Annotated in this window: 88 protein-coding genes, 1 tRNA gene and 1 pseudogene (2 of these 90 cut by a window edge); 31 read left to right on the forward strand and 59 right to left on the reverse strand. The window is 40.5% G+C overall.

What is annotated here, in order from left to right; all coding sequences use genetic code 11:
• Positions 1-752, reverse strand: the 5' portion of a protein-coding gene (locus tag BUA53_RS00445; RefSeq protein WP_175545987.1) for an NAD(P)-dependent alcohol dehydrogenase. Its footprint begins 343 nt before the window's first position; only the first 752 of its 1,095 coding nucleotides appear in the window; its start codon is at positions 750-752; its stop codon lies beyond the left edge, outside the window.
• 440 nt (positions 753-1,192) lie between these two features.
• Between BUA53_RS00445 and BUA53_RS00450 the strand changes: the two genes are divergently transcribed.
• The 6 genes from BUA53_RS00450 to BUA53_RS00475 are packed head-to-tail and all read left to right on the forward strand — an operon-like array spanning position 1,193 to position 7,390.
• Complete coding sequence (locus BUA53_RS00450) at positions 1,193-2,542, forward strand: TolC family protein (RefSeq protein ID WP_072833276.1); 1,350 nt, start codon at positions 1,193-1,195, stop codon at positions 2,540-2,542.
• Positions 2,543-2,548: 6 nt separating this feature from the next.
• Positions 2,549-3,811, forward strand: coding sequence for an efflux RND transporter periplasmic adaptor subunit (locus BUA53_RS00455; RefSeq protein WP_072833277.1), 1,263 nt, complete (start codon positions 2,549-2,551; stop codon positions 3,809-3,811).
• Between the two features lie 19 nt (positions 3,812-3,830).
• Entirely contained in the window at positions 3,831-4,580 is a 750-nt protein-coding gene (locus tag BUA53_RS00460; RefSeq protein WP_449401669.1) for an ABC transporter ATP-binding protein, read from the forward strand.
• Entirely contained in the window at positions 4,577-5,797 is a 1,221-nt protein-coding gene (locus tag BUA53_RS00465) for an ABC transporter permease (RefSeq protein ID WP_072833278.1), read from the forward strand. Before BUA53_RS00460 ends, BUA53_RS00465 begins: the two co-directional genes overlap by 4 nt.
• An 11-nt stretch (positions 5,798-5,808) precedes the next feature.
• A complete protein-coding gene (locus BUA53_RS00470) occupies positions 5,809-6,615 on the forward strand; it encodes an ABC transporter ATP-binding protein (protein WP_072833279.1) in 807 nt (268 codons plus the stop codon).
• Positions 6,572-7,390 carry an ABC transporter permease gene (locus BUA53_RS00475; RefSeq protein WP_217652899.1) on the forward strand — a complete coding sequence of 273 codons (819 nt, stop codon included), beginning with the start codon at positions 6,572-6,574 and terminating at the stop codon, positions 7,388-7,390. The genes BUA53_RS00470 and BUA53_RS00475 overlap by 44 nt, the downstream gene beginning before the upstream one ends.
• A 40-nt stretch (positions 7,391-7,430) precedes the next feature.
• On the opposite strand, the gene BUA53_RS21615 is transcribed toward BUA53_RS00475, so the two are convergent.
• Both BUA53_RS21615 and BUA53_RS21620 read right to left on the reverse strand, forming a co-directional pair.
• A complete protein-coding gene (locus tag BUA53_RS21615; RefSeq protein WP_072833281.1) occupies positions 7,431-8,075 on the reverse strand; it encodes a lysylphosphatidylglycerol synthase transmembrane domain-containing protein in 645 nt (214 codons plus the stop codon).
• Positions 8,042-8,500 (reverse strand): lysylphosphatidylglycerol synthase transmembrane domain-containing protein, encoded by a 459-nt coding sequence (locus BUA53_RS21620; protein WP_072833282.1) that lies wholly within the window; start codon positions 8,498-8,500, stop codon positions 8,042-8,044. The genes BUA53_RS21615 and BUA53_RS21620 overlap by 34 nt, the downstream gene beginning before the upstream one ends.
• Positions 8,501-9,207: 707 nt before the next feature.
• On the opposite strand from BUA53_RS21620, the gene BUA53_RS00490 reads away from it, so the two are divergent.
• The 5 genes from BUA53_RS00490 to BUA53_RS00510 all read left to right on the forward strand — a co-directional run bounded on the left by BUA53_RS00490 (position 9,208) and on the right by BUA53_RS00510 (position 14,178).
• On the forward strand, positions 9,208-10,524 hold the full coding sequence (locus tag BUA53_RS00490; RefSeq protein ID WP_072833283.1) for a family 1 glycosylhydrolase: 1,317 nt from the start codon (positions 9,208-9,210) through the stop codon (positions 10,522-10,524).
• Entirely contained in the window at positions 10,521-11,258 is a 738-nt protein-coding gene (locus BUA53_RS00495) for an SDR family NAD(P)-dependent oxidoreductase (RefSeq protein WP_072833284.1), read from the forward strand. The genes BUA53_RS00490 and BUA53_RS00495 overlap by 4 nt, the downstream gene beginning before the upstream one ends.
• Positions 11,259-11,273: 15 nt before the next feature.
• Positions 11,274-11,645: a DUF1622 domain-containing protein gene (locus BUA53_RS00500; protein ID WP_072833285.1), complete on the forward strand. Its 372-nt coding sequence runs from the start codon at positions 11,274-11,276 to the stop codon at positions 11,643-11,645.
• Between the two features lie 555 nt (positions 11,646-12,200).
• A complete protein-coding gene (locus tag BUA53_RS00505; RefSeq protein ID WP_072833286.1) occupies positions 12,201-13,136 on the forward strand; it encodes a hypothetical protein in 936 nt (311 codons plus the stop codon).
• A gap of 76 nt (positions 13,137-13,212) precedes the next feature.
• Positions 13,213-14,178 carry a hypothetical protein gene (locus BUA53_RS00510; protein ID WP_072833287.1) on the forward strand — a complete coding sequence of 322 codons (966 nt, stop codon included), beginning with the start codon at positions 13,213-13,215 and terminating at the stop codon, positions 14,176-14,178.
• A 386-nt stretch (positions 14,179-14,564) separates the two neighbouring features.
• Here the strand turns inward: BUA53_RS00510 and BUA53_RS00515 are convergent, their stop codons facing one another.
• The 3 genes from BUA53_RS00515 to BUA53_RS00525 form a co-directional block, all read right to left on the reverse strand.
• Entirely contained in the window at positions 14,565-14,804 is a 240-nt protein-coding gene (locus BUA53_RS00515) for a GIY-YIG nuclease family protein (RefSeq protein WP_072833288.1), read from the reverse strand.
• Between the two features lie 141 nt (positions 14,805-14,945).
• Positions 14,946-15,030, reverse strand: a tRNA-Ser gene (locus BUA53_RS00520).
• A gap of 53 nt (positions 15,031-15,083) precedes the next feature.
• Positions 15,084-17,195, reverse strand: a complete 2,112-nt coding sequence (locus BUA53_RS00525; protein ID WP_072833289.1) for an endonuclease MutS2 — start codon at positions 17,193-17,195, stop codon at positions 15,084-15,086.
• A 228-nt stretch (positions 17,196-17,423) separates the two neighbouring features.
• On the opposite strand from BUA53_RS00525, the gene msrA reads away from it, so the two are divergent.
• On the forward strand, positions 17,424-18,002 hold the full coding sequence (gene msrA / locus BUA53_RS00530) for a peptide-methionine (S)-S-oxide reductase MsrA (RefSeq protein WP_245792983.1): 579 nt from the start codon (positions 17,424-17,426) through the stop codon (positions 18,000-18,002).
• A gap of 197 nt (positions 18,003-18,199) precedes the next feature.
• Positions 18,200-19,243, forward strand: a complete 1,044-nt coding sequence (locus BUA53_RS00535) for a WD40/YVTN/BNR-like repeat-containing protein (RefSeq protein ID WP_072833291.1) — start codon at positions 18,200-18,202, stop codon at positions 19,241-19,243.
• 792 nt (positions 19,244-20,035) lie between these two features.
• Here the strand turns inward: BUA53_RS00535 and BUA53_RS00540 are convergent.
• Positions 20,036-21,922: a chloride channel protein gene (locus tag BUA53_RS00540; RefSeq protein ID WP_072833590.1), complete on the reverse strand. Its 1,887-nt coding sequence runs from the start codon at positions 21,920-21,922 to the stop codon at positions 20,036-20,038.
• A 37-nt stretch (positions 21,923-21,959) separates the two neighbouring features.
• Positions 21,960-22,646 carry a Crp/Fnr family transcriptional regulator gene (locus BUA53_RS00545; RefSeq protein WP_084079733.1) on the reverse strand — a complete coding sequence of 229 codons (687 nt, stop codon included), beginning with the start codon at positions 22,644-22,646 and terminating at the stop codon, positions 21,960-21,962.
• 213 nt (positions 22,647-22,859) lie between these two features.
• Between BUA53_RS00545 and BUA53_RS00550 the strand changes: the two genes are divergently transcribed.
• Entirely contained in the window at positions 22,860-23,297 is a 438-nt protein-coding gene (locus BUA53_RS00550) for a hypothetical protein (protein WP_072833292.1), read from the forward strand.
• Between the two features lie 82 nt (positions 23,298-23,379).
• On the opposite strand, the gene BUA53_RS00555 is transcribed toward BUA53_RS00550, so the two are convergent.
• From BUA53_RS00555 to BUA53_RS00565, 3 genes are all read right to left on the reverse strand, one after another.
• A complete protein-coding gene (locus tag BUA53_RS00555) occupies positions 23,380-24,426 on the reverse strand; it encodes a phosphotransferase enzyme family protein (protein WP_072833293.1) in 1,047 nt (348 codons plus the stop codon).
• 119 nt (positions 24,427-24,545) lie between these two features.
• Positions 24,546-25,577, reverse strand: a complete 1,032-nt coding sequence (locus tag BUA53_RS00560; RefSeq protein WP_072833294.1) for a LacI family DNA-binding transcriptional regulator — start codon at positions 25,575-25,577, stop codon at positions 24,546-24,548.
• Between the two features lie 56 nt (positions 25,578-25,633).
• Complete coding sequence (locus tag BUA53_RS00565) at positions 25,634-26,311, reverse strand: carbohydrate-binding family 9-like protein (RefSeq protein ID WP_139256298.1); 678 nt, start codon at positions 26,309-26,311, stop codon at positions 25,634-25,636.
• A gap of 240 nt (positions 26,312-26,551) precedes the next feature.
• On the opposite strand from BUA53_RS00565, the gene BUA53_RS00570 reads away from it, so the two are divergent.
• Positions 26,552-27,880: a sugar MFS transporter gene (locus BUA53_RS00570; RefSeq protein ID WP_072833295.1), complete on the forward strand. Its 1,329-nt coding sequence runs from the start codon at positions 26,552-26,554 to the stop codon at positions 27,878-27,880.
• Positions 27,881-27,948: 68 nt separating this feature from the next.
• On the opposite strand, the gene BUA53_RS00575 is transcribed toward BUA53_RS00570, so the two are convergent.
• From BUA53_RS00575 to BUA53_RS00625, 11 genes are all read right to left on the reverse strand, one after another.
• Positions 27,949-29,346 (reverse strand): sialate O-acetylesterase, encoded by a 1,398-nt coding sequence (locus BUA53_RS00575; protein ID WP_072833296.1) that lies wholly within the window; start codon positions 29,344-29,346, stop codon positions 27,949-27,951.
• A 32-nt stretch (positions 29,347-29,378) separates the two neighbouring features.
• Positions 29,379-30,578 carry a glycoside hydrolase family 27 protein gene (locus BUA53_RS00580; protein ID WP_072833297.1) on the reverse strand — a complete coding sequence of 400 codons (1,200 nt, stop codon included), beginning with the start codon at positions 30,576-30,578 and terminating at the stop codon, positions 29,379-29,381.
• Positions 30,579-30,614: 36 nt separating this feature from the next.
• Entirely contained in the window at positions 30,615-32,933 is a 2,319-nt protein-coding gene (locus BUA53_RS00585; protein ID WP_217652900.1) for a glycoside hydrolase family 3 N-terminal domain-containing protein, read from the reverse strand.
• Between the two features lie 98 nt (positions 32,934-33,031).
• Entirely contained in the window at positions 33,032-34,231 is a 1,200-nt protein-coding gene (locus BUA53_RS00590) for an AGE family epimerase/isomerase (RefSeq protein WP_072833298.1), read from the reverse strand.
• A gap of 42 nt (positions 34,232-34,273) precedes the next feature.
• Positions 34,274-35,488, reverse strand: coding sequence for a glycoside hydrolase family 130 protein (locus BUA53_RS00595; RefSeq protein ID WP_072833594.1), 1,215 nt, complete (start codon positions 35,486-35,488; stop codon positions 34,274-34,276).
• Positions 35,489-35,529: 41 nt separating this feature from the next.
• The gene (locus BUA53_RS00600; RefSeq protein ID WP_072833299.1) at positions 35,530-37,359 is read right to left on the reverse strand and encodes a sodium:solute symporter family protein; all 1,830 of its coding nucleotides are present in this window, start codon (positions 37,357-37,359) and stop codon (positions 35,530-35,532) included.
• 36 nt (positions 37,360-37,395) lie between these two features.
• Complete coding sequence (locus tag BUA53_RS00605) at positions 37,396-38,634, reverse strand: glycoside hydrolase family 26 protein (protein WP_217652901.1); 1,239 nt, start codon at positions 38,632-38,634, stop codon at positions 37,396-37,398.
• A gap of 7 nt (positions 38,635-38,641) precedes the next feature.
• Positions 38,642-41,008, reverse strand: coding sequence for a glycosyl hydrolase (locus BUA53_RS21390; RefSeq protein WP_072833596.1), 2,367 nt, complete (start codon positions 41,006-41,008; stop codon positions 38,642-38,644).
• Positions 41,009-41,127: 119 nt separating this feature from the next.
• Positions 41,128-42,189: an IPT/TIG domain-containing protein gene (locus BUA53_RS00615; protein WP_072833300.1), complete on the reverse strand. Its 1,062-nt coding sequence runs from the start codon at positions 42,187-42,189 to the stop codon at positions 41,128-41,130.
• A gap of 32 nt (positions 42,190-42,221) precedes the next feature.
• A complete protein-coding gene (locus BUA53_RS00620; RefSeq protein WP_072833301.1) occupies positions 42,222-43,820 on the reverse strand; it encodes a RagB/SusD family nutrient uptake outer membrane protein in 1,599 nt (532 codons plus the stop codon).
• Positions 43,821-43,839: 19 nt separating this feature from the next.
• The gene (locus BUA53_RS00625; RefSeq protein ID WP_072833302.1) at positions 43,840-46,998 is read right to left on the reverse strand and encodes a SusC/RagA family TonB-linked outer membrane protein; all 3,159 of its coding nucleotides are present in this window, start codon (positions 46,996-46,998) and stop codon (positions 43,840-43,842) included.
• Between the two features lie 231 nt (positions 46,999-47,229).
• Here BUA53_RS00625 and BUA53_RS00630 point away from each other — a divergent pair, with 231 nt between their 5' ends.
• From BUA53_RS00630 to BUA53_RS00645, 4 genes are all read left to right on the forward strand, one after another.
• A complete protein-coding gene (locus BUA53_RS00630; protein ID WP_072833303.1) occupies positions 47,230-48,114 on the forward strand; it encodes an AraC family transcriptional regulator in 885 nt (294 codons plus the stop codon).
• A gap of 278 nt (positions 48,115-48,392) precedes the next feature.
• Complete coding sequence (locus BUA53_RS00635; protein WP_072833304.1) at positions 48,393-49,358, forward strand: phosphatase PAP2 family protein; 966 nt, start codon at positions 48,393-48,395, stop codon at positions 49,356-49,358.
• A 1-nt stretch (position 49,359) separates the two neighbouring features.
• Positions 49,360-50,049, forward strand: a complete 690-nt coding sequence (locus tag BUA53_RS00640; RefSeq protein ID WP_072833305.1) for a phosphatase PAP2 family protein — start codon at positions 49,360-49,362, stop codon at positions 50,047-50,049.
• Positions 50,050-50,094: 45 nt separating this feature from the next.
• Positions 50,095-50,508 (forward strand): EamA family transporter, encoded by a 414-nt coding sequence (locus BUA53_RS00645; protein ID WP_072833306.1) that lies wholly within the window; start codon positions 50,095-50,097, stop codon positions 50,506-50,508.
• A gap of 62 nt (positions 50,509-50,570) precedes the next feature.
• On the opposite strand, the gene BUA53_RS00650 is transcribed toward BUA53_RS00645, so the two are convergent.
• Genes BUA53_RS00650 through BUA53_RS00660 form a run of 3 tightly spaced genes read right to left on the reverse strand, consistent with a single transcriptional unit; the run spans position 50,571 to position 55,309 of the window.
• Positions 50,571-52,814, reverse strand: coding sequence for a glycoside hydrolase family 3 N-terminal domain-containing protein (locus BUA53_RS00650; RefSeq protein WP_072833307.1), 2,244 nt, complete (start codon positions 52,812-52,814; stop codon positions 50,571-50,573).
• Positions 52,815-52,816: 2 nt separating this feature from the next.
• The gene (locus BUA53_RS00655; RefSeq protein WP_084079734.1) at positions 52,817-53,560 is read right to left on the reverse strand and encodes a 3-keto-disaccharide hydrolase; all 744 of its coding nucleotides are present in this window, start codon (positions 53,558-53,560) and stop codon (positions 52,817-52,819) included.
• 15 nt (positions 53,561-53,575) lie between these two features.
• A complete protein-coding gene (locus BUA53_RS00660) occupies positions 53,576-55,309 on the reverse strand; it encodes a GMC oxidoreductase (RefSeq protein ID WP_072833598.1) in 1,734 nt (577 codons plus the stop codon).
• A 120-nt stretch (positions 55,310-55,429) separates the two neighbouring features.
• Between BUA53_RS00660 and BUA53_RS00665 the strand changes: the two genes are divergently transcribed.
• The 3 genes from BUA53_RS00665 to BUA53_RS00675 are packed head-to-tail and all read left to right on the forward strand — an operon-like array spanning position 55,430 to position 58,137.
• Positions 55,430-56,524: a Gfo/Idh/MocA family protein gene (locus tag BUA53_RS00665; protein ID WP_072833308.1), complete on the forward strand. Its 1,095-nt coding sequence runs from the start codon at positions 55,430-55,432 to the stop codon at positions 56,522-56,524.
• 15 nt (positions 56,525-56,539) lie between these two features.
• Positions 56,540-57,274 (forward strand): glucosamine-6-phosphate deaminase, encoded by a 735-nt coding sequence (locus tag BUA53_RS00670; protein WP_072833309.1) that lies wholly within the window; start codon positions 56,540-56,542, stop codon positions 57,272-57,274.
• Positions 57,271-58,137, forward strand: a complete 867-nt coding sequence (locus tag BUA53_RS00675) for an ROK family protein (protein ID WP_072833310.1) — start codon at positions 57,271-57,273, stop codon at positions 58,135-58,137. Before BUA53_RS00670 ends, BUA53_RS00675 begins: the two co-directional genes overlap by 4 nt.
• 9 nt (positions 58,138-58,146) lie before the next feature.
• On the opposite strand, the gene BUA53_RS00680 is transcribed toward BUA53_RS00675, so the two are convergent.
• The 7 genes from BUA53_RS00680 to metX form a co-directional block, all read right to left on the reverse strand.
• Positions 58,147-60,126 (reverse strand): glycoside hydrolase family 97 protein, encoded by a 1,980-nt coding sequence (locus tag BUA53_RS00680; protein ID WP_072833311.1) that lies wholly within the window; start codon positions 60,124-60,126, stop codon positions 58,147-58,149.
• Between the two features lie 20 nt (positions 60,127-60,146).
• Entirely contained in the window at positions 60,147-61,955 is a 1,809-nt protein-coding gene (locus tag BUA53_RS00685; RefSeq protein ID WP_084079735.1) for a DUF5107 domain-containing protein, read from the reverse strand.
• Positions 61,956-61,960: 5 nt separating this feature from the next.
• Positions 61,961-63,784 carry a DUF4091 domain-containing protein gene (locus tag BUA53_RS00690; RefSeq protein WP_072833312.1) on the reverse strand — a complete coding sequence of 608 codons (1,824 nt, stop codon included), beginning with the start codon at positions 63,782-63,784 and terminating at the stop codon, positions 61,961-61,963.
• A gap of 82 nt (positions 63,785-63,866) precedes the next feature.
• Positions 63,867-65,540, reverse strand: a complete 1,674-nt coding sequence (locus BUA53_RS00695) for a RagB/SusD family nutrient uptake outer membrane protein (protein WP_072833313.1) — start codon at positions 65,538-65,540, stop codon at positions 63,867-63,869.
• An 11-nt stretch (positions 65,541-65,551) separates the two neighbouring features.
• Complete coding sequence (locus tag BUA53_RS00700) at positions 65,552-68,626, reverse strand: SusC/RagA family TonB-linked outer membrane protein (protein ID WP_072833314.1); 3,075 nt, start codon at positions 68,624-68,626, stop codon at positions 65,552-65,554.
• A 444-nt stretch (positions 68,627-69,070) separates the two neighbouring features.
• A complete protein-coding gene (locus BUA53_RS00705) occupies positions 69,071-70,234 on the reverse strand; it encodes a trans-sulfuration enzyme family protein (RefSeq protein ID WP_072833315.1) in 1,164 nt (387 codons plus the stop codon).
• Positions 70,235-70,279: 45 nt separating this feature from the next.
• A complete protein-coding gene (metX, locus tag BUA53_RS00710) occupies positions 70,280-71,335 on the reverse strand; it encodes a homoserine O-acetyltransferase MetX (protein ID WP_072833316.1) in 1,056 nt (351 codons plus the stop codon).
• Between the two features lie 705 nt (positions 71,336-72,040).
• Here metX and BUA53_RS00715 point away from each other — a divergent pair.
• From BUA53_RS00715 to BUA53_RS00740, 6 genes are all read left to right on the forward strand, one after another.
• Entirely contained in the window at positions 72,041-72,850 is an 810-nt protein-coding gene (locus BUA53_RS00715) for an SDR family oxidoreductase (RefSeq protein ID WP_072833317.1), read from the forward strand.
• A gap of 65 nt (positions 72,851-72,915) precedes the next feature.
• On the forward strand, positions 72,916-73,743 hold the full coding sequence (locus tag BUA53_RS00720; RefSeq protein ID WP_072833318.1) for an SAM hydrolase/SAM-dependent halogenase family protein: 828 nt from the start codon (positions 72,916-72,918) through the stop codon (positions 73,741-73,743).
• Complete coding sequence (locus BUA53_RS00725; protein ID WP_072833319.1) at positions 73,740-74,033, forward strand: putative quinol monooxygenase; 294 nt, start codon at positions 73,740-73,742, stop codon at positions 74,031-74,033. The genes BUA53_RS00720 and BUA53_RS00725 overlap by 4 nt, the downstream gene beginning before the upstream one ends.
• 204 nt (positions 74,034-74,237) lie before the next feature.
• Complete coding sequence (locus BUA53_RS21520) at positions 74,238-77,591, forward strand: glycosyltransferase family 117 protein (RefSeq protein WP_072833320.1); 3,354 nt, start codon at positions 74,238-74,240, stop codon at positions 77,589-77,591.
• A gap of 102 nt (positions 77,592-77,693) precedes the next feature.
• Complete coding sequence (locus tag BUA53_RS00735) at positions 77,694-78,791, forward strand: vWA domain-containing protein (protein ID WP_072833321.1); 1,098 nt, start codon at positions 77,694-77,696, stop codon at positions 78,789-78,791.
• A 180-nt stretch (positions 78,792-78,971) separates the two neighbouring features.
• On the forward strand, positions 78,972-80,504 hold the full coding sequence (locus tag BUA53_RS00740; protein ID WP_072833322.1) for a MoxR family ATPase: 1,533 nt from the start codon (positions 78,972-78,974) through the stop codon (positions 80,502-80,504).
• 74 nt (positions 80,505-80,578) lie between these two features.
• Here BUA53_RS00740 and cysM read toward each other — a convergent pair whose 3' ends face one another.
• From cysM to BUA53_RS00825, 17 genes are all read right to left on the reverse strand, one after another.
• A complete protein-coding gene (gene cysM, locus BUA53_RS00745; protein WP_072833323.1) occupies positions 80,579-81,451 on the reverse strand; it encodes a cysteine synthase CysM in 873 nt (290 codons plus the stop codon).
• Between the two features lie 9 nt (positions 81,452-81,460).
• Positions 81,461-82,276 (reverse strand): serine O-acetyltransferase EpsC, encoded by an 816-nt coding sequence (gene epsC / locus BUA53_RS00750; RefSeq protein ID WP_072833324.1) that lies wholly within the window; start codon positions 82,274-82,276, stop codon positions 81,461-81,463.
• Between the two features lie 31 nt (positions 82,277-82,307).
• Positions 82,308-82,736, reverse strand: a complete 429-nt coding sequence (locus BUA53_RS00755) for an OsmC family protein (protein WP_072833325.1) — start codon at positions 82,734-82,736, stop codon at positions 82,308-82,310.
• A 76-nt stretch (positions 82,737-82,812) separates the two neighbouring features.
• Positions 82,813-83,595 (reverse strand): phosphosulfolactate synthase, encoded by a 783-nt coding sequence (locus BUA53_RS00760; RefSeq protein ID WP_072833326.1) that lies wholly within the window; start codon positions 83,593-83,595, stop codon positions 82,813-82,815.
• 173 nt (positions 83,596-83,768) lie between these two features.
• Complete coding sequence (locus tag BUA53_RS00765; protein WP_072833327.1) at positions 83,769-84,557, reverse strand: NIPSNAP family protein; 789 nt, start codon at positions 84,555-84,557, stop codon at positions 83,769-83,771.
• A 140-nt stretch (positions 84,558-84,697) separates the two neighbouring features.
• Positions 84,698-85,147, reverse strand: coding sequence for a hypothetical protein (locus tag BUA53_RS00770; RefSeq protein WP_072833328.1), 450 nt, complete (start codon positions 85,145-85,147; stop codon positions 84,698-84,700).
• A gap of 98 nt (positions 85,148-85,245) precedes the next feature.
• The gene (locus tag BUA53_RS00775) at positions 85,246-86,211 is read right to left on the reverse strand and encodes a ligand-gated ion channel (protein ID WP_072833329.1); all 966 of its coding nucleotides are present in this window, start codon (positions 86,209-86,211) and stop codon (positions 85,246-85,248) included.
• 252 nt (positions 86,212-86,463) lie between these two features.
• Complete coding sequence (gene phoU / locus BUA53_RS00780) at positions 86,464-87,144, reverse strand: phosphate signaling complex protein PhoU (protein ID WP_072833330.1); 681 nt, start codon at positions 87,142-87,144, stop codon at positions 86,464-86,466.
• Between the two features lie 25 nt (positions 87,145-87,169).
• Positions 87,170-87,928, reverse strand: a complete 759-nt coding sequence (pstB, locus tag BUA53_RS00785; RefSeq protein WP_072833331.1) for a phosphate ABC transporter ATP-binding protein PstB — start codon at positions 87,926-87,928, stop codon at positions 87,170-87,172.
• On the reverse strand, positions 87,910-88,770 hold the full coding sequence (gene pstA, locus BUA53_RS00790; RefSeq protein ID WP_072833332.1) for a phosphate ABC transporter permease PstA: 861 nt from the start codon (positions 88,768-88,770) through the stop codon (positions 87,910-87,912). The genes pstB and pstA overlap by 19 nt, the downstream gene beginning before the upstream one ends.
• A complete protein-coding gene (gene pstC, locus BUA53_RS00795; protein ID WP_072833333.1) occupies positions 88,763-89,665 on the reverse strand; it encodes a phosphate ABC transporter permease subunit PstC in 903 nt (300 codons plus the stop codon). Before pstC ends, pstA begins: the two co-directional genes overlap by 8 nt.
• Positions 89,666-89,726: 61 nt before the next feature.
• Positions 89,727-90,836, reverse strand: a complete 1,110-nt coding sequence (gene pstS / locus BUA53_RS00800; protein ID WP_072833334.1) for a phosphate ABC transporter substrate-binding protein PstS — start codon at positions 90,834-90,836, stop codon at positions 89,727-89,729.
• A 21-nt stretch (positions 90,837-90,857) separates the two neighbouring features.
• Positions 90,858-92,030: a hypothetical protein gene (locus tag BUA53_RS00805; RefSeq protein ID WP_175545988.1), complete on the reverse strand. Its 1,173-nt coding sequence runs from the start codon at positions 92,028-92,030 to the stop codon at positions 90,858-90,860.
• 309 nt (positions 92,031-92,339) lie between these two features.
• Positions 92,340-93,359 carry a UDP-N-acetylmuramate dehydrogenase gene (gene murB / locus BUA53_RS00810; protein ID WP_245792984.1) on the reverse strand — a complete coding sequence of 340 codons (1,020 nt, stop codon included), beginning with the start codon at positions 93,357-93,359 and terminating at the stop codon, positions 92,340-92,342.
• A 31-nt stretch (positions 93,360-93,390) separates the two neighbouring features.
• A complete protein-coding gene (priA, locus tag BUA53_RS00815; RefSeq protein ID WP_072833336.1) occupies positions 93,391-95,832 on the reverse strand; it encodes a replication restart helicase PriA in 2,442 nt (813 codons plus the stop codon).
• 89 nt (positions 95,833-95,921) lie between these two features.
• Positions 95,922-96,704, reverse strand: coding sequence for a lysophospholipid acyltransferase family protein (locus BUA53_RS00820; RefSeq protein WP_072833337.1), 783 nt, complete (start codon positions 96,702-96,704; stop codon positions 95,922-95,924).
• Positions 96,704-97,165, reverse strand: a complete 462-nt coding sequence (locus BUA53_RS00825) for a DUF4258 domain-containing protein (protein ID WP_072833338.1) — start codon at positions 97,163-97,165, stop codon at positions 96,704-96,706. The genes BUA53_RS00820 and BUA53_RS00825 overlap by 1 nt, the downstream gene beginning before the upstream one ends.
• Positions 97,166-97,344: 179 nt before the next feature.
• Here BUA53_RS00825 and BUA53_RS00830 point away from each other — a divergent pair, with 179 nt between their 5' ends.
• From BUA53_RS00830 to BUA53_RS00845, 3 genes are all read left to right on the forward strand, one after another.
• Complete coding sequence (locus tag BUA53_RS00830) at positions 97,345-99,546, forward strand: PAS domain S-box protein (protein ID WP_072833339.1); 2,202 nt, start codon at positions 97,345-97,347, stop codon at positions 99,544-99,546.
• Positions 99,547-100,142: 596 nt separating this feature from the next.
• Entirely contained in the window at positions 100,143-101,417 is a 1,275-nt protein-coding gene (gene mtaB, locus BUA53_RS00840) for a tRNA (N(6)-L-threonylcarbamoyladenosine(37)-C(2))-methylthiotransferase MtaB (protein WP_072833341.1), read from the forward strand.
• A 10-nt stretch (positions 101,418-101,427) separates the two neighbouring features.
• Positions 101,428-101,718, forward strand: coding sequence for a hypothetical protein (locus BUA53_RS00845; RefSeq protein WP_072833342.1), 291 nt, complete (start codon positions 101,428-101,430; stop codon positions 101,716-101,718).
• A gap of 198 nt (positions 101,719-101,916) precedes the next feature.
• Here BUA53_RS00845 and BUA53_RS00850 read toward each other — a convergent pair.
• From BUA53_RS00850 to BUA53_RS00895, 10 genes and pseudogenes are all read right to left on the reverse strand, one after another.
• Positions 101,917-103,593, reverse strand: a pseudogene (locus BUA53_RS00850) (formate--tetrahydrofolate ligase).
• Between the two features lie 169 nt (positions 103,594-103,762).
• Positions 103,763-104,857 (reverse strand): VIT1/CCC1 transporter family protein, encoded by a 1,095-nt coding sequence (locus tag BUA53_RS00855; protein WP_072833343.1) that lies wholly within the window; start codon positions 104,855-104,857, stop codon positions 103,763-103,765.
• Between the two features lie 338 nt (positions 104,858-105,195).
• Entirely contained in the window at positions 105,196-107,343 is a 2,148-nt protein-coding gene (locus tag BUA53_RS00860) for a prolyl oligopeptidase family serine peptidase (protein ID WP_072833344.1), read from the reverse strand.
• Positions 107,344-107,549: 206 nt separating this feature from the next.
• Positions 107,550-108,662 carry an acyltransferase family protein gene (locus tag BUA53_RS00865; RefSeq protein WP_072833345.1) on the reverse strand — a complete coding sequence of 371 codons (1,113 nt, stop codon included), beginning with the start codon at positions 108,660-108,662 and terminating at the stop codon, positions 107,550-107,552.
• Between the two features lie 339 nt (positions 108,663-109,001).
• Entirely contained in the window at positions 109,002-110,360 is a 1,359-nt protein-coding gene (locus BUA53_RS00870; RefSeq protein ID WP_072833346.1) for a Gfo/Idh/MocA family protein, read from the reverse strand.
• A gap of 55 nt (positions 110,361-110,415) precedes the next feature.
• Positions 110,416-111,771: a 3-keto-disaccharide hydrolase gene (locus BUA53_RS00875; RefSeq protein ID WP_072833347.1), complete on the reverse strand. Its 1,356-nt coding sequence runs from the start codon at positions 111,769-111,771 to the stop codon at positions 110,416-110,418.
• Positions 111,772-112,305: 534 nt separating this feature from the next.
• On the reverse strand, positions 112,306-112,554 hold the full coding sequence (locus tag BUA53_RS00880) for a hypothetical protein (RefSeq protein WP_072833348.1): 249 nt from the start codon (positions 112,552-112,554) through the stop codon (positions 112,306-112,308).
• A 155-nt stretch (positions 112,555-112,709) separates the two neighbouring features.
• Positions 112,710-113,360 carry a DUF6064 family protein gene (locus tag BUA53_RS00885; RefSeq protein ID WP_072833349.1) on the reverse strand — a complete coding sequence of 217 codons (651 nt, stop codon included), beginning with the start codon at positions 113,358-113,360 and terminating at the stop codon, positions 112,710-112,712.
• Positions 113,361-113,594: 234 nt separating this feature from the next.
• Positions 113,595-114,755: an acetyltransferase domain-containing protein gene (locus tag BUA53_RS00890; RefSeq protein WP_072833350.1), complete on the reverse strand. Its 1,161-nt coding sequence runs from the start codon at positions 114,753-114,755 to the stop codon at positions 113,595-113,597.
• A gap of 3 nt (positions 114,756-114,758) precedes the next feature.
• Positions 114,759-115,343, reverse strand: partial view of an alpha/beta hydrolase gene (locus tag BUA53_RS00895; RefSeq protein WP_072833351.1) — the 3' portion only. The gene runs 291 nt beyond the window's last position; the window shows 585 of its 876 coding nt (coding positions 292-876); its start codon lies off the right edge, out of view; it ends in the stop codon at positions 114,759-114,761.

A 115,343-nucleotide genomic window follows, 5' to 3' on the forward strand; every position in this document is an offset into this window, starting at 1 on the left:
GCATAACGACCCATCTGTTCTTCATCTTTTGACAGCACCACGTCATCTGCACCAAGGCGCCTGGCATCTTCCACCTTGGAAAGTGATGTAGTAAATACAATCACTTCTGCACCCATCGCCTTTGCAATTTTAACCCCCATATGTCCAAGGCCTCCAATACCAACAATCCCAACCTTTTTACCCGGACCCACATTCCAATGCTTTAAAGGAGAATAAGTAGTAATGCCAGCACAAAGCAAGGGTGCTGTAGCTGCAAGGTCAAGGTTTTCAGGTACCCGCAAAACGAAGGCCTCAGTGACAACAATACTTTCTGAATACCCGCCATAGGTTTGCGTGCCAAGGTATTTATCAGGTGAGTTATATGTACCTGTATTTCCTTCTTCACAGTATTGCTCCAGGTCTTCTTTACAATAGTCGCATTCACGGCAACTATCTACCATACAACCTACTGCAGCAAGGTCACCCACCTTAAATTTTTTAACATGTTCACCAACGTTAACAACTCTGCCCACAATTTCATGACCAGGCACACAGGGATAGACCGTACCATGCCATTCATTCCTTGCTGTGTGAAGGTCTGAGTGGCAAACACCACAATAAAGGATGTCAATTTCAACATCATGTGGTTTAGGTTTCCTGCGATGAATATTCAATTGGTTTAAGGGCGCATCTGCTGCACTGGTGCCGAATGCTTTCACTTCTTTTGTTTTGATGGTAGTTGCACCTTCGGGTGTGGTTCTTACTGATTCCATATTTCTAATTTTATGTTGATTGGTCAAAAGAATAATTTGTTAATTGATATATCTACCAAATTCACCAGGTTCAAAAATTTCTCTATGATCATGGGCTGAAAGATTTTTGATTTTACAGCTCATCCATAGTCACTGTATAAGATAATTCCAGCAAAGGTATTTTAGAATCGCCTCCTGCTGCAATGATTGTTAAACCCATCATTAAGAAATTAACTTCAACCATTCTCAGCGTTTTTGGGCACTGCTGATCTTCGTATAAACTATGAATGGATTTGCATATCCGAAAGAGTCAGGAATACATTAAAGGGTTTGACTTTACGCCTGTCATGATCACAATCCCGAAGTCTGATAACGGTCACTAGTTCCTTTGACGTCGCTCATTTTGTGGCAGGCAAAAGAACAATAGTTTCACAAAGGGACGTTTATATAGAATACTATTTATGAAGCCAGTTCGTAAATATGGCTTGCTGATCATTGCATTCCTGCTTACAGCCGGGATCAATGCACAGGTAAAAGATTCCCTGAAGGGCTGGACTTTAACGGACTGCATCAATTATGCAGGAGACCACAACCTGCAGGTGCGTACACTCCGCCTGAACGGCCAGGCAGCAGAGCAGGAATTGCTGCTGGCAAGAGGTTTAAAAATTCCTTCACTCTCTTTCAACCTTTCTAATGTATTTAACCACGCTAATAATCCTGTTAGTGATCATAACCTGGTGAGCCAGTTAACATCCAGTGGCGTCTATGCCCTCAGTTCCACTCTTGTTATATGGAACGACAATTTCATCAACAAAACTATAGAGCAGCGGAAATTATCCATGGAACTGGCCAACCTGCAGGTAGAGCAATCACTCAACAACATGACACTGCAAATCACGCAGTATTATCTTTCCATTTTACTGGATAAGGAAAACATTCAATATTTTAAGGATCTTGTGTCCACCTCTGAGGCAAGAGTACAGCAGGGCGAAATTTTTTATAAGGCCGGTAGCATGGCCAAAAAAGAATTGTTGCAATTGCAGGCCCAACTCGCCAGCGACCGTTACCTGCTGGTGCAAATTCAAAATGCCATTCGTAAGTCACTGCTCTTGTTGAAACAAAGCCTTCAATTGCCTGCAGATCTTTCATTTGATATTGCTACACCAGACACCCTTGTGGTAATCAAAAACCTTTTACCCTTTTTCGAGGTACGGCAAGCTGCCTTAAATAACTTCCCCGATATGAAAATTGGTAAAATTAGTGCAGAGATAGCTTCGCTTGACATAGTCAAAGCCTCTGCAGGCTTCAAACCTATGCTTTCGGCAAGCGGCAACCTGGCTACTGGCTACAGCAATGTGCTCACTAATGCTGTAGCGCCCAAGACGGGGTATTTTACACAAACCGGTGATAATTTTTACCAGCGTATTGGATTAACATTATCTATTCCCATCTTTTCCAATTATGTCAATAAAGTGAACCGTGCTAAAGCGACCATTGCGTATAAAGAATCTTTGCTTAACTGGCAGAATGATCAACTGGTTTTATCCCAGGCGGTGGAGCAGGCTTACCTTCAGGCAAGCAATGCCATACAATCTTACCGGGCGGCTTCAGAACAATTGAATGCGGCTACGGAAAGCTACCGCATCTCCAACGAACAATTCAGGCTTGGAGCTATCAATAGTTATGACCTGCTGCAACAGCGCAATCAATACGTTCAGGCAGTGCAGGCCTTCACGCAAGCAAAATACAGTGCAGTGCTTCAGCAAAAAATTTATGAGTTCTACCTGGGCCAGCCCATACGATTACAATGAAATGACATGAAAAAACGATCCATTATATTAATTGCCTTACTGATCCTGGCAGCAGTGGCTACAGTCATTTATTTTAGAAACAATAATAAAACAAGGCCCGTGGATCTGCAAACAACCAAAGCACAATACGGTTATATAGGGAAATCAGTAACGGCTACGGGTACCATTCAGCCTGTAGACACTGTAATCGTTGGTGCACAGGTTTCAGGTGTGGTGAAGGCAGTGTATGCGGATTTCAACAACACAGTGAAAAAAGGACAACTTCTGGCTAAGGTAGATCCATCCATCGTCAGCACTCAAATTGAACAGGCAAAAGCCACACTGGCCAATGCACAAAGCAACCTGGAATACCAGGTAACCAATTTCAACCGCCAGCAACAATTGTTTGATCTTGGGGCTATTTCAAAAGCCGACTACCAGTTGGCACTCAATCAATACAACATCGCCAAAGCAGTAGTGAACAATGCTTCGGCGCAGGTGAAGCTATCTCAACGCAATTTGTATTACACCAACATTTATTCGCCCATCACCGGAGTGGTACTTAACAAAAACATAAGTGCGGGACAGACCATTGCTTCCAGTTTCAGCTCACCCACCTTGTTTGTCATTGCCAAAGACCTTTCCAAAATCCAGGTGAATGCCAATGTGGATGAAGCTGACATTGGTGGTGTGAAACCCGGCCAGCATGTAAGCTTTACAGTGGATGCTTTCCCAGATGAACTGTTTTATGGAACCGTTCAGAAGATCTACCTCCATCCCTACGTTTCTGCCAATGTGGTAACCTATCCAACTTTGATCACCATCGACAACCGCCAGATGAAGCTCAGGCCCGGCATGACGGCAAGTATTACTATTTACACGCAGGAAGACAGCAATGCCTTGTTGATACCAGCAAAAGCACTACGATTTAAACCCGACAGTTCCTTACTGATAAAATACGTGCTAAAAAAAGCAGAAAGACTGCAGCATTCACAGCTGGAAAAAAATGCTTCACGTGGAGACAGTAGTGCTACAGGCAAAAATGAGAACAATAGAACCATTGCAATGATATGGATAAAATCAGGCGATACGCTTATTCAAAAGAAAGTCTGGACCGGCATGAATGATGGCACCTCTGCACAGGTAATAAAAGGCCTTAAAACGGATGAGGAAGTCATTACAGGTGTGAATGGAAATGGGAATGCAACAGCAACTAACGCACAGCGAAGTCCCTTTATGCCCCAGATGCGAAGACAATCCGGCGGAGGACAAAGACAGAGAACGAACTAAAATAATTCCTGTGGAATCAATGATTGTTGATATCAGAAATCTTCGGCGTGAATTCAGGATGGGTGAAGAGATGGTGCGGGCACTCAATGACATCAGTTTTACCATTACTGCAGGTGAGTTCGTGACCATCATGGGTAGCAGCGGCTCAGGCAAAACAACACTGTTGAACATCATGGACTGTCTGGATCGCCCAACAAGCGGTGAATATTTTCTGGATGGCGTAGATGTTAGCCAACTTTCGAAGAACGAACTGGCAGGGTACCACAACAGGAAACTGGGATTTATATTTCAAGCGTACAACCTACTGGCCAGGACCTCTGCATTAGAGAATGTTGAATTGCCACTGATGTACAACAAGAAATTTTCGCCCCGGCAACGAAGGGACAAGGCCATGGAGACTTTGAAAAATGTCAGGCTTGCTGACAGGATGCACCATATGCCCAGCCAGCTTTCGGGAGGACAGCAACAGCGGGTGGCCATCGCAAGAGCACTGGTTAATGACCCCGTGATGGTGCTTGCGGATGAAGCAACCGGAAATCTTGATTCAAGAACGTCCTATGAGATCATGATGCTGATCCAGGAGTTGAATGAGATGCACGGAAAGACGATCGTATTTGTAACGCACGAACCTGATATTGCTTTGTTCAGCAAGCGCACCATCACCCTGCGTGATGGAAAGATCATTAAAGATGCCAACAATAACCATGTACGCAACGCTAAAGAAGTGCTGGCAAATCTTGCTTCATTAACAGAAATACAGAACCCATGAAGATCGTCAACTTGTTACGCATTGCTTTACGGGCCATCAGGCGCAATAAGATGCGCTCTTTTCTCACCATGCTTGGGATCATTATTGGTGTGGGAGCGGTAATTGCCATGATAGCTATTGGCCAGGGCTCCAAACAAAGTATTCAAAGCCAGATCACGGCCATGGGCAGCAACATGATCACGATCCGCCCGAACAGCAATATACAGGGCGGAGCCCGGATGGATGCAGGCAATGTGCAAACACTATCAGAGCCTGATGTAACAGCCCTTCGGAATAATGCCGCATCCATCAGCGCCCTTTCACCGCTGGTATCAGCCAGGGGCCAGGCCATCAATGGTCCTGACAACTGGACAAGCAGCCTCCAGGGGGTCTCCAGCGATTACCTCTCTATTCGAAGCTGGCCGCTGAAGGAAGGAGTTGTGTTTACAGACCAGGATGTAAAAGCAGCAACCAAAGTCTGCCTGGTTGGGCAAACTGTAGCCAGCAATCTTTTCCCTAACGGTGATGATCCTGTGGGAAAAACAATTCGCTTTAAAAACATTCCCTTCCGTATCATTGGACTGCTTGATAAAAAGGGCGAGAATGCTTTTGGACAAGACCAGGATGATATTATCCTGACACCTTTTACTACCGTACAGAAAAGGATCAGTGCCACCATTTATTACCAGGCCATTTTTGCTTCTGCCATTAATGACCAGTCAACTTCCAATGCAGTGGATGAAATTCAACAAATCCTTCGCACCAGTCACCGTTTACAAAAAGGCATGGATGATGATTTTACCGTGCGCACACAGGCAGAACTGATCAGCACCTTTACTTCAACCAGCCAGATCCTGACAGTGTTGCTGGCAGTTATTGCAGGCATATCCCTGGTTGTTGGTGGTATAGGGATTATGAATATCATGTATGTTTCAGTAACGGAACGCACCAAAGAAATAGGTTTGCGTATGTCAGTAGGTGCCAGGGGCGTTGACATCCTGATGCAGTTTTTAATTGAAGCTATTGTCATCAGCATCACCGGCGGATTGATTGGCGTGGTATTAGGCATTGCAGCTACAAGGGGGGTCTCATTGTTCCTGCACTGGCCCACCCTGATCACGCAGTCATCAGTGGTATTATCATTTATGGTCTGTTTTATTACCGGCGTTTTCTTTGGATACTACCCCGCTTTAAAAGCCTCGAGACTGGACCCGATAGAAGCCTTGCATTACGAATGAATAAATAGAAAATGGCTATGGCTCTCCTGCTTACAACACAATACCTTACCAAACGCTTTCATGCGTTCACAGCCCTTGACGCCCTGACAATTTCTATTGAAGAAGGAGAGATCTTCTCCCTGTTGGGACCAAATGGAGCCGGCAAATCAACCTGCATCAAATTGCTGACCACTCTTTTGAAACCATCTTCAGGAGATGCCATTATAGATGGTGTAAGTGTGGTGGACCATCCGTTCCGGATCAGGAGACTGATTGGCTATGTGCCACAAATGATTTCCGTGGATGGAACCCTGACCGGTTATGAGAACCTGTTGCTCTTTGCGAAACTTTATGACCTTCCTTCGCAAGAAGCAAAGCAACGGGTGAATGAATACCTTGGGTTCATGGAACTGCAGGAGGCGGCCCACAAACCCGTGCGTACCTATTCAGGAGGCATGATCCGAAGACTGGAGATTGCGCAATCCATGATGCACCGGCCGAAGATGTTATTCCTGGATGAACCCACCACAGGCCTTGATCCTATTGGGGTTCAAACAGTTTGGCAGCACATTCTCGAATTGAAAAAACAGTTCAATACCACCATTCTTTTAACAACGCACATCATGGATGAAGCAGATAAGCTCTCCGATCATGTAGCCTTTCTTTCCAGGGGCAAATTAGCAGCTGTTGGAACACCGGAAGAATTAAAGAAATCAGTACAGAGCATTGACAGTAGTATGGAGGACGTATTTATTCATTATACAAAGGAATCGCCCGACAGCGAACGAGGATTTCATGAAGTGGCAACTGAAAGGAAAACGACCAGACGACTGGGATAAACAAAAGCATATGATACGCTTTATCAGGAAAACGACGGTTATTGCTGAATTGGAACTGCGTAAGATTCTTCATGATCCAACCGAGATCCTGCTCAGAGGCGTGCAACCGGCGCTCTGGCTGCTGATCTTCGGACAGGTGTTCCAGCGCATGCACCCTATTAATGACAGCATTCCCTACATTGATTTTATGACTCCGGGTATATTGGCTCAAAGTGTATTGTTTATTTCTATCTTCTTTGGCATTGCCATAATCTGGGAAAGAGATCTTGGGTTGACACAAAAGTTTTTGGTAACCCCTACACCCCGTACCGCTCTTGTGCTGGGAAAAGCCTTATCTGCCGGACTGCGTTCCCTGCCAGTCATGTTGATTATTTATATCCTGGCAGCTTTGCTCAAAGTGCATCTGAACCTGCACCCGCTTGCCATTCTAACTGTTGCCCTCACTGTTATTTTAGGAGCTGTTCTATTTTCCACTTTCTCGCTAATCATTGCTTGCCTTGTAAAAACAAGGGAACGATTTATGGGTATTGGCCAGGTATTAACCATGCCTCTTTTTTTTGCCAGCAACGCCATCTACCCTATTAACATCATGCCCCGATGGCTGCAGGTTCTTTCGCATGGCAATCCCCTCACCTTTATGATCAATATTCTGCGTCATAATATGCTTCATAGTTCCATAGCGGTAAATGATTTACCAGATACGGGTTTACTCTTTCTCATATCTTCCTTCCTGGTTGTAATTGGAGGTTCCTTATATAAACGGGTGGTTACCTGAAAAAATTCATGCACGAAAATATAACGAAAGCAGCGCAATGTTAAACATTCTCCAACCTGTGAAACGTTCGCTTCCATCTCCTATAAAAGAACAAGCCCAGGGGCATGGGAAGCCAGAATGATAAGAACCTATACAACAAGGTAACAACAACTGCACTACCCAATGGTAGGTGCAGCATGGTAAAAAAGAAAACCATACTGCTTTCATACAGAACTAATGAACCGGGAAGAAACGGCAGCAGGGAAACGATCTGAGTGCATACCAGGCCAAGCAGGACCAAATAAAAAGGAACTGAAACACCCAATCCTTTAAACAAAGCAAAGAGCGTCAATGCATCCGGTGCGGCTTTTGATATCTGCAAAAAATACACGTTCAGCATTAAGCCTTTCTCCGACCTGATCAAACTTGCCAGTTGCATGCCCTGGCCTGCAACCGTGGGACGTGGTATATTTTTATAACGTCTTTCTACAAGCTTAGCCAGCCACCTGCTTTTTTTCAACCGTGAATACAGGCGGCTAAAATAATTTTTCCTTCCAGCAAGGGCTATTAAGACACTAAAAAAAAGGTAGGCAGCAAGTCCCAGAACTAAAGTGGTAATAATTACATGTGGTGAATGCGTAATAAAGAAGGCCGTTAGCAGCAATAAAATAATCAGGGTTTCAATGGCAGCATAATATGAAAGCAACTCTGCAAGATCAGTGAAAAAGCATCACTTGCAGGAACGTTAAAAGATGAAACGTAACGAAAGAAGAATGCATTTCCGCTGATACCTGCACTGGGTACTGTTTGATTGAAAAAAAGAGAAACTATGGATGCCTTAACCAGTGACCCTATACCTGGTAAGTTGACCAAATGAAAAGCCTGTAATAATAACCGGTAAATAAAGGCTGTAAAAAAATATGTAGCCAATTGAGCTACAATGGCTGCCACCAGCCAGGCAGGCTGAACATGCCGTAACAGTAGGAAGTCTTTTTCAATTCCTGAGAAATGTTTTATAACCAAAACAAAAACAACAATAAAGAAGACAAAATATACAAGCCAGTAATGGCTTTTGACATCATTGACCGGAGCTGAGATTTGTTCACTACTATTGTTTGCAGTACTGTTCATTTGAACTGCTGGTATTCAGTAAAACAGCATTGTTTTGTACCCATTTCAAAAGAAAATCATTCAAAGCTATTCGAAATTCAACTCCAAATAACTGACAGTACTCATAGTTGAATAGCTAGCTACAATATGTTAATGAGGTTTTCATAGTGGCGAGTGCTTAAAGTGAACTCTTCCTTTAGTCAAAGCTAATGTGAAAGTAAAGTAAGAACACAGGCCATAAAGCCGGGAAGCTTAACAGGAAATACAGGATGAAAGAACGGAAATTACAACAAGCTGACTGTTCGGAAGGAATTGGTGTCAATCTTTTAATGGGGTAGGATTTTCCCAATTTCAAATCATAATGACAGTCTGAAGTTTACACTGCAAACTTCAGTTGTGTTTGGTCTGGTGTGATTACTTGAATCAAGGACTGGACAAAAATTGTACGTAAGTATTGAAAACTGGCAAGCGCTCTTAATGTAAACCAGGTGCAATCCATACTACATTCAGATTTCTTTCCAGTAAAACATGTAACACACTCCTATTTATGAAAAGTACATTGTTTTATTTTTCAATCTCCATTCGTTTATTTTGATTGGGTTAATAGCTATGCTTTACACATTACAGTTGTCTCTATAAGTTTTTGCAATGTCTGGTCATTCTGATTTGCAAATACTAAATAATAATTTGTTGTTTTCATATGGCATATGCTTTGTCACAGTTGTAGCATGTACCGAAAATTTATGTTTGCCACAGGAATTGAGAACAGTGTTCCGGTAGTAGGGCAAGCTAAAAGAAGAGTAGATGAACTTGAAAAATGTGGCCATTATAAATATTGGCAGAAGGATTTTGATCTCGTAAAGGAATTAGGAATCCAGTTCTTGAGGTATGGTCCGCCAATCTATAAAACATTTCTTGGCCCTGGAAAATATGATTGGACATTTGCAGACTTAACCTTTGAATATTTAAAAAAGCAGGAAATACTTCCTATAACAGATCTCTGTCATTTTGGTGTACCGGACTGGATAGGCGATTTTCAAAATCCGGATTTTCCTGAACTGTTTGCTCAGTACGCCGGCGATTTTGCCAAACGTTTTCATTGGATACAGTTATATACACCTGTAAATGAAATGTACATTACCGCCCTTTTTTCTTCTTATTATGGATGGTGGAATGAACAGCTTACAACGGATTATTCATTTGTAACTGCATTGAAGCATATTGTAAAGGCAAATGTACTGGCAATGAAGGCCATCATAAATGTAAGGCCAGACGCTATTTTTATACAAAGCGAATCTTCTGAATACTACCATGCAGAAAACCCAAAAGCAATTAAACCAGCAGAATTAATGAATGCAAGAAGGTTTTTATCGCTTGATCTGAATTATGGTAAACGTATCGATTCCGAAATGTATGAATACCTTATGGATAACGGGATGACCAGGAAAGAATACCATTTCTTTCTGAATAATCACCTGAAACGCCATTGCATAATGGGCAATGATTATTATATCACAAATGAGCACCGGGTATCCGCTAACGGTTCCACCAGGGCGGCAGGTGAAATATTTGGTTACCATGTAATCACTTCGCAGTACTATGAACGTTATAAGCTCCCGGTAATGCATACAGAAACCAATCTTAAACAAGGACCAAATGGAGATGAAGCTATAAACTGGCTTTGGAAGGAATGGGCCAATGTCTTAAGAGTTAGAAATGATGGTGTTCCGATTGTCGGTTTTACGTGGTATTCTCTTACAGACCAGGTTGATTGGGATTCTGCTCTCAGGGAAGATAATAATAATGTTAACCCACTTGGGTTATTTGATCTCGACAGGAATATCCGGCCTGTTGGAAAAGCCTATAAACAACTCATAAAAGACTGGAGGGAAGTATTACCAACGCATAGCGATTGTCTCAAAGTGCCAATCCAGGTACCATCCAATAATAAAGAAACCAAAGAGGATAATGCAAAGAAAGATGAGGATAATGAAAATAAAACAGATACAAAAACATTGCTTCAGGCAAGTAAAAATACAATATGAGATTCAGTAATAAAACAGTGATAGTAACAGGTGGTGCAGGTGGCATTGGCCTGGCCATTGCTACAAGGTTTGCTTCAGAAGGCGCCAATATAGTATTGGCAGATATAAATATGGAACAATTGACCAAAGGAGCTGAAACTCTTAAATCTAATGGAGCCAGGAAAGTTTGGTTAAGTCAATGTGATGTAAGTAAGGAACCGCAGGTTGAAACCACAGTCAATGGGGCTATTGAACAATTTGGTACATTAGATATAATAGTTAACAATGCAGGATTAATGATCTTCAAAAAACTACAGGAAACAACAGGGGAAGATTGGAATCGCATCCTTAATGTAGATCTTTTAGGCGCTTTCTATTTTACCAAGCATGGATTTCTTACAATGAAAAAAGGGGGTTCCATCATAAATATTTCGAGCATACACGCACTTGAAACTACCCCTAATGTTACTACTTATGCAGCAGCGAAGGCCGCGTTGCTTTCTCTTACAAGGTCATCTTCAATAGAAGGCAAGCCAAAAGGTATCCGGGTGAATGCCATTTTACCTGGCGCTATAGATACACCAATGCTTTGGGAAAATCCAAACATAAAAGCTGGCCTCGAAGAAATAAATAAAGACAGCGTAGGCAAACCTGAAGACATTGCAGGAGTTGTTGCATTTCTTGCTTCAGAAGATGCCGCTTTTGTGCAGGGAGCCATGATTGAAGTGGACGGAGGAAGGTTAGACAGGTTATAATTGAAATAATAAAAGATGAAGGAAATAGCAGAAATTGTAACCAAACATTTAAGCAGCACTGTTGAGGTATTGGCAGCGTTTGTAATAGGTGTAGCCCTTTTAAAGTTTTTGTATAAATACCTAAGACATCTTTTCACTCCAAATGATGGTATTACTAACCAGACCATCAGAATACATTTTGGCAGCGCATTAACTGTAGCCTTAGAACTTTTGCTGGCCGCGGATATATTGGCTACAGCCATTGCACCTACCTGGGATGATATTGGAAAACTGGCTTCTATTGCCGTATTAAGAACTGCTTTAAACTATTTCCTTGAACGAGAGTTAAAGAATAATGAACCGAATGAAACAAGGATTGATAGCGGTAAGGAACTAGAGCAATCTTAAAATAAAGCATTCCTGACTTATAGATTGAACCCAAAGTCGTCAATTACCCTTAATTAAAACCGGATAAATATTAACTACACTATTCATCGATCGGTTTGCTAAAATCTTAATACGGCTTAATAATCAACTATAGTTTAGATATCCGTGATCAAAAAACAGCAATAGCATGGATTTTCGTCTTACTCATCTCTCGCTTATTAATTTCTGTGGTAGCTAAACATACGTTCGTCTCATTAATTAAAAAAAAGTAAATGGGGTAAATACCTTTACAAGCGGATAGCACTCTACTTTGTATGAATGATGACGATTGATATAACTAATGCAAAGATTTTCAACAAGAGAAAAAATGTCGTTTTTATACCACTTAGCCTTCTTGAGAATACAGAAATTTATATGAGTATCCAAATCAGATTTCATTAAGCTATTTAAAGTGTTGGAATAGCATTCACTTAAAGGCTATTTGGATGCTCATATAGGCTGATAAAGCTTATTTCCTTAATCTAAATTTCGATGATTATTATAAATAAAATTCTGATTCCTTAAATATCACTTGTTATGAAAATATTTATTCTTTCCCTTGTTTTATATTCAACCGTTACTGCCAAATTGAATGCGCAAACCAATTCACCAGGCATCCGCATATACAGTGAATCGAAGCAGATCTTTGAAGAAGATGAAATGCTTAAAAAAGTTGTAGATGATGTGTATTTTGAAAAAATAGATCAATTAAAGAGTAAGATTATAGAACGTATTAAAACAGACATTAAATCGCTGACGAATCAGACATCTAGAGCTGAAAAGATAACCTTATCGATTCAAACGAATATGTCTGTTTATGAAAAAGATGGCAAACCATACTTAAGCTATACAATTCCTGGTAATAAAATTGATTTTAGTGTTACTACGCCGGATCATCCATTAATTCCTGGCTTGGGAATGAGCAGGAGCTTGGATCCTGAGATCAGCCTCACTTTCGACGTTAGTGCTCAATTGCCATTGATTCAAAATGGCACCGTTGAGTCATTGAAATTTACCAACCCTGTGTGGAATATTACTTTTACCCATTGGAAAGGTGAACGTTTAAATCCCATCTCTATTACAAAATCTGATATCGAGTATTGGGTCAAAGGATTACTCGAAACATCTTTCTTCCCTATTTATGTTTCGCTAAATGATGCTTCTCGCAGGCTTACAGACTACATCAGCTCTGCTGTAATAAACAATGGAAACCTTGCAAAGGAACTGGCTCTTGATGAAACACGCCAACTTCAGGCAAAAGCTGACCAGGTTAGCCAGAAGATTATTTTTATCCATAACTACAGCAAGGAAGGCATGGTAAAGCGTGTATCAACCAATAAGGCAGGAACTGCAGGGAACGAATCAAAAATAAATAGCGGTATTAAACCGGTATATACCACTTCAGCTACTGAGGCATTAAAATCGTCAAAAATTAATGTCGGAAACAAAAAACAGATCAAACCTGTTCACTGATTTTAACTATAATATCTAACCAGCTATTACTTCACTGAGACATATGTATCATTAAAATTAATCTGCAAAAAATAGTATGAAAGTTTTGTCTTTATATACCATAGTTTTTTTCATTGGAATGTCTGCCTCAGCCCAATCTGGAAGTATTCAACTTAAAGTAATATCAGGTAATAAATTACTTTATATAGGTGAACAAGGAAAGCTTGAGGAAATCTTTCACGACCATTTTTATATCAGGAAACGCGAGTTGGAAGACCGTATAACAGAGTCAATAGTTGAAAGTATGAAAGGCCGCACCAGTCAGGGCTTAAGAGATTTAAATATCAGGTTTATGAATCCTATTTTTTCAGTTTTTCAAGTAGATTCTGATGTCTTAGTAAGTATTACCATTCCTGGCAATAAAGTCTCTTATTATATAACAACCCCTGATTATATAGGCATTGGCAAAGACAGAAGCGAAGACCCTTTCATCTCTTTTAATTATACCATAAAAGGAATATTTAAAATTTCTCAACAAGGCGAGGCGGAAAGTATAGAGTTCCAATCTCCATATTGGTCATATAAGGTGGAAGAAAATAATTCAAAGAAATTGCAGAGTTTAAAATGGGGTAAATACCTCAATGATGATATTAGAGGCCTGGTTTCGACAATAAAAGAACAATATAAACTATTAGATGAAGTGAAAGATAAATTCAACAATTATCTTGATAAAAAAATTATAGAAAATATAAGTCTCCAAAAAGAACTGCTGGTCGATGAAAATAATAAATTGTATGTAAGTACAGAAGGTGATAAAACATTAGTTTTTAAGCATGATTACAGTTCCGCTGGCATTCTAAAGAGAAGTGCGGGTACAGATGCTTCAGTCATCAATGAAAAAGTCAATACACACACAACTATTTCAACTTCGACAAATCCAAGTGATATTAATAAAAAAACTCCCAACACTAATGCACGTCCCAAGCTGCCTAATTCACCTAAACCCATAGATTTCAAAAAGGGATCGTCAGGAACAAAAAAGAATACTTCTCTCAAGCTATAAGTAAAGTATTCTTGTTCTCAATAAATCTTCACTTAATGTTACTTTAAATAAAGGAAAGTTGATCAAAAACTCCTCAAATTTCTTTTGTAATACTCCCTGGAGTAGATAAATATATACCCGGGCTTTTTTTATTGGGTTTCCCTATCAAGTGAAATTTTAAGAACTGAAAGACGTCACTATCAGTTTTGCTTTTGGGTTTTGCAAAAATTTGAAACTTTGGAATGGACTCTTTATTCATAATATCAAAATCAAATTTCCTACATACCAGCTAAAGCTTCGGGGGGCGGACGGAGAGAGAGGGATTAGTTACACTGATCCCATAAAGTGGAGGCTACAAGCCAATGAATGTTCCGGCAAATAATTTAAGCCATAAATATTGAAAGGTCCTAAACTATAAGTCTTTTCTTCATAAATGCCCTGCCTGAACCGAACTTTAAATATTTTTCAAATGCAAAAGCTTTGTATTTGTTCTTAAAAGCACAGTAGAATATTATTTCAACGGGCAATCTTGAACTCGTTGCTGGAACATAACCATTTGAATGCCTTTGTAATATTTCTTTTAAATTTTCTGTACAACCTGTGTAGGATAAACCATCATTACATTGTAAAATATAAACATAATGCATGGATTAAATGTAGAACGCCTGGAAGGAAATTGCAAGAGTTCTAAATCTGTAGCTCACCTCGTCCGCCGAAGCCCGCGGGGAATTAAGACTGAAAGCTATAAAAGCAAAGCCCGCCTTCGCTAAAGCTTCGGCGGGCGGAGGCGGAGAGAGAGGGATTCGAACCCCCGGACCTGTTACAGTCAACGGTTTTCAAGACCGCCGCATTCGACCGCTCTGCCATCTCTCCGGCGCAAATATAGATGGCAGGCGGAAACCAACAAAATCATTTTCAATAGTTTGCTATTTTTTTTCTTCGCCGTCTTTCTCTTTGATCAATACCAAACTTCCCAAATCTATCTGCATCGGCAACATACCGATCTTCACAACAGCCTTCTTGCCTCGCAGCTCCAGCACCTCACCCACCTGCAAATTCTTTTTCATCTTCACCTTATCCCCCACCTTGATATCACCATTCACCTCTTCATATTTTGAATCCAATTGCTTCTGTTTTTTACTCACCACCTTCTGCTCATTCTTTTTAAATAGCAGCGAGGCCATCTCCCGCACCACCTTATTTTTATCTTCTGTCTTTTTCCACTCTATCACTATCTGCCTCAGTTTGCGTTCCATATCCTTTAAATATGCTATGCGATCCTCTGTCACTTTATTCTGTTGCTGCAAAACCTCCACCTGCTGGCGGTGCCGCTCCTGGTCCATCACCAACTGCATTTCTTTTTTCAAGCGCTCATTTTCCTTCAACAGCCGATGCAGATCTCTTTCTTTTTGTTGCACCACCTGCAGATCCTGTTCGGTCCTGTTCAATAATTTATCCAGCCGAAAGTGATCCTCATCTACCAATGCTCTTGCTTTCTGTATTAGTTTCCTATCAAGGCCAATCCTTTCTGCAATGGAAAATGTATAGGAACTCCCAGGTTTGCCAATCGCAAGTTTATACAGGGGCAAGAGATTCTTTTCATCAAAGGCCATAGCCCCATTGACAATGCCGGGTGTCTTGTTGGCCATTACCTTCAGGTTCAGGTAGTGTGTGGTCACAATTCCAATAGCATGCTTGCGTGCCAGCTCCTCCATGATCACTTCTGCAAAAGCACCTCCAAGGTTAGGATCACTACCGCTACCCAATTCGTCAATAAAGAATAAGGTTCTTCCATTGGCGTTCTCCATAAAGTACTTCATGCTCAGTAAATGGCTGCTATAAGTGCTTAACTCAAACTCTATGCTTTGCGTGTCACCAATATGTATCATTAGTTGCTTAAAGATGCCAAACTGGGAGGAGGGATTCACTGGAACCAGCAAACCACTCTGCACCATCATCTGCAACAAACCCACGGTTTTCATGGTAACCGTTTTGCCCCCGGCATTTGGACCGGAGATAACCAATACCCTGTTCTTTTCATCAAGCGTAAGGTCAACGGGGATTGTAGGCTTACCAGCTCTCAGGTTATATAAATACAATAAGGGATGACAGGCTTTCACAAGGTGCACCAGCGCCTTATCACTTACCAACGGGTATTCCCCCTTTATATCAATGGCAAATGCCGCCTTGGCCCTGATAAAATCATATTCTCCAACAACAGTATGATAGACAGAAAGCAATGCAGAATAGGCAGAAAGTTGTTTGGTGAGTTGCTTCAGTATGCGATACACTTCCTTGCGCTCCGCATTTTCCAGTTCGTGCAACTGGTTATTAAGGTCAATTGTTTCTTCAGGCTCAATAAAAGCTGTACGCCTGCTATCGCTCTCACCATGAAGGATGCCTTTCACCATTCTTTTTTGTTCGGCAAATACAGCTACCACCCTCCGGCCACTCATAAAGCTTTCCTCAATATCTGCGAGGTAGCCCTGCTTGTTTAATTTGCTTATGATGCGTTCAAATGCCTTGCGTAACTCATTTCTCTTGCGGTAGAGACCCATCCGTATTGATGACAGTTCATCACTGGCATTGTCCTTCACAGTACCTGTTTCATCTACCACATCATCAATCATTTTCAGTATGGCCTTTTCATAATAGGTGCCGGCAATTACTTCAAGAAGTCCAGGATATGCCTCCCGTCTTTCCGGATCGAACCACCGAAAAATGCTTTCCATGGTCAATGCCAGCTTGCGCAGGGCCACCAATTGCTCACCGGCAAGCACAGCTCCTTCTATTTGTAATAACCTGATCTCTTTGGATAGATTTAAAATATAATCGTTTGGAAAATAAATTCCATTTTGTAACAACTGGCGAAACTCATGGGATTGCCTCAGTTCCCGGTCAATGAATTCTTTCCGGGTATGTATGCGCAGGTCATCTGCCCTGGATTTGGAATATTCAAAACGGCATTTCTCATGCAGCAATGATTTAATCTTGTCAAACTCCAACTGTACCGATGCCGATTCTGGATATAGTTTCATGCAAATACGCTAATAAACAGGTTTTGTCAAAGGTAAAGGCTCTATTTGTTCTAAAATTGGGTTAAAGCACCTCCAACCTTGTGTTAAAACTTTTTTGTTGGGATTTCATTATATACTTTCAGATGGAAATTTGTTCTCCCAAGTAATTGTATGATATCTAAAACCATTTTTTCTGTTCTTAGTTTCTGCACGTTATTTGCGTGTAACTCCGAAAAAAGCTATACAGCTATGAGCTCTTCCCTGATCAATTCCGTCGAAAGAACAAATACAGATACTGCTACGTTTGGCACCGGTTGCTTCTGGTGTACTGAAGCTGTATTTGAACAACTCAATGGAGTATTAAGCGTTACTTCTGGTTATTCAGGCGGATCAGTAGTAAAACCTACCTACAAAGAAGTATGTACCGGGGAAACAGGTCATGCAGAGTGTGTACAGGTGGTGTATGAGCCAGCCAAGATATCATACGAGGAATTACTTGAGGTATTCTTCCAGGTCCATGACCCAACTAGCCTGAACCGCCAGGGTGCAGATGTTGGCACGCAATACAGGAGTGCCATTTTCTACCACAACGATGAGCAAAAAGAAAAAGCTCTTTTTTATAAAAAAGAACTGGACAAAAGCGGTGCCTACAATAAACCAATTGTAACAGAGGTAACTGCATTCACCAAATTTTATCCTGCAGAGAACTATCACCAGGAATACTACGAACTGAATAAGAATACGAATCCTTATTGCTCTGTAGTTATCCGGCCGAAACTGGAAAAGTTTGAAAAGGTCTTTTCCAAAAAATTAAAAAGCAATAACTAAGCATATTTATTAAGCCCTGGTTACAGGGCTTTTTCTTGCCCCAAACCTAAGGACGCCGGGAAAGGATATCTAACAGATAGACTTAATTATTTATAGTGCACCTCCCCGAAAGACCCTGCAGGCTTCTGTGTATTCCATTGAATTTTTAAAATGTCTTTCTGTGAAGTATATTGTTGAGCCAACATTAACTGGTATCAATGAAAAAACTATTAGTATTTATTCTGCTCCTTCCTGCATGCTTTGTATCCTGGTCGCAAAAAGGTCTTCCTTCCTTGACCATACTTACCCAGGGTAATAAAATATCATTGCGTGGATTAAGCGTTGTCAATGACAACGTGGTCTGGGTCAGTGGAAGCAATGGCACAGTAGGAAGATCCACCAATGGAGGAAAAGACTGGCGTTGGCTGAAAGTTAAAGGTTTTGAAAAAACAGACTTCCGTGATATAGAAGCTTTTGATGGTAGCACTGCCATTATAATGGGTGTGGGAGAACCTGCCTACATATTAAGAACGGTTGATGGTGGTGACACCTGGAAGGTAGTGTATGAAAATAAAGCAAAAGGCATGTTCCTTGATGCCATGGAATTCTGGAACAGGGATGCAGGCATTGTGATCGGCGATCCTACTAACGGCAAATTCTTCATTGCCCGCACATTCGATGGTGGTAACACCTGGAAAGAGATTCCTGATCAATATAAACCAGTAGCAGACAGCGGGGAAGCCTGCTTTGCTGCCAGCGGCACCAATATCCGTGCCCTTAGTAATGACGAAGCGGTATTTGTAACCGGGGGATTGACCTCTCATATATTCATCAGGGATCAAAAGATCTCCCTGCCTATGATACATGGAAAAGAAACTACCGGCCCCAATTCCATAGCCGTTTGGGATCGTTATCATAAAAAAGGTGGTGATAAATTAGTGATCGTGGGCGGAGATTTTTCAGCCGATACTTCTTCCCTTAAAAATTGCTTTTACAGCAACGACAGGGGCAAAACATGGAAAGCTTCTAAAACCCCTCCCAAAGGATACCACAGTTGCGTTGAGTTCCTCGCTAAAAAACAATTGGTTACATGCGGACTTACCGGGGTTGATTACACTTTCGATGGGGGTAATACCTGGATACCTATATCATCGGAGAGTTTCCACGTGGTGCGCATCGCCAAATTTGGCACTACTGTTTACCTGGCTGGCACCAATGGCAAGATCGGGAAACTGGTGTATAGTGGCAAGGTCAGGAAGTAATATAGAACTATGATTTTTAGGATTAATAAGGATTATTGAGGAGGGGATAAAATATGGAACAATAGAACAAGGAATGTAAAGGTGGTTAATCCGGAGATGCATGTTATTGCTTTCCTATCTTAAAACGAGTATCAGGAATTTCCAGGATCTTCAAGATTAATATTCTGTATAATAATCAAATATCAAAAGGGATACTCTATAGTAGTTTTATTTTTTTCTGCGCTATCTGGCTTTACAAACAAGAATTAAATTACCACACCTTCTCTCACAACTTTTGCATGTGTGTATGTATACAGAACCATTGTTTTCTGCCCTAAGTTTTAAAATTCGAATAGTCTAAAAAAACAGACCCTAAAACAAGCCCTTTTGGCCTGGCACTTCAAAAATCCTCAAATTTTGGTCTTAAGGGGCATTGCCTGTTAGTACCAGAGGAGTCCTGTGCTAATATTCAAAATTTTTCCTGCCAAAATTCCAGATTCCTTTATTGTAAAAACCAACCCGGGCAGGAGATATCCCGAAGATATCCCGAGGATATCCCGAGGATAAGCCGACGATAAGCCGACTCTTATAGAGTCGGGATATCCTCGGCTCATCTATGGCTTATGTATAAGATAAAGTTGAGATAAGGTAGGAATAGGCCTATTCCTGGTTAGATCAAAAAGTAAATATTTGTAGCAATTATTCCATTGAATTATTGGAACTGGCTTAAGGTTATAGCCCATAATGGAAGGTGATATCCTTAACATATGGGTCAAAGGCAATTTTCCGGGCTACAGACTCCCGGCTCCAGGCTCAACTCCTGCCCTTCACCTTTATCTCCGCCAATCTTTTTTTTCCATGCAACAACACCTTTAGGGTTCTCCTTTTTAAGGAAATAGAAACACCTTCTTCATGTTCATCTATATGATGACGATAGGCAGATAGAATATCTTTATATGATAACACCCCGGTTATTTTATTATCATCATGATCAACCACAGGCAATACATCTACATTCTCTTTTGCCATAACTTCCACGGCAGCCTTCAGTGAATCTTCATTGGTAATAGCTATAGGCTTTCTTTTGATCAGTGAACCGATAGTATTCTGTTCTTTTTGGTGCATACTGAAAAGGCTGGAAGAACTAATGATGCCATTAAACACACCTTCCTTGCTGACTACTATATAATAGTTGCGCTGCTGGTCCTTGTGTGATTGCAACCATTGACGTACTTCCTCAATAGTGGTATCAGCGCACAACACTGTGCCATTTTCCTTGGTCACCTGCTGCACAATCATTTTGTCCAATATATCAGGTTCATAGGAATGTGGCGTTTTCACGCCTCTTCTTGCGATCTTTTCTGTCATGATGGTATTTTCCATAAGCAGGAAGGAAACAAAATAGGCACCTATACAGGCTGCCAAAAGTGGAAGCAAGGCATTGGACTGTCCTGTAGATTCAATAGCAAAGATGATGGACGTAAGCAGGGCACGCGACGCGCCGGCAAACATGGCCGACATGCCTATCAACGCGGCCATAGGTAAGGTAACACCAGCATTGGGAAACATGTATATAATGAACGTACCTAATAATGCGCCTGTAGCCCCACCTATCGTTAACAATGGAGCAAGGGTACCGCCGGAGGTTCCGCTTCCCAGGGCAATGGCCCAGGAAATGAACTTCATAAAGCAAAGGGAAGCTACGATCTGAAAGGTCATGGTTCCCGAAAGAATATCAGTAATATTATCGTACCCTACCCCCAGTGTCCGTGGTGCGAAATATCCGACAATACCTACCAAAAGACCACCAATGGCTGGCCACCACATCCAGTGTATGGGTAGCTTCTCAAAGGCATCCTCGATGAAGTAAACGATCTTGGTAACCCCGGCAGCTATGAGCCCTATAACGATACCTATAACACTGTAAATAGCTAATGCTGTATTACCCGGCATTTCAAGTTGGGGCATAGGGAAGACAGGGCCGGCTTCAAATAATAGGTGATGCCCCGCAGAGCCGGTGATGCATGCCAATGCAACAGGAAGTATGGATCGGGGTGAAAATTCAAACAACAATAATTCTATGGCCAGGAATATGGCTGCAATAGGGCTTCCAAATATGGCAGACATACCTGCTGTGGCACCAGCAGCCAATAAAACTTTTCTTTCGTAATGAGATATCTTTAAAAGCTGACCCAGCGTAGAACCCAGGGCGCCACCTGTAGCAATGATGGGTCCTTCTGCACCAAACGGTCCACCGGTACCAATAGAAACCGCCGAGGAAATAGGCTTAAGATAGGTAATGGATGGTCTTATCTTACTTTTATTGGTAAGAATCTGTTCCATAGCCTCGGGAATACCATGTCCCCTTATGGCCTTTGATCCATATAATGCCATCAAGCCAACAATTACTCCACCAATGGCAGGCACTAAAATCACAAACAGGCCATACGTGTTAGTAGCAGGGCTGGAATGTGCAAATGAGAACTGGTGGTGGAAAGAAAGGTTTGTAATTAGGTTGATGAGGTAAACTAAAAACTTTGCAATAAAACTGATGCAAATACCAATAGCTATGGCTAAGGCAGAAATATAGAGCAGCCTGGATTTATCTGCAGGTATTCTGAAAGAATTATCCTCTTTGAATGATTCATCAAAAGATATGGAAATGGGAATGCCATTGTGTGCTAAAGGTTTTTGTTTCATCTGGTCTGTTATATAAAATGGTTGTTTACAATTGTTATCAGGATTGTTTTTTACTGAATTGCTGAAGCCGATCACTATCGTTGATCTTTATAGATTTACCATTGGTAGTAATGATCTTCTCTTCGGCCAATTCATTGAAGAACTTAAAAACCGTTTCATAGGTGGTACCCGCATAGGAAGCAATATCCTGCCTGGTGATGGTGGCTGCGATATGTTGATCATGATTCACCCCAAATATGTTTCTCAATTCCAACAGGGCCTCTGCTACCCTGCCTTTTACTTCCATATGGGCAAGGTCACGCATACGCATTTCAGCTTTTTGCAATTCAGTGGCATAAAAATGCATGAGCTTATAGGTTAGCTCATGGTTTGTTTTCAATGTTGCCTCCAGGAAATCATTGCTGATAAAACAGGCTTTGGAATCTTCAAGGGCAGTGGCGCCGATAGGATATTCTACTACTCCACCCAAGCCTCTGTGACCTAATATGTCGCCTGCTTTAGCAAACCTTAATATGAGTTGCTTCTGTTCGCCCCATTGCTTGTATACCTTAACTGAACCGGTATATATAAAATAAATGCCTTTCACGGGGTCTCCTTCCCTGAATATGTCTTCCCCTTTTTTAAATTGATAGGTTTTTTTATGAAGTGCAATTGCCTCTTTCCAGGCGGGGATACAAAAACTGCATAAAAAACAACTGTTAACGTTGCACGCTGCCTCCTGCATGCGCAAAAGTACTGGTTTTATACAAAAAGAGCACATCCATAACAATGCTCAGCTCATGTTTTACCACAAGTTTTAGTTATTAACCTTCAATTTAATATTGCGCAGGCAAGCTTTTTGTATATTAAGTATTAAGTTTGCACACCATCCAATTATCACCCCGGGGCGCTATCGGATAACTATCCTTTAACTTTTATAAACTGATAAATCAATTATATGAATTACGATTATTTTCCTCAATCTGTTTTTTCCAGGACTTTACTCACTTCAGTATTTGCTGGTATCCTTGCAACACTGGGGTGCCTGATTTATGATGTCATTTTTCGACAATCAACCCATTTTAACCTGAACCCATTAATCAACGTGTCTACACTGATATTTGCAGTAAACCTTATATTTTTAGTAATTGGGGCGTGTTACTATGCATTTAAAAAGATGTTCAATAAAGGTGACCTTGTGTTTTCCATTGTATTTATACTATTGACCTTATTCTGTGCATGGAGAGGCGAGGCTGCCCATAGAAGCGCAGATAAGGTATTAAATTCTGAATTTCACACGCTTTTGCTGGGTGTTATTTTAATAATGGGATTCACGGCTTCTATTATCATCCCGGTTTTGTTCAATAACAGGAAATTCAGGGATTTCGTAGTCTGATTTTCATGCCGTAACTATAATAATAAGTTTGTAAATACCTGGCTCTGGCCGGGTATTTCCTTTATTACTCAATTACTTGTTTTTACAAAGCCAGGTTTTCTAACAAGGGTTGTTTTTTGATAAGCGCATCAAGTAGTGTTGCCTGGTTAAGTGCCCTGTTGAAGTTATGCCCGGGGTACTTAGCACCATAATAAATATCATTGTTCAGATGATCAGTGAGAAAGCGAAGTGCCTGCATATAGATCATGAACTCACCGGCATAAAAGAAATGTTCTTTTTCCGTCCCCGTCAGATCTGCCTTCATTTCCTGGTAATATCCCTGAACAATAGCTTTATAAAACTCATCACGCACTTCTATTTTGGAAAGATCAGTTTCTTCTTCATTTACAGGTGACAGGTAAGTGCGCATCATATCACCCACATCACTTATAAAATAACCGGGCATTAAAGTATCCAGGTCAATAACGCAAATGCCTTTATCATCCTTATCAAACAATACGTTACTGATCTTTGTATCGTGGTGGGTAACCCGTAATTTAAACTCCGGATTCTGCCTGATGCTTTTATATTCATCTACAATGAATGAACGTAATTGCAATTGTTCTATTAATCTCTGCGAATTCCTTATCCGTTCCGTATTTCCATTTTTCAGCGCAAGCAGGAATTGATTATAACGCAGTTCCAGGTCATGAAATGAAGGAATAGTGAGCTTTAGCTGAGTGATATCCATGCCGGAAAGCAGTGATGTAAACCGGCCAAATTGGAGTGCAGCTTCATATGCCTGTGCGGGCGTATGCACCACATCTATTGAATGTGAACCCGGCACAAAAGAGAACATCCTGTAAAAGCCCTTATCTTTTACATAAATCATCTGGCTTCCTTCGGTGGAGGTTAACGGTGCAATAAAAGGATAGGAAGGATGATTTTGCTTTAGATAGGCAGCAACCAACTGTATGTTGAATGCAATAGCTTCAGGATCCAGGAACACAGCATCATTTATTCTTTGTAAAATAAAGGAATCACCAGGTGTTGTTACCTTCCAGGTATTGTTGATCAATCCTGTACCAAATGGTTCCAATATTGAAGTTTCCTCCTTCAATCCGTATGCAGGCAAAACAAATTCAGGCATGTCCAATATATTATTACAATGAGGTTTAAAATTAAAGTACAAAGATGCTGTGAAGTTGATCTAACGAAAGTTATAGCAAAGAAACGAACAGGAAAGGTGCAATCGAGTGCGCAAGATCATTATACCCGTGCATTGCCATGCATGACCAATGTTGCAGGCATTTCTTCTACATAGGTAGTGTCTATAAGATTATTCTCCGTTTTATCGTGGAGCAATTTGATCATGATCTCCATAGCTCTTTCACCCTGACCATAAGGGTATTGTTCAATGGATACCAATGGTGGAAATGCAGTGTAATTAGTGATGGGCAGGTTGGCATAACTGACGAAGATAATATCTTTATTGACCTGTATACCCTGCTGTTGCGCATATTGTACAGCATCCATATGCACGTAATCATTAAAAGTGATAATAGCCACAGGAGGATGTTTCAAAGCGAGGAGGCTCCTCATAGCTGCATAAGTACCTTCACGGGAAAGGTTTGTCTTTTCCACCATTTGCATATCAACCTTTAATTTTCTTTTGGATAAGCCTTCTATATAGCCATTGAGTCTTTCCTTGCTGGCTGCTAACTTATCAGGGCCATTAATCAGCGCTATGCGTTTATATCCCCTGCTGATCAGCCATCCCACCATATCTATCGTCCCTTTGTATAGATTGCAATACACCTTGTTGACCTTCTCAAATGGTGGCACACGGTCAAAATACACTATGGGAATATTGTATTTTTCAAGTGCCGTCAAATGATCATATTTGTTGGTTTGCTTTGACAGTGAAATGATAAGGCCATCAACTCTTTGTTTTTTCATTGCTTCCACCACGTTCTTTTCCTTTTCAGGATCATCATAGCTTTGGCCAAAAAGTATGGTATAATTGTGCTCTGTAGCTGCTGATTCAATGCCGCTGATGGCTTCTGAAAAGAATTCTTCCCTAATAGAGGGAAGGATCACACCAATAACAAATGTCTTTTTCTGTTTAAAAAATATAGCCTGGGCATTGGGCTCATAATTAAGTTCTTTAGCAAGTTCCTGCACTCTTGTCTTGGTGCGGAGACCTATACGTGGATGATCACTCAAAGCCCTTGAAACAGTAGATACAGATACATTCAATCGCCTGGCAATCTCTTTTATAGTAGGAAGCTTTTTATCCATATCAGGAATCACAATTTACACAAAAGAAAAACAGGCTAGCCTGGCAAATTATTATGCTATTTGAAATCGAGGATGCCAAAGCAATGTAGCAAGTGAAAATTAGGTTCAGCAGAATCAACATTCTTCCAGCATATAAAATGGGGCTCAGGCAAAAGATCGCCGCATTTATAAAAATTTGCAAGGCATTGACGTCCTTTCAGGTTATCAATGGAGGAATGTAAAAATACCTGCATTGGTATGCGCAATGTTAGTTCCCAATACTTGTTTTCATCTCCGGATTTATTCTGTATCAGGCAATAGGTACCAATGGTTTGAATAAGTGGCGCCGGCAACAAACGCCGTTCAGTTTTTGAACTGCCATAACCCACTAAAGCAGTACCTGTGCAATTGAATTCAAAATTATAATAGTACTTGCCGTCGAACGAAATAAAGAACTCTACGCATGAGTCTTGCCACACAGGACCATTTATCTCTGTAGCAGCAGCTCTTACATATCTTTCCTTCACATTGAATTTGATATAGATGGCAGATTGACTGTAGGCAATAGAGAAACTGACAACCGGCTGATAGGGATAAGAGTCTTTCCATGGTGCATATTGAAGGAAAGATGTTTCCATGGAATCCAGTGCCTGTGCAACTGATGCCATTGAATATCCTGCAGCATCTGCTATAAATTGTATAGGTAATGGTTGCTTGGTATCAATGGCAGAAGACAACTGGTGGACTGTATTCATAATAGAAAGTAAAAAAGGGCCGTAGTTAAAACAACAGCCCGCTAAACGAATGCTTATTTCGAAAATTAAAACTCTGTTTGATCAATAACCTTAACTCCATAGGGAAGTTTGTCATCAAACTTAATCAAATTGTTTATTTTATAACTATGCAAACGATTGAGCAAATTTGTGATTGCGCAACCGTTTGTGCTCTGAAACCAACAGGTCATTTACTATATTTAAAAACAGTAACAAGCTACTATGAATCAAATCAAGACCTCGAACCGTTCTGCGATAGTCATAATAGGCATTTTGTTTTTTGTATTTGGTTTTGTGACCTGGCTGAATGGTCCATTGATCACCTATGTAAAACTTGCTTTTGGACTTAATACAGACTCAAAGGCTTTTCTTGTAACTACTGCCTTTTACATGGCCTATTTTTTCCTTGCCTTACCCTCTTCCTGGATACTGGAAAGAACAGGTATGAAAAAAGGGATGGCTATAGGACTACTGGCAATGGCCGTAGGCACATTCCTGTTTGGCCAGTTTGCCACACACCGCAATTATCCTGCATCATTAACAGGCTTATTTATAATTGGTAGCGGACTTTCTTTATTGCAAACAGCATCGAATCCTTATGTGAGCATATTAGGTCCCATTGAAAGTGCAGCGCAGCGCATCAGTATCATGGGAATATGTAATAAAGTGGCCGGTATCATCTCTCCTATCATTTTAAGCCTTGTAGTTTTAAAAGGGATCAACCAACTGGAAGATAAAGTGAAATCTGCCCCTGACCTGGTTACCAAAGAATCTATATTGAATGAATTTGCCTCCAAAGTATATGTGCCTTATGTGATCATGGCAGTGATCCTGGTATTACTGGCCGTTTGGATAATTCGTTCATCATTACCCGAGATAAAGGCATCTGAGCAAAATGTACAACCAGGAGCTGAGAAAGGAGCTAAAGAAAAGACAAGTATTTACCAATTTCCACATTTATGGCTTGGCGCCTTATGCATTTTTGTTTATGTAGGTGTAGAGGTAATGGCAGGCGATGCTATTGGAACTTATGGAAAAGGATTTCACATACCTACAGATGAAACTAAATACTTTACTTCCTTTACACTTGGAGCTATGCTGGTTGGCTATATTATTGGGCTGGCTACCATACCAAAATTCATTTCGCAGCAAAAAGCATTGCGTATTTCAGCAATACTTGGCATCTTGTTTTCCACTGCAGCTTTTCTTACAAAAGGATATGTATCTGTGGCTTTTGTGGCAGCACTTGGATTGGCCAATGCAATGATGTGGCCCGCCATTTTTCCTTTAGCCATCAGCGGACTTGGAAGGTTTACAGAAAAAGGTTCTGCCCTGTTGATCATGGGCATAGCAGGAGGAGCTATCATTCCTAAGGTTTTTGCCAGCCTCAAGGAATCCTATAATTTCATGGCAGTGTTTTTTGCTTTAATGGTACCCTGTTACTTATATATCCTGTATTATGCTATAAAAGGTTATACCGCAGGGAAACAAACGCCAAAGCTGACAGGCGACCTGGTTAATTCCAAAAGGCCTACTATGGATGTTGTATAATAACTATGAATTCCTATACACAAACCAGCCTCGCATGAGGCTGTTTTTTTTAGATATAGGCACTGCAATTATTCAGCGGCTGTATCAACAGGCAAATTATCTGTGCGGAAAGGAACTACCGGCAATCCTTCTTTACTAAAAAGGTTTCCGATAGCAGAATTGGAAAATGCATAGCGAACATATACGGGCTCTTTTACTTTTTTATTCCATACAACTAATTTATCATTCTCCAGTTTCGATTCAGCCGGATAAAAGATGCCGTCTGTCCCGGCAATGAATAATTCATTTACTTTCTTTCCTTTAACCTTCAAGCCAGTATATAAATTGGAAAAAAGGATATAGGCTTTCCCATTCTTTACTTTCATGGAATTATAAACAGGAAACCTGCCTTTAACGTCTTTATGATAGGTAGCATCTAATGCAAGATTGGCAAGCCGAATGCCTACATCATACTTATTCTTTGGATGAATATCATTTACATCCTTTACCAGGTCGTCTATTACAACCATGCCTGTATTTTGCAAGGACGTTGCTTTTAATTGTTGTTCCCTTAGCAGTGCACCAACATTCCGGTTGCCATATTTATAGGGTGCTATTTGCACCAGGTAGAATGGAAAGTTATGCTGCCACTGTTCGCGCCATGAAGTGATCATTGATTGTAATAAGGCGCTGTAAGTGTTGGGGGAAGCGGTATTACTTTCCCCCTGGTACCAGATGGCTCCTGCAATCGAGAAGGGCGTTACAGGTGAAATCATGGCATTATATGTAAGACCAGGTAATATAGGCCACCAGGGAGATGTGGTTTGTTTTGTTGATGCCTGCTTTAGCACTGTATCAGCATTTATTACTTGTGTGGGTGTCCATGCTTCCGCAGGTGTACCACTCCAACAGGCGCTGATCAACCCAATAGGAACATTGAGCTGTTTTTGTAAATGCCTGCCAAAATAATAACCTACTGCACTGAATGACTTCCATGTATTACTGTCGCAGACTACCCAATTTGCCCGCACCTTTTCCTGTGGATATAGAGCAGTAGTTCGGGGAATATTAAAGAACCGGATATTGTTGTTTGCAGTAGTGGCAGTATCCTGTGCCTGGTGTTCCAGTCCCCAGTTATAATTGAATTCCATATTGGACTGGCCGGAACAAACCCAAACCTCTCCAATCAATACATTATCCAGGATAATCGTATTATCCCCTTTAATTGTAATGGTATACGGACCGCCTGCAATTGGTGTGTCAAAATTCAACTGCCATTTTCCATTGCCATCAGTAATGGTTGAATCTGTGCGGGCATTCCAGGATGGAGAAATGAATACCTTCTCACCTGGATTGCCCCAACCCCAGAACTTAGTGGAAGATTGTTGCTGCAGCACCATATTGCTGCCAATAACTGCGGGCAATATTACATTGGCACTGGCTTTTAATTGCAAAAAGATAATTGACAAAAGCAGTATTCTGTTCATGAAATTTTATTTTGTTAATGCCGGGGCTCACATTATTTGCGAAGGCGAAGTAATAAGATATCGTGAGCAGGTATGGAGACATTTAAAGGATCTTTAGTGGTACCCCTGTCCTTCTTCAACCACAAATCGCGCAATGAATAAGTCGCAATATTGGTATTGAGCGTTCTTTTAGCCACCGTATCTGTTACTACCATTTCCCCCCAATTGATATTTACCATTTTAGGTGAAACACTCCTGTTTAAAAACCCTACAGACCAATCACCATTCTTCAAAGGCTTGATCCATGTTTGTACACTATCCTTCATATTATATTTGAGTGCCTGGATACCTAACGGATCCTGGTTCACCGCTATCACTTCCTTATTGGCCAAAACTTTCCTGGTTTCCCGCGACATAGTACGCAGGTCATTACCAGCAATCAAAGGCGCGCACAACATAGCCCACATGGAAAAGTGTGACCTGTCTTCTGCAGGTGTCATTTTACCATTTCCTATCTCCAGCATATCAGGATCATTCCAGTGGCCGGGTCCAGCATAAGCACGCAAGGTATCCTGCATATCGAGGATCTGCATAGCTCCCAATGATTTCCAGGACCCATGATCTTCCAAACAATCAAAGCAGTTGGATATGTCACCTGTTGTTCTCCACAAATGACCTACAGAAGGACCCCACAACCAAGGTTTATCTGTACCCCATTCACATATGCTCAAAACTACCGGCCTGCCAGCTTTCCGGATGGCAGCTGACATAGTTTTGTAAGCACCTTCACCTTTCAGTCCATCTGTATTGCACCAATCGTATTTTAAATAATCTATTCCCCAGCTGGCATAGGTGAGTGCATCCTGGTATTCATAGCCCCTGCTTCCAGGGCGGCCGCCGCAGGTTTGCCAGCCTGCATCTGAATATATACCCAATTTCAACCCCTTAGAATGTACATAGTCGGACAGTGCCTTCATGCCTGAAGGAAAGCGTTTAACATCAGGGTGTATGAAGCCAAGGCTGTCACGGGTGCCGTGCCAGCAATCATCAATATTGATATAGGTGTAACCCGCATCCTTCATACCCGAGGATACCATAGCATCAGCCATTTGCCTTATCATTGCTTCATCCACATTGCAGGCGAATTTATTCCAGCTATTCCATCCCATAGGAGGTGTTAAAGCCAGTTCCTCAAATTTCTGCGCATAAGTACTATTTACAATAAAGAGTATAAAGATCCAACAGTATTTCATTGCGATATGGTTAATATATCCTTTTAAAAGCAGGAATTAAAAAGTTTTGGAACTGGTAACCACAAAGTTTGCAGAGAGGTTGCCCACCTGGACTTTGAATTCACCCTCTTCTACAACTTTTTTATTTTGCGGGTTTACAAAAGCCAGGTCTTTTATAGGGATTTGAAGCTGTATGGTTTTTGCAACTCCGGGTGCCAGGTCAATCTTTTCAAATCCACGCAACCTTTTTACATCCGGTGTAAATGAAGCAATAAGGTCTGAAATATAAACCTGCACGGTTTCCTTCCCTTCGCGGCTACCGGAATTTGTAATAGTAACCGAAACTGTTACTTTTTCATCTGGTTTAAAACTTGTTTTATTTAAAGAGAGGTTGCTATAAGTGAAATTGGTGTACGACAAACCAAATCCAAAAGGGTATTGAGGATTGGTGTTACCACCCTGGGGGTTGTCTGCACCTTCTGAAGGCTTATGAATGTACCCTGCAAGGTCATTCGTATACCTCGGGTAAGTTATAGGTAATTTACCACTGGGGTTTATATCCCCGGATAAGATATCAGCTAAGGCATCGCCACCAAAATTAGAAGGAAGGTAAATATCCAGCACAGCGGCAGCCCCAGTTTCTATCTTTCTGATAATGCGCGGGCGCCCTTCATTTAAAATGAGTATCACTGGCTTACCGGTTTTATACAGCGCTTCTGCCAATAGCAGCTGGTTATCTGACAAACTGAGGTCATTAAGATTGCCTGGAGTTTCTGTATAGCTATTCTCACCGAGGCACAACAAAACATAATCCACATTTCTTGCTGCCTGCACAGCAGAATCAATATTGGTCACAGAATCTTCATAATACTGGCCTTTCATTTTATACACCACGCCTTCAACGTATTGAACATTTGCAGGACCAAATTCTTTCTGCACTGCCTTAAGGATAGTATTATAATTGCCAGTATATTCTTCTGTTCTTTCACCCTGCCATGTATAACTCCAACCTCCGTTGAGAGTGCGCATGGAGTTGGCATTAGGTCCGGTTACCAGGAGTTTAGCTTCCTTGCGTAGAGGCAAGGTATTATTGTTATTCTTTAATAGCGTAATGGATTCGGCTGCCATATTATAGGCGGCTTTTCTGAATTCCAGGCTGCCGAATTTAGGATAATCCTTAACGTAAGTCACTGGTGTGTTAAAGAGATCAAGTTCATATTTAACTCTTAATATACGGCGTACAGCATCATCAATTCTTGACTGGCTTACTTTTCCTTCTTTAACCAGGGCAATAAGGTCACGTGTAAAGCCTTTATAGTCATAGGGGATCATTGACATATCTATGCCCGCATTGATAGAAAGCATAATGGCTTCTTTGATGTTTTTTGTGATCCTGTCGCGGCGGTAAACGTTTTCTATGTCCTGCCAATCAGTAACAATAAAACCTGTAAAGCCTAATTCATTTTTTAATATATCGGTAAGAATATGTTTGTTGACATGCGTGGGTATTCCATTGATCAATGCTGAATTTACCATTACATTTCTTGCACCCGCTTTTACAGCTGCGGCAAATGGGGGCAAATGATATTCGCGCAGGTATTGCTCGGGTATCCATGCATCTGTACGGTCCTTTCCTGATTTAGGATCAGAATAAGCCATGTAGTGCTTCAGGCTCACGGCTAATTTTTCCTTACTGCCCAAAGGATCCTGGATGCCTTTGACAAACTGTACACCCATTTCGGAAATAAGGTAAGGGTCTTCGCCATAACCTTCCCATATTCGTGGCCATTGGGGGTTGGTGCCAAGATCTAAAACCGGAGAAAATGTCCATGGCACACCAGCTGCTCTTGACTCATAAGCGGTAATAACAGCACCCTCATGAACGAGTTGCCTGTTCCAGGTTGCAGCCTGTCCTATCTCCTGGGGAAACAAGGTAGTGCCATTGACATAGTTAACTCCATGGACATTATCCAATCCATAAAGAACCGGGATCTTCAACCTTGTTTTTTGTGCCTGTACCTGTATATCAGCTATCATACGGTTCCAATCCTCTACAGATTGAACCCCTGGTGTATTTAAAATAGATCCCACCTTATAATTCACTACCGCGTCCGCCATTTTATCCGAGAAGCTGAACACGCCATTTTTGGATCCCCCTAATGATTCTATGGAAACCTGCGCCATCTGCCCTACTTTCTCCTCCAGTGTCATTTGCTTTAAAAGCCTGTCAATTTTTGTTTCAATAGAAGGATTAAGTTGTGCCTTAACCGTGAGATTTAATGACAATAATGAAAATGTGCCAATCATCATTACTTTCTGAAAACCATTATTAGCCATGACCCTTTTATTTTTTTGTATTGAATCAGAATTGTTCATAAAACGCATTTAAGTTACGCACTATCAAGAGGATGTATGAAACGGATCCGAGTGTTTCCATAGAGAGCCATAAACTTCTCAATGAATTATGGCGTATTTCATTTTAAAGATGCAATACGCCTTATCACTTCAATGCACGCACGGCTATTATGATAGGGACATTTCCAAATGCCTACCTTATCTTCCCGGGTCATAGGAGCATAATCTTTCTCTACACCCCAGTACCATTCACCCCCCTTTTTATCGAGTATATGATCCTTAACGAATTGCCAGCTTTTCAATGAGTGTTGCAGATAAACATCCTCACCTGAGATCTGCCAGGCATTCAGAAATCCTACCATTGCTTCAGCCTGGGGCCATGAATGTTTTTGACGGATCCAGTGATTATTAACAGGATCGTATTCATACCAAAGACCTCCATCATCATCCAAACCTTCACAGGCGGCTTCTGTCAATAGAATTGTTTGGTATTTGACTTCTTCAAGTAAAGATTTATTGCCTACCAGTTCGGCAGCCTCCTGGACCAGCCATGCAGCTTCAATATCATGTCCGTAAGAGATTACTTCTGACCTTTTGTTCCAACTGTCATCGAAGAATAGTACCAGGTGATGGGTATCCGGAGAGATAATATGGTCTAGAAATAATTGAATAAGTTCCTCTACTTGTTGTTTAAGTTTCTCATCCGGCCATATGGTGTACAAATTGGCAAAGGCTTCCAGTACATGGAGGTGGGTATTCATGGATTTTCTCTCATTGGCATCTTTTGCACTGAGCCTTAAATCACCTAATTCTTTCCAATCACGGGAAAGGGCCTCAATATACCCTCCATATTTACTATCATAGCTATGGTTTACAATATCCCGATAAAGACCGATAGCTGTTTGCTTCAGTGCTTCATCTGGCCATATCTTATACAATTCAGACATACCATAGACTGCAAAGGCAAGCGCATAGACCTGCATTTTTGTATCCAGTGGTGTGCCATTATAATCAACGGTCCAGTAAATACCTCCATACTCTTTATCAAGGAAATAAGTTTGAATGTAATCGTAGGCTCTTTTAGCAATATCCAGATGCTCCTTGTTGTGTGTAACCTGGAAGGCCGCGGAAAAGGCCCAAAGAATGCGGCTATTAAGAACAGAACCTTTTGGAGCTTCAGGATAAGGTTTATTATCATGGTCTATCTTACCAATGAAACCTCCATTCGTTATGTCGGGTGCATTTTGCTTCCAGTAAGAAAGAATGCTTTCCAACTGATCTTGCATTTCCCGGCTATATTCCATCAATATATTTTCCATAAATAATCAGGTTCCTGATTTGCCAATGACCTTAAACATGTTCTATGAATTTACATGAGAAATGGAATGCCCATTCAAGACAGTTCCGGATGATAAATTCGACTCAATAATACCATTCAATACCTGCACTGATGATGCCGAAGAATATCCGTCTTCAGGTGTATTCATTACATAATCAAGCAATTTTTCTATTGTTGTGGTGGCTACATGCTGACGGGTATCGGAGGAAGCATAATAAATAAATACTTTCCCATCTTCATCTGCGATCCAGCCATTACTGAACACTACATTTGATACGTCGCCTATTCTTTCTTCCCCTTCAGGTGCCATAAAATAACCTGCTGGCTTATGCGTAATCATTGTGAGATCATGCAGATCTGTCATGAACATATACAGTACATAACGCAAACCAGCAGCTGTATTGCGTACACCATGTGCAAGGTGCAACCAACCCTTATTGGTTTTGATGGGCGCAGGTCCTAATCCATTCTTGGCCTCATATACGGTATGGTATTTCTTGGGATCAATAACGATCTCTTTGTCTATAACTGCATTTTCAATAGTATCACAAACCCCAAAGCCTACACCCCCACCTTTTCCAGTGTTAATAAAGCCATCCTGTGGCCTGGTATAAAAAGCATATTTCCCATTGACGAACTCAGGATGAAGCACAACGTTACGCTGCTGAGGGGATGGGGTTTTCAGGTCAGGCAAACGTTCCCATTGTTTCAGGTCTTTGGTACGTGCTATGCCGCATTGTGCAATGGCAGAAGACTGATCCCCTTCAGCTGCTGCGGGGTCCTTGCGTTCAGTACAAAATATACCATAGATCCATCCATCTTCGTGCTGCACCAGGCGCATATCATAGATATTACCATCTGGCTCCTTGTTCTCAGGCATATTGATAGGATAATCCCAAAACCTGAAATTGTCCACCCCGTTATCACTTTCAGCAACTGCAAAAAATGATTTCCTGTCCCAACCTTCTACCCTGCCTACAATGATATACTTACCTCCAAACCTGATTGCCCCTGAATTAAATACTGCATTAATACCAAACCTTTCCATCAAATGCGGATTAGTCAAAGGATTTAGATCATATCTCCAAAATAAAGGCGTGTGCTGAGCGGTGAGAATAGGGTATTCATACCGGTCATATATACCATTACCTATCCCTTGCTGTATGTTTTTTCTTTGGACCAACTCTTCATGAGCTTTTTCAAGTGCCTTCCAACGCTTTTCAAATTGTGTACTCATATGCTTATTTTTTTCAGCCTTAGGCTGTTTCAAATTCATAGTTAATTTTCCAGTTTGTTCCACCATGTTCTTTTTAATATTATAATGACTACAACCAGGATAAGAACAGTTATTAAAAGTGGAAGCTTCATCCACAATACCAGGTACATTGGAAATATCGTCAGGCATAATTGTGCGATCATGCCAAGTAAAACATTGAACATATCCAGTTTAAAACGCTTGTTGGGTTCAAATGAGGGATCATCCTGTATAACCTGTACATGAATAGGTTTCCAGAATCCCCATGGCCTGACAGTGCTGTAGAATCTTTTTAATACATCTGTATCGGTTGGTGGTGCAGTAAAAGTACCTACAAGGCATCCAGCTATAGACAGCAGAAAAAGTACTGGGAAATAATAAAGAAACTCTACGCCCGAGAAGAACCTGGAAAAGATCAATGCCCCGGCAATGCCAGTGAGCATTCCATAATAAAATCCGTTCGCATTGAAACGCCACCAATACCACTTCAATACATTCGCGGCAATATAACCACCATAGAGGCCTGAAACTATCCATTGCAATATGCTGTTTACATCCCTGGCAAAGAACCCCAACGTTACACCAATACTTACAACGATGACACCTGTTATATAGTTCATGGTCATAACCCGTTTATTGGAAGCACCGGGATTAACATATTTCAGGTATATATCATTAACTATATATGCCTGCGCAGCGTTAAGTGTACCGGAAAAAGTGCCCATGAATGCACCTAACAAACCTGTAAGCACCAGGCCCAATATACCTACTGGTAAAAAATTATTGATGGTTGCAGGCAGCACCTTTTCAAAGTCAGCTCCACCGGTGCCATTTGATACATTCAATTGCTGATAATACAATAAGCCAAGTACTGTTAAACCAATTACCATGGAATACCTGACAGGTAACAGAACAATGGATACAAAGCCTGTCATTTTAGAAGCTTCCTTTGGCGATCTTGTAGATAGAATCTTTTGCATGTCATAGTTAGGCGCAGGCCCTGCCAGGGATGCAAATACACCTTTAAAAAGCATCATCATAAAAAACAATCCAAATATTCCATATCCATCATCCGCAATCTTTTTATTGGCATCGTTGATGATACCACGCCAGTCCATTTTCAGGTTCCATCCAAAGAATGGATCACCCCAGCCATGTGGTACATTCAAAGTCTTTCCTTGCAAATGGATAACTGCTATAATGGCTATTGCGATGCAACCAACGGTCATGATCAGGTATTTGATCAGGTCACCCAAAACAATACTGTGCATGCCTCCTAGGATAGAATAGAACATGGCAAAAAGCGTGAAGATGATCCCATAAAAATGGGCAACATATTCAGGAGCTACATGAAAAGGCACATAAGGTTGCACCAGGTTCCACGGTACAAATATCTCTATGAACTTTCCTAACCCAACAAAACCATAAGCCAGGAAACCCAGGCATCCAATCAGTGCGAAAGCCACAACGATCTTATAGGAACCTTGAACTCCTTTACCTTTAATTCCAAAACGCGTAGCCAACCATTCTGCCCCCGTATTGGCATTGGAACGTCTGAGCCATTTTGCAAGGAACATCATATTAAACACCTGGTTGAAAACAGGCCACAACCATGGTATCCAAATGCTTTTCATGCCATAAACAAAACAGAGAGATACCATCCACATAGTGCCACTGATATCAAACATGTCTGAGGCATCGCTTAATCCCAGGAGATACCAAGGCAGTTGTTTACCTCCCAATAAATAGCTTTCCTGGTTTTGTCTTGCCTTCTTTCTCAAAAACCAGCCTATCATAACCATCAACACCAGGTAGGAAACAATTATGGCTATATCTATCAGTTGTAGTTTCATTTAGTACTTCTATTAGTTCATGTATAGTGCAAGCCACTATTGGATTTTGTAAACATTTGGTAGTTTATCATTAAATATTATGTAGGGGTTGGATTTAAATTGCTGGAAGTCACCAACTGCAGCATGCCCTGGATACGGTGTCCAAAAAGCATTAGTTGTATTAGCCCACACAAGTACATATGCCAGATCAATATTTTGATACTGAAGGATCTTCAGTAGCTTTTGTGTATACCAGTTGGTCATGGAAAGGTTTTGTAAACCTGTTTCAGTTAAGGCTGCTACTTTTTTCTTTGCAATGGCATAATCGGAAACCAACTTTAATTTTTGGGCAGCTATGGATAGGTCTGATCCACTAGTAACATCACCATAATTATCTGTGCCTACCACATCCACATATGCATCACCAGGATATCGCTGCAGGTATTGTCCTTCGGTGGTAAAGTTTTTATCAGGCGACCATGCATATAGAAAATTATGTACACCAAGGCTATCACGCAAATAAGTAACCGTAAACTGGTATAACGCCTTATACTGATCCGGGGTACAATGCGATGCTCCCCACCAGAACCAATCTCCATCAAATTCATGGAAGGGACGGAAAATTACAGGTATTAACTTCCCATCAGCTCCAATCAATCCTTTGGCAAAATCTGCCACTTCTTTTAAAGAGTTTTTATATGTAGCATTATAACTTCCTCCCGGAATGATCTGGCTAACAGCCTCTACTGGTGAATCATTCCAATAGAAACCTCCCTTAGATACAGGATTTGCATAATGCCAGGCATAGGTATTGATTCCTCCCCTGTTGTATGCATCTACAGTTAGATCATGTGCTACCTGTTTTTCATAATCATACCAGGCACCATCAGCAAAATTGGCTATGTGCAGAAAATCATGGCCATAGACAGCAGGATAAGCCCCTGTCACTTCCTTTACATCAGACCTTTCCCTGGAAACTCCAGGATACTGTTGTTCATTGGCCCATCCATAACCTCTTTTGGTATCATCCTGGTGCCCAAAAAGAATATTTGATTTAGATATCTTTTTCAGGTTGTAGAACAGTGCTGCAGTTTCGTCACTACTATTCTTATCAACAAGCATATCCTTTACAGCTGATAGAGTAGGCGGTGCTTCAGGTACTATAACTACCGGCGGCTGTTGTATGGGCGCAGGATCTGTAAATACACCTTTACTTTTTTTGCATGCAAGATTTACCATGCAGAGTACCAAAAGTGTAATAGAGTTCAGGTAAATTGTTTTTGATCCCATTTTCATAAACTCCTTATTTATAGAGGTTTTGTTTTGTTATATCTGACTGGAATAATGTGCGTTTCAGCTTGAAAAATTCCTGGAAATCTTTTGCAGAGACCTGCCCCCTGAATGGTGCATAATAATGCATATGACCTCCTGGTTGCAAACCATGATTTCGCCATGCAAGCACATAGGATATCTTGTGATCACCAATTGCTTTCCAAAGTGTGTTTGTCCACCATTCTGCATAAGGAATGGCTTCATATCCCGTTTCTGCAAGAGCTGGTATCTTATTTTTTTCCCGGGCTATTTCTTCAAGAATAGTTAACCGCCTGTCAACATTTTTCAAAAAAGATGAATCATTCCGGGGATCTCCATATTGATATGCATCGAAGCTTATTATATCCACCACATCATCACCAGGATATCTTTCAAGGTAACTTTCCCTGGAATCAAAATCTGCGGTATTATATACATATATCAGGTTATTTACTTTCCTGGTATTACGCAGGTAATCAATTGTAAATCGCCAAAGCAGTTTATACTCAACCGGTGTGCAGGTATTCCGGCACCACCAAAACCAGTTACCTGTCAATTCATGAAAAGGCCTGAACAAAACAGGTATTAATTCTCCATTTTTGCCCTTTAAAGAGAGCATAAAATCAGCTATCTTATCAAGCCAGCTTTGATACAACTCATGTCTGTTGCCTCCCGGTAAAATAGATTGAACAGCTCCATGTGTTGTATCCCAGGCTGATTCGCCGTTGACAGGATTGTCTGCATGCCAGCTAAGCGTAATGACGCCTCCTCTGTCATATCCCTGCCTGATATATTTCCGAATTTTATCAAAAGGAACACTGTCAAGATTATAAGGCAGCTCGTGTTCAATATTACCAAGTTCCCAACCATATACAGCCGGATAATCATTGGTAACTTCTTTAATATCACTTTTGCCATCAATATATTTCCATCCAACACCATAGGCCAGATCGTCCTGGTGTCCAAATAAAATACCACTTACTAATAATTTTTTCAGGTTAGCATACAGGTTCCTGGTTTCCTTTGTGGCCCTGGTATCCGCAGTAATATTTATTTTATTCTGTGGATGCATCAACTCACTTGTATAATGATAAATAAGATTCCAGGTTGTACTGTCCCTGTCAAATACTGAATTCAAACCTTGTTCCTCCATAGGTGGATCACCCATAAAATCATCGCCCTTTTTCCAGAATACGTGGCCTTTAACGGGCCTGGCAATGCCAGCAAAAGCCCAAAAATTAACTCCACCTATTACTCCCCCTGTATCTGCACTATTTTTTAAATAGGAGAATATCGTGTTATAGTATTGATCCCTTAAAACAGTTTTACTATTAACATCAAAGGAGTGACCATCACGTGGTAAACCAAATTCTTCAACAACCAACGGCTTTTGCAGCTTTTGTGCAACAGCCATATGCCTGGTGATATAATCTTTTGTCTTGCTGATCACCATTGAAAAATCAGCTTCCATAGAAGCCTCTTTAAACCAACCCCAGTTCTTTGGCCAAATATGAATGGTCAGGTAGTCAATATTTGAATCAGCATGAACTGATTCAAAAAGTTGCATGCTTTCTGTTCCAACTTCTCCTTCATGACCCGTAGTAATTAAATGGTTTTTATCCTTTGATTTAATAAATGCTGCAACAGAAGAAACCCATGCCTGGTATGCATCATTTGATGCGGACCTCATAGGCCTTGGCTCATTAGCCAGTTCCCAGGCCATAATAGCTGGTTCATTCATATATTTTCTGCCGTTGACACTATTTACATGATCCAATATATAGCGCACCTGTTTTAAATAATCTTCTTTGCATGGTGGGCACGTATAAAAACGACTTACATAATCACGTTGTTCATCCCAGCTTAACTTTCTTCTTAATACAGAGTCTTGTAATAGACCATTCCAGTTCAGGTATTGCAAAAAGCCTCCCGTCCACTCCCAATTATTACTCAGGAATAAAACGGCTTTCATGTTTCGCTTATCCAACTCAACTAATAATATATCCAACCCTTTTAATACACTGGCATCAAACTTTCCTTTTGAGGCTTGTAAAGGAGGATTTACCCTTGGAACCCCGCTTATTTGTCCACTACCTTCAGCGCCAGCCATTACTCTTACGTTTGTGATGCCTTTTGACCTTAAAAAATCTAATTCTATACGAAGTCTTTCAATTCCATTATGGTCTGCTGCTGGTAATGCCAACAATCCTCCATACCAATAATTGGCACCTGTATAATAGTAAGGTTGACCTTTCAAATAGAACTGGTGCCCTTTACGTTGCACAAAGTCTTGTCCGTAAACATTTGCAAAAGAGATCCAGCAAAAGACAAGAGTAATAACCTGTTTAAAAAATCGCATCACCTGCTGTATTATTTCACCCTTACGGACCAATGAAAAGAAATGGATTAAAAAAAACTGGTTCATTTACAATTAACATTGTAATGAACCAGCAACTGAACACTGCTTATGAAAAAGAACTATTTAATAAGTATAACATCATCGAAGTAAAAAGTTTCATCCTGCGGGTCTGGTCCTTTGATCCACCAGCCTAATTGTTTCAACACAGGGCCCTTGCTCCAAAGATCGAGAGAAGAAAGAGGTATCTTGAAATAGGTCCATACATTAGCAGGAACCGTGATAGGTGCTGATTGGTCAGAGTTGCCGTACCCACCGGCACGTGAATCACCTGTTATATAAAGTGTGTAGGTTTGAGAACCGCCCTTGACCCAAAATGACAGGTATTTATATTCCGGGGAATAACTCATTCCAGGCCACCAATTTGCCAATCCGTTCGCCCACCAGTTGCCTTTGGCATAGGTAGCTTTAAATGATTTCGATCCTGATTTAGATACATCGGTAGCGATACCTGCAGGCCCCCATGAACCATTGTCAAACCCATTCATATATCCTTCCGTAAAAATGGCATATGCATTATCCATATTTACAAATTCCTGTGAAGTAGTAATGGTACCCGAAGCATTCGTTATATCAAGCTTTGCACTGTTCACGGTTGCAGCAGGCATTGATATAACCAGGGATTTCTTCGATTTGGAAACAATAGTTGCTTCTGTATTAGTTCCACTTAATACCACCTTGCTTACATCACCAAGGTTGTTTCCTGTGATTGTGATCTCAGTGCCTTGTGTAAAGTTATAGTTGGATACATCAGAAATGGTTGCCAGTGCTATTACACTGAAGGGGATAGAAAACTCTTTCCCAATGCTATTGGTAAAAACTATATGCTGAGGCCCACCATTGGCAGTATCTGGAACACGGAACACAATTGCTTTGTCCGTATTGAAGTTGGGATTGAAAGTAACTGGTACGTTTCCTTTATCAAATACAATTCGGGTGATTTGACCAAGGCCACTACCGGTTACAGTAAGGACTGCATTGCCGGGTCCTTCCCCTGGATCGATAGCATCTGCTTTAGGGCTTGAAGAAGCTTCAGGTGTGTTATTTTTTTCCTTTGTACAGGAAGTAAAGGTTCCTGAAGAAAGAATTGTTATAAAGAGCAATAAGATTGATATTTTTTTCATAATCTTTTTTTTGAATGGTTCGACATTCCAGATTAATAATATGCTACCGCAGGTTCTGATTTTAATAATTTAGGATTGATGACTGTTTCGGCCTGAGGTATAGGCAGGAACAGTTGGTCAGGAGAGGTTAATGTGGCCCTGAAACTTGCCAGTTCTTTATTACCACTATAAGTTCCTCTCTCCTGGGCTTCTATCATTTGTTTGGCTTTTTCAAAACCCTGGCGTTGAATATCGAACCAGTAATCTCCTTCAAAAGCAAATTCCACTTTACGTTCATGTAAAATATCATCCCTGGTTATAGATGAAACCGGATCCAAACCTGCACGGGTATGAACTGCATTATATGCAGCTACTGCAGCCGCGTCACTGGTAGAAGAACTACTACCCATCACAGATTCGGCGTAGATCAACAATACATCTGCATAGCGAAGGATGAATGTTGGCATACTGCTATGCGAACTTGAATTCACAGGTTCTTCTGCCCTATTGGGTCCTACAACATATTTCAGGATACTAGACCTGGTTCCGGTTTTAATATGGAAATCATCTGTGTTCCCGGTGGTATCATAAGTAAATCCATTAGGAAAATTTACATTTATCCAATCTGCCCTGTGAAATCCTTGTTCCATTACCGACCAGTCTCTTCTTTTATCACCAGGTGCATAACCTGTTGCAGGATTAAGCATATCAATAGAAGGCACAGCAGCTGAATATCCATTACCAAAAGTTGGTGCAGGTTTGAGAAGGGGTTGTGGTCCTACATATAACTGGAAACGATTTCCTCCGTTCCATCCCATGGCAGTAAGCCACTGCAATGCAAACAGAGATTCTTTATTGCCTATGGCCCTGGTACTGCTTGTAAATAACTTACCATAATCAGGATCTAAACCAATAGTACCTTTTGCGTTGGCATAATCTATCACTTCCTTTGCCTTGGCTTTGGCATTGTCGTAATCCTTCATATATAAATAGATCTTAGCCATCAGGCCCTTGGCAGAATAACGGGTAACTCTTCCTGGCTGGTAAGATTCTTCAGGCAGGTTGGCTTCAGCAAATTTCAGATCTTCAATAGCAAATCGCAATACATCCTTTTGAAAGTATTTGGGCACCAATGCTCCACCAGGTTCTGTAAGTTTTAATGGATTATCTACAATGGGTGCATCCCCAAAAGTGCGACCTATATAGAAATAGGCAAACCCACGTATGAACTTAGCTTCAGCAATACCCAGGGTTAGAAATGGCTGATCGCCTAACTGGGTTTTCTTTTTTTCAAAAGCCTGTATCAATACTGCAGCATTTCCAGCAGCTTTATAACATGACTTCCATGTTTGTGCTATCAGGCCATCTGTACTTTGAATATTGAAATTGTAGAATGAGTTGTATTGGTCATTTCCTGCCACGCCTGTTACCGTCCCGCCTAATACATCACCTATCGAAATAAAGGCTTTGTCAAACCAATCTGTCCAAACAGCGTTGTACAACAGACCGGTAGCACCGTTTACCTGGGAGGCATTCGTATAATAATTATCAACAGTGGGGGTTGTTTGAGAAGGTGTATCTAAAAAGTTCTTCTTACATGAAACGCCCGCAGTTAGTGTTGCACAGATCAATAATATATTTCTGAGTTTCATTGTCTAGTTTTTGCAGTGATCAAAATTCAATATTGGCACCAACAGTATAGGTACGTGGATTAGGATAGTGACCCATATCTACGTTTACAAATGTTGCCTGGTTATTATAGGCCCCTAATTCCGGATCATAACCTGAATAGCCAGTAAACGTTTTCAGGTTCTGAACAGAAACATATATTCTTGCATTGGTCAACTTCGCCTTGCTGATCAGCGTTTTTGGTAGATTATAACCCAGGGAAACATTTTGAATTCTAAAGAAGGAACCATCCTCTATAAACCTGTCTGATATCCTGTAGTTATTGCCATGCCATTGGTTAAATCTTGGTAATGTTCCATTAGGATTTGCAGGGGTGTATCTATCCAATACGGTAACCAGCTGATTATTGTATGGGCTGCTCAATCTTTCAGTATACATTCTTGTATAGTTAAAAATATCTGCACCATAACTACCGTAAACAAATACTGAGAAGTCGAAATTTTTAAAATTCACTGTATTGGTCATACCATAAGTGAACTTTGGATTGGGATCACCGATAACTGTAACATCTTTATCATCTATGATCTTGTCCCCATTCAGGTCTTTGAAACGTACATCACCCAGCCACAATTTCCTGGGATCTACCGGTAAGCCATAGTTGATGCCATTGTTCAATTCGTCGGGCGATCTGAACAAACCATCTGTCACATATCCATAGAAAGTTCCCATGGCTCTTCCAGGTTGTGTCAGGGTTACAAGATTGATAGCTCCATATTCATTCACTTCACCTTTTAATGTTGCCTTATCGTCATTTAGCCTGTCCAGGTTATTTTTATAATGGCTAAAAGTTGCAGTGGTTTTCCAGCTTAGATCTTGTCCCTGGATATTATAACTGGTGAGTGAAACATCAATTCCCTTATTGGTCATTTGACCTGCATTTGTAACAGGCGTCTGGATATCATTCCATTCTGTACCCAATCCAGAATAATTACCTAACTGGTTTGGCAGTATAAAATCGGAAGAAATCTTTTTAAAATAGTCTACTGAAATATCCAGTCTTTTATTGAGTATGGAAGCGTCTATTCCTGCGTTATAAGTGATGGTACGGGACCAGGCAAGGTTTGGATTTTCCACATTGCGTGGCAGACCGCCAGGTCCAAATGGCGCTTGTCCATATAATACAATATTTGAACTATACAAGTTTGCACCATTGGCATTTTGAGCACCTACTTCACCAACACCTAACCGCAACTTCAGGTAACTGAGATTTTTAATGCTTTTAGCAAAAGATTCATTTGTAATGGTCCATGATGCAGAAGCTGCAGGAAAATAGCCCCATCGTTTTCCGGGCCCGAAGGTGCTTGATCCATCCGCCCTGATAGATGCACTTAAAGCATAGCGGTTGTCAAAGGAATAATTAACGCGACCGAAATATGACTCCATTCTCCAGTCTCCCGCACCTGCAGCAGTTCCTTCACCATTATCTGATCCTGCCTGGCCCGCATTAATAGAAGGCAGGTTCAATGTCAGGTTATCCCTTGTCAATTGCACATAGTCGTAATGAGATGATTGGGCCTCATGACCAACTGTGGCATTGAACCAATGTTTTCCAAATCCACCACTATAATTGAAATAGTTATTGACCGCCCAGTAAAGGCTGTTATTCCTTTCTTCCCTTAAACGGCTTGGACTTAATATAATAGCCTTTGTACTGTCATTTTGAATAAAAGGCTGGAATGCTTTATTATCCCCCAGGTTAAAGTTGAAGTTGAATTCGTTACGTAACGTCAACCCTTTAAAAAATCCGATCTCACCATATAATGCGCCAAATGCCCTGGTACTTACTGCCCTTACATCTCTTAAGCGGGCGAGGGCCACAGGATTGTTAGGATTACCGAATTGGTTTCCTGCTACATTTATGGTGGAAATGTAATTACCATAAATATCTTTTACCGGGGTTGCTGGACTATTATAAAGAACCACACTGGTTACCGCATCAAAACCATCTGAAAGACCAATCTTTTGATTACTGCGGGATAGGTTGGCACTGATACCGGTTTTAAACCAGCTTTTTATCTGGTGGTCCAGGTTGAATTTAAGGTTATACCTTTTGAATTTTGTTTCTACAAGGGTACCAACCTGGTCGAAATAATTGCCTGAGAAATAATAATTGGTTTTACCTTGTCCACCGGAAAAAGATAACTGGTGATTCTGCATCAAACCAGTTTGATAAATCTCATCCTGCCAGTCTGTACCAGGTCCTAACACAGAAGGATTCTTAAATTCTCCTACACTATCCATTCCGCTTCCTGCTGCTCTTACCTCTCCTACTAATGAATTAAGATAAGTAGCATACTGGCTCAGGTTCATTACATCCAGTTTCTTAGGTATCTGTTGCCATCCAAAATAAGTGTCATAAGCTATTTTTCCTTCACCTCCACGTCCTCTTTTCGTAGTAATAAGGATCACACCATTTGCTCCCTTGGAACCATAAATAGCTTGTGCGGATGCATCTTTAAGAATGTCTATTGAGGCTATATCCGATGGATTGATCATGGCAAGGGCACTTTGCGTGGTAGAACCTGACCCACCCCCTAATGCATTTTGTTGGAGTGAATTATTTTCACCACCCATCTGAACGCCGTCAATTACATATAAAGGTTCATTACTTCCGGTAGCATTAGTGATACCACGAATACGCACTGATACCCCTCCACCTGGCTGACCACCGTTGTTAGTCACGGTAACTCCTGCAACCTTACCTTGTATAGCCTGGTCTGCACCTGCAACGGGCAAGTTTTTAATGTCTTTTTCATTTACGGAAGAAATGGAAGTAGTTACGTTAGAACGGCGGGCTGTACCATAACCTATCACTACGACTTCTCCCAACGATGTGCTGTTGGCTTTTAAATTTACATCCACCAGGCCTCTACCCTGGATCGGCACCTCTTTTTGTTCCATTCCTATGTAGGAGATCACCAATATGTTCCCTGCATCAGGAACACTGATAGTGTATTGGCCCTTTGCCCCTGTAGTCGTGGCCATACGTGTGCCTTTTACTGTAACAGTTGCTCCGGTTAACGGAAGTCCATTTTCATCGGAAACTGTACCTGAGACTTGTTTGTTTTGTGCAAATAAGATTGAAAATGACAGCGTACAAAAAAGAAGTACTACCGCCCGGAAGAATTTGTATTTCCTCATATAGCAAGTGTTTGTCCAAAAGTATTTCTAATTTAACCTCAACCTTAATACTATTTTAGCTATTAAATATATTTTTTCTTAAGCTTATACCTTTTTATAAAACTGAAATTCATGAAATACTTACCTGACCTATGTTTCAGAAGATTCTCAGCATTAATTGTATTGTGATACTTTATTAATATTGAATAATATTTTTTTTAACCTTTGTAATGCAATTTGAACTATGACAACATGAAATCAAAGCTTTTAAGGGAGATAACCCCTTTAACCCAAAGTGACTGCTTTACTGTTTTTTCGAGAATAAAACAGGAGTTCGACTTTCCCCTTCATTATCATGAAGAGTTTGAATTGAACTTTATCCAGAATGCTAAGGGTGCAAAAAGAGTTATAGGCGATCATATGGAAGAGATCGATGACCTGGAACTTGTGCTCGTAGGGCCAAACCTGCAGCATGGATGGTTTACAAACAAATTACAGGGAAAGGAAGTCAAGGAGATTACAATTCAATTTCATCGCGACCTGATAGATGAGAAATTTCTGCAGCGTAACCAAATGAGCTTTGTGAGGATCATGTTCGAACATTCACTAAGGGGGATCTTATTTTCACAGGAAACTATAACCGCAATTATGCCCCGCCTCAAAGAACTTCCTCAAAAAAGGGGATTTGATTCTGTTTTGGAATTGCTGTCTATTCTGCACGACCTTTCCACTTCCAGGAATATGAAGACTCTTTCAGATTCTTCTTTTAGTAATGCTGAAACAATTTCCTATAACAGCCGCAGGGTTACTACCGTTATGGATTACCTGAATAAGAATTTTGAAAAAAATGTATCTCTTAGCGAAGCTGCAAAGCTTGTAGCCATGTCTGAGGTGGCGTTCAGCCGATTTTTTAAACTTAGGACGGGAAAAACTTTTGTAGATACTTTAAACGAAGTGAGACTGGGTCATGCATCCCGCATGCTTATAGAAACAACGCAAAGCATAAATGAAGTTGCCTACAAATGTGGATTTAATAATATGTCCAATTTCAACAGGACATTTAAAAAGAAAAAGGATTGCACGCCAAAAGAGTTCAGGCATGAATATACCTCATCTGGGGTGAGAACATTCATTTAGTATATGTTATGAATTAAGCAAGTCCTTATCAATCATTCGCTTGGTAAAGAATTATAATTTAAGTAATTACCTATAATTGAATTCAAACTAAAGCCGGCAATTTGAAGCAGTTTTTCCCCAATTGATAAATTCCATTGTAAAGAATCGATTATTATAACCTGACTTACAGGCCTTAATGGTGTTTAATTTCAGGCATACTTTTTTGCTATACTCTACTACAAGGATATCATCATTAAAGGAATTTTTGAATTAAAGATCAACAGTTAAACAGTTATACCATGAAAACCAGGATTGGGATTCTTTCCATTGTTCTTAGTTTAATGACCATTACCAGCTATGCACAAAAAACGGATACATTGGCTAAAAAGCTTGACAGCCTAAGTAACAAAACTGATTCGGCAGGAGGGCAAAAGAATGTTACTAACCCTGCAGCTTATACACAAAAGACCCAACTGACGCCTAAAACATATTTTATATTACTTGGAAGTGACGTAAAGCAGGCATTCACCAAACCGTTCCACATGAAGGCCCGGGATTGGAAATACCTGGGGGCAGCCGCTGTTGTAACCGGCGGGTTGTTGTTTGCCGATAAACCTGTTCAGCAATTTGCCTTACGATTTAGAAATGACCACCCTGGATTACAAAATACCAGTAAATACATAACGAATTTTGGAGGATTATATGAATTGTACACGCTTTCTGCCTTTGGTGCTTATGGGTTCATATTTAAGAATGAAAAAATGAAAAATACAACCCTACTGGCATCTCAAGCCTATATTACAGGTGCAGCCGTTCAAAGTGTTATGAAGCTCTTGTCAGGCCGTACAAGGCCCTCATCTTATGATCCAAACACAATAGCCCAACCAACTTTTAAAGGGCCATTTTCCAAGGTCAGTACAAATTATGGCGGAGGTAAAACCACAAGTTCTTTTCCTTCAGGTCATACAACTGTGGCTTTTGCTGCCGCCACTGTATTTGCCATGGAATATAAAAACCGTCCCTGGATCCCCATATTTGCATATAGTGCAGCCAGTTTAATTGGACTTAGTCGAATCACGGAGAACAAACACTGGACAACCGATGTGGTAGTAGGTGCTGCTTTAGGTTATCTTACAGGAAGACAGGTAGTGAATAATTACCACCGGTATGCTGAATTGAAAGCACCCAAACAGCAAAAGTCCCTTTCAGTGAACCTGCAATACAATTTCGGCCATATTATGCCAGGATTGGTTTACAAGTTTTAATATGAACAGTTCAACATCAGCTGTTACCCAAAAAGCAAAAGGATTATCCGTAAGGTTTCTCATTGTAGCAGGAATATTTCTTGCAGCATTATTCATTTTCATTTTTATTGCCAATGAAATGGTACTGGAGAATGAGAACCACCTGGACCATATTGCATTTACTGATTTAAAGTCCATTACCAATCCTTCTACTACCTATTGGATGACCTTTATTACTTTTTTCGGCTCCTCATATTTCCTTTTGCCAGCCTATATTTTTTTAATACTGTACTTTCTTGTCTTTAAAAAGAACAGGAAATTATCATTGGATGTGGCCTCCATAGGCATTACAAGCGGTATCATTTTATTCTCCTTAAAAGCTATATTTCACCGGCATCGACCACTTGACCCCCTTGTTCAAAATGTCAATGGATTCAGTTTCCCCAGCGGCCATTCATTTTCTTCCTTTACTTTTTTTGGGCTTCTCATTTTTATTCTCTGGAACCATAATATGAACCCTATTGTGCGATGGATCTTTACCATTTTCTTTTTTCTATTTGCCTGCGCCATTGCATTTAGCAGGGTGTACCTGCATGTTCATTATGCCAGTGATGTCATAGCAGGCCTTTGTTTATGTATTGTCTGGCTGGGTGCCTCATTATGGCTGCTGAAGAAATATGGGAAAAAAGCAAATGAAAATATCCCTGCCTAATCATATAACATTCATTAATTGTATAAATTCTTTTAACCTAAGATCATGTGGTGGATATACGCTTTATTTTCTGCCTTCTTTGCAGCCCTGACAGCCATATTTGCGAAAGTGGGTATAAAAGGAGTTGATACAGACCTGGCTACAGCTATTAGAACCGTTGTCATCCTGGTCATTGCGTGGGCAATTGCTTTTGCAAGGGGTGGTGTAGCCACCATTCAAACCCTGTCAAGGCAAAACATCTTATTTCTGTGTTTATCAGGAATTGCCACGGGTCTCTCCTGGATATTTTATTTTAAAGCCTTACAGTTAGGAAAGGTGTCCCAGGTTGCACCCGTTGACAAATTAAGCGTAGCACTGGCTATTATCCTATCCATTCTTTTCCTGGGTGAAGCATTGACCTGGAAAACCGGAGTTGGTGCATTACTTATTATCTCAGGCACCCTGGTCTTGATCCTTTAATAACAGTAATAAAAAAACCCTGGACATCACAGGGTTTTAAAATGAAATACTTGTAAGTTTTATCAAGGTATTAATTCAAATATATCCTTCAACCGAATATCATTAGATGAAGAACCGATCATCAGATCAAATTGACCAGGTTGTGTGATCCATTGCAGTTTTTCATTGTAAAAAGAAAGCTTCTCCTTATCTATAACGAATTGTACTACCTTACTTTCTCCTGGTTGCAATAATATCTTTTTAAAATCCTTTAATTCCTTAACTGGTCTTACCGGTTGTGCCACTTTATCTCTAATGTATAACTGTACCACTTCTTCACCAGCCAACTTCCCTGAATTGGTAATGGTGCAATTCACTGTTATTTTACCCGTACTCTTCATTTTATTGGAACTTAGCTTTAGAGCTGAATAGCTGAAACTGGTATAGCTTAGTCCATATCCAAACTCATATTGAGGATAAATGGAAAGATCGGTATAAGCTGATCGATAGAACCTGTCACTATCATTTAGTGCAGGCCGGCCTGTATTGAAATGACTATAATAAATGGGTATCTGGCCTTCAGTTCTTGGAAAACTGATAGGTAGTTTTGCAGAAGGATTGTAATCTCCAAAAAGAACATCAGCAATGGCATTACCTGCTTCACTTCCCAACCACCAGGTATAGAGAATGGCAGGCACATGTTCTGCTGTCCAGTTAAATACCAGGGGTCTACCGGCATTGATCAGGACCACCACAGGTTTTCCGGTGCCCTGGATGGCTTTAACCAATTCTTCCTGTACACCAGGCAAATGAATATTTGAACGGCTTTTAGCTTCACCACTCATATCTCTTTTTTCCCCAATACTCATGATTACCACATCTGCCTGTTGTGCCGTGGCTACAGCTTCTGCAAATCCAGCACGGCTGGTATCTTCAATTCCACACCCCCGGGCATATAGCAATCTGGCAGAAGAACCCAGTTTATTTTGGATACCCTGCCATTGAGAAACAATATAATTGGAATCAGGAAATTCAATAGACCAGAATCCAAGGTTTTCACGCACGCTTTGGCCAATAGGACCAATTACAGCGATGGTCCTGGTATCTTTCTTTAAGGGCAGCAAACCACCTTCATTCTTTAGCAATACAATACTCTTCTTTGCCATGTCCCGGGCAGCTGCAGTGTGAGCAGGGTCATTCATATTCTGCTTTTCTCTTTCAGCATTGCTATACCTGAACGGATCCTCAAATAAACCCAATTCAAACTTTTTTCTTAATATTCTTCTAACTGCATCATTTACCACAGAGAGCGGAACTTTTCCTTCCTTAACAAGTCTTGGCAGGTTATTAATGTAGCTGCGGCTTTCCATGTCCATGTCACTACCTGCCAATGAGGCTTTCCATGCTGCCTCGTAATTGTCTTTCACAAAACCATGAGGTATCATTTCACCGATAGATCCCCAATCACTTACTATAAATCCCTGGAACTTCCATTTACCTTTTAGTATGTCTCTTTGAAGCATTTTACTCGCGGAGGCTGGAATTCCATTGAGGTCATTAAAGGAATTCATAAATGTAGCAGCTCCTGCTTCTGCAGCCGCCTTAAATGGTGGAAGGTACACTTCCCACAACATCCTGTCACTCATATCAACTGAGTTATAATCGCGGCCACCAACAGCTGCACCATAAGCTGCAAAATGTTTGGCACACGCCATTACAGCATCAAGATTTCCCAATCCTTTACCCTGGAATCCTTTAACCCTTGCAGCGGCAATCAATGAACCCAGGTAAGGATCCTCACCTGCCCCCTCCATCACACGGCCCCATCTTGGATCCCTTGCAATGTCTACCATAGGCGCAAATGTCCAGTGAATACCGGCAGCAGCAGCTTCTGTGGCTGCTACACGAGCTGAAAGTTCTATTGCCGTCATATCCCAGCTTGCTGCCTCCCCCAGTGGGATAGGAAATGTGGTACGGTAACCATGGATCACATCCTGTCCAAATAATAGAGGGATCTTCAACCTGGTTTTCATGGCCAGTTCCTGCAACTCCCTGGTGTGTGCTACACCGTTAATATTCAGCATAGACCCCACTTTTCCTTCCCGTATCTGTCCTAATAAATTATTTTCCTCAGTTATAGGTCCTGTATGTTCCCAAACTCCTGAATACTGGTTCATCTGGCCAACTTTCTCTTCAAGGGTCATCAATTTCATTACAGAATCAATTCTTTGCTCTATTGATTTCTTTTGTGCAAAAGCGCTAGGTGTTATCACCAGGAAGGATATGAATAGTAATAGCGATACCCATCTTAACTTTCTTAGCATCATGCTTATAATCTTTTAATTTTAATATTCCTGAACCACACGTCTGCACCGTGGTCCTGCAATGAAATACGTCCTTTTTTGAATGTTCCGAAATCAGGCATGGTTGCAAACTTGCTCCCGGCTATTAACTTCCTCCATGCATCATCCCACAAAGTGGTTGAAATGACATGTTCATTATTAAGGTAAAGATCCAGTTTGCCATGATCTGCAATGATCTCTACAGCATTCCATTCACCTGCGGGCTTTACGGAATTTTTACTGACAGGAATAAGGTCGTATAAGGATCCGGCACTTGTAAGCGGAGACTTTCCATCAGGATGGCCTACATTGTCCACCACCTGCATTTCAGGACCGGTTTCCCATGGATATTTATATTTTGCAGTATCCTCTTTCACGTAAAACATGATACCACTATTGCCTCCTTTGGATATCTTCCAGTCAAGTTTTAAATGAAAGTTCTCATACTCTTTATCTGTAACAATATCTCCACCATTCTTTGTCTGCCAATCGCTTTTTACTGATGCATCAAGATGCAGGGCACTATCTTCCATTTTCCAGGCCTTTCCCAGGCTATCTTTTCCGTAACTATGCCATCCTGATGAGGTAACACCATCAAACAGCGATTCCCATTCAGCATCTTTCTGGGTAATGGCGGTTGATTTTGCATCTTTCCGGCCAGTATCAGAAGAATTACAGGCAGATAACATGGTGAAGGCAACTGCCATTGGTAAAAGAATTCTCTTAATCATATGAATGAATGTATTTTATAGATTTCCTTTCTTCATTTCGCTCACTGCAAAATTGGCTGCTCTTGCGGTCAGGGCCATGTATAATAACGAAGGACTTTGATTGCCTGTACTTGTCATACAGGCACCGTCTGTTACAAATACATTCTGGCAATGATGCATCTGGTTATGCTTGTTTAACAAAGATGTCTTAGGGTCTTTGCCCATGCGACAACCTCCCATTTCATGGATATCAAGGCCGGGAGCCTGGTGGTTATCATATTGATTGATATTCTTTACACCCGCCTTCTCCAGCATTTCTGCACTTTGTTGCAGAAAATCCTTGATCATCTTTTCATCATTGTCATCGTAATCCACAGACATTACCAGTAATGGAATTCCCCATTGGTCTTTCTGATCCTTACTCAGTCTTACATGATTTGTTTCCTTAGGAATGGTTTCACCCTGCATGTACATATAGGTACCCCACCCACCCGGTTCCGACATGGCATCCTTATATGCACCACCAATGGTCTCTGGCAATGTTTCTTCGTTTACTGACCCCCGGTATGCCCCCATGAATGTGGTAAAGCCCCCTACATAATCCATATCATGCTTATACAGGTTGCGGTAATTAGCTAAAATGGGCTCCGTGGGGTTTTTACCATAGAAATATTTATCCTCCATGCCCTCCAATTGTCCATTTACAGATGCCCGGTAGTTATGGTGAGCTACAAACTTTCCTAAAAGACCACTATCGTTACCCAATCCATTAGGAAATCTTGTTGAAGTAGAATTCAAAAGTACAAGGTTGCTGTTCAAGGCAGAAGCGTTCACAAATATCACCCTGGCAAAGAAGTCCGTTGATTCCTTTGTATTGCTATCTATTATACGAACGCCAACAGCTTTCTGTTTTTTCTCATCGTATATAATTGAATGCACCACAGAAAACGGGCGTACCGTTAATTTCCCTGTGGCTTTTGCCCACGGAATTGTAGAAGAAACCGAACTGAAATATCCACCGAACGGACAACCTCTCATGCATAAATTCCTGGCCTGGCACTTGGCCCTCCCCTGTTTATAATGTACTTCCGTAGGGGCTGTAAGATGTGCCCAGCGTGCATGAACCAGGTGCCTGTCTTTATAATTACTACTGACAGACTTTTGTATTTTATCTTCAGCACAATTGAAATCAAATGGAGGCATAAACTCTCCATCTGGCATTGCTTCTATACCATCCCTGGTGCCACATACCCCGATGAACTTCTCCACATGAGAATACCATGGCGCTATTTCCTGGTAATTGATAGGCCATTCAATGCCATAGCCCAAACGGGCACCCGAAGTAAACTCATTTTCACTCCAGCGTTGGCAGGCCCTCCCCCAGGTTAATGATTTCCCACCTACCTGGTAACCCCTGATCCAATCAAAAGGTTTTTCCTGTATATAGGGATGGTCTTTATCCTTAATGAAGAAATGTGCTGTATCTTCTCCAAATCCTGCTGCCTTACTGATCAATGGATTTTCCTGTAAGAATTCCTTTGTCATACGTCCGCGATGGACAAATTCCCATGGAGCTTTTGTGGCTGTAGGATAATCTTTATTATGCTCAACATTTCTACCTCTTTCGAGAACCAGTGTTTTTAAACCATGGTCACACAATTCCTTGGCAGCCCATCCCCCACTGATTCCGGAACCGATTACTATGGCATCATAACTATTTTGCTGGTTGCCTTTTGAGGAGATATTTATAGATAAAGAATCACCGGGCATAAGATGGATATTTAATGATTGGGATTGGTTTTGGAAGGTAAACATTTTTGATTGTGCAAGTGCTGATTTTTCTATTAATACGAAATGCCTTTATTTTATCTTCTCACACAATCTTTAATTATGCCTCCAATTAAAATTGCTATACTGGGAGCAGGTTTCATTAGTGAAATTCACTGTGAAAGCTACCATCGCTTTGTTCCTAATGCTGAAGTTGTTGCGGTTTACACACGCAATGCTGAAAAGGCGCAATCGTTTGCACAAAAACACAATATAGCTCAATGGTTTGACGACCTTGATGCCATAATAAAACTTTCAGGTGCTGATGTGATAGATATATGCCTGCCCAATTTTTTACATGCTGAGGCTACACTGAAGGCGGCGGCTGCAGGTAAACACATTATTATTGAAAAACCCCTCGCTGTAACACTGGAGGAAGCTGATGCCATGATCAGCGCCTGTAATAAAGCAGGTGTTAAATTAATGTATGCCGAGGAACTATGCTTTGCTCCCAAATATGAAAGGGTCAGGCAAATGGTAAATGAAGGAGCTATAGGAGATATTTATATGCTGAAGCAATCTGAAAAACATTCCGGGCCACACTCTGACTGGTTTTATGATATCAACCTTTCAGGTGGGGGTGTTTTAATGGATATGGGATGCCATGGCATTGCATGGTTCAGGTGGATGCTAAAAAATGCAAAGGCAAAAACTGTTTATGCCACCATGTCTACCGTGTATCATAAACAACGTACAAAAGCCGAAGATAATTCAGTAGTAATCATTGAATTTGAAAATGGCGTAACGGGTGTAGTAGAAAACAGTTGGGCTAAACACGGAGGCATGGACGACCGCAGCGAAGTATATGGTACTGGTGGTGTTGTCTATGCTGATTTATTTATGGGTAATGCTGCAATCGCCTATAGCAAGAATGGTTATGGGTATGCCATGGAAAAAGCAGATACCACTGTTGGCTGGACCTTTACAATTTTTGAAGAAGCTTTCAACCAGGGTTATCCGCAGGAATTAAAACACTTTATTGACTGCGTTGAAAATGATAAGGAACCGCTGGTTTCCGGAGAAGACGGGAGGGCCGTCCTGGAGATCATCTATGCTGCCTATGCTTCTGCAGCACAGGGAAAAAAGATAGCATTACCGTTCTCACCTAATGTAAAAAAACCTATTGATCTTTGGCTGGAGGCAGCTCCTGCACAATAAACAACAACATTTATAATGAATATCGTCATCAATGAAAGCTATAAAGCTATGTCTGAAAAGGCTGCTACTGACTTGATCAATCTAATGGAGCATTCAGCGTCTAAGCTGGTTTGTCTTGCTTCAGGAGATACACCATCCGGATTATTTACAGAATTGGTGACCAGGCAAAAGAATGGCAGCATAAATATAAACCAATGGAAGTTTGTTGGGCTTGATGAATGGGGAGGAATGAATGGTGCTGACGAGGGTAGCTGCAGGTATCATATCAATAAACAATTCTTTACTCCCCTGCAGATTCCAGAAAACAACATCTGTTTTTTTGACGGCCGTGCCAACCTGTTAGATGAATGCCGACGCACAGAGGAGTTTATTAAAAAACACAATGGAATAGATGTTGTGATACTTGGGTTAGGATTAAATGGACATGTAGGCATGAATGAGCCGGGGGCATCCATAATGGAGCATTCTCATGTGGCTGCAATAGATGAAGAAACACAGCGTGTAGGTCAAAAGTATTTTACTTCACCCCATGACATTTCACAGGGTATTACACTAGGCCTGGGTAATATTTTAGAAGCCAGGCATGTTATTCTTCTGGTAAGTGGTGCCCACAAAGCAAATATTGTTAAATGCATTATTGAAGAAGAACCCAATGATAAAATACCAGCAAGCCTTTTACAATCGCACCCTTCTTTGACCATTTATCTTGATAAGGAAGCAGCTCAACTTTTGAATAAACCTGCCATATGAAGCAGGGTTCAATCATTGGATTAGACCTTGGAGGTACTAATATTCGCGGAGGTCGTATAGAAGATACGGCTCTGGAAGGTGTTCTTTCAAAAAAGCTCACTGCTCATCATGATGCTAACGAAGTTTTACAACAACTTTTTGACATTACAGACGCGCTTATTACACCTCCAACAACAGCAATAGGCATTGGTGTACCAGGGTTAGTGGACCTTAAGACAGGAACTGTTTTTGATGTGGTGAATATTCCCTCCTGGAAAAAGATCGCCTTACAGCAGATCATGGAAGAACGATATCACCTTCCTGTTCTTATTAACAATGATGCAAATTGTTTTGCATTGGGCGAATATTATTTTGGCAAGGGCCGGGGCGCAGGTTCTATGGTCGGACTTACCATAGGTACGGGACTTGGTTCGGGATTAATACTCAATAAACAATTATTTACAGGTAGCCATTGTGGTGCAGGTGAATTCGGTATGATACCATATATGGACCAATGCATTGAATATTACGCAAGTGGACAGTTCTTCAGGAATGTTTACGGAATAGAAGGTGAAGTTGCTTTCCAGAGAGCCCTCAATGGTGTCACCGAAGCCATTGATATATATGCCGTATTCGGAACACACCTTGGGAATGCTATCAAGACCATATTGTTTGCTTTGGACGTGGAACTCATCATATTGGGCGGATCTGTAAGTAAAGCATTTACGCTTTTCGAAAAAACAATGTGGAACTCTATTATGGAATTCCCCTATAAAGAGACCGCCAATAGTTTAAAGATCGAAGTTTCAGATTTAGAAAACAGTGGTATAGTTGGAGCAGCGGCCTTACATTATAACCTCAATGTTATAGAGCATTCTTCTTAAGCCTTGTATTTACTGTTTATCTATCCTGGTCAATTTTAATACAAATCCACCACCCGGTGCCATGAAAACTTTCAAAGGCTGGCCTTTTTGCCATTTAAAATTTTCAATGATATAATCTGAAGGATACTTATCTGCATTAATACCATCCCTGCACAACACGGCATTATACGTACCAGGATCGATCCTATCAGTGGCAAGTTCTATTTCTCTAGGGGTCCAGTTTGTCATACCACCTATATACCAATCCTTTCCATTTTTCCTTGCTGTAACAATAAACTCACCGATGCTTCCTTCCAATATATTTGTTTCATCCCAGGTAGTGGGAAAACTTCCCAGCAATTGCATGAACTCAGGTTCCATTAATCCCTGGGAGGGATTACCGGAAAATACCTGCAAAGGACTGTCGTATACAATAAACATAGCCATTTGATGACAACGGGTGCCCTGGCTCATTACTTTTTGATTGATAGCCCTGAATTGTTCGCGGGTTGCATTATCCAATATACCTGGCTCATAATCTAACGAACCAGCCAGCATCCTGGTAAATGGTAATGTGACATCATAACCTGGGGTAGGCTTGTCGCTCCAGATATTATATTCCGATCCTAATACGCCTTCCCTGGTGATAGCATTTGGCCAGGTACGGTTAAATCCCTTTGGAGCGAAAGCTCCATGATACATGATCATTATATGGTGGTCGGCACATGCTTTGGCAATGCGGTGATAAAAATTCACCATTAGCTGATCATCCCTGTCCATAAAATCTGTCATGATAAAATCAACTCCCCATTTATTGAACTGTTTCAAGGCACTATCCAGTTGGCGATTAAGTGTAGCGGCAAGTGTCCACATGCTTATTTTCACGCCCCTGTTCCTGGCATAGGTCGATAAGGCATCCATATTGATATCAGGGTTGATATCAAACAAGTCGTTATTATTGCTCCACCCTGCATCCATCATAATGCGATCCAATCCAAACTTCTTGGCAAAGTCAATATAGTATTTATAAGTGGCCGTATTCACACCGCTTTTGAAAGGAATATTGAACAGGTTGATACCAATGATCCATTCATCAGTGCACTTGCCCGGATGTATCCAGGTTAGATCTTTTAAAGAAGTAGGAGACCCCAGCCGGTAAACCAGGTCATTGCCCGGTAGATCCTTATCATTCCTGGCTAAGATCAGCACTCTCCAGGGAAACGCCCTGGCACCGCGTGTCCTGGCAATATACCCTGCCCTTTTAGTAACCAAATACTGGCTGTATAATCCTGATTTGAGCTTTTCTTCCAGTGGATAAGGAGCAAAAACACCTTTTAGCGACCTGCCACCTGTGCCACTAATGAACATTCCCGGGTAATCAACCAAAGCTGATTCTGTAATCCCCAGCTTAACCTCATTGCCTGTACCAGTTAAAACAGGGTTGTATGCCATAGCTGAATCCGTAAGGCTGTCAATGGCTTTAAGCTGGTAGAGTTCTTCAAAACTAGTATGGTACCTGTCTGATCCTTCCCTTGGTGACAAAAGCGGTAGTCTTACTTTTTTGCCTGCTGGAAATACAAATTCTGCTAGTTCATTGATTACTGTTATTGAATCTCTGAACGATGTTGCCCACCTATAAGCTACACCATCATTATAAACCCTGAATAGTAAGCTGTAAGGCAGCTTAAAATCTATTCTTAATTCAGTATAATGATCAGGAATTTCTTTTCTTTTCTCTGGCACTGGTGAAATGATCACCTCATTAACAACATGCAAAAAGGACCTGCGTATTTGCAGGTCCCCGGTAAGATCTTTTTTATTGGCCAACAGTAAATTTATTGCTGATGGTTCAAGTATATATTTTCCTTCAAACTTAACCGAATACTCAATTTTATTAGATAGTTGTATGTTTACTTCAATCCTTTTATCAGGTGAGCTCACCATCAAACTATCTTTTGCACTACCCTGGAAGTATAACAGGCAAGAAAAGAAGAATACTAAAGTCCTCATATAACAAAATACAAAACTTATTATTCATATTCCCGGTAAGCTCCAAAAGTCGCCAGCCTGTCCTCCCCCAGTTGGGTTGGAATATTTTCGCAATCCAGGTTTAGTTTTTTACACAGCTGCAACCAAAGCCCGGTACGTGTATAAGTTTGATGTACTTTCTGAAATTCGGTAGAAAGCAATAAATCTTTTGCTGTTGCATATTCGCCTTTATCTATCAGTAACTGTATCCTTCTTTCAATAACCCATTCATCTTTCAGGGCAGCTACTGCAGATAACCATTTTTCTCTTTCAGGAATGGTTTGCTGTCCTATGGCTCTTAATAATTTATCTCTTTCCACTATCACCTGAGGGTGTATTTGCAACCATTTCTCCTGTATGCTTTCAAAGGCCTTCTGCGCACCCGTTAAATCGCCGTTGATTTTAAGCAAACGTGCTAAAAGCACTTTGGCAACACCTTGCTTTGATAAGTTTAATTGTTGAATGGCAGCATCTTTTTCACCTCTTCCTGCTAACCAGGCTCCATAATAATATTTCCACAGTTCATTGTTCTCTCCTTTGCTCTTATTTATGGCATAGGTAAAGGCATTGCCCAAATCTTCCATGCCTGAAGGAGCCCATAGATTCTTATCGATACCTGGTGGCAAGGGTACGGCTGTTCTTTGCTGATATGCTGTACGAAGAGCATTCCAAATGCTTACTTCTTCATTCCTTGCCCATCCAAATAATGGTATTTCTTTCAATGGTCTTAACTGTTGCAGGGGAACTTTGAGTTGATAAATATTTGCTGGCGCATCCGTTGGCATCCAATATTCTATATGCCATCTTGTTTGGCCAGGTTCCATTTGAAGCTTTATAGACTGGTCACCTATTGGTCCCCCCTGAATCTCAAGGTAGGTCTGGTGTTTGGCTGTACTTAACACGGACCAGGCACTGTCACTACCCACCCCATAGCTCCATAATTTTATTCCTGAAGCAATCTTATCATCCGCTATGTGGTACAATCCGGTTCCATAGGATGGTGTATAGGCACCAAAAGCATTAACATCCTTTGTTTTCCAGAAGTAACCGGTCATTTCCTTAATATCTCCTTCTACTCTTGGTCCCTGTTTCACCCAATCAATGGTATCAATATGTGATGCGTGAGATAAGACCCTTCCCTTTGGAAAATCAAATCTTGTGTCAGGTGCAGAAGGCATGGCCGCATTAGACCATGACATCCATGGATAGGCATTCTTACCAGGGTTATGAAATACCACTCTTTCTGTAAGGTATTTATCATCGGGTCCCAATGAATACTCTACTGACCATTGCATACCAAAGCGCAATTCCCTTTCACCGCAGGTAACATACGTACGGTTGTTAATTTTATCTACCCTATAATTTACTTTCTCGTTCTGAGAAGGGGAATGAGAAATAGGAAAACTTACTTCAATACCTCCCGCCACAAAATAAAACCTGGGTAGTATCCTTGTATACCTGATAACATCCGGCACATATAGCACCTCTTTGCCTGAAGGCTTCTGGATCATGGAAAATACCTTTCCACCCAGGTCAGGGCAGATAGTTACTTTCATATGTTCATTTTCCAATTCCACAAACCTGTAACTTTTAGGCACAGGCCTGTTAGATGTTTCAGAATAACTCTGGTAGGGATACACACCATTGGGATCAAACGCTGTTGGTATAGGGCCAGAGGGTGTTAAAAGATGCGTAAGCACCACCTGTTCATAAACCTTGTAAGTAACAGGCTTTGGTCCCGGTAAGGCAAACAGTTTTTGAAAACTGAAACTACACACCAATACCAATAAGATAGTTTTAAAAGAATGCATAGAATTTAAAAAGGTTTTGTGGCCAGCTTTTCTGATAATTGGTCTACAAGATCACGGCCTTTTTGTACATCTGCCGTAATTTTCTTAGAGTCAAAATCCTTTTCGGTTAAAAAAGTTTGCAGGTGATTGTTAAGCTGGGCTATCAAATTCTTAACAGCAGGATCTTTTGAAACAGCAGCTTTTTCTTTTATGATGCGTAACTTTTCAAAATCCACAATCCCCTCTCTTAGTTTTTCAAAACGGATACAGCTATTGCCACCGGGGTAAACCAGGAAGCAGTCACCGGCAGGCCATATCTCATGCCTGGCATCACGCATAGGATCATTAGGCCATGCATCATAGGCCCATCTCAAAAATCCATCATAATTATGCGCAGCGGTGTACCAACTGATCCATCTTCCTTCCACCGGAGGTGAAAAAACAAAATTGTTTGGCACAGGAGGGTTACAGCAAACATAATAAGTTGTTGTTTGTCCTCTTTTAGACCTTTGATTCACCACATCAACATTTGATTCATTGCCATAGAGAAAGCAATAATCGTCAAGTAAAGTATCTAGCTCTTTATGCCAGTTGCCAGCATAGGTAATCTTCCATTTCTTTGAATGCTCCTTGATCACTTTAATGGCAGCCAGGGTTTGCTCCATTTCATTCTCATTTATACCGAGGTAAGTTTTTTCAAACCACCCTTTCTGGTCAAGATGCTTTCTCAGATCCGTGAGGAATATATTCCAGAAAGACTTGAACTCCTTTGATTCCGGAGGCCAGGAAACGTACACATAATTACCTGTTTTTTCGTCCATATAGCGGAACCTGAAACCCCATGGTACAGGAGTGTAAATAGTAATGGCTTTATCTATTCCAAGGTCCATACACATTTGAACATATTCATCAAATATGTTGTAATCGAATTTCCATGCACCATCCTTTTTTTTGACCCACTCAATCATTGAACCCTCGATCATATAGGAATTATCAGCCCAGGGGGAATGTACGCCATAGGTAGTGATGAATTTCCCACCAGCATCAGCATATAATTTTAAATGCTTCTTCAATAATATTTTATGTTCTTCTGACCATGGCTTCACATTGTTCTTCCATGCAATCACCCATGGGTTTTGCCATAGATCCAGGCGGTGTTTCCACTCAGTGGGCTTTGGCAATAGCTGGTTTTGAACATTTAATTTCAGGTTAAGGGTAGTGGAATATTTTTCAGACTTCACTTCCACAGTTCCCTTGTAAACTCCTGCTGCAGTTCCCGCTGGAATGTCTATGGAAATCCAAACCGGCCTGGTAGTTTTACCTGGAAGCTCAAACCTGTCAAAATTTTCAAATCTGTCAGGCATCAGGTACAGGTCTTTATAGGGACTGGCACCACAGGTAACGTCTTTAGCACCATATGGATAGTTGCTAACAACATAGTGCACCATGTTAACCTGGAAATTGTTTTTGGATATGGATTGTCCACGGCTATTCTTCAAATCATTTAATACAAATCGAACCTGGTTTAAAGTATCTGTTGACCAAATAAGTACCTGGGAGTTGATGCGTTCTCCTTTCCAGCCTGTGGCTTGCCAGGAAACAGGTTCACTTGGCAATTCAGGTACTTCACTTCTGAAATAGAGCTGGTCAGTTGATCCAAATGCAACATGCATACCTTTTTCCTGTGCTTTCCAGGCTGCAGTATTCACTGTAGTATCAAAATGATATTCATCCTGGTAGTGACCTGGAGGTACGGGAATTTTAGTAAGATCCATCTGCCCCTTATACACCTGTCCAAAGGAAACAAAAGCAAGGTTTAGTAAACCAACGATAAATAAGGCTTTCTTCATAATATATTTTCTTTAAAAAGGAATAAGGATAGGCCACAGTAGCCTATCCTCTATCTTATTAACTACAACTATTAAGATCTGCTTACCAACCTGGGTTCTGCTCTAATGTACCATGAGACAATTGCACTTGTTGCAATGGTATAGGATCAAGGTAATGTTTTGGCTGGAAACTGCGTGCAGATGCAGGTTCCGCAATGATAAATCCATTGGCATCAACCTGTATGTCTACTCCAATCTGCAGATCAGGATATTTGGTCTGGTATTCTGTGCCTACAAATTTAACTCCTTTTAAGGCCTGCGGCATAATGGTTTCAGCGGTCTTCCAGCGTCGCAAGTCTTCACGCCTGAAACCTTCGAAAGCCAGTTCCACAGTTCTTTCTCTCCTGATCTCATCAAGCATATTCAACCCATTGGCATTTACTAATGCATTCGTCAAATGAGGCATAACAGCCCTATCCCGGATCAGGTTAATAGTACGATCCAAATCACCATCAGATATAGAACCATTCTTTTCATACAGTGCTTCTGCTAGTATGAGCAACACTTCTGCATAACGGAATTCCTTGAAATCGTATTCGCCCCGGAACTGTGCAGCATCTATTGTTTCATCAAGGAACTTACGAAGCATATATCCTGTGCGTGTGGCATTACTTCCATTGAAACCCGGGAAGGTAGGCTGCCAGATTCCACCTTCAAAAAATATGGAGGATCCTGGTTCAATAAATGTCATTGACATTCTTGGGTCCCTGTCCTGGAACTCGCTCGTTAATGTACCATAACCTTTAAACAAAGGTGATTTAGTTATAGGAAGACCATCCTTTGCCAGGTATTGGTCAGCAAGGTTCTTAGTTGGTACCATAAAGTTGAACCACAATTCCCTGGTCCAGTTATGTGTTGCCCTGTTGGCATAATATCTTTTAGCCAGAATTACCTCTTTGCTGTCATCACCTTGCAGAATAAACAGGTATTTATAACTGTCTGCACCCTTATCTGTATATAATGCATATTCACCTGAAGCAATCATTTTTTCTGATGCATCAATTGCAAGCGTGAGGTATTTTGCAGCATCTCCCTGTCCATGGTATTTTGCCCATGTACCCTGGTATAATGCAGCCCTTGCCTTTAGAGCTAATGCAGCTCCCTGTGTTACCCTTCCCAACTCATCTCCGCTTAACTGGCTTTGTAAAGGCAACCTGGAAATGGCATTATCCAGGTCACTGATGATAAAGTCAATGATATCAGATTGAGAAGATTTGGCAGTGTATAACTCCGGCGAGGTTACATCCAACACTTTTTCAAGCTTGGGAACACCACCATAATTCTTCACCAGGTTCCAGTAATTGTATGCCCTGAAAAATAAAGCTTCACCTTTCCAGCGGTCAATTCCTGCACCCAATGTAGATTCCTCTGCCTTTTGCAGCAGGTAGTTGGTAGCCCTGATGTATTTATAGGAGTTATCCCACAATGGTGCATTTGCCTGTGGCAAATAGGAACCATTGCTTTTGCTCCTGTTATCAACATTAGCCGCAGCATCGGTGCCGGAACCATAGGCTATATCAGAATTATTGTCTGTGTAATTATGTGCCCCCTGCAAACCATTATAAAAGTCATTGGTGAACAGCTTGAAATCATCTGGAGTTTTCCAATATGAGGCATCAGAGATCTTATCCAGAGGATTAAGATCCAGGTTTTTTTTACACCCTGTGGATATTGCCACAAGAAGTACAAAAAAGGATAAATATTTAAAGCGGGTCATTTCAATAATTTTTAAAAGGTGATATCAATACCAAAAGAATAATAACGCTGGAACGGATAGTTACCACCCCAATCTGCAGATTCAGTATCCCATCCTCCCAGCACATGATGCTTTTCCCAGAGGTCTTGTCCGCTTACATAGATCCTTGCATTGGTAAGCGCCACCTTGCGGATAAGATTTGCCGGTAATGAATACCCTAGCTGTAGATTTTTTAAGCGTACATAAGCGGCATTGATCTTTTGCATTGTCGAAGGCTGGTAGTTCCACCAACGGATATCCCCGAATGACAAGCGTGGATATTCCGCATTTGGCCTGTCTTCATTCCATGTTTTACCATAATAAAATGCAGGCGGCTGTCTCCACCAATCACTCCATGGCATGGAATACTCACCCACCCTGAATAAAGTGCGCTTACCTACACCCTGGAAAAAAACACCGAAGTCAAAGCCTTTATATTTTGCACCAAGGTTAATGCCATAGCTATAACGGGGAGCTGTGTTTCCAACATAGGTTACGTCTCCATCCGTGCCTGCCTTATCACTATACAGGCTTATTTTGCCATCACCATTCAAATCCTTGAAGCGGGCATCACCAATGCCAATTCCTGAAGGAACACCTTCAAGTTTTTTGTAATCATCCAATTCTTTCTGGGTTCTGATGATACCATCAAAAACGTAAGCGAAATAACTGTTAATAGGATAACCTTCACGCGTATTGTTCATTCCAAGCGTATAGGTATTGGCTCCACCAAGATTTACCAATTTATTCTCTGCGTCACTCAAAATTACTCTTGCGGAGTATTGAAAGTCACCTACATTATCCTTCCAGCCCAGGGAAGTCTCAAAACCCCATGTTTTTAATTCACCTGCATTGGAAGATGGAGGTGTGGCTCCCAGCATGCTTGGATAGGTTACATTGATCAACATATCATTGTTGATCTTATTAAAATAATCAAATGAGAAGGTTATCTTATTTCTTAATAAGGTTGCATCAACACCCACATTCTTGTTTACTACAGTTTCCCATGTCCGGTTATAGGCAACCATTCCCTGTAGTGTAGCGGCCGGATCTTGTCTGCCTGCACCAAATGGATACACACCACCCAGGTTGATCTGTTGTATAAAATCATACAATCCAATTCCGTCCTGGTTTCCTACTTTGCCATAAGAACCCCTGAGCTTTAGTTCATTGATCCAGCTAATGTCCTGCATAAATGATTCCTTAGATAAACGCCAGCCCACAGAAACACCAGGGAACATTCCCCATCTTTTATCAGATAATTGAAAGCGTGAACTTCCGTCAAAACGAAGATTCGCTTCCAGCATGTACTTATCATCAAGTACATAACCCAACCGTGAAAAATAAGAACCAATAGCCCAATGATTAGCACCGCCCTTGGAATACATATCACCAACCCCAAGGTTAAGATCCCATACATTATCACTAACGATATTATACCTGCCCGCAGTTGTGTTTTTTAATTCATTCTTTTCATAGGACCCACCTACCATGAAATCAATGTCATGACGACCTGCAAACTTTTTATTGTATTGCAGGTAGCTGTTATAATTCTGGTAGTTTACTGTTCCATTTTGCTCTTCCAGCCAGCTTTGACCTGGATTAGCTATGCTGTAATAAGCCAACGTTCCGTCCCACTGATACAGCGGAACAGGTTTACCCATATCTGTGCTGTTCTTTGCTGTATAGTTGGTTCCAGCCTGCACATTCAACTTAAGTCCACTTACGATATCGGCTATCAATTTAAAATTGGCATTGATGTTCCTGGTATTGTAAGAAGATGTTGGAGCTTCTTTAGCAAAAGCAACTGCATTGCTCCAGCCTCCCTGTGCAAAGAATTTTCCATCTTTTGTATACACCGGGTGGTTGGGCATTCCAAAAATAGCCTCGCCTATAACCCAGTTACCTACACCTGCAATATCAGATCTGTGCTGGTGATCAAATGAAAGTTTAGATTCAAGCCTTATACCTTTGGTAAGATTGTAATCATAGTTCATTCGCAGGTTATACAGTTTATTATTATCATTGGCATATTTCACTACACCACGCTGATCACTGTAACTTCCAGATAAGTAATAGCTTGAATTAGGGCTGCTACCGGACACACTGATGGCATGTCTTTGTTGCTTACCATTCTCCAGTAATTCTTTGATCCAGTCCGTTGAAGTAAAGAACAACATCCATCCGCCATATATAGGGTGAGGTATGGGGTTGGGATCATTATTCAGGATCTTTTGGAGCAGCTCAGGCGTGTACATTGGAGCCGCTCCGTTGTGAATATTGGCCTCATTCTCCATTATAGCAAACTGGTAAGTTGTTGGACTTTCCATCATGCCACTCATTTTTGTAATGGCGAAATTGTTATTATAGGTAATCTTTGTGCTACCGCTTTTACCTCTTTTAGTAGTCACAAGGAAAACGCCACCCGCACCTCTGGCACCATAGATTGAAGCCTGTGCATCTTTCAATACAGAAATGGATTCAATATCAGAAGGGTTCAGTAAGTTAAGGTTGCCCTCAATTCCATCTATCAACACCAGCGGTGAAGCTGCGCCATTGATAGAAGAAGCACCCCTGACATTTAAATTAAAATCTTCCGAGCCAGGCTGGCCGGAATAACGTTGAATATAAGTACCGGGTACTTCACCCTGCAATGCTGCAAATGCATTGGTAATAGGTCTTGATTGAAATACTTCTGCGTTCACAGTAGATACAGAACCTGTTAAGAATTGTTTTCTACGCGTTCCATAACCCACAACAACTACATCTTCCAGTGCCCTGGCATTACCGCTTAGTGTAACAGAATAATAAGACTGGTCTCCCACTACCACTTCCTGTGGTGCAAACCCGGTATAAGTAAATACCAGTGTATCCCTTGAATTGGCACGAATACTAAAATTGCCCAGTACATCAGTGGTAACTCCTCTTGTAGTATGCTTCAGAATCACAGACACACCCTGTAGTGGCCCTTTCTCATCCCTGACCGTACCTTTTATTTCACTCTGCGCAAAGGCAGCATGACCATAAAGCAATAGCAGGAATAGAAACGCAGTAACTGCTTTTTTCATATCAGACTGTTTGGTTTTATAAATAATTATTAATGATTAAAGAAAAGTCTTCGGGCTGTTGAAGAAATAATACGGCTGCAGGATGAAAATCATTCACCTGTCCTCATTGCTAAGAATGCAGCAATCGCTATATCTATCAGCAGCAGCATGTCAAATTCTTTAAGAGAATTCTAACATATACAGCAATATAGCATGAAAGGTTAATTGAAAAATTCATTTAGGGCGGTCAAACGTTTGCGCAAAATTCATTGAAGAAAATACAATCGTTTGCGCAGACTGGCATTAATTATAATACCTCGTCTTTAAGATCAGATGCTTACACCTTAAGAGTTAACAGGGAGCAAGGAAATACAGGATATCAAGGTCCTCAATTGTTTTTGAAATTTTGTGTCCACCCGGGACAAAAGTTCTGCAGGCGCAAACAGTCTCAAAGAGAGATCCCGGTTATACCTTTTTTAAAGCACTAAGTATGTCGCTTAAAATATCTTCCTTCTTTTCCAGCCCGGCAGAGATACGAATCAATCCCGGGGTAATATTCACTTCCTGCCGCTCTGCTTCACTCAATTTTGCATGCGTGGTGCTTGCAGGATGGGAGGCAATACTTCGCGTATCGCCAAGATTCGCAGTAAGAGAGAGCATTTCTAAATTATCCAGGAAGCGCCTTCCGGCATCCAGTCCTCCTTTCAATTCAAAACAAATGATCCCTCCACCATTGATCATTTGCTTTTTAGCAATTGCATATTGAGGATGGGTGTCCAGGAATGGGTATTTCAACCTACTGATCTTTTCATGTCCTTTCAGGTGATCAGCCAGGAAGTAGGCGTTAGAAGCATGCCTTTCCATTCTTACTTCAAGCGTATCAAGGCTTTTGCTTAAAATCCATGCATTGAAAGGCGAAAGCGCAGGTCCTGTGCTGCGGCAGAATAAATAAATATCCTTTATAAGGTCTTTGCGGCCAAGGACAATGCCCCCTAAAACCCGGCCTTGTCCATCTATCCATTTTGTAGCTGAGTGAGTAACCAGGTCAACGCCATACTTTATGGGTAATTGCGCAATGGGGGTTGCAAAACAGTTATCAACATTAAGAATAAGGCCATGCTTTTTTGACAATTTGCCAGCTATTTCCAGGTCAATTATATCCAGCCCGGGATTAGTAGGTGTTTCCAGGAATATCATTTTGGTATTAGGCCTGATGGCCTTTTCCCATTCTTCAGGCTTATCTGCCGGAACGTATGTATATTCTATGCCGTACTTCGGTAAATACTTTGTAATAACAGTATGCGTGCTTCCAAAGATGGCCTTACAACACAACAAATGATCCCCGGCCTTTAGCACAGACATAAAACTTGCAAAGACAGCACTCATACCCGAGGAAGTGGCATACCCTGCCTCCGCCCCTTCCAGGATACACATCTTATCTACAAATTCCTGCACGTTGGGATTAGAGAAGCGGCTGTAAATATTATTATCATTTTCATCTGCAAAAGCAGCCCGCATCTCCTCTGCATCATCAAAACAAAAACTACTTGTCAGGAACAATGGGGAGGCATGTTCTTTTTCACCAGTTCTTTCAATTTGTGTACGTATAGCTTTTGAGATCCTGTCCATGATTCGAAATTAAAATAATAAAAAGGGAAAGAGATTATAATTGCTTTAGCCCTTCCTGGTTACAAACTGGTCATCCGTTTCGATCAATTGAAGCCATTCCTTTAAATGTGCACTTATGATGGCTGTTTCCACCAAAAAGCCGTCGTGACCATAACGGGAATCAAATTCCAGGTAGCTGGAGCAAGAGAAATTTTGAGCAATGAGCTTTTGTTCATCCACGGGACATAGAAGGTCACTGGTGATGCCCATTACCAGGGTTGGCTGTTTAATAGATTGCAAAACTGTTTCAACACTAACCGACCTGCTCCTGGCAATATTGTGCGTATCCAATGCTTTGGAAAGTATATAGTAACTAAAAGCATTAAACCTCCGGGTTAATTTGTCACCCTGGTATTTGATATACGAAGAAGCTTTAAAGTCATCCAGTTTTTCATTTCCCGGTTCGGATTGAGTGGCCATAAAAGAATCGTAACTTCTATAGGTGATCATTCCAATGGCCCTTGCTGCAGCTAATCCTTTTGCGCCGGCGCCACGGTCTCTTTTCTGCCATGTATTATCTGCTTCAATGGCCAGCCGCTGGGCAGTGTGAATAGCAATGCCCCATGGAGTTTCTCTTGCCGAAGTGGCAATCAGGAACTGCCTTTCGATCAATTGAGGTTGCATCAATGTCCATTCCAGCACCTGGTAGCCACCCATGCTCCCTCCAGCCAAAAGAAAGATCTTATCAATACCAAGATGCTTCCTCAGCAATTCATGTGCATTCACCATATCCCTGATAGTTATCAGCGGAAACTGATGGTAATATGGTTGCTTTGTAACCGGATCTATGTCTATTGGGCCTGTGGTGCCATAGGCTGAGCCCAGGATATTGGCACATATAACGAAATAATGATCGGTATCAAAGGCAAGCCCCGGGCCAATCATCCCTTTCCACCAGTCGGCGACATTAGAGTTGGCAGTAAGCGCATGGCAAACCCAGATGACATTATCTTTCTGATGATTTAGTTTTCCCCAGGTGTTGTAAGCTATAGTTATGGCTGGCAGTGTGTCACCAGCTTCTAAGGCAAAAGGTAAATTATGATGATATAACTGTGGTTTCATTGTACAACTTCATTGATCCTATCCAGGCATCAGGTCTCTTTCGAATAACAAACCGGGAATACCGGCCAAATAAAGCAATCGTTATACAATTATTAATCCCCAAAAATAAGGGAAGCCAGACCTTGGCAAAGAATAAGTTTGTGTTGAAATTACCTTATTGCCCTTCTAGGTAATGAACATTCATACAAGGTTTATATTTAGTTGGTAAAGCCATGGCTCCGCTGCCAGCCTGTTTTCATAGGCCCCATAAACTGAAATAAACAGGAATTCAGACATTACCAGGGCATTCCATTCATTAGACTGTTATTCAATAAAATAGAATCATTAAGATAAGACAGGTCCTTTTATTAACGCTGGTAACAGGAAATTATGGCAAGGATTATATATCCTTACCTCTTCCCTGCCTTTCTTTTGGGTACTTATCGCCTTTGTACCGCCTCTTTAAAGAGCCGTTACAGAGCCGTTACATAGCCGTTACATAGGCGGCACAAAGGCGTTGCATAATAGAAGGAGCTTCCTCTCTTGCATGGGAAATACATTTTATTTGTTGGTTTTGATCAAAGTTTTGCTATATCTGAATTTTATTGTGCTACAGATTTAGTGTTCTCCGAAAGATTGGCCCCGGTGTGCGTTTGGTTATTTATAAACTTCCTCTTTAAACAATGTATATTTTCTGTTAGGTTTGCCGCTAAAACGTATCGAATAATGGCTGGTTATTTTGCTAATAAGGTAGTTGTGGTTACCGGGGGCACAGACGGAATAGGAAAGGCACTGGTGGATCAATTATTGTCCGAGGGGGCGAAAGTATCTACCTGTGGACGCAATCATGATAAGTTATACAGTTTACAATCAGAATATCCATCCTATCACCTGCATACAGTGGTGGCAGATGTGAGCAATGAGAACGATTGCAGGCACTTTATAGAATCTACTATCAAGGTATTTGGAGGAATTGATATTCTGATCAATAATGCGGGAATTTCCATGAGGGCCTTATTGAAAGAAACCTCAGTGGATGTGATACGCAGGGTAATGGAGGTGAACTTTTTTGGAGCTGTTTACTGCACAAAATATGCTCTGGATGCTATTATTGAGAGAAAAGGCACTGTTGTAGGTGTGTCTTCAATTGCCGGTTATCGTGGCCTTCCGGGCCGTAGTGGATATTCTGCTTCAAAATTTGCCTTACAGGGGTGGCTGGAAGCCATTCGTACTGAACTGGTAGATGATGGTGTACATGTAATGTGGGTTTGCCCGGGCTTTACAGCTTCCAATATCAGGAATGCAGCTTTGAACAAGAAAGGCGAGGCCCAGGGAGAAACTCCCCTGGACGAAAGTTCACTAATGCCTGCCGAAGAATGCGCTGAACATATACTGAACGCCATTGAACATAAAAAGCGCACATTGGTATTGACCTTTACCGGTAAAAGAACCATTTTTATGAATAAGTTCTTCCCTGGACTGGCCGATAAACTGGTAAAGAACTTTTTCTTCAAAGAAGGTAAACTGGTAAAATAATGCAGCCAATCAACAACCAAACAGATTATTTGAAAATCTTAATCTCCATTTAATTACCCGGTTTAATGCCCTTTATAACACTTACATCTGATATTGGCGAACAAGACTACCTGGTAGGTGCTGTAAAGGGCAGGTTATTACGTATCAATCCTGAATTCAAGATCATTGATATCACCCATAAGCTGTCCCCATTTAACTATCCTCAGGCAGCTTATGTATGCCGCAATGCCATAAAAAATTTCCCTGAGTTTACCTATCATATTGTACTGGTAAATTTATTTGAATCAAAGCCTGAGCAGCTTCTATTTGCTTTCCATAAGGATCAATACCTGGTGTGTGCAGATAACGGCCTGATCGAAATGATACTGGAAGAAAAACCAGAAATGGTGCTGGGCATACCTTTAGATAAATCAGCCATCAAGAATACGCTCTATTGTATAGATGTGGCGGCAAGAGCTATCACACAATTAATGAATGGAGAACCTTTATTGAAAATAGGTATACCCGATGCCCCTTACCTGGAAAAGAATCCCCTTCGTCCCACTTCGGGCGAAGACTGGATAGAAGGGCAGATCATATTTATAGATCATTTTGAGAATGTCATTGTTAACATCACGCAGGAGCAGTTTGAAGAACAGCGTAAAGGCAGGCGCTTCAAAATAGTCTTTAAAAGAGATGAGGTTATTGAAAGGATTAGCGGAAGCTATGCAGATGTGCCACAGGGAGAAAAGCTGGTACTTTTCAACAGTGCGGGCTACATGGAGATAGCTATCAATAAAGGGAATGCCGCAGGATTATTTGGTCTGAAAGGATACAATGAAAGCAGTCAGCAGGTTTCAGTGATGGTGCAGAACAGGCTATTTTACCAGACCGTTAAAGTGTATTTTGAATGATCATCCGGATTGTGAAAATGGTATTCAGGGAAGAAGAAGTTGTAGCATTTCAACAGCTCTTTGCTGAGCGCCAATCATTGATCCGCCATTTTGAAGGTTGTACTCATCTGGAACTCTGGCAGGATGCAGGGAAACCTTTTACCTTTTTTACTTATAGCTGGTGGGATTCAGAAGAGCATTTAAATAATTACAGGAACTCGCATTTTTTTGATGATACGTGGAAGCAAACAAAAATAAAGTTTGCCGAAAAACCAGAAGCCTGGACGGTGAGATCAGTAGCCAGCCTTTGATAGGTATTAATAAACAGCTCCATTTTACCCACAGAATATTTTATACGGTAAAGAAACAACGTATAAAAAGGCAATGAGCCCGCAACAACTGTTTTAACCTTTTCCTTATTGTTTTCCCTTTAATTTAGCTCCTTCCCTATTTTTGCACGTCCCCTGCCTATAGATGTACAATAAGGGATACAATAAAGAACCAACCATCTTAGTATGAATTTCAGAAAAGTCAATAACATTACCGGCTGGGTAGTGTTTATCATCGCCTCTCTTACCTACATACTTACTGCAGAAAAATCCGGAAGCTTATGGGATTGCGGTGAGTTTGTGTCAGCCTGTTATAAAGTACAGATGCCGCACCCTCCCGGTGCTCCTTTATTCGTTTTGCTCGGAAGGTTCTTCATCATTTTATTTGGAGATAACCCAGCCAGTGCAGCCAAGGCGGTAAACATCATGAATGCGCTTGCCAGCGGCTTTACCATTTTGTTTCTTTTCTGGACCATTACGCACTTTGCACGCAAGCTGGTAACAGGTTTTCGTGAAGAACCCGATGGTCAGCAAACTTATACCATTATGGGTGCAGGTATTGTTGGAGCACTTGCCTATACTTTCACTGAATCATTCTGGTTCAGTGCTGTGGAAGGTGAAGTGTATGCGCTTTCCTCCTTTTTCACAGCGCTTGCCTTCTGGGCCATGTTGAAATGGGAAAGAGCTGATGATGCAGCAGGTAATGATCGAAACCTGAGAAACCGTGCCGACCGCTGGATCGTTTTTCTTTTCTTCGCACTTGGTTTATCCATCGGCATTCACCTGTTGGGATTATTAGTAATCCCTGCTGCAGTAATGATCTATTATTATAAGCGTTACAATTATACCCGCAATGGTGCCATCTGGGCCTTCCTGATAGGATGTATCATTGTAGGGATTGTGCAGGTAGCGGTGATTCAATGGACCGTTAAACTTGCGGGACAATTTGATATCCTATTTGTCAACAGCTTCCATCTGCCTTTCTTCTCTGGTTTTATATTTTTCTTTGTATTGATTGGCTTCCTGGTATGGCTGGGGCTAAGGTATGCAGACCGCAAGGGCTGGTCCTACCTGCGCCTGGGGCTTTGGTGCTTTTCCTTTATGATGCTTGGCTATTCGGCCTATATCACCACCATGGAACGTTCGAATGCCAATCCTTCCATTGATATGAACAATGTGGACAATCCTATGAACCTGGTTTACTACCTGGGCCGTGAGCAATATGGATCTCAACCTATACTTTTCGGGCCACATTTCCTGGCTCAGCCCACAGGCGTTAAGGAAGGTAAAATGAGGTATGCTAAGGGTGACCATGAATATGTAGAGATTGGTCGTGACCGTGAGCCCGAATATGATTCCAAGGATGTTCAACTGTTTCCCAGGGTATGGGACGGTACTAACGAGCAGGGACATGCCGATTATTATATGTCCTGGTTGAATTTACCAGTGATCACAGCAAAGCAATTAAGTATTGTAACAGCTGTTGCAGATGGAGTGATTCAAACACAGGATCAGTCAGGAAAACCAGACAGCTACGATGTTCCGGATAATTTTGCGCCAAGGGTGCAAAGAGGCCAGGTATTACAACCCGGTACGCCACTTGCTGTAAAGATCCCTTCTTTTGGCGATAACCTGAACTGGTTCTTTACCTACCAGATGGGCTTCATGTACTGGCGTTATTTTATGTGGAACTATGCAGGCCGCCAGAATGATATCCAGGGTAGTGGCAACATTCGTGATGGCAACTGGATCTCGGGCATCAAATTCATGGATGATATGCGTCTTGGCGACCAGGCAAAACTGCCTGATAGTATCCAGGATAACAAGGCTACCAATAAATTATTTTTACTTCCATTCCTGCTTGGTGTGCTGGGTTGTGTTTACCACTACTTCAGGGACCGCAGGGATTGGATCGTTACCTTTTTACTTTTCTTCTTTACGGGTATAGCCATTGTGCTTTACCTGAACCAGCCGGGTAATCAGCCCCGTGAACGTGATTATGCCTATGCAGGATCCTTCTATGCCTTTGCCATCTGGATTGGTTTGGCAGTGGTTGCCGTGGTTAGAATGGCGAGAGAAATACAGGACAAGAAGAACTTCATGAATGTTCTGCTCTATGGCGGCATTACCACATTCATAATTCTATTGCTTAGTGACCTCAATCATATGAGCGGAGGAAATGTTTTTGCGGCCATCTTAGGAGGATTGCTATTTGCAGCCATTACAGCAGCCATTACTTATGCTGTGAGGGCAGCGGGCAAAACAAACCTGAGGGTAGCTGCACTATCAGCCACCCTTTTATGCCTGGTGGCACCTGTCATTATGGGATTCCAGGAATGGAATGACCATGACCGCAGCCAAAAGACGCTGGCGCCAGATATTGCAAAAGACTATCTGAATAGCTGTCCACCCAATGCTATACTCTTCACTTTTGGTGACAATGATACGTATCCATTATGGTATGCACAGGAAGTGGAAGGCGTTCGCCCGGACATCCGTATTTTAAATACGAGTCTTTTGGGAATAGACTGGTATGTAAACCAATTGCGTTACAAGGTCAATGAAAGTGCGCCGATAGATGTTATATGGTCTGCAGACCAGATAAGAGGTGTGCCTTATATAACTTTCGAACCAAGTGGTGATCAGAATAAATATTATGACCTGCTCGATGTGATGAAGAATGTGGTAGGTAAGCAAAATCCAATTGCAACTTTCCCTGTTAAACGTTTTACAGTTCCTGTGGATGCGGCTGCTGTAAAGCAATCAGGCCTGGCAAATGCCACTGACTCTGTGGGAAGCCAGATACAACTTGAGATACCCGAGAATAAAAGCTACCTGTCGCTTGATCAACTGACCATGCTGAATATTCTTGCAGCCAATAACTGGAAACGCCCGATATGCTTTACATCTCCTTACCAGGAAATTGGCTTTGGCCCCTACCTGCGGCAGGAAGGAATGATCTTCAGGCTAACACCAGTTCGTCAACCGCAACAAAGATCTATGGATGTGAATAAAACAGATAGCCTGCTGACCAATGTGTTCAGATTTGGAGGCGCCAGCAAGCCGGGTGTTTATTTTGATGAAGAGAACAGGAGGCATTTACTCACCATTCGCCAAACCTATGCTTTGGCTGCTGCCAACCTGGCCGACCAGGGACGTAAGCAGGAAGCTGTGAACCTGTTGGAAAAAGCAGAAAAAGGCATACTGCCGGCAGATCTGCCTTATGCAATGGTTAGCCGTTTTCAATCACACAACCAGATCTCCATGTTATACCTGGAAGCTGCCTATAAAGCCGGGCATTCTACTTTGGTTAATAAATTAAAAACTGCACTGCATAAAGACCTGACAGATCAAAAGAACTATTATAATTACCTCAAAAGCGAGAAGCCTGATTACTACCCTGCTTTCCAAAACGATGAACAGGATTGCGACCAGTACCTGAGGTATCTTGAAAGCATGGAAAAAACTTATAATCCATTAGGTAACATTGTGTCAGAACATCCCGGACAAAAGGACTCTTCTGACTCTCTAAAAAAATAAAAAGCTCAACAGAATCTTAAAACCCCGGCTCAAAACCGGGGTTTTTTCTTTAACGATCTGCCATGAACAAACAATGCATAATTATTGTAGATTGTATAGCATATGAAAGGATTTCATTTTACAGGCTTTGACCCAAATGAGGATAGCAAAAGCAATTTTGAAAAACTGCTGGATCTTTTCATGCAATTGCTTACCTACACCAGTGGAGATGTTGGAGAGGCGCTTCAATGGCTGAACCAGCTTGACAGGCAATATGAACTCACCAACGAAGAATATGGAATGGGCGATTTTATAGAAGACCTGAAAGACAAGGGATATATAACGGACGATGAAGGCAAGGCAGAAATAAAGATCACACCAAAGACAGAACAGGGCATCCGTAAGCGTAGCCTGGAAGAGATCTTTGGAAAGCTTAAAAAAACCAAAAGCGGGGATCATCAAACATATAAACCCGGGCAGGGTGACGAGATTAGCCCTGACTCGAGGCCCTTTCAGTTTGGCGATATGCTGGAACAAATAGATTTTACTGAATCGATCAGGAATGCACAGATCAATCATGGTCTTGAATCCTTTACCATGCAAGAGGATGATCTGCAAATAAGGGAAACGGATTTTAAATCTCAAACATCAACTGTGCTGATGATCGATATTTCGCATTCCATGATATTATATGGTGAAGACCGTATCACCCCAGCCAAGAAAGTAGCCATGGCATTAAGTGAACTCATTACCACTAAATATCCCAAGGATACATTGGATATAGTGGTATTTGGAAATGATGCCTGGCCGGTGGAGATCAAAGACCTTCCCTATTTGCAGGTAGGCCCTTACCATACCAATACTGTGGCCGGACTGGAACTAGCCATGGATATTTTGCGGAGGAGGAAAAATCCAAATAAGCAGATCTTTATGATCACTGATGGCAAGCCTACTTGCCTCAAGATTGGAAGGAAGTATTATAAAAACAGTTTTGGTCTTGACAGGAAAGTGACCAGCAGGTGCCTTAACCTGGCTGCTCAATGTAAGAAATTAAAAATACCTATCACCACATTCATGATAGCCACTGATCCTTACTTGCAGCGATTTGTGCAGGAGTTTACGGAGACCAATAATGGCAAGGCTTATTTTGCCAGTCTTGACCGCCTGGGTGCTTTTATATTCCGTGATTTTGAAAGTGGAAAACGGAAAACGGTTTATTGAACTATATAAATCCATCCCCGGTATCAACTATTTAGTGGCAGGTTAGAATTAGATATTTACCCTTATAAGATGCAGCTCACTTCTGTTGAATATATATGATAAGAGCAAGAAAGAAGCGGTTATACTACATATCATAAAGTTTAAAGGACAGTTATATACAATTAAATACACTCAACCAGTATGGATATAAAACACATCAATACGATCAGGGAATTAAAAGAGGCTGGATACAGGTCGAAAAGCATAAAAGAAGAGATCCGGGAAAATCTTATTAAAAAGCTTCAGCAAAAGGAAGAAACATTTACAGGTATCATTGGATATGAAGACACGGTGATACCAGATGTGGAAAGAGCATTACTTAGTAAACATAACATCTTATTCCTGGGTTTAAGAGGGCAGGCAAAAACCCGGATGGCACGGCAGATGACGGAATTGCTGGATGAATATGTACCTATAATTACAGGCAGTGAGATCAACGATGATCCCCTGAAACCCATTTCAAAATATGGCAGGGAACTAATTCATGAAAAGGGAGATGACACACCAATAGAATGGATTCACAGGAGCCAACGTTATGGCGAAAAGCTGGCAACACCTGATGTAAGTGTTGCAGACCTGATTGGCGATATTGACCCAATAAAAGCTGCCAACCTCCGCCTGAGCTTTGCTGATGAAAGGGTGATACATTATGGTATCATACCCAAAACTAACAGGAGCATTTTTGTTATCAATGAATTGCCTGACCTGCAGGCAAGAATCCAGGTGGCATTATTTAACATCCTTGAAGAAGGTGATGTGCAGATCCGTGGATTCAAACTGCGTCTGCCTTTGGATATCTTGTTTGTTTTTACAGCAAACCCGGAAGATTATACCAACAGGGGATCTATTGTTACCCCATTAAAGGATCGTATTGAAAGCCAGATATTGACCCATTACCCCAAATCATTGGAAAATGCTTTGGCTATCACAGAGCAGGAAGCAGATGTAAGCGATGAACAAAAGGAAAAGATTGATATCAGTGACCTGGTGAAGCGCCTGATAGAACAGGTAGCTTTCGAAGCAAGAGGCAGCGAGTTCGTGGATAAAAAAAGTGGTGTCAGCGCAAGGCTTACGATTTCAGCCTTTGAAAATGCAGTGAGTGCTGCAGAAAGAAGATCTATCATAAATAATGAAAAGAATACGCAGATCTGGGTAAGTGACCTTGTTGGCATCATTCCATCCATAACGGGTAAGATAGAACTGGTGTATGAAGGAGAACAGGAAGGACCTTACCAGGTAGCCATGAACCTGCTTGACAAATCCATACGGTCACAATTCATTCAATATTTTCCTAACCCCGATACATTGAAAAAGCGGGCACCCAGGAAAGGTGAAACACCACAGCCTGTTGATAATCCCTACAAATCAATTATATCATGGTTTGATAAAGGAAATCATGTCAACCTGCTTTTTGGCACTACTGACAGGGATAAGATCGATGAACTGTATAAAGTAGATGGATTGCACGCCTTGGTGAAAAAAACCTTCCCTGGTGCTAACGAGAAAGAAGCTGCGTTGTTAATGGAGTTTGTATTACATGGGTTATCATCTTACTCACTGATCAGTAAAAAGATACTAGAGACCTCTGTAGAATTTAAGGACCTGATGGGTAGTATGTTGAATATTCAATCCTCCTCCTTATATGACGAAACAGATGAAGAAGATTTTGGTTAATTTTACCAACAAGCATAAAAAAAGCTTCCACAAGGGAAGCTTTTTTTATGCAGCTATATAAGCTACAAGATTATTTATCCAAAAAGGTCACTGCTCAGGTAACGATCTCCCCTATCGCAGGCTATGAATACGATAAGCCCTTCTTGTATTTCATTGGCTATCCGTAAGGCGGCACAAGCGGCACCACCACTACTCATACCAGCAAAAATGCCTTCTTCCCTTGCCAACCTGCGCGTGGTATCTACAGCCTCCTGCTGAGAAATGTCCATAATCCGGTCTACCCTGAAAGGTTCAAATATTTTTGGGAGGTAGGCCTCAGGCCAACGCCTGATACCAGGAATAGAAGCTTCTTCTGTGGGCTGGCAACCTACGATCTGTATGTCCTTATTTTGCTCTTTAAAAAACCTGCTGCAACCCATAATGGTTCCGGTAGTTCCCATAGCACTTACAAAATGGGATATTTGATGCTGGCTGTCTTTCCATATTTCCGGGCCAGTAGTAAGATAATGTGCTTTGTAATTATCGGGATTTGCAAACTGGTTCAGAAGAAAGTAACCTTTTGTTGCAGCCTTATCTTCTGCATAATCCCTGCATATCTCAATACTATCAAGCAGAGTGACCTTAGCCCCGAATGCTTCCATGGTAAGCACTCTTTCACGTGTTGAAGAAGCAGGCATTACCAGTTCGATTTCCAATCCAAAGAGTTTTGCCATCAATGCCATTGCAATACCGGTGTTGCCGCTGGTGGCCTCTATCAATTTGGTATCCCGGCTGATATCTCCACGTTCCAGTGCGCTTTTAATCATGTTTAGTGCCGGTCGATCCTTTACACTTCCACCCGGGTTATTACCTTCCAGCTTGGCAAAGATCTTAACTCCGGGGTTTGAATTCATTTTTTGCAATTCAACCATCGGCGTATTTCCAACTGTATCTAATATGCCAGCCATATTTATTTATTAAGTGTGATTAAATTTATTTTCCACAACAGTTATCTCTACGTTATGGTAGACAAGAGATCCAGGAGGAACGCTTTTCGTTAGCCATACATTACCACCAATGACAGAATGCCGGCCAATAACAGTTTCGCCACCAAGTATAGTGGCCCCTGAATAAATGATCACTTTATCCTCAACTGTAGGGTGGCGCTTTGTAAAGGCCATTGCTTTATTTACGCTTAATGCACCGAGTGTTACGCCCTGGTATATTTTCACATGGTTGCCTATCCGGGTAGTTTCGCCAATAACCACACCTGTACCATGATCGATCATAAAGTATTCTCCTATCTCAGCGGCCGGGTGTATATCAATCCCGGTTTTAGAATGGGCATATTCAGTTAGTATCCTGGGAAGTAGGGGCACATTTAATTTCAACAATACATGTGCAATACGGTAAAAGCACAGGGCATAAAAACCAGGGTAAGCCCTGATGACCTCAAATTCATTTCTAGCGGCAGGGTCGCCGTGCAGTATGGCATGTATATCGGTATTCAGTAACCGATAAATAGTGGGTATTTTACCAATAAAATCTTTCGCCACAGCTTCGTTATTACAATCATAACAAGCCTTGGTAGCATTTAATAGTTTAACCAGGTCCGTTTCCAGTTTCTGAAATCCTTCTTCAATTTCTAACGTACTGGAATAGGTGGCTTTAGAAAGTTCCGGGTATAAAAGGCATATCAGGTGAGATGCCCAGGCGGCAATAACCTCGTTGGATGGTACAACCTCCCTTTTCTGTTGTTTATCCAATATCTCCTGAAACAAGTTTTTATTCATATGTTGATCATGCCTTTAACTATGAAGTGGTTTACATAGATGGAGAAACCCTGACTACCCATGAAATATCTGTACCGCCCCTGCGCAAAGTTTCTGCTACAGAGCAATACTTTTCCATAGAAAGGGAGGCTGCTTTATCAGCTTTTTCCTTTTCAACATTTCCTGTTAACTGGAAAGTAACAGATATAGATTTCCACAAGGAAGGTATTTTATCTTTTTCCCTTTCACCTTCAATTATGATGGATAGATCTTTGATCTCCTGTCTTTGCTTCTTCAATATACTTACCATATCAATAGCACTGCAGCTTCCCAAAGCGCATAACACTAATTGCATCGGACGAAATCCCGAGCCAGATCCACCATTTTCCTTGCTGCTGTCGGTTGAGAGAATATGTCCCATCTCATCTTTTACTTCGAAGCCAAAATCACCGGTTGTTCTATTCATTTCAATCCTTGCCATTCCATTAAAATTTGTATGCTTCTGAAATCTTTATAAATTATAGTATGCCGAACTAAGTGGATTATTTATACAATAACTATACTTTCCTTCCGCTATGCTCAAGGAAAAGGTCAAAACTATCGCTCCTCAATCCAAGGCGCATGGTTTCTAAAGGAATAACCTCACGAGGCTCTATGTTACCCAGGTTGGCGTTGCAACCAAGCTGGCGGATAAAATACAATTGCTGGTCTTTTTCCGGGGCTTCCCAGATGATCTTTTCCCCAGGTATCCTTGTCAGGATTTCTTCCACAAGTCCTTCCCTTACTTCACCAGAATTTCTATAGACTCCTTCTGTACCTGTTTCTTTTGCTTCAGCAATAAGATATGCAGACCCCGCGTCCAATTCAGCCTGCATCATATTTATCCATTGATAAGGCGGGGTAACTTTTACCTTATCCTTGTCTTTAGAACCAACCTCGCTAATGACTGTACCTATTTCTGAAAGTGTTTTGATATAATGACACTTTTCTTCATGACTGATAGAAATGGCACCATCGGAAACTTCTATAAATGAAAGTTCAAATTCTTCGAGCAGTTTAATATAATCATTGTATTGACCTCTTATAACAAAGGCTTCAAAAAGGAGTCCTCCAAAAAATACGGGTACATTATTAGATTGATAAAGCTTAACTTTTTCCCTGATTTGAGGAGTGACCAGTGCCGTGCCAAATGCCAATTTCACCATATCAATATAGGGCTTGCCCACAGCTAAAAGATTTTCAGTTTCCGCGATACTCATTCCCTTATCACTTATAACCGTAAGCCCAAAGCTCCTGGGCCTGGAGGTGCGTTCAGGAATACTTGAAAGATTATAATTCATGAAACAAAATTAGCTTATAATTAAGCATGTATTAAGGTTCATTTCGTCTAATGGAGATGCCTTGAAAGTAAGCTGTTATGTATTTCCTTACAATGTATTAGCAAGCACCAATAACCTTACTAATCTATGTTAGCCAGGAAAACTTGTATGTGAAGAATGCTATAAGAAGAAGCTTACAGATCGGAATAGGCTGTAGCATGTAAAAATTCTATGTTTATATGAGAAACATTATCCTGGTATTCTGGTAAAGCAGACAGTTTTTTCCATTCGGGATCATTACCGAAAGATTTCCAATGAGCTTCCCTTGCTGCCATATTATCAAACGAGGTCATATACATTAAATTGGGCATATGGCTACCAAAAACCACCTCTGAATAAAATACGGCATTAAATCCCAGGCGTTTGAATAATGCTATCTCACCACCCTGGTTAAACATTTTTACTTTGCTTTTAAAGTACATTTCAGTAGGACTCTCATAACTACGTAATTCATAGATCCTATCCTTTATGTCGCCCGTTAGTTGGGTTTTAACAACCCTGGGCATTAATTGAAAGCTTTTTAGTAAAATGGTTTCGAATCTTATATATGGAGCATTATTGTGGGGTGCCTGCAAATAATCCTTTCCACGGTTGTTAAGCTCCACATCATTTTCCAGGTGCAGGCTTAATTTTTCTATATTCTTTAATGACTTGAAGGGTATTAGTACATAGATCTTCTTATCTATAGCTGTATCGTTGGTAATATTGGTAAATACCCCAACCATTTTGTATCCTGCTTTATGAAGGGCAGGCAGGTAGGCTTCTTCCAGGTATTGGCTGACCTGTTTTAATTGAACACTATCCTTAGCATGGTATATACGAAGTTGAATATATTGCCGTTCCTGCGCCCGTGCTTTGAGAAATGATGTACATAAACAAAAAGTAAATACAACCAACAGAATAGCAGGAAACTTCAGATTCATATCAGTGAATGTTTTAGTAAATATAAACCACTGAATGTTGCCAGATAATAAAGCGGGTCTCAAGTTTAAATGAATTAAAAAAACAGGGCTGCGATTTATTCACAGCCCTATTTACAGCATTAACGACAATATGTTAATTACTAGAATTTATAACCAAAGGACACTCCGCCATAATAGGGGACAAAAAAACCACTGCCAAAGACAGGATTGATGAAAGCCCTGAAAGTAAAACCACCATCTTTTGGCTGCATACGGTAACCAAAAAGGATATGTCCAAAAGTTTCAGCGAAATCCCCGGAACCTGTACCAATAACAGGTGTTACACCAGCGCCCATTTCAAAATAGTTCCTGGAGTCTTTACCAAGGATATAATTTAACCCGATAGGCACAAAAACAGCACCTTCCCCATCTATACTTAAACCACCAATTCCTATTCTTCCCCCAAGGCCATCTTCTTTTTTACTAAAACGGGTATCAAAATTAATAGAAGCTAACCCAGGGCCTCCTAGTTCTGCATAGATAGATTTGGCCTGAGAATAGGCACCAGTAACCATAAGGGTAACAATAAAAAGCGTCACAATTTTCTTCATAAGCTGATTTTTTGATAAAAGACCCAAACATACAATATAGTGCTGCAAACTATATATGTTAAATAAAAAAGTTATTAACCTTAATAAAGACCTTGCTTTTATGATCCGGTGATAGCTTTAGAAATAAAATAGAAATTCAATAATAGGTAAATTATTAGCACTATTTGCGCTGCTAGCATATCGAATTTAAACGCCTTTCGCAGTTTGTTTTGTTTGACAAGCATTAGTGAATAAGCTGTTGCGGTTATAATGGCAAAAATAAAAAACAAGGTTAATCCATGAAGTGTATCTACCAATGTGAATGTTGTAGATTCAGGCAAAGAAGAATCAATAATGTATTTATTGCCTATGACAGCAAACAATGAACCTACACTAAGGCCAAACCTGGAATCCATACCATCGGCGTGAATATAAAAACAAACATAAGCTATCAGGAAAGCGATATACATTCCCAGGAACATTTTCCAAAACAACCCTGCTGCGTCTCTTTTAATTCCTAATCTTACCCGGAAGGAACTATATTCTGTATGAGGGGCAACCATAGTTTCATCTCCAAAGGCGGTTTCATATTTCTTTATACCATTGGTAATAATACAACTGTCAATAGACCAACCGCTAAGCGTAAAACGGGGATCAAAATGCTTTCCGACAGAATCAGGTATAAAGACAAGGGATCTGGAGTCAAACTGAGAATTTTCTATGGAAAGCCTGAGCGTTTGCCTGTCAAAAGGAAATTTGGCAATCTTCCAGGTATCTTTCATAACGCATTGCATTTTCATTTGCATGTAAACTTCAGGGCCTGAGCTATCTACAGTAGCAAAAGACCTTGAAACGGATTTAGCCTGTGGCACTTCCAGGTTTTGCAGGAAATCAAATTTTCTGTTCCTGTATTTCAACCAAAGCCAGAAACTGATAGTGTACTCTTTTTGCTTAAAATCAATATCATGTATGCTGGTTATATATATGCCCACCTTTACAGTATCAGGCTGAGATTCCTGTGCATAAGATCTCTTATTAAAACAAATACAACAGAAAAGGAGAATGAATGACAAAAGAGACTTCATGGGTTTCGTTTTCGGATACAGGATCATTCTAAAAGCAATTTAATTTGCTTTAAGGTTAATTAAAGGGCCAAGGTAATTAAATGGACTTAAAAGTAAAAGCGATGTATGAAAGCAACTTCTTAGCCATGGTTATTGAAAATCGTAACGCCCTGTAGAAACAGGGCGTTACATTGGGAAATTAAATCTCAATACGAGATCTGCGAACTTATCATTGAAATGTTTCTTTATTGTTGCCTAAATATTATGTAAATGTTAAGCGTTTTTTCCATTGCCTTTTCTCTGTGTATGTTTAATCACTTTAGCTTCGAGGTAAAATATGATCTCTTCTGCAATGTTCTCTGCCTGGTCTCCAACACGTTCTAACCTTCTAATTATAGATAAGACATTCAGTGCCTGTTGTAAATCCTCTGGATGATCTTTGAGATAAATAATCAATAAATGATTTGCCTTCTTATTGATCTCGTCCAGAAATTCATCTCTTTTAAAAATCCCCCTTGCATCTGTAGTCTTTTCATTTTCGAAAGCTAATAGGATTTCCTCGACTAATTTCACGGCTTCACCATACATTTCAACCACCTGGGTATGGTCAAGCAATTCCTGTTTGAAAGGTTTATCTGTATCGATGATCAATTTAGCTATTCCCTCAGCTATATCACCTACTCTTTCAAGGTTAGTATTAATTTTTAAAACTGCCAGCACAAACCGCAGGTCTACAGCTACAGGGGAATAAATAGCCAGGATATTTTCTGAATTTTTATCTATCTGCAATTCTGCAGCATTCACTCTTTTTTCGATCATTACAATCTCCCTGGCGAGGTCTTTATCGAAATTCAGCAGGGCAGATAATCCTTTGGTAAGCTGGGAATGCACCAGTTGCCACATCTCAATGACCTGCTCTTTTAATTCTTTGATCTCAGTTTGAAATTGTGTCATAATTGTATTTTATGTAAAAACAGGATCAACTGAATCGTCCTGTAATATAATTCTGTGTTCTGCTGTCTTTTGGATTGATGAACATTTCCCTGGTATCATTATACTCAACCAATTCGCCAAGGAAGAAAAAAGCGGTTTTATCACTTACCCGGGCGGCCTGCTGCATATTGTGTGTAACGATAACCAGTGTATAATTCTTTTTTAGCTCGTGCATTAGCTCCTCAATACTTGAGGTAGATATCGGGTCCAGTGCAGAGGTAGGTTCGTCCATCAACAATACCTCAGGTTCCATTGCAATTGCCCGGGCAATACACAACCTTTGTTGTTGGCCGCCCGATAAAAATGTTCCTTTTTTGTGCAATGTATCCTTTACTTCATTCCAGAGCGCTGCTTTCTGCAGTGAGTGTTCAACAATCTCATCACGTTCTTTTTTAGAAAGTTTGAATCCATTGAGCTTGTACCCTGCAATCACGTTATCATAAATACTAAGGTTTGGAAAAGGATTAGGTCGTTGAAAGACCATTCCGATCTTCAGACGTACCAGAATAGGATTCAGGCTGTATAAATCTTCATCATGCAAAAGCATCTCTCCTTGCACGCTTGCGCCTGGTATTAATTCATGCATACGGTTAATGCAGCGCAGGTAGGTGGTCTTACCACAACCCGATGGACCCATAACAGCTATGATATTATTTTTCGGAATGTCCATAGAGACATTCTTAACTACATGATTGGTTCCAAAATAGGCATTGAAATTCCTGCTACTTACAATTGTACTTTCCATCTTCTAGTTATCAGCTTTGTTATTAAGTTCATTGCCAGCACCCAGATCAACAATATCAGGGATGCTCCCCAGGCCAGGTCATGCCATTCATCATAAGGGCTGGTAGCATAATTAAAAATCAGGAGGGGAAGTGTTTGCATGGGCTTTAACACATTCGTTGTCAGGTAGGGATTACCAAAAGCTGTAAATAACAGTGGAGCTGTTTCTCCTGCTATCCTTGCTATGGACAACATCACGCCTGAAAGGATTCCGCTAACACCGCAGGGAATAATAACTTTTAATATCACTTTATGGTAGGGCAATCCAAGAGCCAGACCTGCCTCTTTTAATGTATCTGGTAATAATTTTAAGGTCTCTTCGGTGGAACGAATCACTATAGGCAGCATCATCAATGCAAGTGCGATACTGCCTGAAAATGCTGAAAAGCCACCTCTGGGTTTAACCACCCAGAAATAGATGACAATACCAATGACAATTGAAGGAGTGCCCTGTAAAACATCTACGGCCAGCCGGCTCCAGTAGGAAAGCTTAGCATTTTTATTCTCGCTCAGGTATACACCACAAAGGATTCCAAAAGGGACGGCAATAATTGTAGCTAATAAAACTATCAATATACTTCCTACCAGTGCATTGGCTATTCCACCGCCCAATTCACCAACAGGCTGTGGTATGTTTGTTAAGAATTGCCAGCTCAATTTGGAAAGGCCTGTTTTTAACACATAAAATATAATAGCTATCAGCGGAATGGTAATGAGGAAGGAATAAATAGTAATGACCACCTCTGAAGCTTTGTTCCTGGCGATACGGTATTTTATCTGGTTGTGAATATTCTTCCTATTCATTTGAAAACCGTTTTATGATCATCTTGCCAAGAATATTTACCAATACAGTCACTAAAAACAGAACAAGTGCAAGTTCAATTAAAGCAGCCAGGTAAACCGACCTATCCGCTTCCGTAAATTCATTGGCAATTACACTAGCCATGGTATTGCCTGGATCGAAAATACTTTTAGGCATAATGCTGGTATTCCCAATGACCATCGTAACAGCCATGGTTTCACCTAAAGCTCTGCCCAGTGATAAAAGCATACCGGCAAATAATCCTGATTTAGTATAAGGTAAAATGACATGTTTCAAAACTTCGTAACGGGTGGCACCTAAAGAATAGGCACCTTCCTTTAAAGCAGAAGGTACCATCCTGATCAATTCCCTGCCTAAAGAAGCAGCATAGGGAATGATCATTACTGCCAGAACCAGTGAGGAAGTAAATATACCGACTCCATAAGTTGCGACTCCCAATTTAGCTTCCAGTGCCCTAACGATTGGAACTAAAACTACAAGGGCCCAGAAACCATAAATAACTGATGGAACGGCAGCTACCAGTTCAACTATATTTTTCAGTAAGCCTGATAACCACCCGGAAGGTTTATATTCTCCCAGGTAAATAGCTATGGCATAGGAAAAAGGAACTGAAATGATAAGTGCAAGGAAAGATGTGAGTAGTGTACCCACAAGAAAAGGCAGTGCACCATACACATTACTAACGGGGTCCCAGGTTCTACTCCAAAAAAAGGAAAATCCTAAAGCCTTTATAGAGGGCATGGCATGTACCACAAGAGTAATAAAAATTCCAAGGGTTATTACTACCATGACCAAAGCAATGATCACCAGCGTTCTTTTAAATGCCGTTTCGGTTCTTATCTTCCCGTACGAAAAAATCTTAGAAACTCTTTCCATGTAATTGGATAATGCTGGTGTTAACCTAATCAGTATATGGGTAACGAATCCAGTATAAAAACTATTTCTTTAAAATCGGTTGTCCATTAAATGTTGCAGACTTTAAAATATTCTCCGCGACGGTAACTGCTTCCGGAGATAGACGTGCATAATTCAATGGTTCGCAATACTCCTGACCTTCATGAATATTCCACCATAAAAGATCCAACAACTTGCCAGCTTTTTCCTGTGAACGGTTGTTATAGGATTGTTCTTTATAAATAAGCGCCCAAGAAAATCCACTGATCGGGTAACCATCAGCAGCGTCAGTATTGGTGAGCGAAATTTTTGCATCAGCCGGCAATTGAATATTACCTGCAGCACTTGTTGAAGCAACAGAAGGAGTGATAAACTTTCCAGCCTTGTTTTGTACGCTGGCAAAAGCCATTTTGTTTTGGATAGCATATGCCAGTTCAATATAACCGATAGCTCCCGGAGTTTGTTTTACTAATCCTGCCACGCCTTCATTTCCTTTACCACCAAGGCCAATAGGCCAGTTAATAGAAGAGCCTTTGCCAGGCTTTGTGTTCCATTGCGCATTTACTTTAGACAGGTAAGTTGTAAAAATGTTTGTGGTACCACTACCATCTGAACGATGTACCACAACAATTGGTGTAGAAGGCAATTGAGTGCCCGAATTAACTGCTGCAATTTGCGGATCATTCCATGTTTTAATTTTTCCTAAAAATATATTGGCAATAATCTCGGGGGTCAACTTCACAGTGTCTTTCATATTGGAAAGGTTGTAGCTTAAAACCACTGCACCTGCACACATTGGAATATGTAAAGCCGGAACGCCCATCTTTTGCTCTTGTTCTTCATTGAGGGGTGCATCAGAAGCACCGAAATCTACTGTTTTATTGGTCAATTGAAGGATACCACCTCCAGAACCAATAGACTGGTAATTTACCTGCAAACCAGTTTTCTTATGATATTCTGAAAACAGTTTAGAAAATAATGGGTAAATAAAGGTACTACCAGCACCTAAAATGGTGTTATTGTCCCCTGATCCTTTTTCAGCCATTTGCCCGGGCGTAGCATTATCGCCACCATTACAAGCCATTAAAGAAATGACCACTAATGAAAGACTAACAAAAAATACCCTTTTTAAATTTGATCTGTGTAATTGCATATTTAAGATTTTATTGAATATCTATCTACCAAAAACAAAATAAAATGTTGCCCTGTATACCAGGTCGTGATCTTTCCTGGCTTTTCCTGTAACATCATTACGCTCGCTTTCATATTGGTTATACCATATATTAGGCATAATGTGCACATTTTTGATGGGTGTAAAATCCAAGCCTGCGGTTATAAATTGCTCTTTATTATTAGGTTCAAAATTGGAAGAGAGCGGATTATAAACCTGGTAAAATTTGTCGTTGTATTTTGTATCGGGATTGTACCAATCAGACCTTGCAAAAAACCCAAGTTTATCCTTTAAAATTTGTCCCCGAACATAGGTAGAAATACCTTCTGCATCAGCATTTAATGTATCCCTGGCCGTTCCTCCAATTATTGGCCTGAGGCCCACTACATCTTCCTGTCCATGACTTTTGAAAGCTTCAACACCAAAGGTTATTCCCGGGGTGGTGTAAGCAGCGAATGCTTTAACCATGTTACGGGAATGATGAAATTCCGGGGTCCAGTTGAGGCGTTCATAGTCTGCAAAAAGACTAAATACCAGTCGTTTATCCAGAAACTTAGCATATACATCGCCGTAAAAATGTTTAAACTTATTGGTTTCCGGCCTGGCACCAGAGCCATTTCCTACCATAAGGTTATAACCATAGTTCCCGGTTTCGGGATCAAATTTACCTTGCAGCGAAAGACCCAGGTCAAAGGAAGGCATACGCCGGATATCAGCTATGGTCCTTTCTATAGAACGGTAACCCCAAACAGGTTCTTCAACCAGGGAAAAAACCGGAGTAGCAGATTGGCCTATTACAAGGTCTGTACCGTGCCAGATATTCTTCCATCGCAGATTGGCATACTTGATATAAAAAGTATATTTTCCATTAGCTGTGAGATCACCGCCGATTACACCTGAGGGAGCACCAGCATTATCTTCTGCAGCTAATAACAACTCTGCTGAAAATTTTGGATGAATATCATAGTTATACCCAAGATAGATACGACGGAACTGAAAAGCATTTCTACCCTTTTCAATACCTGTATATTGGTTTGCCCCACCCCTGCTTAGCGAATCACTATGACCTTTGTAATAATAATCTCCAAAAGAATAGCCCCATAGCTTACCGCTGGGCTTAAAGGTGGAGTCTGTTTGAGACTGTGCATTTACATTATAAACCAAACAAATGTCCATGCACGTCAATAATGTCAAATACATTAAATATTTTACCCGCATATTGATTTAATTTTCCCATTGCAAAAAGAGGAAACCAGTATTACCAAATTGTTAAGCCAGTATTACGATAATGTTATTCCTGCCTGTTAATCTTTAATCTTTGATGCAATTAATGCACCTATAGGCTAATAGAAGAAGTAATAGTTCAGTAATTGATTATGAAACATTAATGCAATAGATTTATTATTTCTATAATAATTGAGAAATAAAAACCCTGCAAGGTTCACTCATTGCATAGCGTATGCATCTAATAAATAATACAGCAGTTTAAATTATATTCACTTCCCTTTCCAGTTGTATTCCAAATTTATCATCTACTGAAGAGACAATGTCTTTACTTAACGCATAAATTTCCCCACCACTTGCATTTCCGTAATTCACCAGCACCAAGGCCTGTTTGGAATAGCAACCAGCATCTCCTTTACGAAACCCTTTCCACCCGCATTGTTCTATGAGCCAACCTGCAGGTACTTTTATAAATCCTTCTCCTGCGGGAAAGGATGGCATACCTGGATATTCTTCTTCCAGCGAACGGAACTTTGATATGTCCACAACAGGGTTTTTAAAAAAGCTTCCTGCGTTCCCAATAACTTTAGGATCTGGTAGTTTTGAATTGCGTATTTCAATAACGGCTTTTGATATAGCTTCAATGCTTAGGTTCTGGATACCCATATTATCAAGTTCCTGCCTGATGGCCCCATACTTTATATTAAAAGAGGGCACCTTATTTAATCGATAAGTAACCGATGTAATAACAAATTGCCCTTTGTATTTATTTTTAAAAACACTATCACGGTAACCAAAAGCACAGTCATTTAAAGAAAACCGTGTTAGTTGTTGCTCATAAACATGGTAAGCCTCGAGTTCATGAAATATATCTTTTACTTCCACCCCGTAGGCCCCAATGTTTTGCATAGGAGATGCACCAATATTCCCTGGTATCAATGAGAGATTTTCAACCCCAGCATATCCCCGGGCTACGCAGTATATAACAAATTGATGCCAGTTTTCACCTGCCCCTGCGCGGATATACAAATAATCCTTGTCTTCATTGACCAACTCCACACCTTTTAATTCATTTTTTAAAACCAGGCCATCATAATCTTTAATCAGTAATATATTGCTTCCACCCCCGAGAACAAGAAGATCAAGATTACGTTCTTTACGATAGGCCAATAAGGATTCCAATTGCTTTAATGAAGAAAATGCTGCAAACAATCGTGCACTGGCATCAATACCAAAAGTATTATAGGATTTAAGAGAAATATTATGTTGTATCTCCATCATATCTTAATCAAACTACTCTGAATATGAATCTTTAAATAGCATCTACATCTGGAACAATAACTACTTTTTTAAACCGTGCTTCGCTGTGAAGTTGATTGCACCCATTGAGAATATCCCTCTTACACCTGGCAATTAATTGGCTGTCTCTTGGGAGTTTTATCAACAATTCCATCAGGAACATATTTCTTACACGATTGACCACTGGTTCTGCCGGGCCTACAAGATATTTTCCATAAGGCACTTCGATTGATCTGGCAAAAACATGAGCAGCATCAGTCACGACATCTCTTTCCTTATGCCTGAACTGAACCTGGATGATCCGCGAAAAGGGTGGATAAAAGAATTGTCTTCTTTTTTCAATCTCTTCATTGTACATCCCTACATAATCATGTTGTAATACATGCAGCAACACGGGATGTTTTGGATTAATGGTTTGAATTAAAACTCTTCCGGCACTATCCCTCCTACCGGCCCTGCCACTTACTTGCTCCATTAACTGGAAGGCACGCTCGTTAACACGGAAATCAGCAAAGTGGACCAAAGCATCTGCATCCAAAATACCTACCAGGTCAACATTGTCAAAATCAAGACCCTTTACTACCATCTGGGTACCAACGAGCACATCGATCTTTTTTTGCTCAAACTGTTGAATTAAAATATCATGAGCATTCTTATTCCTTACGGTGTCAATGTCCATGCGACCTATTTTCACACCTTCCAGTTCAGTTGTCAATACTTCTTCGATCTTTTCCGTTCCAAAGCTTCGCTGCACTAATTTATCACTGCCGCAAGCCTGGCAGGTTGCTGTAATGGGATAGATACTTCCACAATAATGACATTTTAATTTATTGGAGAATTTGTGATAGGTTAGAGACACATCGCAGTTCCTGCATTCTGCAATCCAACCACATACAGTGCAAACCTGGTAAGGGGCATACCCCCTACGGTTTTGAAAAAGTATAGTTTGCTTTCCTTTTGCTGCAGTTGCTTTTATCTCATCCAATAACTGGGGTGACAGCATGATCTTTTCACCTGGTTTTTTTGCTATGGTCCTTGTATCCACAATCTCCATTGCAGGAAGCTTTACATCACCAAAGCGTTCTGATAAAGTAACCAACCCATATTTATCCTGCTTTGCATTATAATAGGTTTCCAGGGAAGGTGTGGCGCTGCCCAACAACACTTTTGATTGTAACAATGATGCCATAAAGATTGCGGCATCGCGACCATGATACCTTGGAGCAGGATCCTGTTGTTTGTAAGATGAATCATGTTCTTCATCGCAAATAATCAATCCAAGATCATGATAAGGAAGGAATAAGGATGATCGGGCACCCAACACTATTTTCAACTCTCCGCTCTTCACCTTATTCCAGATCTCCACCCGTTCATTCTGACTAAACTTTGAATGATAGATCCCAATGTAACCACCAAAATGTTTTTGAAGTCTTCTGATGATCTGTGAAGTAAGCGTAATCTCGGGTAACATATAGAGCACCTGTTGCCCTTTTCGAATAAATTGCTCAATCAGTTTAATATAAACATGAGTTTTGCCGCTTGAAGTTATACCATGCAGCAGGCACACCTTCCTGGAATCAAAACACAATTGCACCTTTTGAAAAGCTTCCTGCTGTGAGGCAGTCAGATCAAAGTCAACAAAGATATCTTTTGGCGCAAAATGAAGCCTGTCAACACTTCTTTTCTCAATCCGAAGAACCCCCTTCTCTACCAGGCCTTTTAATTGAGCATCTGAGGCACTACTCTTTTTTAGCAATTCTGTCTTTGTTACTTCTCCCTGGGTTTTCATGAGGTGCAGGTAAGCCAGTAAGAGTTCCATCTGTTTAGGTGCACGGCCCCAATTATTCAATAATTCAGACAACCGGTCTTCGTTATCAAACTCATGTTCTAATAAAACGAAACTTTCCTTTTTAGAATTGAATGTCTGCTTCAGTGATTCCCACACGAAACAAAGTTTTTTCCCTATCAACCGGTTCACGATAGGATATACATGAGTGACATCAAGTATTTGCTGAACCTCGGACAATTTCAACTCATGCTTCAAAAGCAATGCTTCAGCCACCAGGTATTCTTCATTATCTAATGCCGAGAAATCATCACCAAATTCTTCATTATAAATCAGGATCGTTTCACTTGACAATTTAAAATGTGATGGCAAGGCTGCAGCCATTACTTCTCCCTCACTGCACATATAATATTCTGCCATCCATTCCCAAAACTGCAATTGATATCGTTGAATGACGGGTTCAGGATCTAGTAGATTAATGATCTCCTTGGCTTCAAAACTCGAAGGTTCATCTGAATGAATACGTTTTATTACACCTGCATATCTTTTATTTTTTCCCAGGTTGACTTCTACACGGCAGCCTACCTGTAAGCTGTCTAGCATTTTGTCAGGTATTTTCCATGTATAATTCCTGGGCAAAGCGAGCGGTATAATAACTTCTGCAAACATTTCCTACATGTAAAAATAGTGGAGAACAAAGATTAAGGATTTATAAAAAGAATATGCTTTTATTAAAAGATTAAGGGTATAGTGAGAAATTATACTTTAGCTCCTTCAGAAATGCCAGATATCCATTCTACTTCTTGCTTTATTAATTCTGCCTGCATTATGGCAAAAACTTTTTCCTTTAAGGCTGATACATCAGCCATGCTTAGACCCTCTACGGAAATCGATGGAAGGAATAAAGCCCTGCTTTTACCTGGATTTAAAGAAAATATGGAGGCATAATGCATTCGGGAATATGCATCCAGCAATAATACAGGCTTTATGGGTGTTCCTGTTTCTATGGCAATGCGAAATGCACCATCATAAAACTCTTTTAATGGTTTATGAGTAAGGTTAAAAGTACCCTCCGGAAAAACAAGTACAGATATACCTTTACGTAATACAGATTTCATAATCTGGACGCTTCTTGACCTGTTTGCTGAACTGGATCTGTCAACTGTAACAATAACGTTCTTATAAATAAAGCCAAAGATGGGAATCCGCGCCATCTCCACCTTGCCCAGTGGCTTTACAGGGTGACGGAATGCTTTTGGAATAATAGCAGAATCAAGGTATGAAATATGATTTAATACATAAATGTAAGAACGCTCCTTTTCAGGTTTTTCCAGGTATATATTATGATGACGTATGAATAAAAGGAAAAACCAAATATCCGCCCATACTACACATCCATAATAAATAAGATTACCAGCCTTTATCCTTCCCATAGGCAGTACAGCCAATGACCAAATAAATACTGGTATCATTAGAATTACAAACACCACAAAGGCATAAATAACGTACAGTATTTGAAAAGGCCTGCGAAGTGCTTGCATTAGTTAAGTATTTTCTGCGCTTTTTCGTACTTCGTTACAGGATCTCCGGGGCAATGACATTCAAAGTCCTGATCAAGATTGTAGCAGGTTATAACTTTTGTTTTATTATCACACTGGCCAAATATTACCCGAATATGTTCCCTGTCGTGGGTATAGCCCTGAACAGCATAAACCGGGCAGGGTGACTCATTTACTTCACTTTTGGAATAATTAATTTGCCCATTACGCATTATATCTTCAATATCTTCCTGGCTTATATGACGACACTTCATACGGCATTTTGCATGAACCGTATATTCGATATATGATAATGTGCGGTCAAAACCACGGTTTCTTTTGTTGGTTACTTTTCCACCCTTCTCAACATTTTGGTTATTACCATCCTGTCCCTTCCAGTGTTTTAAAAAAATTACTAGTATAGCTAACAGGATCAGTATCAGGTAAGGGGCTGCTTTTTTCATTAATGGCATTGAATTGCAAGTATAATAATTATAAATGTTAGGTTGGAATTGAAAAAGTTGAAGGCATCATTCTCCCCTTATGTAGTCCGGAGTTAAAATGCTAAGTGTTATCTATTAATTACTTCTTATTTATGAAGCATTTTATGTATATATATTAATATTATGCGATCTTAGAACCAATGAAAGACCAATCCTTGGCTGCTGAAACAGTAAACAGGAAAACATCTACTTTTCCGCAAATTGATCCACTTAAACTTCTGCAATCTATTGTTGATGTAATTTTCGTAGTAGATGAAAAAGGATATTTTCAATACGTTAGCCCGTCTTGCTATGAATTATTGGGTTATGAAGAAGTTGAAATTGTAGGCAAATCTTTTATAAACTTTATTCATCCTGATGATATAGAAAATACGGTTAAGATTGTAAAGGAGGCTACCCATAACTGCCGCACGTCCAACTTTGAAAACAGGTATATTCATAAGGATGGTTCTATCATACCTATCATTTGGTCAGGCAGGTGGGATAACAATGAAAGGATGTTGTATTGTAGTGCCAGGAATGGCTCAGAGAAATATGAGGTGGAACATAGGTTGCAAAAAGCACAGAAGATGGCCAGAGTTGCCAATTATGAATTTGACATCATTAATAATATCTATACTTATACTTCAGATACCCTATTTGAAATCTTTGGCCTGGAAAAATCAAATTATCCGCAATTCACATCCGAGGTTTTCTGGTCATTAGTTCATCCTGAAGATCTACCATTTGTAAGGCAAACAATTCTGCAACCGGATTTCATTATCAATTCACAACACGAATATCGAATTATTCGCCCTGATGGCAAGATTGCATATATCAGCAGGCATAGAGAAATAATCAGGGATGAGGAAGGAAATCCGATCAAGACTATAGGCACTTTGCAGGATATCACTATTCAAAAAACAGGGGAATTGGCTGTACAACAAAGTGAGATCCGTTTTAGATCCCTTGTAGAAAATGGAAATGACCTGGTTGGGATAATAGATTTGACTGGCAAATACATTTTTGTTGGGATGAATGTAAAGGTCCATCTAGGATATGATGCCCAGGAAATGATAGGAAAGAATGCGTTTGACTATATACACCCTGACGATTTAAGGGGAATTGCAGAAGTCTTAAATCAAATACAGTATGCACAATCTCTGAATGTTGCACCATTTCGATTCATTAATAATAAAGGTGAATACAGATGGGTAGAGACTACTGTCTCCAATCACCTGCAAAATCCTGCTATTGGCGGTCTTGTTACTAATTCGAAGGATATTACTGAGAAAAAGTTAAAGGAGGATGCACTCAGGCTAAGTGAACAACGATTCAAAGCCCTGGTACATAATGGCTCGGACCTGATCGTGATTATTGATGATAAGGGAAGCTTTAACTATATAAGTGATAATGTAAAATCAGTTTTGGGTTATATACCTGAAGAAATGATTGGCAAGAATGCATTGGAGTTCATTCATCCTGAAGATATCGAAAAAGCGTCATTTGAGATCCAAACCCTTTTACATGGGAATCGCACGCCCAAAGGAGTTCAGCACCGTTTTAAAGATAAAAATGGCAAGTGGATATGGATGGAGTCAAAAGGAAGCAATCATTTGAATAATGAAACTCTAAAAGGTATACTAGTTAACTCCCGTAATATTGATGACAGGGTAAAATTACAAGAGCGGCTGAACCAGGAACTCCTGAATAAACAGAAAGAGATCACTTCTGCAGTGATCAAGGCACAGGAAGCAGAGCGTTCACAATTAGGATTGGAACTTCATGATAATGTTAACCAGATACTAACTACTGTGAAATTGTATAATGAAATGTATTTAACAGGCTATCTCCATGATAAAGAATTATTGGTAAAGTCAACCCAGTACACCCAGGATTGTATTAATGAGATAAGGAACATTTCAAAAAGGCTTTCTGCTCCTACACTTGGAAAAATATCTATTAAAGATTCTATCAAAGAGTTAATCAATTCTATCAATATTACCAAACGCTTAGAGATCATCTACCTGCCGCATGGCATTGACAACTATACTGCTTCTGAGGATCTTCATACATCGCTTTACCGAATTGTTCAGGAAAGCCTGAATAATATTCTTAAATACTCAGGCGCCCGGATAGCAAGCGTTGAGATCATTAGGCAGGAAGGCTCGCTGGTTTTAAAGATCTGTGATAATGGGAAAGGGTTTGACACATCAACAAAAAGAGGTGGCATAGGCATAACCAATATGAAAACAAGAGCTGAGAACCTGAATGCTTCCTTCCGTTTAACAAGTTCCCCGGGCCGGGGATGCCAAATTGAGATATGTTTCCCGATTTATGAAGAAACAGATACAGAAAACTGACTTTGACATTGAATTATTTATCAGTTTGTTTTAAATAAAGCCACATTGAAAGAATTGATGAACCATCGTTTTAAAAGCAAGGGCAATGTAATGAGGATCTTTTTACCTCGCAATTTAAAACTGTTGTACTGTCATTGCACTGAATAAATAAGATTTGTAACGTTCGGTTTCCTGATATTACTCCCTGTAATAATAACTCAGGGCAAGGCTTATAATTCATCTCACTTCCTCTATAATTAATTATACCCCTTTTCATAACCAATTCAATTTCCTCATTACCTATATGGAAACATTTCATACTACATAGAGCTTTCTCCGAATATAAAATATTCTTTGGATGCCTATTAAAAAATTCAGATTTTTTTGGTTCGTGTTGAATTCGGGACACCAGAATAGCCAAAACTGTAAGTACCAGGCAAAGCGAAAAGATGACATTTTTATCTTTCATTGTCCAGAGCAATATAATTATCCCCTAAGAGATTATTGATCATATCCTTTATTGCCTGGAGCGTTATAGCCATGGCTCTTCTTAACATTTTCATAATACCTCTTTATGATTCAATCATCCTCGTCCTTTTGCCTAACTTTGGCAGCTCATGGAAAAACAGCGTTCAGTTGCCTTTCATACACTCGGTTGTAAACTGAATTTCTCGGAGACCTCAACACTTTCCAGAACCCTGGAATCGCAGGGGTTTTTGAAAAAAGAATTTGAGGAAAAAGCTGATGTATATGTTATCAACACTTGTTCAGTTACTGATAATGCTGATAAAGAATGCAGACAACTTGTAAGACGCATACAAAGAAAATCACCTGAAAGCCTTGTGGTGATAACCGGATGCTATGCTCAGCTAAAGCCTAAAGAAATATCTGATATCCCCGGTGTTGACCTTGTTTTGGGTGCAGCAGAAAAATTTAATATTGCTCAGCATCTAAAAGAATTGACAAAAGGAGATTCTGCAAGGATAAGCAGTTGTGATATTGAGGATGTGTCAGGTTTTAATGCGTCCTATTCATTAAATGACCGTACAAGAACATTTTTAAAAGTACAGGATGGTTGTGACTACACCTGCGCATTTTGCACAATCCCCATGGCACGGGGAAAAAGTCGTAGTGATAGTATAGCCAATGTCTTGCATAATGCCCGGGAACTAGCTAAAAATGGCGTCAAAGAGATTGTTTTAACAGGAGTTAACCTTGGAGACTTTGGAAAAGGTGGAGATGGAGCAAGGAAACATGCAGAAGACTTCTACAGCCTTATCCAGGAGTTGGATAAAGTGGAAGGTATTGAACGTTACCGAATCTCTTCTATCGAGCCAAATCTGTTGACTGAAGAAATAATTCAATTTGTAGCGTCAAGCAAAAAGTTCATGCCTCATTTTCATGTACCTCTCCAAAGTGGCAACAATGAGATACTGGCATTGATGCGCCGTCGGTATAAAAGAGAATTATATGCAGAACGTGTAAAATTGATCAGGGAATTAATGCCACATTGTGCCATTGGCGTGGATGTAATCGTGGGCTTTCCATCTGAATCAGATGAACATTTTAATGATACCTACGAATTTCTCCATAAGTTGGATGTATCCTATCTACATGTTTTTACTTACTCAGAAAGAGATAATACTAAAGCTCTCGAAATTAAACCTGTTGTTCCCATGTCTGTACGACATGAAAGAAATAAAGTTTTGCGAAACCTCAGCTATATGAAACTGCAATACTTTACTGAACAGCATCGTGGCCAAACAAGAAAGGTTCTATTTGAAGGACATGAAAAAGTTGGAATGATGGAAGGATATACAGATAACTATATACGGATTACCACTCCACACAATCCTGAATGGGCTAATAAAATAGTTGACTGGAAAATATAAGGTGATATAAATGAATAAATACCTGGCGATAATAGAATTTGTCTGGAATGATGAAGCCATTAAAATTATAGAGGAACACCGTGAATACATCAATAACCTGATAGATGAACAGGTGATTGAACATTATGCAGTAAGTATGGAAATACAAACTGTTTGGGTCACAATCAATGCACAAAATAAAATGTCAGCGAGAAAGCTCCTCAATAAATCTCCCTTTAAGAAATTTTGGAAATTGCAAATCCATGAACTCATTATATGGGATGGGCAGAATTATCGTTTGCCTATAGTACAGTTAAATTGAAACTTCTATCCTTTGCGAATCCATTGACCAATGGCAATAGCAAGTACTAAAAATATAGAGGCACCCGCCAAAGCAAGTTTTTTAGGGTCTTTTTTCATAGCCATAAAGGTACTGTAAATGGTTAAGATGTTTAACCAATGCAATCCTTCATAAAGGTTACTCTTTAATCAGTAAACTGTAGGATAATATGTAAGAACCTCAGGATAACCCTATTATTTTTCCATCCTCATCAATATCCATTAATTCTGCTGCCGGATGTGAAGGAAGGCCAGGCATGCGCATGATATCTCCTAATATGGGGACAATAAATCCTGCCCCGGTAGCCCATTCAAATTCCCGTACTGTAATAACGAAATCACGAGGCCGGGCTAACTTCTTTTCATCATCACTCAAACTCTTTGGCGTTTTTGCCATGCAAACAGGCATTTGTTCAAAACCCAGTTTTTTTATTTCTTTCAGCCCCTGTTTAGCCTTTTGGGAATATTCCACTCCTTTAGCGCCGTACATTTCGGTAGCAATGCAATGAATTTTTTCTTCAACCGAAATATTCCAATTGTATAAAGGTTGAAAATGGTTATTATTTTGTTCAATACAGTGAACAATTTCTGTAGCAAGTTCTATGGAACCAACGCCTCCTTCTGTAAATGCTGTTGATATCACAGCCTTTGTTCCCATTTTTTCGCAGCATAGTTTTACAAATTCTATTTCTTCTTTGCTATCTCCGGGAAAAACATTTAGCGCAATCAATGGTTGCAATCCATACATCTGAATATTCTCTATATGCTTTTGCAAATTTGATATTCCTGTTTTTACTGCTTCAATATCAGGATATGCTAACACATCCTTTTTCACCCCTCCATGATGCCTCAGGGCCCTGATGGTAGCTACAATCAAAACTGCTTCGGGCTTTAACTCTCCTGCTACACATTTAATATTAAAAAACTTCTCGGCTCCCAAATCAGCCGCGAAACCTGCCTCTGTAATAACATAATCTGATAAGGAAAGCCCCATTTTTGTAGCAATGATCGAATTGGTACCCTGTGCAATAGAAGCAAAAGGGCCCCCATGGAGTATAACAGGTGTCCCTTCAATGGTTTGAACAAGATTGGGCTTTATGGCATCTTTTAATAAAACTGCCATTGCCCCTACTGCTTTCAGGTCCCTGGCAAATACTGGCTCACCTTCATAGGTAAGGCCAATATAAATATTACCTAGTTTTTCTTTCAGGTGATTAAAATCCCTGGCAAGACACAGTATGGCCATGATTTCTGAAGCAGGCGTTATATTAAATCCATCTTCTCTTGGTATACCATTAGCCGTTCCACCAAGTCCTACTATGATTTTACGTAAAGAACGATCGTTCATATCCATAACCCGCTTTCAAACAATAGTCCTCGGATCTATATTCAAACCATTTGGATGTTGCAAATGATTATCAATGATTGCAGCCAGTAAATTATTAGCCCGTTCTATTGCAGAAATGTCACCTGTGAAGTGCAGGTTAATATCTTCCATCGGTATGACCTGAGCATAACCTCCACCTGCAGCTCCACCCTTCAATCCAAATACAGGTCCTAACGATGGTTCCCTGAGAACTGCCATTGCTTTTTTACCTATTCTATTCATTCCATCTGCCAGGCCTATACTCATTGTAGTCTTACCTTCACCTGCAGGTGTTGGTGTCATGGCTGTAACCAGTATTAAATGATTTTGCCTGATCTTATCTTCATCTATTAATGACAATGGAAGTTTAGCTTTATACTTTCCGTAATATTCCAGATCATCTTCATTAATACCGAGCTGAATGGCTATCTTCTTTATGTGCTTTATTGGCGCGCTTTGTGCAATTTCAATATCTGAAGGAAAGGTGACCATTTTACTATTATTTGATCAAAGCAAACTAGCAAAAAGTACACTTAAACATTATGAGAAGAATCACAGAAAGTACTTATCAATATCATTTGATATAGAATAAAATGAAGTAATCTCCTACGCTTAAAACATATCTTATCCTCTGAAAAGGTAAAACCCTGGTACCAACACTTTAACTAACTGATACACCTATTAATTTCCCAATGCCAAATGTTATGGCTGCTGCTATCAGGCCAAAGAGTACTTGCCTGAACCCGGAGAACCATAAATTTTTACCTGTGAATAAAGTAATGGCACTACCAATGAGGAACAGCCCTAAAGCACTAAAGATGACACTCAGTATTATAGACTTTAGACCAGTTGCGAACAGGAAGGGTGCCAATGGAATTATTGCACCTATGGAAAACAATATAAAAGAATAAACAGCCGCTTGCAACGCCGATCCTTTTAATTCTTCAGCATTAATACCCAGTTCTTCCCTCACTAAAATTTCGTGTGCTGCGCCTGTATCTTTCATTATATCGGAAGCCATCTGGTATGCCTGCGCCTCTGGAATTCCTTTGGCGATATAAATAAGGGCGATTTCCTTCATCTCTCCTTCTGGATTTGCCTTTACCTCCTCCATTTCTATAGTCATTTGATTCTCATACAATTCCTGGGAACTTTTTACTGAAATCCACTCACCAAGGGCCATAGATAATGCTCCGGCTAAAAGCCCGGCAATACCTGCCAATAAAACTTCACTACCACCAGCAGTTGCTCCAGCTACTCCCATAACAAGACTAAAGTTAGATACCAATCCATCATTTCCTCCCAGCACAGCTGCACGGATAGCATTACCACCAACAGAGCGGTGCCTACTCTCAAATTTAGAAAGTTGCATTCCCGTTACCTTACTTTGTTTCTCAAGAATGGATCGGAGAATATTTACATGTGTAGTTTCTGTACCTCTAAGTTCCTCACCGCTTTTCTTTATATTAGTAATGACCGCATTGGATATGCTTTTCTCAGTATTCATTAAGGACCCCAGAACATAATCGTAACCAAACACTTTACCAATTAAGTTTAAAGTCCTCGCACGCCATGAAGGTTTTAGCAATTGGCCCAGGTCAAGGTTTTGCTTTTTAGCAAATGCTTCAGCATGACTTTTCTCTATAGCGCTCATTTGTCGGTATACATAAGCGATTGTAGGGTCTTCTTCATGACTTGCTAATTGCTCATACAGGTAATGAGCATCGATCTCTGTTTGAATAGCTTTATTATTCACTTCCTTACTATTTATTCAAGTTGCTGGCATGATTTCAATGAACACTATTCATTGTATAATTATTGCCGGTTTATTATACAGAAGTAGTTTCTTAAATGTATATTAATTCACCATCATCAACAATAACCATGGTCATACTTATTAATGATCTATTTAAATAATAGATCTCCAGGTATTCCTGTGACTTATAAATGTTTCGGGATAAGTAAATTTGTTTCAGCGAACAAAATCCATATAATAGTGTAGGTTATTCCAATGCTTTTTTTACAATTCTGAACACCCTATAAAGTGAAGCCCCGGAAGTACCGGGGCTTCGTAAAAATCATAGCTTCGTTTTATCAAAAAGCTTTTAATTTCTGAGTAGATCCCAGGGATCTTTTATAGCCAACTCCCATTTCATTGAAAAGGAAGGCAAAACGATCAGCTATTTCATCAATGACCATTGATGTAGGCTTGCCAGCACCATGCCCTGCCTTTGTTTCTATCCTAATGACAACTGGATTGTTGCAATGCTGAGCAGCCTGTAAAGCTGCTGCAAACTTGAATGAGTGGGCAGGTACTACCCTGTCATCATGATCACCGGTAGTGATCAGAGTAGATGGATAACATACTCCTGGTTTAACATTATGAACAGGAGAGTATTTGAGCAAATAGTTAAACATTTCAGTATTATCATCAGCAGTCCCATAATCATATGCCCATCCCGCACCGGCTGTAAACTTATGGTACCGCAGCATATCCATTACTCCAACCGCTGGTAATGCTACACGGAATAGTTCCGGTCGTTGTGTCATACAGGCGCCAACAAGCAAGCCACCATTGGAAGCACCACTGATAGCGAGGAATTCCGGAGAAGTAAACTTTACTTTTATCAGGTATTCTGCAGCAGCTATATAGTCATCAAAAACATTTTGTTTATTCATTTTAGTACCGGCAAGGTGCCATTGATCTCCATATTCACCACCACCTCTTAAATTGGGTACCGCATATACACCGCCGTTTTCCATAAATACAATATTAGAAACACTAAATGAAGGCATGAGATTCACATTGAAGCCTCCGTAACCGTACAATAGAGTTGGATTCTTGCCATTTAGTACAATGCCTTTTTTATAGGTTATGATCATGGGGATCCGGGTACCATCTTTCGAAGTATAAAACACCTGCTTGCTTTCATACTGAGAAGGATCAAAAGATACTTTCGATCTTTTATAAACAGTTGAACTTCCAGTAGCTGGATTGTACTTAAATATAGTAGCTGGAAATATATAAGAGCTATAGGAATAATACACTTCCTTCGCATCTTTTTTTGAAGAAAAGCCCCTTGCACTACCCAGCCCCGGAAGCTGCACCTCTTTTTCTTTTTTACCTGACAGGTTGTACTGCACTATTTGAGATACAGCATCCTTTACATAGGAAGCAAAGAACTTATTTGCTCCAGTGGAAACATTTAATGGAAACCTGGTTTCAGGTATAATATCTTTCCAATACTCAGATGAAGGTGTCAATGCATCAGTTACCACCAGGCGATTGTTGGGAGCATTTTTATTGGTTAATATGTAGAGTTTGCCATGAGAAGCATAAACCACACTCTGGGTCGTTTCAAAACCTGTCACTATTGGAACAATAGGTGATTCTTTCTTTGTCAGGTCCTGGAAATATAATTCATTACCAGTTGTTGCAATTGCAGCCTGTATAATAAGAAAATTTTGATCTTCAGTAACATAGGCCTGCACATAGCGTCTTGGCGACTGAGCACCGCCAAAGATCAGTATATCTTCACTTTGTGGAGTATGAAGCCTATGAAAATACAATTTATGCTGGTCAGTTTTAGCTGATAATTGGCTGCCATCCTTTGGAACATCGTAGGTACTGTAAAAAAACCCCTCATTCCCTTTCCAGGATATATTGCTGAACTTAATGTTCTGAAGCGTATCGCCTACCCGTTCTTTAGTTGCAGCATTAATAACGATTATCTTACCCCAATCTGATCCCCCTTCAGAGATCATGTAAGCACACAAAGATCCATCCTTAGTAAAATGAGTACTTGATAAAGAAGTGGTACCATCCACTGAAAACCTATTGGGATCCAGGAAAACTTCAGGTTTGCCCGCAGATCGTTGCCTATAAAGTACAGACTGATTTTGTAAACCATCATTTTTATAGAAATAGGTATAATCTCCCTCTTTAAATGGAACAGAGTACTTTTCATAATTCCATAATTCTGATAAGCGCTCCTTAATAGCCTTTCGAAAAGGTATTTTTGATAGATATTTATCAGTTACTTCGTTTTCTTCCTTTACCCATGTTGCGGTTTCCTCACTCCTGTCATTCTCCATCCAGCGGTAAGGGTCCTTTACAGCCGTTCCAAATAACACATCTTCCTGGTCGCTTTTGTAGGGCCTGGGATATTGATCCTTTGTAATTCCTTGTTGGGCCATAGTAGTTAGGCTAAAGAAGCTGCATATCAATAACATTACTTTCATGAGTGATCAATTTATTGTGAGGATAATACAGCGGGTAATTGCTATAAGGCATAAAAATAGCTGCACTCCTAAATAAAAGAGATAAATATATAATATTAAAGTATTATAGCTATCCTTTTTATAGGGTCTACATATGGGCTCAATATCAAATTTACATGTAAGTAAGAGGCAGGGATTAACCCAGGTAATATAGAAACTGGTACTTATTACTTTGAAGCCATGGAATTCTCGAGCAGTTCTTCCGAAGAAGGATTACGAAGATTAGGAGTGCTACTAACAGGAATGGAAGATCTTTTTTTATTTTTCAGGCTCCTGCCCAAAAAAAGAAGGCTCAATAACCCTGACTGGCTGAATAATTTTTGTAAAAGTATAGGTATCAAAATAGAGATCATAAGGGCCAGCACCAGGATAGCCCACTTATTTTCAATCCCCATTCGTAATAATGCAATGCGTGTTCCCCCTGTAAAAAAAACATGAAATAAGAATATTTCATAAGCATATTGACCTATCCAGATAAGCATATTGCTTTTGAGGCGCAGCCTGAATAATAAATAGACACCACTGACTCCAACTACAAACGCCAGTATACTGATCCGTCCTTGCAATGGCAAAACTCCAAACCAACTAAGCTGCTGGATGCCTATTCCAATTAAGAACAGTATTGCCAGCCCAATTTCATACCCTTTCTTAAGTATTATCTTCTTATAACGAAAAAGAGAAATGCCAAATAGGAAAAAGGGAAATAAATATATAGCTCCTTTAAAACTAAAAAAATTCGGTACTGCTTCCAGGTAAGCAGAACTTATGAATAACAGGCATAGTGATGCTACTAAAGTAATAGCCCATCCTTTTAATGAATGAAAGAAAGGCTGGCTGTCAATAACAATAATTCCAAGAAAAATAATAAACAAGGAATAGATATACCAATATATATCATAGGGAAAGAAGATGTTCTTCCAAATATCTGAAAACTCTGGGGAGGAATTGGTACCCGGTGTTACAATCCTTAAGAGAAATAATAAAGTGCTGACTGTGATTAAAGGTATAAGCAGCCTTCTTATTTTATTTCTTAAAAAAACATTTCTGTTATAAAAAAAAATGGGTCTGTTAGCATATACCCATCCTGAGATCACAGTAAAAAGAGGCAAACGAATATATTCTAATGAAAAATATAAGTACCTAAAAATAGAATGATCTGCCACTTTCATTCCACCAGTATTATCAGAACCTATAATATGTCCAAAAACAACAAGGATAATTGCAATGCCTCTTAAACTCTCAACATATAAATTTTTCTTAACCGTAGTGGACTTATGCATTTTACCGAATATACTAGTGACTTACGCCATAGATTTTTTAATTGTATAGTCTTATGATCATTAGTTATTAACTATTGAACAGTTAATAAATTGCATTCACCTGCAAATCATAAGCCTGATTTAAAAAATGCGTAAAGAAAATTGAAAACCTAAATCCGTTATTGCTAGTGTAAGATATTAACAAAAGAAATTTACTAATAGCCCTCGCCTACATTTTTAATATGTTAATGTGTGTAGTTATTGTAATTAAATAATATATAGTGGAAAATATTGAGTGGATTGGTAATGGAAAAAACATAGACTTAAATACTAAGGGTTGTATTTGTTTACTGAATACTATCAGTACTTAAATACTTTACCGCCCGCCATCACCTGCCTTGTTTTTTCATCAAAGCTTGCTTTTTGTCCTGTATGCACGGCCGCATTGGTCATGATACAGGCTATAGAATGATGGTACCCGGCTTCCACAGGTGCATTGGGCTGTTTGCGGCTGCGAATACATTCCATCCAGTTACGCATGTGCGCATTGGTTAGTGCATCACCTCCGGTATTGGCAGAGGCTATAACTGGAATATTTTTATTCACAAGTTCCATTTCCGGCAACAGGTTGGCTGACATCTTCATTTCATCAGCGAAATTCTTTTGAAGTCCTCCTGCAGGTGATACTTTATTGGTGATCAGGTTCAATTCTCCCCCGTTGGAATAATAGATCTCCGAGGGATGTTCGTCACCATTATGCATACGCGATGAAAACACTACCTGGAACCCGGTTGTAAGATCATCCTTTGGGCCATAATCAAATACAGCTGTCGTGGTGTCCCAATTGCGGCGACCATCCTTCCACATATAAATGCCGCCATTGGCGACTACCGTTCTTGGGTGTGATAACCCCGAAAACCAATGCACCGTATCTATCTGGTGCGACATCCATTGACCAGGCATACCGGAAGAATAAGGCCAGAACAAGCGGTATTCCAAATACTTCCTGGGATCCCATGGTTCATAGGGCCTGTTCATCAAAAAACGCTTCCAGTCAGTATCCTGCTGTTTTATTTTAGCCACCAGTGCCGGTCTGCGCCAACGTCCCGGCTGATTGACATTCCAGCTTAATTCAACCATGGTGATCGGTCCAAATTTTCCATCACGGATAAAATCTGCTGCGGCCATATAATTAGCGCCACTTCTTCTTTGCGAACCCACCTGCACTATTTTCCCGGATGCTTTTACCGCCTTCAGCGCAGCATTGGCATCATCCATCGTTTCTGCAAATGGCTTTTCCACATACACGTCGCGACCTGCCTTTACTGCCTCAATGGTATGAAGTGCATGTTGAAAGTCCGCGGTGCTGATAATTACTGCATCAATGTCTTTATTTTCATATAAGGACTCATTATTGACATGGGCTTTCACCTCATGCCCGAATTTTTGTTGTAAAAGATCACGGCCTTCTTCCCTGCGCAATTTCCATATATCGGAAACACCCACTATATCGAAATTCAATTCTTTGTAGTGATTTAAAAAGCAGGGCAAATGGGAAAACCTGAAGCGGTCTGAAAATCCTATTACACCAACATTTACCCTGTCATTAGCACCAATAATGCGGGCATAGCTCTTCGCACTAAGACCCATAGTACCTAAATAAATTCCGGCAGCAGCCTTAGAAGAATGGACAATAAATTTTCGCCTGTTGATTGACATACAATTTGATTATAATGATTACCGATCCATTTATTTAGCACAGCGCTATACTTAGTTATTTCAATTCCTGTATCCTGATACTCCTGTAAGAAACAGCATCACCGTGATCCTGTATAAGAATATGTCCTTTTGCAGCCATACCAAACTCCGGCCATTTTTCATACTTGCTCCTGGCGACCAATGCATAGTAATAGGGAGCACCCCGCTGGTATTCCAATACTTTCCATCCGTTCAGCCAATGTTCTACCCTGTTGTCCGGATATACCACGATCATCCCCCGATTCCATTCTCCTATTGGTCGCCGGGCCCTGGGTTCCTTTGTAGAGGGTATCAGGTCATATAAAGAAGCCAGTGTCCTGTTGCCTACCACACCCAGTTTGGCATCAGGATGCCTGGCATCATCCAGGATCTGGTACTCTAACCCTATGGCTGATCCTGCATTATTTTCTTTCTCCGTTACAAAATATTTAATACCGCTGTTGGCGCCTTCAGTTAGTTTAAAATCAAATTGCAAAATGAAGGCACTATACTCCTTTTCTGTAACTATATCACCTCCATTCGAAGACTCAGCGCCCCCCGAAGGAAGGACACTTAATATGCCATCTTTAATTTGCCATCCCTTTTCCGGGAACCTGTCTTTGTACGCTCCTCTCCATCCATGGGTGGTCTGACCATCCCATAACAAAGACACGCCATTTTTTTTCTCGGCCTCAGAAACATTGTTAGGTATAAGATCGACTATAAATTGTTGGGGAGTAGCCGCAACTTTTGAAACTGCTTCCTGGATGCGAAGGCGACGCCACCGTACCTGTTTCCCTTCTTCTGCCTTCTTGCTAATGGCATGAACCTGCAATGCAATGAATCCTTTGGGCCTTACATCATCTATAACATAAGCTGCAGGCGTGCCGTTGATCCATGTGCGTATTGATGTGCCAATACATTCTATTCGCGCCTTATTCCAGCCTCCTTGTTTGAAAGCTGTTTTTGCTGAAGGATTCAGATCAAGGGGATACAACCAATCCCTGCCCGATTCATCATAGATACCGCCCGTCCACCCTCGTTGAGAAGGATCGATCTCATACTGGTAACCATGCACCCTTCCCTCCCTGTAGTCTGCCTTGCTGGCGCTCCTGAATTGTACACCTGAATTCAAACCGCTATCGACAAGGAATTCAAACTCCAAAATAAAATCACCATATTCTTTTTCAGTAGCCAGGAATGAATTGGGCTCATTCATAACCGTGGTCCCTATGATCTCACCATTTCGGGCAGTATACTTTGCTTTTCCATTTAACTGTCTCCATCCGGACAGATCTTTACCATTAAATAAATTCTTCCAAATCGATGGAGATTGTGTAGCGCCTTGTAAGCTTGCATATAAAGCTGCAATAAATAAAAAGTTTTTATACATACGGTTACCGAAGATGATAGTAATTAAAAAAGATCCGGATCAGAATTTTAAGATAAACCATTTTGTTTCAGCGGAGAAATAAATAGGCCCTGGATAAAAGAGAGCTTTTAAAACCTACTTGGATATAAAACAGGCAAAAGCCCAGAATTAGCTACAGCAAAGGATTTGAAATAACAAAACCATTTTTGCCATGGTAAAAAACAGGTAAACTTGTATGAAGTAGAGAATTGCAATTGATTAGTTTTACCATACGAAGAAAATGATCAGTACCTGTTCATTTTGACATCATTGCTCGCAGGCACTGCTACCTAAACTGGAAGCAGTTTGCAGTTTTATGAAAATGCCTCTAAAGACCATCCGCTTAAAATTATTACACGCACATGAGAGAACAAGTAGCCGGTGGTCATTGATCACTGGTTACTTTAATTCACCGCATTAAAATAGAAATCTCAATGAAAGAAATACTTCCCATAAAGACTAAACCTATGGTTTGAAAAAGATGTAGATGATATTATTAATTATCTACAGTGTGAGTTAATGCTGGGGATGTTTCTTTTTATATTCCCTGATCATTTCAAAAATAAAAAGGACCATGCCAGCACCTATCATACTGTACCCGATCATTTTAATATCACCTAAAAAAATCCCAACAGCTATCAGGGCCAGTGCGGCTAATGCTGCAGGAGTGATCCTTTTTTCGCTGTTCCTTTTTATATAACCGATAGCAGTCAAGATAGCAAAAACCCCGATCAATACCGCCATAAATAAAAAGGTCGCTTCCATTTAAACAAGTATTATGGTTGATAATATAAAGGTAAATGGAAACATTTGTAGCAGCAGTAAAAATTGTAAATCATCTCCGGAAATTAAATAGCGAAAAGACACCATCCTGCCCAGGGACCTATATAGGTGCTGCAAACTCATATCACTTGTAAATTTCAACCCTTAGCAGTTTGAACACCTTGTTTCCCAAACAATAAAAGGGCAGTTGCCAACAAACCAGCAAGAACTAAGGCAAAATCTTCCCTCATACCAAGAACAGTTGCAGCAAAAAACCCAACAAGGGACCAGGAAAAAGGAATGATTAATATTATTACCGGAACCTTTTTATCGCTCCATAAAAGAATTCCAAAACTAAATATTGTGGTGGGGCAAGGAACCCCAAATACCGGGGTTGATGGATAAACATGGCCAAACAGGTAACCTAATGCCGGGTAAATAATTAATGCAAATATTACCAATGTAGTGCCCATCATGCCTGGTTTGTTCTGTTTAACCTTATACCTGATTCTTTGTTTCAAAACACCATAGTAAAAAAACAATAGCCCCTGTATAATAAATAATATCCCAAATAAGTAAGCTGCTTTATTGATGGTACTAAAAAACAAGATGTGATAAGCTATGCCCATCCATACCCAGAAAAAAGCAAGAATTGAATTAATAACTTTATCTGACCACACACTGGTTTTTACTGATAAAAAAACAATAGCTCCAGCCAGTAAATAAAAAAGCATCTGTAGGGGAAAGATAGATTCGTTGTAGGTTTTGAAAACCCCCAAGAACTGCTCAACAGTGAATGGCAATTTCATACGAAATATTTTCGCTATTCACATACTAAGTACACTAATGCACATCAACTAAACTATGACCGCCATCAAAGAGAAAAGTGAAAGGAGTCAGTAACCCCTGCACCTATTTTCATCAATAAATTAACAGGCTTTCTCTGATACTCAATGAGGTTAAATAACTTTAGATCTTCCAACCTTTGAATGGCCAGGCTCATACTAATAGTTCATGGCCAAAATTTCCAGTGATTATATCATTTAAATGTATTTCAACCACCATTGTTTATGCCTGGATTTGTATTTACCAAACCAAAGGCAGGGCTTGTATAGGAGTACTACTACACCAATCCAAATCAAATAAACTTCCCATAGTGGTACGCCGCTTGGTATATCCTTTGGCCTTCCAAAATTGCCTGATGCAAAATTCATTTGCGTCCAGGAAAATCCCTGTAAAAACAGGACAGCCAGCATCAGCAAATGAATAAGAAAGAAATGAACCAGGAAATAAAACAAAGGAACTTTCCCGTAAACAGATACAATTTGTGATAGTTTATTCCGGCATCTTTCAGAAATAGCAAGCATAAAAAACATGATACCCAGGGTTACAAGGCAAAACTGCAATGAAGGTGGATACTTTGTAACATTCATAAAACAAAGGAAGGTAAAAACCGAAGTATTTTGAGAAGACCATTTTACAGGGTCACCATATATATTGACAAACCTCAACGCTACAAATAAACCCAATGCTATAAGACCAAATTGCATGAATAGCTTTTGCCTTTTTTCTACTGGCCATTCAAAGAATTTTCCGGAAGCAAATCCAACCAGCATGATGCCAAGCCATGGAACAGGTGGGTAAGCCATTACAAATACCCTGTTTGAAAATGGAATGGCAGTTTGGTTGAAAAAAAGAGAAAGTACAGTCTTTAATGTTGAATTGCCCGTAAGTGGAATGAGGTTGAAAAGGTTATGTCCAAAAAGAATAATTAAGCCAAGGATGCCAAGCGTTTGTATGGACACATTTAAAAAAAGCCCAAGGATTATAAAACCAAAGCCAATGGTAGCGATAACTTCAAAAAGTATAGTGTGAAAACCCGGATCAAAGAATAATGCAAAATTTACAACAATGATTTCCAGGAGAATAAGGTAAAGTCCACGTTTTAATAAAAATCTTTTACTTTTTGAGCAATCACTGCTTTTTTGTAAAGACAGATACGCAGAGGTGCCTGCTAAAAAAACAAAAGTGGGTGCGCATAAATAGGTAATCCATCTTGTAAAAAATAAAATGGGTGTAGTGGTTCCTAAATTGGTAGGGCTTTGCGTGAGCGAGTCAACATGTATCAGATCCCTTACATGATCCAGCGCCATTATCACCATAACAATTCCCCGGGTGATGTCAATAGAAGCAATTCTTTTCATTTCTTATTTATTGCTGATCGATACGGGGTATAATTTTTTCAGTGCATTATTCACAGCCTGGTGCATAATTGTTGCGTGATTTTCTTCCGGTAAATAATCAAAATACACACTAACAGCTTTACTTTTTGCGGCCATTATCTTATCGGCTAACAGGTTGGCATCCACTTCCATTACACGAGGCATTTCTGTTGAAGTTAACCCCTCTTTACCTACGCCTACATAAACATCGGTTTTATGAGTATATCCTTCCAGCAAAACTGGAGACTGCAAGCTCAATAGAGATCCATTGTCCCACCATATACTTGGACTTACAATGATATATTTATTGAAAAGGGCCGGCTTCTTTAACAAAATTTCCGTGGCCAGCAAGCCCCCCAAAGATTCACCAATGATGGTTTTGGATGCATTTACCTTATACCGGCTCTCAATAAAAGGCTGTAATTCTTTTTCAATAAAAGCAATAAATTTATCCGAGTGTCCTGTGGTAGGATATTTCTTTTTATCCTTATCAATGGTTGTAGGATAGGTAAAATCCCTCCTCCTGTCAACTGTCGCTATCCCCACAACAATTGTTTTAGGCACACGGTT

This window comes from Flavisolibacter ginsengisoli DSM 18119, from assembly GCF_900129295.1.
GTDB lineage: Bacteria > Bacteroidota > Bacteroidia > Chitinophagales > Chitinophagaceae > Flavisolibacter > Flavisolibacter ginsengisoli.

Bases quoted from the DNA above. Each gene is read 5' to 3' on its own strand.
- BUA53_RS00575 (WP_072833296.1), bottom strand. From the start codon at position 29,346: ATGAACAGAATACTGCTTTTGTCAATTATCTTTTTGCAATTAAAAGCC.
- BUA53_RS00570 (WP_072833295.1), top strand. From the start codon at position 26,552: ATGAATCAAATCAAGACCTCGAACCGTTCTGCGATAGTCATAATAGGC.
- BUA53_RS00600 (WP_072833299.1), bottom strand. From the start codon at position 37,359: ATGAAACTACAACTGATAGATATAGCCATAATTGTTTCCTACCTGGTG.
- BUA53_RS00510 (WP_072833287.1), top strand. From the start codon at position 13,213: ATGAAAGTTTTGTCTTTATATACCATAGTTTTTTTCATTGGAATGTCT.
- cysM (WP_072833323.1), bottom strand. From the start codon at position 81,451: ATGGCTGGCATATTAGATACAGTTGGAAATACGCCGATGGTTGAATTG.
- pstB (WP_072833331.1), bottom strand. From the start codon at position 87,928: ATGGAAAGTACAATTGTAAGTAGCAGGAATTTCAATGCCTATTTTGGA.
- BUA53_RS00820 (WP_072833337.1), bottom strand. From the start codon at position 96,704: ATGCAAGCACTTCGCAGGCCTTTTCAAATACTGTACGTTATTTATGCC.
- metX (WP_072833316.1), bottom strand. From the start codon at position 71,335: ATGAAACCACAGTTATATCATCATAATTTACCTTTTGCCTTAGAAGCT.
- BUA53_RS00605 (WP_217652901.1), bottom strand. From the start codon at position 38,634: ATGAAAATGGGATCAAAAACAATTTACCTGAACTCTATTACACTTTTG.
- BUA53_RS00675 (WP_072833310.1), top strand. From the start codon at position 57,271: ATGAAGCAGGGTTCAATCATTGGATTAGACCTTGGAGGTACTAATATT.
- BUA53_RS00700 (WP_072833314.1), bottom strand. From the start codon at position 68,626: ATGAAAAAAGCAGTTACTGCGTTTCTATTCCTGCTATTGCTTTATGGT.
- BUA53_RS00460 (WP_449401669.1), top strand. From the start codon at position 3,831: ATGATTGTTGATATCAGAAATCTTCGGCGTGAATTCAGGATGGGTGAA.
- BUA53_RS00585 (WP_217652900.1), bottom strand. From the start codon at position 32,933: ATGAACAATTCTGATTCAATACAAAAAAATAAAAGGGTCATGGCTAAT.
- BUA53_RS00595 (WP_072833594.1), bottom strand. From the start codon at position 35,488: ATGAGTACACAATTTGAAAAGCGTTGGAAGGCACTTGAAAAAGCTCAT.
- BUA53_RS00725 (WP_072833319.1), top strand. From the start codon at position 73,740: ATGATCATCCGGATTGTGAAAATGGTATTCAGGGAAGAAGAAGTTGTA.
- BUA53_RS00615 (WP_072833300.1), bottom strand. From the start codon at position 42,189: ATGAAAAAAATATCAATCTTATTGCTCTTTATAACAATTCTTTCTTCA.
- BUA53_RS00690 (WP_072833312.1), bottom strand. From the start codon at position 63,784: ATGAAGAAAGCCTTATTTATCGTTGGTTTACTAAACCTTGCTTTTGTT.
- BUA53_RS00665 (WP_072833308.1), top strand. From the start codon at position 55,430: ATGCCTCCAATTAAAATTGCTATACTGGGAGCAGGTTTCATTAGTGAA.
- BUA53_RS00650 (WP_072833307.1), bottom strand. From the start codon at position 52,814: ATGATGCTAAGAAAGTTAAGATGGGTATCGCTATTACTATTCATATCC.
- BUA53_RS00670 (WP_072833309.1), top strand. From the start codon at position 56,540: ATGAATATCGTCATCAATGAAAGCTATAAAGCTATGTCTGAAAAGGCT.
- BUA53_RS00875 (WP_072833347.1), bottom strand. From the start codon at position 111,771: ATGTATAAAAACTTTTTATTTATTGCAGCTTTATATGCAAGCTTACAA.
- BUA53_RS00685 (WP_084079735.1), bottom strand. From the start codon at position 61,955: ATGCATTCTTTTAAAACTATCTTATTGGTATTGGTGTGTAGTTTCAGT.
- BUA53_RS00535 (WP_072833291.1), top strand. From the start codon at position 18,200: ATGAAAAAACTATTAGTATTTATTCTGCTCCTTCCTGCATGCTTTGTA.
- priA (WP_072833336.1), bottom strand. From the start codon at position 95,832: ATGTTTGCAGAAGTTATTATACCGCTCGCTTTGCCCAGGAATTATACA.
- BUA53_RS00500 (WP_072833285.1), top strand. From the start codon at position 11,274: ATGAAGGAAATAGCAGAAATTGTAACCAAACATTTAAGCAGCACTGTT.
- BUA53_RS00705 (WP_072833315.1), bottom strand. From the start codon at position 70,234: ATGGACAGGATCTCAAAAGCTATACGTACACAAATTGAAAGAACTGGT.
- BUA53_RS00490 (WP_072833283.1), top strand. From the start codon at position 9,208: ATGTACCGAAAATTTATGTTTGCCACAGGAATTGAGAACAGTGTTCCG.
- pstA (WP_072833332.1), bottom strand. From the start codon at position 88,770: ATGAATAGGAAGAATATTCACAACCAGATAAAATACCGTATCGCCAGG.
- BUA53_RS00715 (WP_072833317.1), top strand. From the start codon at position 72,041: ATGGCTGGTTATTTTGCTAATAAGGTAGTTGTGGTTACCGGGGGCACA.
- BUA53_RS00655 (WP_084079734.1), bottom strand. From the start codon at position 53,560: ATGATTAAGAGAATTCTTTTACCAATGGCAGTTGCCTTCACCATGTTA.
- BUA53_RS00755 (WP_072833325.1), bottom strand. From the start codon at position 82,736: ATGGCAAGGATTGAAATGAATAGAACAACCGGTGATTTTGGCTTCGAA.
- BUA53_RS00880 (WP_072833348.1), bottom strand. From the start codon at position 112,554: ATGGAAGCGACCTTTTTATTTATGGCGGTATTGATCGGGGTTTTTGCT.
- BUA53_RS00455 (WP_072833277.1), top strand. From the start codon at position 2,549: ATGAAAAAACGATCCATTATATTAATTGCCTTACTGATCCTGGCAGCA.
- murB (WP_245792984.1), bottom strand. From the start codon at position 93,359: ATGATGGAGATACAACATAATATTTCTCTTAAATCCTATAATACTTTT.
- epsC (WP_072833324.1), bottom strand. From the start codon at position 82,276: ATGAATAAAAACTTGTTTCAGGAGATATTGGATAAACAACAGAAAAGG.
- BUA53_RS00770 (WP_072833328.1), bottom strand. From the start codon at position 85,147: ATGAAGAAAATTGTGACGCTTTTTATTGTTACCCTTATGGTTACTGGT.
- pstC (WP_072833333.1), bottom strand. From the start codon at position 89,665: ATGGAAAGAGTTTCTAAGATTTTTTCGTACGGGAAGATAAGAACCGAA.
- BUA53_RS00720 (WP_072833318.1), top strand. From the start codon at position 72,916: ATGCCCTTTATAACACTTACATCTGATATTGGCGAACAAGACTACCTG.
- BUA53_RS00845 (WP_072833342.1), top strand. From the start codon at position 101,428: ATGAATAAATACCTGGCGATAATAGAATTTGTCTGGAATGATGAAGCC.
- BUA53_RS00550 (WP_072833292.1), top strand. From the start codon at position 22,860: ATGAATTACGATTATTTTCCTCAATCTGTTTTTTCCAGGACTTTACTC.
- BUA53_RS00620 (WP_072833301.1), bottom strand. From the start codon at position 43,820: ATGAAACTCAGAAATATATTATTGATCTGTGCAACACTAACTGCGGGC.
- BUA53_RS21620 (WP_072833282.1), bottom strand. From the start codon at position 8,500: ATGAACAGTACTGCAAACAATAGTAGTGAACAAATCTCAGCTCCGGTC.
- BUA53_RS00450 (WP_072833276.1), top strand. From the start codon at position 1,193: ATGAAGCCAGTTCGTAAATATGGCTTGCTGATCATTGCATTCCTGCTT.
- BUA53_RS00630 (WP_072833303.1), top strand. From the start codon at position 47,230: ATGAAATCAAAGCTTTTAAGGGAGATAACCCCTTTAACCCAAAGTGAC.
- BUA53_RS00590 (WP_072833298.1), bottom strand. From the start codon at position 34,231: ATGGAAAATATATTGATGGAATATAGCCGGGAAATGCAAGATCAGTTG.
- BUA53_RS00890 (WP_072833350.1), bottom strand. From the start codon at position 114,755: ATGAAAAGAATTGCTTCTATTGACATCACCCGGGGAATTGTTATGGTG.
- pstS (WP_072833334.1), bottom strand. From the start codon at position 90,836: ATGCAATTACACAGATCAAATTTAAAAAGGGTATTTTTTGTTAGTCTT.
- BUA53_RS00645 (WP_072833306.1), top strand. From the start codon at position 50,095: ATGTGGTGGATATACGCTTTATTTTCTGCCTTCTTTGCAGCCCTGACA.
- BUA53_RS00640 (WP_072833305.1), top strand. From the start codon at position 49,360: ATGAACAGTTCAACATCAGCTGTTACCCAAAAAGCAAAAGGATTATCC.
- BUA53_RS00545 (WP_084079733.1), bottom strand. From the start codon at position 22,646: ATGCAGGAGGCAGCGTGCAACGTTAACAGTTGTTTTTTATGCAGTTTT.
- BUA53_RS00865 (WP_072833345.1), bottom strand. From the start codon at position 108,662: ATGCATAAGTCCACTACGGTTAAGAAAAATTTATATGTTGAGAGTTTA.
- BUA53_RS00695 (WP_072833313.1), bottom strand. From the start codon at position 65,540: ATGACCCGCTTTAAATATTTATCCTTTTTTGTACTTCTTGTGGCAATA.
- mtaB (WP_072833341.1), top strand. From the start codon at position 100,143: ATGGAAAAACAGCGTTCAGTTGCCTTTCATACACTCGGTTGTAAACTG.
- BUA53_RS00580 (WP_072833297.1), bottom strand. From the start codon at position 30,578: ATGAAATACTGTTGGATCTTTATACTCTTTATTGTAAATAGTACTTAT.
- BUA53_RS00765 (WP_072833327.1), bottom strand. From the start codon at position 84,557: ATGAATCTGAAGTTTCCTGCTATTCTGTTGGTTGTATTTACTTTTTGT.
- BUA53_RS21520 (WP_072833320.1), top strand. From the start codon at position 74,238: ATGAATTTCAGAAAAGTCAATAACATTACCGGCTGGGTAGTGTTTATC.
- BUA53_RS00465 (WP_072833278.1), top strand. From the start codon at position 4,577: ATGAAGATCGTCAACTTGTTACGCATTGCTTTACGGGCCATCAGGCGC.
- BUA53_RS00540 (WP_072833590.1), bottom strand. From the start codon at position 21,922: ATGAAACAAAAACCTTTAGCACACAATGGCATTCCCATTTCCATATCT.
- BUA53_RS00560 (WP_072833294.1), bottom strand. From the start codon at position 25,577: ATGGATAAAAAGCTTCCTACTATAAAAGAGATTGCCAGGCGATTGAAT.
- BUA53_RS00525 (WP_072833289.1), bottom strand. From the start codon at position 17,195: ATGAAACTATATCCAGAATCGGCATCGGTACAGTTGGAGTTTGACAAG.
- BUA53_RS00775 (WP_072833329.1), bottom strand. From the start codon at position 86,211: ATGAAGTCTCTTTTGTCATTCATTCTCCTTTTCTGTTGTATTTGTTTT.
- BUA53_RS00505 (WP_072833286.1), top strand. From the start codon at position 12,201: ATGAAAATATTTATTCTTTCCCTTGTTTTATATTCAACCGTTACTGCC.
- BUA53_RS00565 (WP_139256298.1), bottom strand. From the start codon at position 26,311: ATGAATACAGTCCACCAGTTGTCTTCTGCCATTGATACCAAGCAACCA.
- BUA53_RS00495 (WP_072833284.1), top strand. From the start codon at position 10,521: ATGAGATTCAGTAATAAAACAGTGATAGTAACAGGTGGTGCAGGTGGC.
- BUA53_RS00735 (WP_072833321.1), top strand. From the start codon at position 77,694: ATGAAAGGATTTCATTTTACAGGCTTTGACCCAAATGAGGATAGCAAA.
- BUA53_RS00680 (WP_072833311.1), bottom strand. From the start codon at position 60,126: ATGAGGACTTTAGTATTCTTCTTTTCTTGCCTGTTATACTTCCAGGGT.
- phoU (WP_072833330.1), bottom strand. From the start codon at position 87,144: ATGACACAATTTCAAACTGAGATCAAAGAATTAAAAGAGCAGGTCATT.
- BUA53_RS00635 (WP_072833304.1), top strand. From the start codon at position 48,393: ATGAAAACCAGGATTGGGATTCTTTCCATTGTTCTTAGTTTAATGACC.
- BUA53_RS21390 (WP_072833596.1), bottom strand. From the start codon at position 41,008: ATGCGATTTTTTAAACAGGTTATTACTCTTGTCTTTTGCTGGATCTCT.
- BUA53_RS00860 (WP_072833344.1), bottom strand. From the start codon at position 107,343: ATGAAAGTAATGTTATTGATATGCAGCTTCTTTAGCCTAACTACTATG.
- BUA53_RS00625 (WP_072833302.1), bottom strand. From the start codon at position 46,998: ATGAGGAAATACAAATTCTTCCGGGCGGTAGTACTTCTTTTTTGTACG.
- BUA53_RS00515 (WP_072833288.1), bottom strand. From the start codon at position 14,804: ATGCATTATGTTTATATTTTACAATGTAATGATGGTTTATCCTACACA.
- BUA53_RS00885 (WP_072833349.1), bottom strand. From the start codon at position 113,360: ATGAAATTGCCATTCACTGTTGAGCAGTTCTTGGGGGTTTTCAAAACC.
- BUA53_RS00555 (WP_072833293.1), bottom strand. From the start codon at position 24,426: ATGCCTGAATTTGTTTTGCCTGCATACGGATTGAAGGAGGAAACTTCA.
- BUA53_RS00825 (WP_072833338.1), bottom strand. From the start codon at position 97,165: ATGAAAAAAGCAGCCCCTTACCTGATACTGATCCTGTTAGCTATACTA.
- BUA53_RS00830 (WP_072833339.1), top strand. From the start codon at position 97,345: ATGAAAGACCAATCCTTGGCTGCTGAAACAGTAAACAGGAAAACATCT.
- BUA53_RS00660 (WP_072833598.1), bottom strand. From the start codon at position 55,309: ATGCCCGGTGATTCTTTATCTATAAATATCTCCTCAAAAGGCAACCAG.
- BUA53_RS00740 (WP_072833322.1), top strand. From the start codon at position 78,972: ATGGATATAAAACACATCAATACGATCAGGGAATTAAAAGAGGCTGGA.
- BUA53_RS00475 (WP_217652899.1), top strand. From the start codon at position 6,572: ATGAAGTGGCAACTGAAAGGAAAACGACCAGACGACTGGGATAAACAA.
- BUA53_RS00870 (WP_072833346.1), bottom strand. From the start codon at position 110,360: ATGTCAATCAACAGGCGAAAATTTATTGTCCATTCTTCTAAGGCTGCT.
- BUA53_RS00760 (WP_072833326.1), bottom strand. From the start codon at position 83,595: ATGAATTATAATCTTTCAAGTATTCCTGAACGCACCTCCAGGCCCAGG.
- BUA53_RS00470 (WP_072833279.1), top strand. From the start codon at position 5,809: ATGGCTATGGCTCTCCTGCTTACAACACAATACCTTACCAAACGCTTT.
- msrA (WP_245792983.1), top strand. From the start codon at position 17,424: ATGAGCTCTTCCCTGATCAATTCCGTCGAAAGAACAAATACAGATACT.
- BUA53_RS00805 (WP_175545988.1), bottom strand. From the start codon at position 92,030: ATGGACATTTGTTTGGTTTATAATGTAAATGCACAGTCTCAAACAGAC.